The sequence below is a fragment of the Acetatifactor muris genome (genome assembly GCF_024623325.1).
Classification (GTDB): domain Bacteria; phylum Bacillota; class Clostridia; order Lachnospirales; family Lachnospiraceae; genus Acetatifactor; species Acetatifactor muris.
This window is the reverse complement of sequence record NZ_JANJZD010000020.1, coordinates 1-115343: the sequence shown is the minus strand read 5'-3', so window position 1 is coordinate 115343 and position 115343 is coordinate 1. Positions and strand designations below refer to the sequence as shown.

Below are 115343 nucleotides of genomic sequence, written 5' to 3'. Positions count from 1 at the left end.
CCTCTTTCCCATCCACATATAATAGTTCTGTATTCTCCTGAATACAGAAAAAGCAGAGAAGCAAGCCTGAATCTCCTCGCATTTCTCTGCTTTATAACCACAATATAAAATTTTCCTCATTATCGTTTTACACTGTCTGAAATCCTGCAAGCTGCTCTACTTCTGCAACACTAAGCTCTGTATCTTCTGCAATCTCCTCAACTGTAAGTTTTCCTCTCTTCAATAGCTTCAGCGCCGTCAGCTTTTTGGTTTCGCTAATCCCCTGACTCTTTCCTTCCTTTATTCCCTGCATTAAAATAGTTCTTGCTTCTGTTTCAATCAACGCTCCGCTCATCATATCACCTACGCCTTTCCGCACATTCTCATACTTCTGTGCAATTTCTTTAATCACATCATTGGAAAGTTCTATAATCGTCCGCTTGTCAAATGCTCCGATAACTTCCTGCTGTTCCAGTCTATTAAGTCTTTCTATGATGACCTGATACTCTGCTTTTAATTCTTCCAGCTTCTGCTCATTACTATTATACTCTGGAAAACTTTTCTCATGTGCAAAAATATAAAACGGAATCAGCATCAGCAGGCGTTTTTCAAAAATATCGTCAATCGAATACGTCTGTACTTTCATAATCGGTACATCGTATCGCACGGTTCCACCCGGTGTAACTATCACATATTTCTATTGGTGTCGCTCAATATAAATCAAACCCCATATGGCGCATTAATTTCCCGTCTTTTAGAAATACACCAAAATCTTCTCTTAAATAACTTCCCTCCCACATTTTGTAGCGTCGCTGGTAATTATTATAGGTTATAGTATACAGCAAAAGCTGACGGTCAGTTTGGCTTAATTCTATCACTTCCATATTATATTTCTTCCTCATGGTTTCCACGCAGAAGCAGGACATTTGGCGGACACTGTTCCAGCCACTTTAACATCTCATAGCTTTGCTTTCCCCTGTCGATATAATCCCCCGCCAGAATCAAGTTGTCCGATTCTGAAAAGCGGATTTTTTCGAGCATGGAGAGGAACTCATTGCAGCATCCGTGGATGTCGCTGATAACATATGTACTCATTTTGCTTCTCCTCCATTATAGTCACAGGGCGCCAGCTGTAGTTCCCCTTCATTTGGATTTCGTGTGACAATTAAAAATGTATACACAAATTCCGATTGTGATTTGATGATTTTAAGGAAAATATTAGCTGTTATATTTTGATATTAAATTTTCCGCTAACCCTTGAAAACACTAAGTTTATCGCAGGTGAGCTTTCCCTTATAGTTTCCCTTGTATTATATCTTCTCACAGGGTATTACGAACCCTAATGAGGAAAACAAAATCACATAAAACATTATAACACGAAATATATGGAAATTGGTAAACTGATTGAAATGCTTTCAAAAACTCAATGAAAAGAGGACAGATAAAATGAATATGATTTACGCAACATACAATATCCACCATAACAGCATTGACATATATACTTATGCAGGCTACTTTTTACGGATAGACTGCAATAAAGCAGAAGAAGGATTGAAAACTACTCCCTGCTCTGAATGTGCCTTAAATGCTCTGACAATAGATGAACCACTTGAATATGCAAGATTGTATCTTGAAGGAAATATGCAGATGTGGGTGGATGCGGAAGACAGCCTTGAACTGTGGTAATTTTAATTCCCCCGAATTCGGGGGAATTAAATCACTTCAAAATCTTTGTAGTCTGTTCTTCCAAAATAGACATCTGATGTATGGCAATCTTGTTAAGCTTTATTAAGCGTTCTTTCTGGTTCAGCCCATCTTCAATCAACACCGCATTAATGTTTTCCATATTTGACAGGCATATCAATTCATTTATGCTCGCATAATCCCTGATATTGCCCTTTTTATCAGGATTTTTATCCCGCCATTGCTTTGCTGTCATACCAAATAAAGCCATATTCAGCACGTCAGCCTCCGAAGCGTAGATGATAGAAGTCTGCTGCGGCGTAAGTTCCGGTGGAATAAGATTGACCTTAATCGCATCAGTATGTATCCGATAATTAATTTTTGCCAATTCCCTTTTGGCACTCCATCCAAGCAGAGCCTGTTCTTCTTTCTTTAGCCGTTCAAATTCCTTGATAAGATATAATTTGAATTGTGGAGATACCCAGCTTGCAAACTCAAATGCAATATCTTTATATGCGTATGTCCCTCCATACCGTCCTGCCTTTGCCACAATACCCTTTGAATTTGTGCGGGAAACCCACTGCTTAACCGACATAATAAAGCGGTTTAATCCCGCTTCCAGCATGATTTCTTCATAGGCAGCAACATTAAAATCTACATTATACATTTCTTCCCATATGCCAAGAAATTCTATTGTATTCTTGTTGCGCAGCCATTTTTCTATCAGGGCAGGTCCGTTGTCAATTTTCCTTACCATATCCGTTAAAGAAATATAATCGTCTTCTTCAATCTGTAAGACTTGTATCTCTGTTCCGTCAGCATTTAGTTTTCCCATAAGAAGATCCTTTCATTTAATAATCACATTCCATTTACCGTTTTCAATTACATATTGAAATTCCGTTAAATTATCATCTTCCATGACTTGAAGAAGTGGCGGTAAGTCATTTACAGTATTCATCTTTGACAGGTCTGACTTTTTTACCCAAACCATTTCTCCCTCCTCTGATGATGTTACTTCTCCGAGAAATTCGTCTGTATGAAATAAAAATACAATGTACCGCCCATTCTCAATGGGAAATTGCTTAATTCCACATAATTTTGGATTCTGAATATCAAGTCCGGTTTCCTCTTTCATTTCCCGAATGACAGCATCTATGATAGATTCATTTTTTTCAATATGTCCTCCGGGCAAAGTCCAACCTTTCCAATCATCTTTTAATCTGTTTTGTAGAAGGTAATTATCATTTCGATGAATCAGGCATAAAACCGTTAATTCGGCATTTTCTGTTCTCTGCACACGCTATCCCTCCATGTACCGCTCTATTTCATTCCAAGTCTTTACCGTCAAGATATTTATATCTTCTGTGTAAGGCAGATCAATCGCCCCTATGTACCATATTGGCAGAAGACCGGCATTTAAAGCGCCTTTTACATCGCATTCATACTGGTCTCCGATATACCAGACTTCATCCGGCTCTAATCCAGCTTTTTCCAAAGCCAAATCGAATATTCTTTTGTTCGGCTTACGGAAGATATAATTGCTTGAGGTAATTATAAATTCAAAAGCATTTTCCGGAAGCAGTCTGTTGATACGTTCTGCAACCACAGAAGGGGCATAAGAAATATTGCTGATTACGCCTGTGCGGATCCCTTTATTTTTCAAATATCCCAAAAAATCTTGGATACCCTCTGTCGGCACTCCCGGAGCAGCGGCATTCCAGAATACGGTATCAATTTCAGAGTTGCTTAATGCAATCTCTATTCCCTGCGATTCATAAAGGTAAGGCGTAAACATTGTATTGGGTATCTCTATCTGAAATAAGTGTCTTTTTTCAGGATCAAATCTCCCTATGGAATGCATTTCTTCCATATATTCCCGCTTGATTTCATTTGCTTTAGCTTGCACCTGCTCTGCCGACAAATGATACTTATTTCTCGTAGCATACTGTAAGACAGCCTCTGTTCCCTTTACGCCATCAAATTTCTGTTCTGCAATCAGTGTCTGACCATAATCAAACAATATCATTTTTGGTATTTTCATGTAATTTACCTCCACATTGAATCCACTCTGTAAAAACAACTTGGCTTATTCGTTATTCATAAAAAAATCATATATACTATTTAATCCCATAAGTGTGTTTTTGTCATTTATTGCAGGTCTTGTATTAGTGTTATGGCTATATACAACTTCATGAATGTCGCTGCAGTTCATATGATGTAAAAGCGTACATGCTGTACTGTATGCTTTGTCTATATGACCGTCACCACCTCCAACTAATATAACTGCTCCTTTCTTAGATTTTGCAATAGGCTTTTCATTCCTAAAAAATCTAGCGCAAAAATATGTTTGAAGTCTGCTTCCAACATCTAATAATTTTCCGGTCAACTCCGAAAAATAGAGCGGTGAAGCAATTAAAATGTTATCGCATTCCTGTATGTATTTATATATATCCTGCATTTCATCATTTATTGAGCAGCCGCTATTTTTCCAACAGTTCCGACAATCAATGCAAGCCGAAATATTACATCTATATGCATCAACAATTTTATATTTATCTATCTTTTTTTCGGTAAATTTCTTAATCAGACTGCTCGTATCACCATTTATTCTTGGAGAACCATTTAATATCAAAGTTTTCATAACAGCTTCATTTCCTATTTTGTAAATAATCAGTTGCAAATCTATCATATCATATTGGGGAATATTCATCATCAAAAAGTTATTATATTTAAAAAAGGCCAAAGGACTATCTCAGCTTCACCATTGTTTCCACATATGCGTGTCCGCTGGTATGTAGAATTTCCGTACCATACGTCCAAACCTGTCATTTCTTCCGACAATGCCATGTTCACGGAAATCCCCGGTAAATCGGAGAACTGTGATGTATGTGCGAATATATTATAACGGAGGATTTTTTAGTGGACAAGTACATTTATGACGAAACCAGTCGAAAAAGCGACAAAGCCTATCGGTGTATGGGGAAAGCGACTCAAACGCTATCTGAAAAACATAATATTTCAACTCCGCAATACACAAGCAGAATTTTATTGTAAAAGCGAGTGTTCTTCTGTATAATTGAAGTGCTGGTAATGAGCAGATAAAACATTTTTTAGATGAGGTAATTATCCTATGAGCGCAGCCCCATACAAACTCTCTAACAAAAATATATACGGTTTCAACACAAATATGTACCAGATGCTTCTGTGGCTTCCTGCCCTGATAGCGCTGTCACTGTCTGTGGAGTTCCTTCTGGGACCCCTTTTTTACAAAATCTATCAGAAGAATGTTACTCTGGAAGAAGGCGCAGCCGGTACCGAAGCCGGAGCGGAAGTTTCCCTTGCACAGTCCATAGCTGATATGGAGAATCTGGATACCTTTACGCTGATCGTAAAAGGTGTCGTAATCAATCATGACACCATACGCAGCGGCGACCGGCTCTACCACTACATACAGCTGCCCAGCGGTGAAAAAGTGATCGCCCATATCAATAAAAAGGCAATCCAGGAGACAGATACGCCCGGCGAATACCGCATGCCCACAGGCGTATGGAAAGAATGGACGCCGCCGGATGAAGTTATGGTATTTGAAGATAATATGACACTGACAGACCATTACATAGACATGTACGGGGATTATGTGCCGGTACTGGAAGAGTCAGATTACGGTAGATTGCTGGGCCGCAGTGCTTCCGCATGGATTTACGTGGTCTTTGTGCTGCTTTACCGTGTGATCGGTGTGCGCAGCCGGCGTTTTGCACCGGCGCTTTTCTGGAAAAGGGATCCCCTCCTTCCCCGCAATGACCTGGAGTGCTGGTGTGCTTCCACCTTCGCCATCTGGGCGCATTCTTTCTCCATGCTGGAGGGCTGGCCTCTGATTACAGGTGTACACGGGAAACGGAAAGCTGTTTCCAACTTCCGAAAAGTAGCCCTGGGAGAACAGTGGGATATTCGAAACAGACAGGATGGGCTTCAGACAGTGCATGAGCTGACGGAACGGCATGCCGGGCAACTGACTACCATGTACGCGGGCTGGGATCTGTGCCGTGCCACCCAGCTGCTGGGTATGATGTATCTGGTGAAAATGATCGACAGGGAGGAACTGGACCAGGAATTCAGCCGGGTCGGCAGGGTCATCCAACAGCAGTTTCACTCCTGGGATGAGATGGCGGAAAGTTACCTGGACGGTTACGAAGCCTGGCGCAGGCAGAGCGGAGATCCGGACGCTGCTCTGCGGACAGAACAGCGCAGAGCCATTTTTATGCAGTTAAAGGCAAATCCCGACGGCCCTTACTCGGTGCCCTGGAGAACGGATCTCACATGGACACAGGGAAAAGGTACGGAGAACCGGGCTGTGGTGAAGAAAGTATTAACACATTATCGAGCGTCACAGGCATGATACTTCTCGATTTTCTGCTTTCAGCGCACCCACAACAGATTTCGGTAAGGTGGGCCATATCGCTTCTCCATGATATGGCCCGTCTTACCATATCTATCTGCATGCTTCAGGAAAAAGAACCTGCATCGTATCTCTCCAATATCTCCAGAATCCCTGTCTCATAGATATTCCCGCCCAGCACATCCCCGTTGGGATCCACACAGATTGCCCGAATATCTCTGGGGTCTTCCTCATAAGGGCTGATATATTCTCTGCTCATATCATAATATTCGCTTAAATACCTGCGCGCATTTCCGGTGGGAATAATCACATTCCCCTCAGACTGCGAAATTCCCATGACTTCGAATTCCTCCAGAATTTCCTTTGTGCAGTGATTGTAAGGATTCTCATGCTCCTTGCTCACAAGCCACGCCGGCTGGATCTGCACCCGGATCCCCGCCCTTTTTACTTCCATTGTAAATTCTTTCACTGGTTCCAGGGGAATGGTCTCCTGATGGAACGCGTCCGCAGAGACAAGGATATCGTTCACCCCACAGCGCGCCAGTTCTCCGGCAACCCTTTTTATTTTCTCGCTGTCTCTGCTGAAGAATCCGTTGGTGATAATCTGCCGGTTGGGTATCTTCATCTCCATTGCCGCCTGGTGTACCGCATACACAGCCTCCGGACAAAGCAGGGGTTCTCCGCCAAAAGTCATGACTGAATTTACAGCATATTTCCCGGCGATATCCCGTACCACCCGGCCTGCCGCCTCAGCCTCTATAAACTGTCCGGCACTGTTGTGATCTCCCTCCGAGCAATGTTTACAGCGGCCGGTGCACCCATAAGTTATCACAAATTCTATCCGATTCAGGTTTTTTACATATTGATTCATCAAAATTTCCTCTCTTATTGGACGTCAGCAGCAATCTTCCATATGCGGGCCTGCGCAGAATAAGACAGCAACTACCCTTATAAGAACAGCTGCTGTCTCTCCGTATAGTAAGTAGTCTTGGCGGCAATCTTCTGGATGAGGATTCTGTCGCCTTCGTCAGTATACGTTTTTCTGGAATTATGTACCCTTAAAAAGCTTCTCTCCTCGCCGCTGATAATGTCCGGCGATATCCTTTCAATATTTGCGATGGCATCTTTCAGCACATCGGATATGGCTGTGTACAGCGCTGTCAATCTGTCCTCCGGAATCTTCCCTGCCGTTGACTTCGGAGAAATATTCGCCTTCCAGAGAATTTCGTCCGCATATGCATTGCCAATTCCCTTTACGATGCTCTGATCAATTAAGAAAGCCTTTATATTCTTGCGTTGATTTCTCCTGACCGCATTCTGCAGATAGGCCAGTGTAAATGCCTCTCCCAGTGCATCCGGCGTATTCGTCGGGACAGGGTTGAAGGTGACCTTACACATTCCCTGGAAATCCGAGATAACCAGCGCCTCATCCTCTTCAAAGCCAACGGACAATAATTTATAGGGAATCCCGGATACTTCTTCCGGCGCACAGATGTGAAACCTTCCGCTCAGCATAAGGTGCACACTGAAAACTTCGTTGTTTTCCAGCTGAAAATGCAGTTCCTTGCCTTTCCGCACAATGTCTGTAATTCTTGTCTCCAGAAGCTTTGTTCTCACAGTTTCCCCATCGACGTTTAAGCGACTTACATTAAAAACATCTGCGGAGACAATTTTCCTGTGAGCAGTTCTTTTCATCAGATTCTTTGAGAAAACCTGTAAATCCGGTAATTCTGGCATCTTTTCGCACCCCCTTATGCCTTAAGCTTACCGCTGTTGTAGTTTTTTGTCAAATTATTTATTGAAAAGAATCATTATTAAAAATTTTCCTGGTGCTGACGGCAATTGCAACCGACACGACACCGGAAAACAGAACAACTGCCGCTTCAACCCCCTCACAAATTTCAAACAGAACACCATATAATGCGTTGCCCAGCGGCTGTGCACACATGGAAACGGTAAAAATGACAGCAATCACCTTTCCGATGAGATTCTGCGGCGTCTCCTTTTGAACAAAAGACATCATCTGTACACTGAACACAGTAGAAAACACCATAATGCAAAAACAACATACAGTAATTACAATATAGTTTATCATTCCGGATGAAAAAAGGAGCAGGGAGGCGCCCACAGGAAACACACTGGCAGCACAGGCAATTACCAGATTCCCCGAATTCCGAATAGATAATCTGCCCGCAAAAATGCCTGCACAGATTCCTCCAGTCAATCCTCCCGCTGCCAATGCACCTTCCGCATAACCGCACAGTCTGTTTGCCTGCTCTGCTTCAAAGCCCAGTATCTCAGTGATCAGATACGGCAGCGCCACCATGAGCATTGCAGAAAGGAACAGATTTATCCCGCAGATAACCAAAAGTACTTTTCCGATAACCGGTTTCTTCCTGCGAATAAACAGAATGCTGTCCGCAAAATCAGCTCCTGCCGTTTTCCAGATGCTGTCACCGGAAGCCTGCCTCTGGAACGGAATTCTGATGAAAATTTCCATGACCGCCGACAGCACAAAGCAAGTCATGCAAACCCATAATACAGGCCTGAGCCCATATGCGCTGTACAGAATTCCTCCAAGTACAGGCCCTGTCAGAGAAGAGAAAGAGCTGATGGTGTTGATGACAGAATTTGCCGCCATAACGTGTTCCTGCTTTACCAGCGCCGGTATGCTTGCCTGCACGGACGGCTGATACGCACCTGCAATCCCATAGAGAATCATCAGCGTAACTGTCAGCAGGACAATGAGATTTCCTGTATTCATAAGCAGGGAGAATACCAGTATCACTGCCGCTGTAAAGAAATCCAGAATCACCATGATATTTCTCTTATTTACCCGGTCCGCCACAATGCCGCCCACAGGTGACAGCAGTATGGACGGAATAAATGCACAGGCCGTGACAGTCCCATAGAGGGCTGACGAACCCGTCAGATTCAGCAGGTACAGCGGCAGCGCAAATCTCAGCGCAGCATTGCCAAATAACGAGATAATCTGGCCAATGACAACTAATGTGAAATCTTTTGAAAATAATCCGGAACTCATTTGTGAAACCTCCTATGCTTTGTTTTCGTCTGCTTCCTGAAATATACCAGTAACTGGTCAGTAAAATATATACTCCTCCTTATACATACCTTCCGACGGTATGTATCGCTTTATAATATAAGGCTGTCACATTCAGAATACTTTCTGCCAAATATGGAATCTGTATGAATCAGACTTTTCCACATTCTACAGAAAGATTTCACGGCATGGCAGCCCCTGTATCTCCCGGCATCAGCCTCTCCCGACACCGGATTTCGTTTACTTGTTCTTCTGATAAATTGCGGTCAGTTCCTGCAGCCTTCCCAGTATTTCCTCATCCACAATATCCAGCCCCAGCCCCCCCAGCATTCGGGCAAACACCATGAATTTACCGTAAGATTCTTCCACAGAATCACCGAATACCATAGGATTCATCCAGATATTCGCCACAAACAGAACCAACTCCGCCAGCTGCTGCGGATACTCCGTCTCAATAGAGCCGTCGGCAATCCCCTGCTCTATAATCGGCAGTATATAATTGGGCACAGCATTCTCAATGGTATCATGTAACAGGCTGAATAAAAGCTTCGGATTATTGTGAAAATCCGGCGCTACCGTAAAGATATCATTCTGTACGGGCCGATTGACAGACTCCCTGAAAATAGCCTTCATTTTTTCCCTGCCGCTGAGGTCTGTCCGATCCCGGACAACCGCAAGCATGTGATTGGATTCCGCAGTCATCCTCTCGATAACAGCCGTCAGAATATCTTCTTTGGATTTAAAGTGATGATAAATTGCACCTTTGGTGAGCCCTCCCAAATGTTCAATGATATCCTGAATGGAGGTGTGTTCGTACCCTTTCTCCATAAACAGCTGAAAAGCCACATCCAGGATTAAATTAACGGTTTCTTCGGGATGTTTATTTCTGGACACTGCTTCTGCACCTCCCTTCCATACCATCGGTATGTATAAACTTTATCATACTGTCGGTATGTTTGTCAAGCATTACATAACAGCAGACGCATGGCCTGTTCTACCGCATCACCCATGTTCTTCCGGGCCCTTTCCTTTTCCATTGCCTCCTCCAGTGTGACCACTTCCCTGAGAATAGGGAAATAGGCGTCAATTCCCGCCTCGTTGCATGCCCTGGCCTCTTCTGTCACGCTGCCGGAAAATGCCAGCACCTTTTTGCCGTACTTTTTTGCCAGCCTGGCCACGCCCACAGGGGCCTTCCCCATCACTGACTGTCCGTCCAGCCTTCCCTCCCCGGTAATCACCACATCCGCCCGGGCTATATCATTTTCCAGTCCAATCTCCTCCAGGACAATCTGGATTCCAGGCTCCAGCACCCCATTGGTATAAGCCAGAAAAGCAAATCCCAGCCCTCCGGCCGCCCCTGTCCCGGGCACAGCCGCATCCGCACCCGGATACAGCTGCCGTGTCACTTCCGCGAAATGTGCCAGTCCCAGGTCCAGCCGCCGGACCATCTCAGGTGTAGCCCCCTTCTGGGGGCCGAAAACGGCACTGGCTCCCACAGGTCCGCACAGCGGATTTGTGACATCACAGGCCACCCGGAACGTACAATCCTCCAGTTCCGGAAATACCTTCTCTCTCCTGACTTCCACGATCCTGTCCAGGTCCGACGCCTCCTGTGCCAGACTGCCATCCCCACAGACAAATTCATATCCAAACGCCCGAAGCATTCCCAGTCCTCCGTCGTTAGTGGCGCTTCCTCCTATTCCCATCAGAAAACGTCTGCAGCCTGCTTTCACAGCCTCCAGAATCACCTGGCCCACGCCGTACGTGGACGCTGCCATGGGATTGCGCTCCTCTGACCTTATCAGCGTGATCCCGGCGGCTCCGGCCATCTCGATGATTCCCAGCTTTTCCCGCTCCACAATCCCATATCTGCAGTCCACACTTCCGCCCAGTGGCCCCCGGACCTTTGCCGTATGAATCACGCCTCCCAGTCCCGGCGTAAGAGCCTCCACCGTCCCCTCTCCGCCATCAGCCATGGGCCGGACAAGGATCTCCGCATCCGGAAATACGCGCCTCGCTCCTTCCTCTGCCGCGCGCCCGGCTTCCAGAGAAGTCATGCATCCCTTAAACGAATCGATTGCTATTACTATTTTCATTCCTGTCCTCTCCCCGCATAAGCTTTCTGTTCTGATATAGATCTTGGAATTTCCCATCAGTTCCGTACTGATTCTACAAAAAATCCGCCCCGGGCAGCAGCCCAGAGGCGGATTTTTGCAGTAAACTACATTTTATTCACAGATAAGCGTCTCTCCCGGCTTCACACTGTAATCATTCATATTCATCCTGAAATACAATGTAGTGAAGGTAGGATTATAAACTTTTTTCTGATCCATACTGAAAATCAGCTGTTTGCAGGCAGCAATATAATCATAAATCTCAATGTTGGTGGCATACCAGATATCTTCGCGATTTCCCATGAAATCGGCAAATTCTTCTATTACCTGCCAGTTATCATTCGCCTCGAATTCATAGCTGTGACCCCACAGATAGAAGAGCCCCGGAGCGAACGGGAACGGATTGTCCACAAATTTATGAGCCAGCTCCATCAATCTGGGACTATTGTGATGGCAGGTAGCCGGCATTCTCAGCCAGTCTGTGGGAATGTCAAATTTCTCCGTAGCTTCAACGGTCCTGGAATACACAATGCCGCACCTTTTCAGAGTATCCACCACGGAATCATTATAAGTACCGAAAGGATACGCCATCCCCCTGACCATAGTGCCATACTCTGCTTCCAGATTCATGCGGTCCTGCAGGACTTCAAAGGTACACAGATTCTCCGGCAGCTGCTCCAGCCACGGATGCGTCAGACCGTGAACCGCCACCTCCATGCCGCTGTTCCCATACAGCTCCTGACAAGTCTTTTTAGACATCCGTCTGTGGATGGTACCCTCCGGCCATGTCTTTCCCTCCGGCGCGTACAGTCCGCTGCTGATGTTGAAGGTTCCCTTCAGACCGTGCTTTTTCATAATGTCAATCAATCGCGCATCCTGTTCCACACCGTCGTCGTAACTCAATGTCAGCGCTCTCTTTTTCCCTCCCGGAAACCGCATCCCAATAATTCCCATAAGAATATCCCTCGCTTTCTTTTTCAGATCGCATGTCATTCAAGCCATGCGGACTGTTTTTCTTCTATTCTACATCACCTGTTCCGCAATTTCCAGTAATTTCTAAATAGAAAGCTTTTTTCAGAACAGAACCGGAATCTTTCATTTTATATGGTATTGTTTCCGGAAATGCACCTAAATAGCAATATTACCATATTACATTTGTCTCTCCTTTGTAGTACACTGAAACTGGTATATTTCAAACAGCTGAGAATGGCAATGTATTTTTCTGTCGAAAAAGGCAATAAATAAAGGAGTGCGAAAATGGCAATTGTTACAGTGAACGGAACTGCATATACAGTCCCCCGGGGGACACGGCTCGGAAAGCTGCTTGCGGACAAGGCAGTGATGAGTATGCCCTGCGGGGGACATGGACGCTGTGGGAAATGTAAGGTGACAGCCCGGGGTGCTTTCAGCGAACTGTCAGATACGGAGAAACTGCTTCTGACGGAAGCGGAGATCCGACAGGGAATTCGTCTGGCCTGCTGTGCTGTGGTGGAGGGAGACTGCTCTGTCTCTCTGACCAAAGCAGGAGACGGACAGATCCGCGTGTGGGGTGACATACCGGAGTTTCAGCTGAAGCCCGGGGTTCAAACCTGTGGTTTTGTTCTGGATATCGGGACCACCACTCTGGCCGCCCGCCTGTATGATGTCCATGGAGCGGTCCTTGCGGAAGGAAGCTGCCTGAACCCTCAGAGCAGCTGGGGCGCTGATGTGATTTCCCGAATCGAAGCTGCCATGGACGGCGCTGACAAAGCCATTGCCGAAGCAATCTGCAGGGCCACAGATAGTCTGTTGGCCGGGCTTTCGGAAGCTGCCGGAATCCCGGCGGCTGAGATAGACGGAATGGTGGTTACAGGAAATACTGTGATGCTGCATCTGTTTACCGGCACCTCCACCGAACCGCTTTCCCATGCTCCGTTCGCAGCCGAAAGGCTTTTTGGTGAGACGGTGGCCGCTGGAACTCTGGGTATCACAGAACTGTCCCCGGAGACGAAGGTATATCTTGCCCCATGCGCTTCCGCTTTTGTAGGGGCGGATCTGATTACGGCCCTGCTGGCTTCAGGCATCTGTGAGACCGACTCGACTCAGCTGCTTGCAGATATCGGCACCAATGGCGAAATGGCGCTCTGGCACAGGGGAGAACTCACATGCTGTTCCACTGCGGCCGGCCCCGCCTTTGAAGGAGCGGGAATCTCCATGGGAATGGGGGGCAGCGCAGGCGCCATTGACAGGGTATCCGTACAGAATGGCAGGCTCACAGCCCATGTCATCGGCGGCGGTCTGCCCCGGGGCATCTGCGGCAGCGGAATTGTGGACGCGGTGGCCTGTCTGCTGGAAACCGGCCGGATAGAGGAGACAGGATATATGGAAGAGGATGCCGTCATGATTCTGCCTCCGGTCAGTCTCAGCAGAAAGGATATCCGTATGGTGCAGTTGGCCAAGGGGGCGATTCACGCTGGAATCCGAGCCCTCCTGTCCTCCGCCGGCCTGGATTGCGGGGAAGTCTCCCGCCTGGTGATTGCCGGCGGCTTCGGCAGTTATCTGGATGCTGAGAATGCCGGAAAGACGGGGCTGCTGCCGGCGGAAATGATTTCCCGGGTTCATGTAGTGGGGAACGCCGCACTGAGCGGCGCTGCCATGCTTCTGCTGAATCAGGACTACAGGGCTTCCTGTGAACAGTATGCAAAACTGGCGAAAGTATTGGAATTATCCTCAGATCCGGTTTTTTCTGAAGAATATATGGAAAGAATGATGTTTTAAGGACAATGACACTTACAGGCGGCAGAATACTTCCACCTTCTATGTGTAGAATACAAGTCCTGCCATACCGCTTGCCAGCATAACTGCTACTGGATTGAGCTTCCATTTCCGCAGTGCAAACAGCACAGTCAGGAATATCATCAGTGCAGTCAGGTTAAGTGTCAGATAATCCGCTTCGGGCCTGCTCTCACCATACAGAGCCAGCAGTATAACTGTACATGCTGCTGAAATAATCATGCCCAGTGAAGCGGATTTCAGTCCGTTCAGCACTTCCGACACATATACAGAGTTTTGATGTGTCTGGAAAAAACGGTATAAAATCAGTGACAGGATAACACCGCACAATATGCAGCCCATTGTCGCAGCCAGCGCTCCGGTAATTCCGCCGATTTGAAGCCCGACAAATGTTGATGTATTCACGGCCAGCGGTCCCGGTGTCATCTGCGAAACAGTGATAATATCCGTAAACATTTTCCTGCTGATCCAGCCGTTATTCTCCACCACCTGTTCCTGTATTAAAGGGATGATCGCATATCCCCCGCCAATGCTCAGAAAGCCGATTTTCAAAAAGATCAGAAACAATTTCCACACAGCATTCATTTTTCTCTCCTCTTTTTACAGAATACTTCCAGGATGCACAGACAGCAGCAGGCAAAGAGTATCGCCGCCACATTAATATCAAATACGAAATTTGCCATAAACGCCAGCGGTATCATAGCGGAAAAAAAGAAGGACCTTTTCTTTACAATCAGAAAGCACATATCAGCAATCAGGTCAACCATCAGAGCCGCAGCGCCTGCTTCCATTCCTTTTAAAATTGCCGCAATAATTGTATTGGAGACAAATAATTTATAAAATGCGGACACAAAGGTGAGAACCACAAGGGGCGGAGTGACAGCGGCAAAACAGCTTATCAGAGCTCCGGCCATTCCGGCCGCCTTATATCCGGCCAGAGCAGAGAGATTAATGGCAATGGCTCCTGGCGTAGACTGTGCCACCGCAGCCATATCTATCAAATCCTCCTCCGTAAAATACTGCTTTCTCTCAACGAAAAAACGCCGAACCATAGGCACAACAGTATAACCGCCGCCAAATGTAAAAGCGCTTATAAACAGATTAACTTCCAGAAGCCATATATATGTCATTATACGCCGTTTCACAATACTCTCCCTCCCGTCCGACCCATTATATCTCTTGTCATGCAATCTGTAAAATGATATAATTTTATGGAATCCATTACTTTTATTCATGCCGCAAAGTAAGATAACATGAGAATATCGTTTCAATTTTGTGAGAAAGGCCTGCCCGAACGGGCAGGAAAATGGGTAAAATGATTATACGATATCTGGAGATTTTAGAAGCGATTGCAGAAACCGGGACCTTCACAGGCGCCGCCAGGAAACTGTATATTACGCAGTCTGCCGTGTCTCACGCCGTTGCAGAACTGGAGAAGCAGACAGGCACTGCCCTTTTTGAACGTCATCCAAAAGGCGTTGTCCTGACCCGCTGCGGTGTCTCTCTTTTAGAGGAATCCCGCGGCATCCTCACAGCCTGCCGCAATTTAGACAGGAGAATAAGCCATCTGGAAGAAAATACACCTGTCCATATCGTGTCGAGTATTACAATTGCATCCTTTCTGCTCCCTGAAATACTGCGCGAATTGAAATCTTCCTTCCCGGATATTCAGATTTCTGTCCAGGTTGCAAGTGCAAATGCCGCCATTGATATTCTCCGGCGCGGAAATGCCGATATTGCCTTTTGGGAGGGCACCGCCCCAAAAGGCAGCTTTCAGGCAATCCGTCTGGGTTCCTATCAATTATGTGCCGCCTGCGCACCGGATTTTCCTCTGTCTGAGCAACCGGTTACAGCAAATCAATTGTGCGACTATCCCTTATTGCTCCGGGAAAAGGGAAGCGCTATCCGCGATACTCTGGACAGCACGCTTGCCCTTGCCAACCTGACTGCCGAACCTGCCTGGGAAAGCGTTAATTCCCTTGCCCTTGTCAAAGCCGCCGAAGCGGGGCTGGGCATTACCGTTTTGCCGGAGAAATTATTGTGGGACTCTTTTCTTTTAAAAAAGCTGCGTTTCATTCCTTTAGCCAACATGAAAATGGAGAACCAGATGTTGGCACTGTTCCACAGGGATAAGTACATTACAAAGCCATTTCAGCTGCTGATAGACAGATTTATTGCTGAAAATGAATTCTGTTCTTTATAGCCGGAAAAGGTCTGCCCTCAAATCATGTCAAACAGACTCATCTGAACTGCCTGCAGGGTCTCCTCTTCCGCTTTACCGGCCCGTTCCCATTTCCCGTATTCCGCGGGAATCTCCTGCAGGAATGGTGAGAGCTCCTCTCCGCAGACCAGTATCAGTTCTTCCTTTGCCCTGGTCATGCCCACATAACACAGACGGCGTTCTTCTTCCATATCAGTCTCCCCGGCGCCCAATTCCAGCGGGAAACGCCCCTTGTCCATGCCATAGAGAAAAACCACAGGAAACTCCAGGCCTTTGGAGCCATGAAGCGTCATCAGCGTCACTGCGTCCGCCGTAAACTTCCTGCCGCCGTTCCTCCGCACATCCCCATCCTCGCCAAAGGAAAGCGTGTCAAGAAAGCTTTCCATGTGGTGATAGAGAACCGACATATTTGTCAGTTTCTTCATGGCCTCTTCGTTCTCAAAGGTAATCTCTCCGCACCAGTCTTCCAGAAGCTTTACCGGCCGGGTCTTCCTGATTCTTTTCCTGTATTTTTCAGTCAGATAATGCAGGCGTGTCTCTCTGGCCTCTTCCAGAGCAGAATGCAGCACCGAATCCGGAACCGTTCCCTGTACACCTTCTCCCGGAACCGAATCTGAAGCAGGTCCCGTCAGCCCCGCTCCCAGTATGGGACTCAGCAGCCGCCTGCACAACACTGCTGTGGCCTCCTCCCCGGGATACAGAATATGCCGGAAGAAATACAGTGTGGCCCGCACTTCCCTCTCCCGCAGGAAGTCTTCCCGGCCTGCCACCAGGTAGGGAATTCCCTCCTGCCTGAGGCACTTTTCCAGAAGCGCAGCCTGTCTGTGAGTCCGGTAGAGTACCGCGATATCCGAAAATCCCCGCACCGGACGGCCCTCGCCCACACGATTTCTGTCTGTATCCAGCATGTCGATGCCCCCGATCTGTCGGGTTATCTCCTTTGCCACGAAGATTGCCTCTCTGCGTTCATCTTCCACAGATACCATACGCAGAGGAACTCCTCCGGCCTCTGCCGCCATAGTCTTCATCCTGCGCACATCCCCTTCATTATGGGATATCACGTCGAGAGCGGCATTCAGGATTGTCGGCTGGGAACGATAATTTTCCTCCAGATGTATAACGGCAAGCTCCGGATACGCCTCTTTCAAATGGGAAAAAACCTTCGGGTCACAGCCCCGGAATCCATAGACAGACTGATCCGGGTCTCCGATGACAAACAATTCTCTGCCGCCCCGCCCCCATTCCTCTACCAGCCGGTACTGAAGCGGGTTGATGTCCTGGAATTCATCAATCAGCAGATAGGAAAAGTGTCTCCGCCCGGCTGCGTCCGCCTGCGTCTCTTCCAGCAATTTCAAAGTCTCCAACAGCAGATCGTCATAGTCAAAGGCCCCTGCCTGACGCAGCAGCTTCTGATAATACTCATATACACGCCTGTTTTCCCCGACGGCGTTCTCATGTATGTCACTGCCTTCGGAATCAGCGGATTCTTCAGCATCCTCTGCATCTGCCGCTGCAAAACCCACACCTTCCGTCAGACCGTTCTTCATCCGGGACAGCTCCTGCAGAAATTTTCCGGGCGTCCCTTTGCTCCTGAATTCCAGAAGTGCTTTTTCCGCCAGCTCCATTCGGAGTCCCTCATCCGCTATCACAAAGGAAATCCCCGCTTCCTGCAGGAAGCGGCTGCAAATGGCATGAAAGGTTCCCATCCATACACCTTCCGCGCTCCCGGCCGTCATCCTGGCCCGCATTTCCTCTGCCGCTTTATGGGTGAATGTCACTGCCGTAATCTCTTCCGGCGGAATCTGCCTTTCCTCCAGAAGGTATTGAAGTCTGGCAACCAGCGTTCTGGTCTTGCCCGCACCGGGTCCGGCAATGACTGCCACGCCCCGGCTGATTCGCTCCACAGCCTCCCTCTGACGTTCGTTGAGCCTCTCCGGAGCTGCGGGGGCAGAAGAATTCTGTTCCGCCGCCCATGGTTCACCGGGAAAAAGTTCCCGGCTTATTATCGTCTGCCCCACGCTGCTGTCCCGGGCCCTGGTCTCTTCCGGCCTCTCCTCCGCCTGCTTTCCATTTTCTGTCCCGCGCAGCTCCTCCGCCGTAAAAAAGCTCAGCTGTCCTTCCAGACTGCTGATATCCTCCGGTGTCAGCAGACCGATTTTCCCGTACTCCCCATCGAATCCCGGCGTCCGTTCCACCTCTCCCCTGCGAAGCCGCCGAATCCCCTCCGCCACCAGACTTCCTGCGGCTTTTCGGATATCTTCCACCGGAATCTCACGCAGAATGGTAAATTCCGGTCCCAGAGCTCCTATCATCTGCTCATATTTTTCAGACGCCTTTTTCCCCATGGCAGAGATTCCCATGGAGGCGCCGATGACCTCCGGAAGCGGTACAAGACTTTCGAAGGGCCGGCCTGTGGGCAGCCGGAACCCCTCCCCCCGGTCCGCAAGCTGTTCCACCCGGTTGAGCACACCGATGGTTATCTTCTTCCCGCATACCGGGCATCTGTTCCCATACCGGGAAGTCTCCTGGGGGCTGATACACAATCCGCACTTCCTGTGCCCGTCAAAGTGATATTTTCCCTCCTCCGGGAAAAATTCAATGGTGCCTGCCAACCCTCTCCCCTGCTGAACGGCCCCCGCCAGCCCCTGATAGGACAGCTCAATGTCAAATAAATTGGCTTCCCTTCCCAGCTTTGCCGGAGAATGAGCGTCCGAATTGGAAATCAGACAGAAGCGGTCCAGCGCACCCACGCGCCAGTTCATGGGCGGATCGGAGGACAGCCCTGTCTCCAGCGCATGAATATGGGGTGTCAGATCTTCAAAGCATTCCTCAATGGTGTCAAATCCTGAAAAAGCGCCGAACAGAGAAAAATGCGGCGTCCAGATATGAGCGGGGACATAGATGCTCTCCGGACTGGTCTCCAGCATAATCTCCAGCAAATCCCTGCAGGGAATCCCCAGAATCGGCCTTCCGTCAGAATGAATATTCCCAATCAGCTCCAGCCGCCTCGCCAGCGCCTCTGCCTGCTCCAGTCCCGGCAGAATCAGGAGACTGTGGACTTTCCGCACCCGGTCTCCTTTCTTGTAGATGGAGCTGATCTCCCCTGTAACCACAAACCGTGGCTGCCTGCCGCTTTCCCCTGTCCCGCCGAGACGATATTCTTTTTTCAGCACATACAGACCATCCTCCGCCGGTTCCAGCTTTTCCGCCAGCTCCTCCCGCCAGGCCGGATGGGTGAAATCCCCCGTGCCCACAATGTCAATGCCTTTTTTCCTCGCCCACAAATCCAGGTATTCCGGCGTACAGTCCCTGCTGGTAGCCCTGGAATACCTGGAGTGAATATGCAGATCTCCTATGTACATTTCTCCTCACATTCTGCCGACTTGAAATCGGCTTTGTCCAGTGTAACTGACTCTCTGTCTTCCCATAGTCCGAATCTGCCTTCTATTTTAACATGTCCTGCGGGTTTGCTCAATTCTATTATCACGTCTGATTTCCGCTTTTCTCCTCCTGTTCCGGGCCTTCTCTATATATCTGTCCTGACCGGCCTTCTTATACTCATCGTTTCCTGCGATACAGCTTTGCCAGAATAAGTCCCGTCACTGCAATCATCAGGCAAATCCCATACACTGCAAGATTCCGGAAAATGCCTTCGCCATTCCTTCTTCCGAAGTCTGCAGTCACATTTCCCATGCCGGCAGGTACAAAATCCGGCTGCAAATCCCCAAAATCCCCAGAACTGCCCGAACCGCGGTTGAAATTGCTGTTCTCTTCTCTGCCAGGTCCACGATTTCCGCCCATGTCAAATATTCCCATGATTTCAACCGAAATGCCGGATGCATCAACCAAGCCGGAAGAGTCGGCTCTCTGCCCCATATCGGTGGACGGTATGCTCCCGTCCAACTGTCCCTGAATACTCTCCGCCCGCAGCATGACAGTCTGATAAAGCATCTCCGCTGCCGCATCATATTCCTCCCAGGAATAAAATGCTGTGGGATCCATGTCTACCAGCGTGTCAATCTGTTCCCGGATTCGATTATAAGTCTCTTCAAATTTTCCTCCACAGACATATGCTTCTGTCAGCTGCCGCAGATATGCGTGATACCGGGACAGATATTTTTCGTCTTCCAACAGGGCATTGAAAAAATCAGTACCCTGAAAAGGTGTGTCAACTGCGTCATTAATCATCTCGGAGGCGCTGCCGCCCATGACCATACCACCGAAGGCAAGGTTGTAATCCCAGGGGATAACATTCAGTTTTCCGTTATGCTCATACAGATAATAGTTATGTGCCATGTTGCCGGAAAGGCTGTCCAGATTCACCGAAAAGGTATGCACCGCCATGTATTTCAGTACATTATCCACATCCAGGTACGTCTCCAGATTCTCTCCCTGACTGATATTTTCCAGAGCTGTCACCACAAGGCGGTGATCTTCTTTGCCGGTATCAGTCACCTCCCCTTCCCATATGGCCGAATAACTCTCCAGTGTATTGTCCGTATAATTCAGATCCGCGCCTCCGTTCCCGGAGAAATCCCCCCGGTCTCCGGGCATCCTTCCCGGCCCGGCACTGCTTTCACCCACATCGAACACTTCTCCCATACCGCCGGCACCCGGGAACGGTTCCCCGTCTCCAAATGCAGAGGGCTCCCCGCCTTCAAATTCGATTCCGGGCGGTTTTCCGCCTTCAAATCCTCCGGCAGGTGCACCTCCTCCGGGGCCGCCCTCAACACTTTCCGGCTTGTACAGTGCGCCGCTCTCCGCACCGTAATTCCTCAGCAGAAAGCTGTCCTCCACAGCCTCCAGCGCCAGATAGACACCCCAGTATTCACCGTTTACCGATACTCTGGCATAATTATACAGAGAGGCATCCGCCCCCAGGTATTGATACATATCGTAGACAATGGCTTCCTTCATATTCGTGGCATCCGCATAATTATTGTTCAGAATCAGCTTATCAAGGCCCAGACAGGACTGCCCCTCCACATAATGATCAAATTCCAGCTTCAGGCTGAACCGGTCCGTCTCAGGATCCATTGCAATGGCGGACAGACTGGTATTTCCTTTGGGCCGGATGCCTACATGAGACAGTTTCCGACCGTTTATCACCACATCACAGGAATAATATTCCTTCTCGGAAGCATGTGCCAGCATATCTTCCCATTCCGCTTCCTCCATCTGGATATCCACTGTGATAATCTCGTCAACAGCAAACAAATCCGACTGATACTGCAGCGTCACCCCGACGCCGCCCGCAGCCTCCACCAGCTCCCGGGAGAATACCATTGCCAGAAAGCAGATCAGGACTGTGACTGTCATGGACACACCTGCAATTTTAGTTATGTATTTGTGTCCGATCATGACATATACTCTCCATTGTAGCTTACAAGAGTGGCATTGCTTACACCTTCGATGGCGCTCAGACTGTTGACAAAAGAAGTCCCCGTATCCTTCATGCGGATTTCCGCTGTCAGCTCAATTCCGGCTGCGTTTACCGTTTTGGATTTCACCAGAAAATGCGCTGTCTCTTTTTTCGCCAGTCTCATTGCCATTTCCTCCGCACTCTCATCACCGCAGTTCAAAATCAGAATATAAGGATTCTCATGTAACTTCCGGTTGGCAAAAAGAAGGAGAATCACACCGATTATTGCAGAGCCTGTGACTGCAAGAGGAATCATGCCCGCTCCGATGACAATGCCTGCCGCAATCGACCAGAACAGAAACACAATCTCCACAGGTTCCTTGATGGCAGCTCGAAAACGCACAATAGAAAGCGCACCCACCATACCCAGAGACAATACCACATTGGAAGTCACCGCCATGATGACCAGCGTGGTCACAAGGGCAAGCCCTACAAGAGCCATGGCAAATCCTGTAGAATACATGACTCCGTTAAATGTTTTCTTATAAATCATAAAAATAAACAGTCCGATGATCAGCCCAAAAAGCATCCCGAGCAATGTATCAATTGTCGAAAATTCTGTCACACTTTCCAAAAAACCTGATTTAAAAATATCATTAAATGTCATACTATACCTTCCTGTTCTTCTTAAATTCTTTGCGCGGTTTTCCGCGGATAAGTTTCATGCTGTTCCTGCAGATCCACAGTCTGCACTCCACATTTCACCCGAATTTACGGCAGGCCTCATATTTGGAAAATGCCTGCTGCCGGATTCCGTCAGCCTGAAGCAGGCTTCTGATGATTTCCGGGAGAAATCCGTCATATTTTACTTCCAGGATCCTGTTCTGCGGTATCTCGGCAGCGCTTATATCCACTGTCTGCTCCTCGAGAAAAGTTCTGTGGTACAGCGTTGTCCGTATCCGGGAGTCAAAAGTAATGCGTACGTTTCCCGCCCCATAGACATAAGGCTCCCGCACATAGGAGACCAGCACCCGGGGGCGGAGCAGCTGATACCGCATTTTGGCATACAGTTCCTGCACCAGTGCGGAAGGATGTCCCCTCATCCAGTTCAGTCTGCCCTCCAGGAGCTGGCGACACTCCGGCTCCGAAATCTCTGCATCCAGTTTTCTGCACAGAGAATTGTCCTTCACCTTTTTCTCCAGCAGAATCAAAGAGAGATCATCGTTATAATACCTGATTCTGAATTTCTCCCGTATGGACACCCCGTCTCTTTTTTCCCGCAGTGCCTTATCCTGGTAGTTGTCAAAATAAATGCTCCTTATCAGATAACTGCCACCTTCCCCCGCATGGGGATCCGACTTCATAACTGTTCTCAGCCGACTCCTGAGTTCCAGGTATCGGGCGTATTCAATCTCATACTTCAGCTCATGCCGGAAACATTCTCTCTGCTTCATCACTCATTCCACTTCCGCAGGTTCCTGTCTTCCCCGGAACCTGCTGTCCTTTTGATTTGGAAAGTTCGAAGGCCCCCTCACATTTCCTGATTACAGAATAACATCCCTTCCTGAAGTGTACTTAAAATAATCTGTGTCCGTTCTCTGAACAATTTCATGAAAAAAGCACCGGTTTTTGTACCGATGCTTTTTACAATATCACTTTGAAACGGATTGCATTTCCGCCGGAGCGCTTTGCTTCTATTCTGCCGCCATGGGCTTCCGCGATAGCCTGCGCCATGGACAGCCCGATTCCTGTGCCGCCGGTATTGTATGACCGGGATTCATCCACACGATAAAACCGGTCAAACAGCCTGTCCGGGTCAACGGTTTCCGGCAGCGTACAGGTGTTGTATACTTCAATACAATTCCTTCCCATTCTGCGGTAAATGTCCAGGCGGATTTCCCCTTTTTCATCAGAATACCTTACTGCATTGTCCAGCAGAATGGAAAGCATCTGCTGCACCGCGCTTCGGTCTCCGTGGAAGGAAAGCCCTTCCTCTATGTTCTGCCGATATCGCTTCTCTTTCGCTTTCGCAAGTGCTGCAAAAGGTTCCGCCGTCTCCCATGCGGCATCGCTGAGGGAAAATGCCGCCTTTTCCGGAAAAGGTACTTCTTCGTCCAGCCTGGACAGGGCCACCAGATCTCCCACCAGTCGGGTGAGTCGTACCGTCTGCTTCTGAATATGGGCGATCCACTCATCTCCCTCGTGCTCCATCGCCGCAATATCCGCGCTGGTGGCAATGGAGGCAAGGGGCGTTTTCAGCTCATGTCCGGCATCTGTAATAAAACGCTTCTGCCGCTCAATATTCCTTGTATAAGGACGGATAGCGTATCCTGACAAAATCAGAATCAGCGCAAAAACCGCCGCCAGGCTGATGAAGCCTGTACACAGTGAAATGAACAGCAGAGAACGCATAAAGTGCAGATCATTTGACACATTCAAAAATAAAATGGTAATCCCGGTGTCCTCCATGCTGACCAGATAGCGATACTCTCCATGATATCCCTTTTCCCTGCCCATTGCCAGAATTTCTTCCGCATAGACCCTGGCTGTCCCGTCATCCACCGATGAAATGTGGTCTCTGGATATTTTCTGCACTTTCCCGGAAAAGTCACAATGTACGACGAAGAAACGGGTGGTGAATTCCGCCTCCGGTCCCCTCCCGGGCATCTCTTCCGCAGGCGGAAACTTTCTCTCAGGCCGCCCATGGTCCATTCGCTCGTATCTCAGAAGATTCTCAATCTGCCTGTCCTGCATGGCCGCAGTCTGGAAATAGCTGGTCACATTGATACCTGCCGCCACAGCCAGCATAACCGCACCAAAGGCGGCCATAGCTGCCAGAATAAATCTCCTGCGCATCTTTTTCAGCATTTAACTTCCTCCAGAGAATAGCCTGCGCCGCGGACCGTTCTGAGCTCAACACAACATTCCAGCTGCTTCATCTTTTTCCGCACAAACCCTATATATGTCCAGACCACACTGATATCCGCCTCCGAATCCTGCCCCCATATCTTATCCATCAAATGCTCCGTGGAAAAGACATAATTCGGATGTCTCATAAACAATTCCGTCACCTGGAATTCTTTGTTGTTCAGCCGAACCGCTTTCCCTGCGCAGGACAGTTCATAGCGGTTGCAGTCCAGCTGCAGATCTCCAAAGGACAGAAGCAGATCCGCATATCCCGCATTTCTTCGGGAGAGCGCCTTCACTCTGGCGATAAATTCTCTTGTGGCAAACGGCTTCGGAAGATAATCATCCGCGCCGGCTTCCAGCCCTGCCACCCGATCCTCAATCTCCGCTCTGGCCGTCAGCATCAATATGGGGACAGCTGATCGCTCTTTCCTGATCTGCTTCAGCACTTCCAGTCCGCTGACTTCCGGCATCATAATATCCAGGACAAGCACATCATATTCCGTGCTGTGAAAGCATTCCAGCGCCGATAAGCCGTCATGAACCACATCAACGGTAAATTTGTTCTTCTCCAGCAGATACTTCAATCCTCTGGCCAGTTCCTCCTGATCCTCCGCAATCAAAATGCGCATACCGTTCACGCTTCCACAAAATCTTCACGCATGGGGGAAAAAATGTCCAGCAGAATCCCTTTCTCCAGGCAGACACAGCCATGAGGTACCGAGTCCTTTTTCAACATGCTGTCCCCAGGCCCCACAATCTTTTTAACACCCCCGATTTCAAACTCAAATCTGCCGGAAACCACATAGGTAATCTGGGTATGCGGATGCTGATGCAGGGCTCCCACAGCCCCCTTTTCAAAAGAATTCTCCACGCACATCAGTTCGTCCGTATATGCCATAATCCGGCGTTTTACCCCCGGCGCACACTCTTCCAGGTCGATTTCACCGTTATAATTCCATATCTGATTCTTTATACTTTTCATCCTGACCTCCTGCTTTCTCTCTGATTTAAGCGAATGGGTTCCTGCAACTGTTCAGAAGGACCACCGAACGGTTACGAATTCTTCACATCAGCACAGTATACCTTTACCTTTGCTGTATTCCTGGAAGAGAAATACACTCTGTCTCCCTTATGATTATAAATGGCATGGGGATGCGCATCCTGCCCAAGCCAGTCGGACTCATGTCTGCAGAGCGGAATCCAGGTGATCTCCTTTTTCTCCCAGTCCACTTTCTGCACGGATATGTACTCCCCATCCTTTTTATGCGGATCCGGTCCGTTATCTGTGGAATTTTCCCGGACTTTTTTGATTTCATCCGGAAATTTGAAATATCCGTCACATACCAGGTTGCCCTCATGGTCCATCGTAAAATGTCCATATGCATTGTATTCCGAAGGAAGAGGGATTTCACTGTACTCCATACTGCGGATATCAAGTCTTCCCACAAAGGCAGGCCCGCCGGCCAGCGCGCCGTGATAAATGACATAATTGCCGTCATCGCTCCACATTTCATGACAGACCCAGTCATCTGCACGTCTCTCCCCTGAGGGCGTGCGCAGACGTATGTGATTTTTGCCGTCATAAAGCCACATTCGTCTGATTCCGCAGTCAAAGCTCGCCCATTCGTGGTTATACATAATCTTATCCGGATCCTTTGGATGAAACTGTACATGCGTAATCCAGCAGTCAGGAACCGTCACCCGTTTCAGTTCCTCCCCGGTGTGCGTGTCATAAACATGGAGATAAGAATTCAAATGCTCCTCCTGTACTCTGCCGTCAATATCATAGATTGGACGCTGATCCAGGCCATATCCTTCCGTCTCCGGATCATAATCCAGGCATCTGCCGTCTGTGGTGGGAATACAGAGCAGATTTCCATCCCGACTTACATGGGAGAATGCGGTCATCTGACCGGAGGGGATCTGATTCAGAATCTGAATCTGCCCATCCATTCCAACCTTACAGATGTCATTCCCCTGAATATAATACACAATGTCCCTTTCCGCATCCAGACATACGCTGGCTTTCCCAAGTCCTTTTTCCGGATTCCCGTTAAAGTATACATAGGACTTCAGACAGCCCTCCGTGTTCTGTGATAATTGTCGGATTTCCCCGGTCTCAAGATCCTTTACGATTACGTTAGGGCTTCCCTGACTGTCACAAATCATATATATTCTTTTGTCGTCTGCTGACAGAGAAGAACTGGTAAAATACAGCAGCTGGGTATTATACTCTTCACTTCCCCAAACAAGCTGCTTTTCCTGAAGGCATTTCTGATTCATAATCCGCTCCTTTCATTTCGGGATTTACAAAATTGTAATTGGAAGTTACTCGTCCTTTGGTCTTGGACCATTTGGCAGAGGTTTTCCATTTTTATCTCGGTTAATAGGAATGGCTTTCAGATGAAATTGTATACAGCCATCAGCACATGGTATATTCATTTCATATTTTTCCTTTTCACCTCTATATGTAAAATCACCACCACATCGGATAACTTCACACCATGTGTATACTTTTATCATTGTTTTAGGACACATTCCAGCAGGACATTCATATGAAAAGACAAATTTATCTCCTTTTTCCAATCCAAGCCGACAGTGTCCTGCTTTTCCCTCTATCGCTGTTAATTCAAATTGCCAATCTTCAGTACACCATTTTTGCATACCAATAATCTCCTTGTGAACTTTATTATATACAAAACGCCCCAAAACAGCAATGCAAATATGTGTGTTAATTTACCGCAGTATCTCTGCCAATGCGATTACTGGGCTTCGGAAAAAAGAAAAAGAATCCGCCTCAGCTTACTGAGAACCCGGATTCTTTCAATATGCTGGTGGCCGGACTTGAACCGGCACGGGGTTGCCCCCGAGGGATTTTAAGTCCCTTGCGTCTGCCTATTCCGCCACACCAGCGCGACGCTGTTACATTACGCATAACCCTGCACATGCTCACCGTCATGTGCAAATGGATGGAGGTGGATTCGAACCACCGAAGCAATTTGCAGCAGATTTACAGTCTGTCCCCTTTGGCCACTCGGGAATCCATCCATGCAGTCAGATATCTTCTGACCATGAAAAATTGTAGCATAGATTCCTGTGTATTGCAAGGATTTTTATCGGCTGAACCCAAAAATATATTTGTGCGTCAGCGGAATCTTCTTTTTTGGAGACTGCAGCTGCCCGCCCTTGACATAATAGATATTCATGTTATAATTTCAACAACCATTTCCAAAGCAGCCTTCCCTATATCATGCCGCTCCACAGCGCATGACAGTTGAAAGGCAGCTACCCTCATTTATCTGGAGCAGGACAACCTTGAAAAATATATTAATCATCGACGACGATATTTATATAGGTAACGCGCTGGAAGAAGCGCTGACCAGAGAAGGTTACGGAGTCATCCGGGCCTACTCCGGGACAGAGGCGCTGCTTCTCCTGTCTCATACCAGGCCGGACCTTATTCTCCTTGACCTGATGCTGCCCGGACTGAGCGGGGAAGAACTGCTTCCCTGTCTCAAAAGGGAAGAAAATTCTCAGGAAATTCCCGTCATTGTGGTCAGCGCCAAAAACGATGTTCCCGATAAGGTGAAGCTGCTTCTGGACGGCGCTGCCGATTATGTCACAAAGCCTTTTGACATGAAGGAGCTCCTGGCCCGGATTGTGGTACAGCTGCGCAGTCAGCCTGTCTCTGCCTGCATTTCCTGTCTCTCTTTCCATGAGCTTACATTGCATACGGACACCCATCTTGTCACGGCGGGCGGCGAGGAGGTCAGGCTGACCAGAACCGAATATGCCATTTTGAAGCTGCTCCTCCGGAATCCATCCCAGGTTATCACCAAATCGGTACTGCTGGAACGCATCAGTGAAGATACGCCGGACTGTACAGACAATTCCCTGAAAATGCATGTCAGCAATCTGCGCCGAAAGCTCAGAGAACTCACCGGGAAGGATTACATCGAAGCGGTCTGGGGAATCGGCTTCAAGCTCAGAACTTCCTGAGAACGTAAAATATCTTTACCTTATCTTTACCGGTTTCTTTATCGGTTTCTTTACCATATCCGTTTATTATAAGCTTCATAGTCAGCCCCCCGGCAGGCCTGCCGGGAACCGCATATGAAAGTTCCCCGTCACGAATTCCCCGGGTGGCTGCAGAACGTTTATCAGGAGGTATCATCTATGGAATATTGTTTACAGACATCCGCCCTGCAGAGACAGTACGGACATTTCAAGGCCTTAAATGGCCTGTCCATGAATGTACCAAAGGGTGCAATCTATGGATTTGTAGGCAAAAACGGCGCCGGCAAAACGACCCTGATCCGCTTAATCTGCGGTCTTCAGGCCCCCTCTTCCGGCAGTTACACGCTCTATGGGAGGAAAAATACCGATAAAGAAATCTTGAAATCCCGCCGGAGAATGGGAGCGATTGTGGAAACCCCGTCTATATATCTGGATATGACTGCAGAAGAAAATATGAAGCAGCAATATCGCATTCTGGGTCTTCCGTCCTACGACGGCATCGACGATACACTGACGTTAGTAGGACTCGGGAAAACCGGAAAGAAAAAAGCCGGGCACTTCTCCCTGGGAATGCGCCAACGGCTGGGAATCGCTGTTGCGTTGGCCGGTGCCCCGGATTTCCTGGTGCTGGACGAACCGGTGAACGGACTTGATCCCCAGGGTATCATTGAGATCCGGGAGCTGATTCTGAAGCTGAACCGGGAACGACAGATAACGGTTTTGATTTCCAGCCATCTGCTGGATGAACTGTCAAAGCTTGCCACTCATTACGGCTTTATCGACAGTGGAAGAATCGTGAGGGAAATGAGCGCGGAGGAGCTGGAAGCCGCATGTAGAAAATGTGTCCGGATGGAGGTCAGCGACACGAAAGCGCTGGCCCTTGTGCTTGACCGGCAGAAGCTGGATTATGAAATCCTCTCCGACAGAGATGCCAATGTGTATGCGAAAATAAATGTATCTCAGCTTACCCTCGCTCTGCAGGAGGTAAACTGCGAAGTGTTTTCTCTGAAGGAAAACGATGAAAGTCTGGAAAGCTTCTACGTAAGTCTGGTTGGCGGCCCGCATACTGCTTTCACAGCAAAATAAAGCCTGCTTGTCTGCGAGGTGCATAAATCATATATTCAGAAAGGTGGTTACTCATAAATGAACAAATTATTATCTTCCGGATTCTCCCGGCTGAAACGTGATAAAATATTCTGGGTTTCTATCGTCGCTCTGCTGGCCTATTCCATCATATATATGCTGAACGGCTGCAGGCAGTCCCTGTCCCGTGAAATGGCCGAATTCAACTACTCTCTGGATGTCTATTATTTTCATTACGGGCTGTCCATCGGGTTGTTCTGTTCCGTGTTTACCAGTATCTTCCTGGGCGTCGAATACCAGAATGGCGCAATCCGGAACAAACTGATCGTCGGACATACACGTACGGCAATTTATCTGTCGAATCTGCTGGTCAGCTTTACCGCATCCATTTTCATGCTGCTTGCCTGGCTCATCGGCGCCCTGGTGGGAATTCCCTTTCTGGGCACATGGAAAATGGGGCCGTTGCTTCTGCTCTATCTGCTGATCAGTGTTTTATTTATGGCGGCTTTCAGTGCCATTTTTACGTTTATCGGCATGCTGACCTCTTATAAAACCATAGCTCAGATATTTTCCCTCCTGTTCTTTTTCGCCTTGCTGTTGGGTGGAAGTATGCTCTATGAAGCCCTGCAGCAGCCCGAGATGACCAGCCCCATCCTGATGACAATGGATGGAATGCAGATAGCCGATCCTGTGCCCAATCCTTCCTATGTCACCGGGCCATTGCGATCCGTGTATGAATTCCTGGTGGATCTCCTCCCCACAGGCCAGGGAATTCAGTTGTTCGATCTGAATATCCGGCACCCTCTGCGCATGATTCTGTCCTCTCTGGGGATTACCGCAGGTGTGACTGCAGTTGGCATCCGGATTTTCCAGAAAAAAGATTTGAATTGAGAAAAAGCTGTTCAAACAATTGCTGAAAAGTTATGGAAGGATATAGTGATATCATGAATCTGCATTGGCTCTGGGGTGTCGTCGGAATATTTTCTGTTGTCATTTTGGTTCTGCTGATAAAGCTTTTCCTGCTGCGAAAAGCGGCGAAAGAAATTCAGGAGGGCTTCAGGGACAGGCTTACTGCCGATACCAATACTTTGATCGACGTCTCCACCGGCGATAAAGTCATGCGGAGCCTGGCGGCTGCCGTCAATCGGGAGCTGGCCCGGCTGCGCACCCAGCGCCGCCTGTATCAGCATGCAGATACAGAGCTGAAAAGCGCCATCACCAATATTTCTCACGATCTGCGCACACCGCTCACCGCCATTTACGCCTACCTTGCGCTTCTGGAACAGGAGGAAAAATCTGAAGCCGCCGGCCGCTACCTGGAAATCATCCGCGGGCGTGCCGATCTGCTGAAGACATTGACGGAAGAGCTATTCCAGTATTCCGTGCTCCTTTCTCCCAAAGAGGAGCTCCATATAGAGCCCCTGAGCCTGGGCGAAGTGCTGACCGAAAGCATCGCCTCCTTTTATGCCCCCCTGAAGGAGCATTCCATAACGCCGGACATACATATCACCGGCGAAACAGTCCTCCGCAGTCTTGACCGGGCCGCGCTCTCCCGGATTTTCTCCAACCTCCTGGGCAACGCAGTCAAATACAGCCGGGGAGATTTGGAGATCACGCTGAGCGAATCCGGTGAAATTACCTTTTCCAATTCCGCTCCCGACCTGGATGAAATCGAAATCGGCAGGCTCTTCGACCGGTTTTACACAGTGGACTCCGCCAGAAAGTCCACCGGTCTGGGGCTGTCTATTGCCCGTACGCTGGTAGAACAAATGAATGGAAAAATATGGGCCGAATCCAAAAGCGGCCGTCTGGCTGTCCATATCCGCTTCTGAGCAGACTGCAGTCAACACATAATACTGTCAAAACTGTATCGGGTCCACTTCCGGTGTAAGTGCTTTCATCTCATATTCCGGGAAACTGTCAATAATCTCTTCCAGGCACTGCGCGGTATCATAGTGAATGTCATGGGCAAGCATCACCACCTTTTTGCGTCCCAGTGCACTGTTCACCGCATTCTGTACCAGCCCTTCCGGAGTGGAATTTTTCACCGCGTCCTCCAGACTGGCATTCCAGTCATAGTAGATGTATCCCTTCTCGGTCATTTTTTCAATAATTTCCTTATAGACAGTCTTGTTATAGGCATTTACGCTGCCGCCGGGAAAGCGGAACAGCTTCACCTCCACGCCCGTCACCTCATACACCGCATCACAGGCCTCCTGAAAATCTTCCAGATAGCTGTCCACACTTTTATAAAGCTTCTTATAATCATGATTATTGCAATGAACCCCGATCGTATGACCTTCTTCCACAATTCTCCGGGCTACGTCGGGGTGCTTTCTCACATTTTCACCCACCACGAAAAAGGTGGCCCGGATATTCCGCTCCTTTAATATGTCAAGAATCGCCGTAGTATTGTCCTCGGAAGGCCCGTCATCGAAGGTCAGATACATCGTCTTCGGATGGAAATACAAATCAATTCCCTGTGCCATTCCCTCCGCCAGTTTCTCCTGATATGCATCCGAGCTGAGCGCCTGTCTCTCCGCACTGTTGGACAGAAATCCCGTCTCTATCAGGCAGGCGGGCACAGAAGTCTCTCTGACCACATACAACTCATCTGTGGCTTTCGCCTCTCTGTCGAAAGCGCCTGTCTTCTCCACTGCCCCGTTATGTATCAGCTGTGCCAGGCGACGGCTTTCCTCCCTGTCCTCATAATACCATGTCTCAATGCCGCTGACAGTCTCCTCCGACTCTTCACAGGCATTCTGATGAATACTGACATATATGTCAGCTCCAGAATTCCCCGCTTTCTCCACCCTCTCCTCCAGAGACATCTGCGTCCCATGGTCTTCCCGAATCAGCAGTGTCTCAAAGCCCAGTCCCTGCAGCTTTCCGGAAAGCCTCTGCGCCAGCGCCAGATTCACTTCACTTTCCATGACGCCATCCCTGCTGCAGCCCTCATCCTCTCCGCCATGTCCCGCGTCAATGGCAATAAGAGGGACAGCAGGTTCCGCCTCCTCTGCAAGCCTGACAAGGTCACCGGGATTGACGGCAGCAGGTTCCCCCAGAATCTCCTCAGGCAGTTTTTCCTCCGCAAGCTCTGACATGCTTTCCGACGCCAGCAGATCAAAAAAGATAAAGTCAATCACGCAGTAAAATATACCCAAACAGGCAGCAGAAAGTGACAGAAATGTCAGAAGCAGAACAGTGGCCCTCTTTATACCACGTTTTCTGCGGGCCACAGCCCTTCTGTCGTGAGGTGCCACTCTCACCAGCCTCACTTCTCCTGATGCATGTCTTCTGTTAGCCTGTCTGCACATATGATGCCCTCTCTTCCTCCGAATCCTTAAGCCCGATCCGCTTTCCACTACCGCCACGTAAAAAGCCCCCTCATTGCTGTTATATACAGCATACGAGGGAGCCTCATCATATTGACATCCTTTTTGTATATAAATTTCATCTTTTTTCCATCAAAGTTGCATCTTACGCTTATCCCCCTGGACAACAGAAATGTATTGTGACAGTATTGTCATATATCTTTTATCCCCTTCTCCTCACCTGGAAATCTTCAGATACAGTTCATTAATCCCTTCATAGAACCCGATGGTCACAACAGTATTATCTTCCTCCATCCCGACAAAACTGTATTTCTTAAAATAAGGAGTGTTTTCCGACAATGGGTTGGTATTCTCATATTCCTGCGGTTCTCCCAGTCCCATATACTCCGCCCAGGCTGAGACAATGCTGTCCGCATCCACCATAGACCAGGAAGTGATATCCGTTCTGACATAAAATTCATACAGTTTCCCTGTATCTGCATCCACATAGGCATCCAGCAGCCGGTTCGCCTTATCGGCATTCTGCAGAGCGGTACCGAGATCAATTTTCCACACCAGCACATTATTCCAGGGCTCCGGCACATCAAATGCGGAATACAGCACTGCATTGTAGGAGGACTCCGACAGCTCCCTCACCCCCTCCGGCAGAATGCCCAGCTCTTTCAATTCCTGAACTGCCTGATTACAGAGCGTGATCCCCCTGCTCTCCGACGGTTCCTGTCCGGAAGAATCCTTTCGGTTTGCCACAAAGGCATAGTTCCCCGTGAACTCCTGGTAATCCGGTTCTGTCCTGGTAAGTGCATTTTGCTCGCTCTCCGGCAGTACCTGACTGTTCAGGCATTTAGATAATATATACACCTTATCGTTATTGCTCAGGGAATAGCGATACCCTTCCGCCCCCATTGCCGTCTCCTGGGTCTGAATCTGGTTCAATATTCCCCTGTCGCGGTAGCGGGCCAGCTCCTCGGGCCCCCACACTGCAAGGCCTACAATAATTCCCGCCAGAGGAAGCAGAAACAGACTAAGTCTGCCCCATTTCTTTAAATTCATCCGGCTCTGCCCCTTTGCCTCCCTGTTCTGTTCTGCCATTGTCCTTCTCAGCTTCATCTATTCCGCCTTTGCGTTCCCCTTCCTGTGCTGTCCTGCCGTTTTCCGTTTTCCGATCACACTCTTCTTTCCCCGCAACTTCCATTTCCCGTCTGCACTCTTCCTTTCGACTGCCTTCCTCTTCCCGGGCACTCTCAGCTTTCCGACCGCTCTCTGTGTTCTGCCTGTTTTCCTCCGCCCGGCCGGGCTCTTCTTCCTGCCTGTCCGGTATCTCAAAGCTGATGATGGTTCCCTCTCCCACCTTGCTTTCTATGAGCAGCTCACTTTCATGCAGACGCAGAATCTCCACACAGAGCGCCAGACCCAGACCGGCACCATTCTTACTGCGGGATCTGGACTTGTCTACCATATAGAAAGCCTCCGTGACTTTCTTCAGCTCCTCCTCGGGAATCCCCACGCCATAATCTTTCACACAAAAGGCATAGGCATTCTCCCGTCTCTTGCCGTACACTTCCACCAGTCCTCCTTCACTGGAGGCCTTGCAGGCATTATCCACCAGATTCAACAATACGGATTTCAGCAGATTCCCCTCTGCATACACCGTCCCTTTTCCAAAGGATATCCTGAGCTTCTGTTCCGTATTTCCGGAAAACATGCTTTTCAGATAGTCAAAAAGGGATTTTGCCGCTATCGGCTGACGCTCTATGGTATCCCTTTTCGTCACAATGATATCCAGCAGGCGAAAGGACATATTTTCCAGCCTCTTGCCCTCGGTGTAAATATAATTGGCAGACAGAAAATGCTTCTCCTCATCCAGTTTCCTGGATCTGAGCAAATCCGCATATCCTATGATAGCGGTGAGAGGTGTCTTCAGCTCATGGGCAAAAGCGGCGATAAAATCCTCTCTGGCTCTCACTTCTTCCCTCAGCTCACCGATGGTGGCCTCCAGTTCGTTGGCCATGCTGTTGAAATCCATGGTCAGCTGGCCCAGCTCGTCACTGCTGATCTGCCTGGCCCGGTAACTGTAATCTCCCCCGGCCATTTTCCTGGTAGCATGCGTCAGAAACCGAATGGGTTTGGTCAGCCAGGTACAGATCAGAAACATAATCACGGAACTGCAGAGCAGCATAGCCAGAGTCACCTGCCTGTAAACGGAGAATCCCAGCGTCCGCTCTTCGAATACCTCCGTCACATCCTCCAGTGTCTCCAGATACATATTCCGGTCCAGCGCATTTACCATGATGCCCGTATGTATGTAATAATGCTCCCCCAGAGGAATCACCTGCCAGATTCTGGTATCCTCCGTTATCTGCTGCAGAAGCGCGGTGTCCTCCGGAAAGCCGTTGCTTACGAAGAGAACCTTCTTCTCCTCATTGGACAGACGCAGGAAACGCCCTGACCCCTGCCCGCTGCTTTCCAGCCTGGAGCCAATCTGTTCCACAGCAGTGTCCTGAAGCACATTGTACTTTGTAGGAATATTCAGCGCCGCTGTCTCAAAGGCAAACCGCAGAATGCTGCTGTCATCCATCGCCTGAGAAACCTCCCTCTCCAGAGAAGTCTCGAAGACGGAATTGACGAACAGATAGCCGCTGAGCCCGAAAGCAGCCGCCATAATGATAATCGTCCACAGAAGTATCTTGTATACAAACTTCATAATCAGATCTCCAGACGGTAGCCGATCTTATATACCGCCACCAGATTCTCTTCCCAGCCCATCTTCCGGCGCAGTCTCTGCACATGCAAATCCAATGTCCGGCTGTCTGCCAGATACTCATCTCCCCAGACCTTTTCATACAGATTCTCCCGGAAAAGCGCAATATTTTTATTGCTGATAAACAATACCAGAAGGCCGTATTCCTTATTGGTGAGCACAATCTGCTTCCCCGCCTTCGTCACCTTCCGGGCATCCATGTCCACCACCACATCTCCTGCCGTGAGAACACTTTCTGTCTTGTTATAACGCCGCAGCACCACTTCCACCCTGGCCACCAGCTCCACCACGTCAAAGGGCTTCACCAGATAGTCTTCCGCTCCCAGCTTCAGCCCCTTCACCCGGTCCTTGACCTCGTGCTTCGCGGTAATAAAAATCACAGGGATTTTCAGCGGACGAATATACTCCATAATGTCATAGCCGTCCGCTCCGGGCAGCATGATATCCAGCAAAATCAGATCAAAATTCTCCGTCTCAATCATATCAATTGCCTTCAGTCCGTCCTGCACCGTTTTACAGTAATACCCCGCCGCGGACAGATTAATGTCAATCAGGTCACAAATCGGCTTTTCATCGTCTACAATCAGTATCTTAATCATTCTTCTTTCGGCCACCCCCAATAATCTCTGATGATTTCCACCAGCTCTCCTACCGTATCCTCTTCCGTACACTGATAGGTCTCTGCAAAGTCCGTATCTTCCGCGAAACCGTCCGTACGCTGGTAATAAATAGAGCATCTTGTGTCAATGAGGAATTCCCCATCCGGTCCGGAATAACTGTATCTGGCAAGCACCACAATGTCCTTCATTCCATCTCCGTCCATATCCCTGCAGGTCATACCCTTCAGCGCATACAGATTGTCATAGTCAGCCATGGGCTGAAAGCTCCACACAATGTATCCCTGCTCATTGACCAGATAAATCATGAATATGTCATATTCCGCCATTCTGAGGACCCCCGGCACTACCCGCAGCTTCCCCTGCTTCTCAAAATTGCGGGTATAATTCTGCTCCTCAATAATCTTAAAACCGTTGTTCAGCAATTCCTTCAGTGTGGCAGCCGTATACAATATCTCTGTGGAATTCCCGTCCCGTACATAGGCCGCAATGAAATCCGCACTCTTATTCATGCTGAATCGGTTTATCTTATCGGAGATCCGCCAGTCACGGTAAAATCCGCCGTCCCTCTGGAAGAGCACATCTCCCACCTTATAGGGTTCCCCCGCATATTCTCCCGCAGCATTTTCACAGTTGGTAATCAGCACAATATCCGTGAGCCCGTCATGATTCAAATCCTGAAAGGACACCGCCGCAAGGGCCTTTGTAGGCTGTTCCAGCTTTTCCAGATACTTATAATTCGTCTCAAGCTGATCTGTCTTATAAAGCACCTTTCCGCTGCTGTCAGTAATCAGCACCGCCAGCCTGTGATACTCCTTATGCATAATGGGCAGAAAGGTTACTTCCTCCTCCCCAAAGGATTCCAGCAATACCGGAAAACTCTGGCCTTCAATACGCTCATACCCATTGGCCTCTATATCCTCCGCAGTCTCTATGGCAGCGAACTGCTCCTGGTAAATCTCATACTTCTGAACCAGTGCCGAGACTGTTTCACTCTGCGCAGAAACCTGCACAAATGGCAGCAGCCATCCGCATATACAGACCAAATATAAAATGCACATCCACTTCCTGCTCACCGGTTTCTCCTTTCTCCTCACGACGCAGCTTCCGTCACCCGGAGGGCCTGCCTCCGAAATTGCAGCTGTTCCGTCATCAGCCGGACTATTGCCGAAAGCCTCCATAGTCCCCAAAAGTTCCCGCCTGTAATCTGTTTTGCATACATACAGTGTCAGTATAAGCTATCATTGCATCATTTTTGCTACAAATTATCCCGCAAAACATTTCGTAAAAATATCTTCCGCATTTTTATACAATATTTTTCCCGTATCCTCCTCCGACAAGTTTTCTCCCAGCACTGCCTGCACATACATCCGCGGGTTGCAGATGGGATAGTCTGTTCCGAAAATCAGTTTATCGGCCCCTGCCATTTCAACGCCTGCCCGAAGCATCCCGTACCGAAACAGCCCTGTCCCCGACAGATCCAGAAAGGCATTCCCATATTGCGCCAGCCGTTCCAGATGCTGCAGGTACACATCCCGCCCTCCCGGATGTGCTGCCACGAAAATCACATCGGGATGTGCTTTTATCATCCTGGTCATCTGCTCCTGCTGCTCCGTCATTGTATGATAGCTCACCGCCATATGATACCTGCCCGCGGCCTCCAGAAGTCTGTGAAATCCGTCACAGTCATAATCGCATCCATACTGCGCCCAGCCGTGACTGTACGGAACAAGTTCCCCAATCAGCCGGATGCCGGCTTCATACATAAAAGCCATCTCCTCCAGCGACTCCTCCGGAAATGCAGGGTGAATGTGAAAGCCGGGAATGTAAAAATCTCCATAAATATCACGAATTTCCAGTGCCTTTCGATTCAGCTCTCTCAGCTGGGCAAATCCCCTGTCCGTTTCATAAGGCCTCGCGGAAATCACAGAACCGCAGATACCCGTAATTCCTGCCTGTTCCAGATCCGCCTTCGCCTCCTGCATGGACATTGGGGCAAAATCTTTATACATACAAAGGTTTTGCTCCTCCGTAAGATAAGGGTGGGTGTGAAAATCTATTATCTTCATAATTTCTCCTTTGTCCGTTTCAACGGACAGCCTTCTACGCAGCTTTTCAGCTTTTAAAAAGAATCATATTTCATTATATCCCATTCGCCACTCCTGTTACAATCTTATTTAATATTTAACAGCTGTTCCGTTTTCTTTTATCCTGTTATCATTGAATTACCGGTCTCACAATGTTATACTGGAATACGAAAAAAAATGGAGAGTATTATCTGAAATGAAGAAAGATCTGACTCAGGGAAATGTAACCAAAAACATGCTTCTGTTCGCAGGTCCCATGATACTGGGAAACCTGCTGCAGCAATTTTATAATATAGCAGACACCTTAATCGTGGGCCGCTTTCTGGGTCCGGACGCATTGGCGGCAGTGGGCTCTGCCTATACCTTAATGACCTTCCTGACCTCCATCCTCATCGGTATGTGTATGGGCAGCGGCGCCCTTTTTTCCTACTATTTCGGGAAAAAAGAGAACAAAAAAATGAAGGACTGCATGCAGCTTTCGTTTCTGCTCATCGGCGGTGTGACGCTTCTCCTGAATTTTCTGGTCATGTTGTTTTGTCGTCCCATTCTGCGGCTTTTGCAGGTTCCGGATCAGTTGATGGAGATGATGCATACTTATGTATGGATTATTTTTATGGGAATCTTCTTCGTATTCCTATATAATTATTTCGCCTATCTTCTCCGGGCCGTGGGTAATTCCGTGGTGCCGCTGTACTTCCTGGGCAGCACAGCTGTGCTGAATGTAGCGCTGGATCTGATTTTCGTGGTTGTGTGCAGATGGGGGATTGCCGGAGCGGCGGCCGCCACCATAATTGCGCAGGCAGTGTCCGGGCTGGGGCTTGCGGCTTATACCTGGATCCGGGAACCGAACCTGCGCTTTCCCCTGCGGCTCTCCTCTCCTGAAAAGGGCGCCGCCGGAGAAATCCTGCGCTTCTCTTTCTCATCTTCCGTCCAGCAGTCCGTGATGAACTTCGGCATCCTGATGATTCAGGGCCTTGTGAACAGCTTCGGTCCGGAGGTAATGGCTGCCTTCGCGGCGGCCGTGAAGATTGATTCTTTTGCCTACATGCCCGCCCAGGAATTCGGCAACGCCTTTTCTCTCTTTATCTCCCAGAATCACGGAGCGGGCGAAAAAGGCAGAGTACGGCAGGGAATGCGCAGTGCTGTCCGAATCTCTCTGCTTTTCTGCGCGGTCATATCTCTGCTGGTATTTGTATTCGCCCCGTATCTGATGCTGCTCTTCGTCAGTCCGGAAGATGTGAATATTATCGCCACAGGAGCCGGATACCTGCGTGTGGAGGGAGCATTCTACTGTGGAATCGGTATTCTGTTCCTGTTATATGGGTATTACCGGGGAGTCAACCGGCCTGAAATGTCACTGGTTCTTACCATTATCTCTCTGGGCACCAGAGTCCTGCTGGCCTACATACTGGCTCCCATCCCCCAGATCGGTGTGGTGGGCATCTGGAGCGCCATTCCCATCGGGTGGATTCTTGCGGATGTGACAGGAATTCTGTATCTGCGACGACTGGAAAAGGGCCACACTTTTACAGGCCCCACAACAGAATAGTATCATTTATGGACCGGACCTTCCCACAACGTAAAAAGGACAGCCATGGGGTGACTGCCCTTTTTAGAGAAGGTATTTCTTATGGGGTATAGCAAAAAACTATATAATGTATTGGGGGTTACGAGTATTATAATACCATTGAATCCCCATTCTGCCAATTCTCAAAAGTAACAAAATTAACAAAAAACGAAGTGTTGTTTTGTGCATCTTGTATATGGGCATTTCTTTGACTGCCAGATACCTGCCCACAGAATTGCGCTGTGGCCCTGCTTTGCCCATTACTCCAGGGCTGTAAAAAGTGCCTCGAACTCCTCCCGGCCAATCCGTTCCTTCTGCAGAAGCAGCTCCGCACAGGTATGAAGCACTTTTTCCTGTGCCAGAATTATTTCCCTTGCCTTGGCATAGCAATCGTCAATAATGGCCTTCACCTCTCTGTCAATCTCACCTGAGACAGCCTCGCTGTGAGCTTTCGCATGTGCAAGGTCCCGGCCGATGAATACTTCCTCGTCATCATCGTCATAACAGATTACGCCGATATTCTCCGACATACCGAATCGTGTCACCATTCTGCGCGCAACCTTTGTGGCCTTCTTGATATCACTGGAAGCCCCTGTGGTAATATCTCCGAAAATGATTTCCTCCGCAATCCGTCCCCCCAGAGACACCATAATCTGCTGAAGCATCTGCCCCTTTGTCATGAACATTTCATCCTTCTCCGGAAGGGGCATGGTATACCCTGCGGCACCTACTCCCGTGGGAATGATGGAAACCGTATACACCGGTCCCACATCCGGCAGCACATGAAACAGAATGGCATGACCGGCCTCATGGTAAGCCGTAATCCGCTTTTCCTTGTCGGAGATAACCCGGCTCTTTTTCTCGGTGCCGATGCCCACCTTCACAAAAGCCTTTTTGATATCGTCCTGGGCCAGGAAACCCTTCCCCCCTTTTGCCGCGTTGATGGCCGCTTCATTCAGCAGATTCTCCAGATCCGCACCTGTAAAGCCCGCCGTGGTCTGCGCCACCTGCTTTAAATCCACATCCTCCGCCAACGGCTTGTTCCGGGAATGTACCTTCAGAATGTCTTCCCTGCCTCTGACATCCGGCGTCCCCACCGTTACTTTTCGGTCAAACCGCCCGGGGCGCAGAATAGCCGGATCCAGAATGTCCACTCTGTTAGTCGCCGCCATGACGATGATACCCTCATTGACGCCGAAGCCATCCATCTCCACCAGCAGCTGGTTTAAAGTCTGTTCTCTCTCATCGTGGCCGCCGCCCATACCGGTACCCCGCCGTCTGGCCACTGCGTCTATCTCATCTATAAATACAATACAGGGAGAATTCTTCTTGGCTTCCTCAAATAAATCTCTCACACGGGAAGCGCCCACACCCACAAACATTTCCACAAAATCCGAACCGGAGATGCTGAAAAAGGGAACTCCCGCTTCCCCTGCCACGGCTTTGGCAAGCAATGTCTTACCGGTTCCGGGTGGTCCTTCCAGCAGCACGCCCTTGGGAATTCTGGCACCCACCTTCGTGTATTTGCCCGGCTCCCTGAGGAAATCCACAATCTCTTCCAGTTCTTCCTTCTCTTCCGTCAGTCCTGCCACCTGGACAAATGTGATACTCTTGTCACCCATGGACAGTCTGGCCCGGCTCTTGCCGAAGTTCATCATCCTGCCGCTTCCGTTGTTGGCATTCTGGGCATTCACCATCATAAAGAGGAAGACCCCCACCGCCAGCACAATCAGCATGGGAACCAGCGTGGTCAGCACCCATCCCTCTCTGGGCACATCCTTCACCTGCGGGTCGAAACCATAGGATCTCACCAGCTTCTCCGCCTCCACGATATCCGTCACATAAAGCTTCATATCGGATCCGTTTGTCAGTTCTACCCGCAGATACCCTGTGGGCACCTCGCTGTTCGGATTGATTACCACCTCGGTAACCTTTTCCGCTTCCATATCGTTGATGAATCGCTCTCTGGTATATTCATCATCCGCGCTGTTTAAGGTGGTCAGAATGGCCACTCCCATCAGGAGAAGCAGAATAAAAAGAAAATATGAATTGAATCCTCTACTGTTTTGCCTCAACTTGCAAGCCTCCTATTTACATCACTTCTGCCGTGGGTATCCTTCCCACCCGGATAAATCCGTTTTGTCTATTCCTCTTCGGAATCAAATTCCACCACACCGATATAGGGCAGGTTGCGATATCTCTGGTCATAATCCAGCCCATAGCCCACCACAAATTTATCCGGAATCTGAAAACCGGTATAATCCACATCCACATCCACCACACGCCTCTCCGGCTTGTCAAGCAGAGTGCACAGCCGCAGTGTCTCCGGTCCCCGGGCCCACAGCATTTCCAGCAGATAGCTCAATGTTCTGCCGCTGTCCACGATATCCTCCACCACCAGCACGTCCTTGCCCCTGATCGGCTCATCCAGATCCTTCACAATCTTGACCACACCTCCGGACTTCGTGCCGCTGCCATAGCTGGACACAGCCATGAAATCCAGTGACACCGGCACAGTGATTCTCTTGGCCAGCTCACACATGAAAAAACTTCCGCCCTTCAGCACACAGATCAAATGTACCTGCCTGCCCGCATAGTCCCTGCTGATCTGCTCCCCGATCAGCTGAATCTTCGCATCTACTTCTTCCTCTGTCAAAAGTACCTTAATGTGTTCCGACATTTTCATCCTCCGTTCCGCGTTCTTCACAGCCTCTGCATAATTTTACCTGTAAAATACGTTTTGTATTCCCGTCTACCTTAAAATATTCGCTGATTCGCCGGCCCACCAGCCACAGGATATGGTTTCCTGCCGCCAGAACCGGGATTCTGTCTCTCAGCTGCTGCGGAATTTTCTCCGTGACCATATATTTTTTCAGAGATTTATGAATCATATTGCCTTTTCCGTCGGCAATCGTCAGAAAATCTCCCTGCATACGGGAACGAATAACAAGAGATTCTTTTATTTTATCATAATCAAACCATTTCGTATACCGGTTTCCGGGAACTTCCTGTTCTTTTTTTGCAGATATCCCCTGAAATTCCATTTTCCCCCATTCTCCCAAATTATAAACGGCAGGCCGGACAAAAATTTCTTCTGTCAGCGACACCTTTTTCACCGGCGTCATGTCCTTTTCCAAAGCACCTTTTTCCGGAATTCCCCTGTCCGCCTCTTCTCCCCTCTCCAGCGTCACCTCCCCATACTGTCTCCGGACCGTGATTCCAAAAGGCAATCTGATTCTCCGGTGCTCACTTCTGAGGAATAAGTCCCGTGTGTCACTGATATGTCTGAAAGAAATGTCTTTTCCCCGGGGAGACAGACGACAGAGCAATTCATACAGCATTCGTTTCTGCAGCGCTGGATGAAACTGCAGAAATGACTCCACATCCACTGTGTACCCGCAATATTTCCTGCTCCCGTCTCTCCCTTCAGGCGCCTTTCCGTTTCCTGCCTCCTCAGACGATTTTCTGTCTTCTCTCTCCTCCTCTGACAGCTTTGCTTTTTCCGCCTGCCTTTCAGGGATTCCTTCCTCCGGCTCCACGCACGCACACAGTGCCTCCCGGGTCTGCAGCTCCAGAAAGCCTTCCGTCTCCCGCAGCAACTCTGCCGTCTGTGCCATATGCGCTACTGTGCCTTCCGCAATTTCATGCTCCGCATAAGGCAGAATATGATGGCGGATCCGATTCCTTCTGTATTCATCCCCGCTGTTGGTACAGTCTGTGCGCCACGCAATTCCCCTCTCCTCCAGGTATGCCTCTATCTCTTCCCGCTTAAGGCACAATATGGGCCGTATAATCTCCCTTCCTTCCCCGTCCGTTCTCACCGGTGCAATTCCGCTCAGCCCCTTTATTCCGGTGCCACGAAACAAATGGAAAAGCATGGTCTCCGCATTGTCGTGACTGTTATGGGCCACTGCAATCTTAGCGCCGCCCAGCTTTTCCGCCGCCTGCCGAAATGCCTCATATCGAATTCGCCTCCCGGCGTCCTCCTCCGAACACTTCTCCTCCAGAGCCCGCCTGTGCACATCCGCAACCGTCAGCAAAAAGGGAATCTCATTCTCTCTGCACAGCGCTTCCACATACCGCGCATCTTCTCCCGCTTCTCTGCGGAGCCCGTGATTCACATGTACCACGGTCAGCGAAAGCGGCATTTTTTCCCTGTAGGAAAGTAACAGAAATAAGAGGCAGACTGAGTCCGCCCCTCCGGAAACACCTGCCACAATTTTCTCCCCGGGTACAATCATATGGTGCTCTTCCAGATATGCAAACACCTTTTTTTCCGTCTTTTCCCTGATCTTCATATGACAAATCTTAACCTATAAATCAGGAAAAGTCAAATATCAGGTCTCCCAGATACCGATTACGCCGACGGTCATGTCATCACGGATTCTGCCTCCGCCGGCACGAATCGCAATGCGGAGCAATCGGTCCGCTATTTCTCCGGGATTGCTGTCCTGTACCCCGGCAACGGCATCCAGCATCAATTCCGCATCATTTTCTCCCCCGAAGGCATCCACCACACCGTCGGAGACCATAATCAGATAATCTCCATCCTGAAGCATCTTACATACCGGCTGAATTTCCACCTGCTGGAAAACCCCCAGTGGCAGATTTCCGGTAATCAGCCGTTCCACTTCCTCCGGTCTCTTCAAAAAGGTAACCGCGCCGCCCACCTTTCTCAGCTCACAGTTTCCCGTATACAGGTCGATATCACAGATATCCAGTGTCGGATGATTGTCATCCTCTCCCGCCGCAAATAATGCCGTATTCACCATATTGATGGCAGTATCGGTGCCGTAGCCGGCCTCCAGCATTTTTTCCATCAGGTCAAGTACTTTCCCGCTCTCTCTGTCTGCCTTCTCCCCGGAACCTGTGCCGTCGGACAGCATCACTGTCACCCTGCCCTTTTCCGCCTCCAGAACAGTATAATTGTCCCCGGAAACCGTTTCCGTCTCCTTCACCGCCCTGGAGAATCCTGTGAGTACCAGAAAGCCTGCCTCTTCCTCCAGGATAAAGCTCTGAGGAACCGTTTCCACCATATAAGGGCTGGACGCAGATGGCGCAAAACGCCTGTCCATCAACACGGAGATCATATCCGCGGCATCTTCTGCGGATACCTTTGCATTTCTCTGTGTGCTCATGGTGAGCACAAGGGCTTTCCGTCCGTCTTCCCGGGGCAGATAACATGGCCCCTCCACATGAATCCCTTCCTCCGCCAGCGCCTGAACCAGCATGCGTTTCTTCCTCCCTTCCATAGGAGAGAACTCCAGCACTTCACAGGCCGCCTCGGTCATAATCTTCGCCATTTCCGTTAAGTGTCCGCTGATAATCTGTCCGTTTTCCCACAGACGCCTCTCCATCAGAAGTGTTTCGCGGGAACCCTGTTCCGGTTCGAATTCCCTGTCATAGCTTCTGGCCAGCTCCTGAAAGCTGTCCGCATAATTTAAAAGTTTACGTCTGCACAGATCGGATATCTGTGCCGTCTGCAGTTCCCTGACCTCCCCTTTGTGCCAAATCACTCCAACTCACACCTTTCCGCCGCCGGTTTTCGTCAGACTCCGTTCCTTCCGCCGGAATCGAAATCTGCCTCGTCTGTCACAGCAGTACCTATTATAGGAATGCACAAACTGATTTTTTGTCAAAAGTACGTACCTTTCCCCTTAAAGTTTTACGACAAAAAAAGCGGAAGCTTCACGCTCCCGCCTAATTTTCCTGTTTAAAGAGAATCTCATCTTCATAGACAAGTCCCAGCTTCTCTCTGGCAACATTTTCAATATAACCCTTCGTCTGAACTTCCTTTGCAAATTCCTGGATTTCAAGGGCTCTGCGCTTCTCAGCCTCTATCTGACTGTCCAGCAGCGCTGCCTCCCCGGCTTTGGCATTGATCTTACTCTGCAGTTCCATGCTTCCCACCTGCACCAGTATCAGAATCATCACCACCACCAATGAGACCAGAAACATACTGAAACGGTTCTGACTTTTTCTGCGATATGCAATTCTTCTTCGTCTTGCCATGTTTCTGCCCTCCTGTCCGTATGTCCGGTATCCGTTTTCCTGCGGCTTATACCTGACTGCCCCGGTTACGCTTTCAAATTTATTTTAAGCACTTTCAGAGAAATCGTCAACTTATTTTTTATCCGTCTTTTCATACGTCCCGCCAGTCTGCGCATACGTCCGCCGGTTCTGTGCAGTCCCCGTCCGGCTTTCCCGCAGACAAAGCCAAATGGTTTGAACAGCCATCTCAGTATCTTCCAGAAGCATTCCAGCAGCCTGTTCAGCAGTGCGGACACATATTTTACAAAAAGCGGGCTTATCAGTTTCCTGTAGAGAAACATTCCCGTCAGCGCTCCGATCACGGCAAACCACCGCAGTGTGCCGTCGCTTTCGTAATACATCAGCAGGAACACCTTCGTTCCGCTGTATATCCAGAATGCCAGATCTTCCACCGATATCAGGAAAGTTCCATGGGGCGCTACCCTGCGGAATATCCGCAGAAGATCATATACATATGTGATAAAGACGCCCATGATAAAGGAATGCAGGAGAAATTGGTTTTCGTTTGCCATATTGTCACCGGAATAATCTGCTCAGCAGCGATTCGTTTTTATGTCCGGAACTCCCTGCATCGGAATAGGTAAAGCTGTCAATCCGGCCGTCTATATCCACTTCTCCCTTTTCCAGCGTAAGCCTGCTGACATGAAGTTCATCTCCCTTTATCATCAGCATGCCCTGCTCGGTCTCCAGAAGAATCTCATGTATATCAAAGGAAAGCACATCGTTCACACCATTGATCATGCAGCTCCTTCGATTTGTCATTGCCACCTTATGTATCCGTGCGCTTCCGCTTAAATCCTCCATAAGCCCCTCCTTCCATCCTGAATAAGTATATGAAGGATGGAAGGAAAAAAGAACCGTCTACAGATAACGGAACATTTCTTTGGCCTCTTCCTTTCTCACAGTTTCCTGTACACTCAGAACTTCCACCTTCACCTCCCTGTTGCCGAAGGAAATCGTAATGGAATCTCCGGGCTTTATATCCGCAGACGCTTTCGCGGGTCTGCCGTTTATCATTACACGTCCGGCATCGCAGGCCTCATTTGCCACGGTCCGGCGCTTTATCAGTCTGGACACTTTCAGATATTTGTCCAATCTCATTGCAATACCTCTCTCTTTCCTGAACCTTTTTCCGCCATATACAAAACCCGGCCTCTCCTTCATAACAGGTATGATGAGAACAGCCGGGCCTCACGCTTTCTTCTGAACAATGTCAGCTGCAGCTTATTATGCGTTTACCATATCCTTTAAAGCTTTGCCAGCCTTGAACTTGGGAGCCTTGGAAGCAGGAATCTGAATGGTCTCCTTCGTCTGAGGGTTTCTTCCGTCTCTGGCCTTCCTCTCGGATACTTCGAAGGTGCCGAAACCTACCAGCTGAACCTTTCCACCATTCTTCAATTCATCGGCAACCACGTCTGTGAAAGCCTTCAGTGCCTTCTCGGCATCTTTTCTGGAAATTCCAGCCTGCTCAGCTATAGCTACCGTCAATTCTGTTTTGTTCATATCGAACTCCTCCTATACGAGTTTTCATTTTTGTACATTTCGTTATTTTCCCTGTGAAACGTCTAAATATATATATATATGGTTTTCCCGGGTTTGTCAAGGTTTTTAGGGACAAAATTCTTTCATTTTCCGCTGTTTGAGCTGCCTGTGGTATTAGAGCTGCCCGTGGTGTTGGAGCTGCCTGAACTGTTGGAACTTCCTGAGACAAACCTTTCCAGATCCGCAAAGGAATAAGACACATCCTTCTCCTCCTTATCAACCTGTATTGTGTAACTCCTTGTCTCATAGCCCGACTTCCTCAGAGTGATAATGTGGGAACCACTGTATTTTCTGAAACTGCAGGGGGAAATCCCCACATAATTCCCGTCCAGATATACCTCCACGCCCTCAGGCGCGTCCACATGCACTCTGTAATAATCTGTAACGGTATCATCCGGTCCCGGTGTGGGAGTCACCGCCGGTTCTTCTTCCTCCTCCGTGTCGCCCACCGCCTCCAGCACCACATCACAGGCCGCGGACTCCTGGGCCACACGAATATACTTCGTCACAGACTGATACCCCTCCGCTCTGGCAATCAGCTGATGCAGACCATACTCCAGTGTCACCGGCACAGATGCATCTATCTCGCTTCCGTCAATATACACTTCTGTGGAAGCAGGACTGACTGAGAAAAGCACCATGCCTGTCTGGGGCTCCGGCACCTCCAGGTCACCGATATCAAGAGTGGTCTCCTGATTACGCATCACTACGACATTTTTGACACCTCCGCCCCCCTTGTTGGAAATTGTCACTTCATAGCTTCCCTCCGGCACCAGAAGCAGCATGTCCTCCGTGATACGCTGTATCAGCGACTGCCCGATTTCAATCCAGCCGCCTACAAAATGTTCATCATTGGCCAGCCTCAGATAGCCGTGCCCCTTTTCCACGCGGACTGAAAGGATCTGATTCCCGATTCCCTGAAAGCTGAGCACATCCGCAGGATTCAGGTCCATGATCTCCACATTTCTCCCTTCGGACAGATATTGTGTGTTGGAGGTAAGCTTATAGGTTTCAGGGCCGATACTCACTTCTCCGCGCACAGCGTCCAGTTCATACCATTCCACATCGGTAAAGGTCCAGCTGTTTACAGACAGCTGCATGGTAGTCAGATGCTTTTTGGACTTCAGGAAAGTGATATCCACAATATCTCCTTTCTCTATCTGTTCCAGAGAAACAGCATCCCCGTACTTGTCATACAGCCTGGTGGTGCCATCCATGGAGAGTGTATACCGTTTTCCCAAATCCAGATTCAGGAAAGTCACCGTGTTCTCCTTTTCATCCCTGTCCACGAACACAGCGGTGTCCGCCGAGTCAAAGCTGGCCGGCCCGGTCACAATAAATCCTGTGTCGGCTCTGTTCGATTCAGCGGATGTGCCGTCTCCTTCTCCCCTGTTATTTTCCATAAAAGGAATGGTACAGGAGGAAAATGACACCATCGTCATAACAATTGCCGCTGCAATATACATCCTGCGTTTTTTCTTATTTTCTGTTCTTCTCATATATTCCTCTTTTGACGGCCTTTCCTGTTCTTATCGAAGCCTGCCCACTTCTCGAAATACCTGATCCAGAAAATGTTGTTTTTCCTTCTCCTGGGCAATGACTTTTTCCAGCTTCTCCTGGTTCTTCCTGGGAATCCACGCTTTTCCGGAATTATAGTAGAAATTTGCAATCTTCCAGAATTTCTCCGGATATGCCAGCCGATAATACAAATCAATCCGGCTTCCGGCGGACAACGGCCGCTCCTTCTCATAGGTTTCCAGAAGCTCTTCCCCCAGAGATATGGACCAGTTGTTTTTCTCCAGAAGCTTTCGCATCAGCAGACACAAATCGCGAACCGGATTGTCACACATACACTTTTCAAAATTCACCAGGAACCATCCTCTGCCGTCCTGAATAATATTGTGATATTGATAATCTCCATGACAGAAAGCAATTTTCGCGGTATCCCCGCTCTTTCCCCCCTGCGTCGCTTCCCGCTGGTATTGTCCCCATTCTTCCGTCACAGAAAGCGCCTGTTCCAGAAACGGATCGAAGGCTCCTCTCAGACTGATTTCAAACCAGGTCTTCTGCCCTTTCTGCTGCAGATACTTCCGCACCCGTTTCAGCTCTCTGTTGTGCTTATCATACTCCTTTTCCGGAGAAAAAGCCACCGGAAGATTCAGACAGTCCGCCGGCAGCTCCATGCAGCCGTGCAGCCTGGCCAAAAGCCTGACAGCTTCCATACATTCCTCTTTATCCTGAATACTGCACTCTCTGCCTTCCCGCCAGGTCTTCAGCACATATTTGGTTCCCTCATTGTCTCTCACAAACAATGTGCCTTCCCTGCTGGGAATTATGACTTCCACCTTTACCGTTCCGGCATCCATTATCTGCTTTAACAGCCTGTTCTGCAGTTCTATCCTCTCCTGGCTTCCCGAATATTCCCTGAAAATCAGACACCCCCGATTGGTGTCACACACAATGGCCCCCCGTCCTTTCCTGGTACGAAGCACCTCGATTTCATATTGTTCCAGTAACTCAACTGCCCTGTCATTCACTTCCGGCCCCTCCTGATTGGTTTCTCACGTCACCGCACCGCGTCCAGTCCGGTTCATAACCTATCATATGAGAAAATACCTGAAAGTATGAAATCATTCTCTGCTTTCCAGCCTCAAAAGTCGTTGAGCCTCCTCCAGCAGACACGCTCTGGTATTGCATGCCGGTTCCTCCAGAACCATTTCCAGCAGCTTCTGCAGAACCGCCCCCAGCTGCTTTCCGGGCTTCCAGCCAACAGCAATCAGATCGGCCCCCTTCACAGCAAGGGTTTTCAGGGACACACACTGCTGCTTTTCCAGAATTTCTTCATAGAGCTTCCGCCACTGCTCCACTCTCTCCAGCTTTTCCTCCCTCTGGTATTCACTCTGAGCCAGGAAATCCGCCTGCTTTACCTCGAATAAATCCGGAAATGCCTCCTCGCCGATTTTGTGTATTGCTCTCCGCACCATCCGCATATCGGGAGATGCCCCGCTGCCGTAATCATGGTATAATACCAGTCTGCACACCCGGCTAATGGTATCATTGTCGAATTTAAGTCTCTTCAGAACCTTTTCCGCCAGCTCTGCGCTGACCGGGGCATGATTATGGAAATGAGTGACCCCCTCGCCGTCCACCGTCAGAACCTCCGGTTTTCCGATGTCGTGAAACAGCATGGCCAGGCGAAGCACCTTATCCGCCCTCACATGACACAGCGAGTGCAGAATATGCTCTCCCACATTATAGCAATGGTGAACATGCCTTTGTTCCGTCTCCATGGCCCTGTCAAACTCAGGGAAAAACACTTTTGTGACGCCAATGTCATAAGCAGTCCGCAGATACTCCGGATGGGGAGAAACCATCAGCTTCACCAGCTCTGTCTGGATTCTCTCGGCGCTGATGCGATTTAAGGTATATGCCAGCTCAGCCGCTGCCGCCAGCGTCTCTTCCTCTATGGAAAATCCCAGCTGCGCCGAAAAGCGAACTGCCCGCAGAATCCGCAGGGCATCCTCCCGAAAACGTTCCTCCGCTCTGCCCACACATCGGACGATCCCGGCTTCCAGGTCCTCCATGCCGCCGAATTTGTCCACCAGTCCTTCTTCCTCGTTATAGGCCATGGCATTGATAGTCAGGTCTCTGCGCCTTAAGTCCTCTTCCAGGTCCGGGGTAAAAATCACTTCGCTGGGATGCCGGCTGTCCTCATACTCTCCGTCAATCCGATATGTGGTCACCTCAAACCCTTCCCCGTTCATCATCACCGTCACCGTACCATGCTGCAGCCCGGTGTCAACAGTGCGCGGGAAGAGCGCCTTCACCTGTTCCGGTCTGGCAGAAGTGGTAATATCCCAGTCCTCCGGCTTCCTGCCCAGAAGGGAATCCCGCACGCATCCGCCCACTATATACGCTTCAAAGCCCGCGTTTCTGATTGTGTTTATGATAGCCTGCCCTTTTTCCGGTATTGTTATCCTGATATCACACATCATCTGCTTCCCGTCACTCTTTCAATATAAATTTCCTGATTACCTCTGCCACACCGTCTTCGTCATTCCCTGCGGTCACATAGTCTGCTGCTTCCTTCAGGACAGGCTGGGCATTTCCCATGGCAACTCCCAGACCGGCATACCGTATCATGGACAAATCGTTAAATCCATCTCCGCAGCAGATGACATTTTCCCGCTTTATCCCCAGCATTTCCATCAGTTTTCCCAGGGAATCTCCCTTATCCACACTGGCAGGCACAATCTCAATAAAAAACGGCTCGGATCGACCTGCCGCCGCCCGTGTCCCGCACCGCTCCTGCAGCTTCTTCTCCAGCATTGCAGCCCTTTCTGCCTCCGCAGTCATAAAGCATTTATAGACAGGAAAATTCACATACCCTACGAAATCTTCCGGCTGCATTATGGGCATATCGTTGATATGTGCTTCCAGCGTTACATACCGGTCCGGTGCAAAGGCTGAAATCACCGTATCTTCCGAATGGGTGGCCAGGCCGCAGTCGTGCTTCTGTGCAAATTCATACAGCACCGGCAGCAAATCCCCGGGCACTGCCTTCTGATAAACCACTTCCCCGGTGCCGCAGGCTACAATGCGTGCTCCGTTATGAGACAGCAGATAGCCCCCATACTTTTTCAGCTCCAGTTCCCCGGCATAACGGCGCATTCCGTACGCCGGCCGTCCGGAAGCCAGCACCACCAGATGTCCGCTCTCCAGAACCTTCCGGATGCCGGCTCCTGTGGCAGGACTGATTTCTTTATTTGAATTTGTCAGGGTGCCGTCAATATCCAGCACCAGCGCTTTTCTCTCCATGTCCGTCAGACCTTTCTGTCCTGTCCGTCTCAGCATCAGAATTCATGCCCCGTGAAGATTCTGTTGTATAGTGATTTGAAAAGGCGGTGTGAAAACACCGCCTCTTACTCCCTCCGCTCTGATGCCTGTCAGAATACCGACCGCACTCTCACGATTCCCCGGAGCTCTCCGTTCCGGCTTCCGAGCCTTCTCCGGATTCTTCAGAACCATCCTCACTGCTCTCTGCCGATGACGCACCGGATTCTCCTTCCTCCGACCCGTCATTTTGTGCTTCGCTTTCCGCAGCAGCTTCCGCTTCAGCCCGCACCTTCAGATAACGCAGATTTTCCTTCGGGTCCTCCACATTGATTTCACCCACTGTGGTCTCCATATATTCCGATAATTTCTGGCTTAACAGGGTATTCCGGATACTCAGAACCCACTCCGGATCATTGTTCCCTGCATAATATACCACATAAGTATTGTCTTCCGTCGCAGGGGATATGACAGCAGTGTCACCTGCGGTACGTCCGCCTTCACTGATCCAGTCTCCCAGCTCTTCCGGTACACCGGAAGGCATCACACCTTCCAGCAGACCACCTTCTGCACTGAATACGGAAGGGTCATTATACTTTTCACAGAGTGCTGTAAAGCTCTCTTCCGTGGCATCGCCGTTCTTCCATTCATCCAGAATCGCCTGCGCATTGTCTCCGGCGGTCACCACCACACGGATATCCGAAGAAGGTGTCTCATCCAGATAGCGTTTTTCGAACTGCACCACATAATACCGGCGGAGTGTGCTGTCTTCCACCACTGTGGTATCTCCGGCTTTCCTTTCCTCATCGAACAGCCAGTCTTTCAGGACACTGGTAACAGCAGAACGTTTTCTGTTGGTGTTCAGCTCTCCGTCGGCCTGAATTGTCTTCTCCAGTTTGTCGGCTTCCGCCTTTGCCAGCTTCATGGCAGCTTCAATTTCCGCTTCAGAAGGCTGATAAGCCTCTTCTGTGCCCTCTTCCCCTTCACTTTCGCCCTCTGTTCCTTCCGTCTCTTCCACCGGATCGGCCAGCTCTGTAGGCTCTGTGGGCAGCTCCGCATCTACCGACGCCAGATAGTAATCCACTGAATCATAGTCTGCCTTATTGTTATCATAGTGCTCCTGGATTTCCTCCATGGCAGGCGTCATGCGCTCTCCAAGCAGTTCTGTATATGCATTGAGATACATGCCCGTCTGAATGTAAGATTTCACTCTGCCTTCCGTGGCATAGGGGCCGTAAAGCTGCTTCACATATTCCTTCACTGTGGTGTCCGCCTCGGAAGCTGCTTCCTTCAGCTGCTCTCTGTACTCGTCGTACTCTGCGGTAACATCATGGGCGAATCCTTCTTCTTTCGCCGCATTCAGCAATGCCTTCTCACGAGCGATGTTGTCCACAGCCAGCTCATCAAAAAAGTCCCCCCATGTAAGGGTGTCAGAATACATCTGTGTCCTGACATCGCGGCTTAAGTCCAGTCCAAAATAAGACAGATACGCTCCGTACTGGTTGATATAATCGCTGCTGGCCACCTGATAATGATAGTCAAATTCAACCTTTGATACGTTCTCTCCGCTTACCTTGATATAGCTGCCGTTTATGGTGAGATAATTTCGAATGGGAAAGGACGCCACAAAGCATACCAGCACTGCCAGCAGCGCAATACCAATGATTCTGCCGACTCTCTCATCCCTGCGCGCCTTTTCCTTTTCTTCTTTTCTCCGCTGCACTTTCAGGTCATATTTTGTAACTATCTTTTCCGGCTTGTCCCCGGTATTCTGTGTTTCCTTTTTGGACATGATAAATGTCTCCTCCCATCAGACCATAATTTTCTCCGATTCCCGGAGGACAGTTTCACCCCGGGACCATGTCCTCTATTCTACCGTATTTCCTGTAAAATGTGAAGCTATTTCACATATTTTTCAAGTTTTTCCACAATATTTTTCACACAGCCCGGTTCAAAAGGACTTGTCAGGCCTGCCTCTCTGACCATATTGGTGTAAAAATCACTTGCGGAAAGCCTGCACAGTTTCAGATAACTTTCCCAGGCCCCGTCAAAGTCCGCGTCCATCTTCACCTTATACTGCAGCGCGCAGATCTGTGCCAGGCTATAGTCGATATAATAGAAAGGTGAATTGTAAATATGCTGCTGCTTCTGCCAGAATGCGCCCTTTGCAAAGAAAATATCATCGCCGTAATCCTGGTGAGGTCTGTATACCTTTTCCAGCTCAAGCCATGCTCTGTGCCTCTCCTCCGGCGTCATCTCCGGATTCTCATATACGATATGCTGGAATTCATCCACCATACATCCATATGGAATAAAGGCTGCCGAATCCTCCAGATGCATTTCAATATAATCCTTCGCCCGTTCTCCGAAGAATAGCTCCATCCAGTCCTGGGTGAAGAATTCCATGGACATGGAGTGGATTTCCGCCGTCTCCATGGTGATGTCCGAATGCTCACGGATAGGGTCCCTGCCGGAAAGGTATCCCTGGAAAGCATGTCCGCATTCATGGGTGATGACATCCACATCCCCGCTGGTGCCGTTAAAATTGGCAAATACGAAAGGTGAATTATATACAGGCATATAGGTCATGTAACCGCCGGCCCGTTTTGTCTTGCGCCCCAATACATCAAAGAGTTCGTTCTCCATCATAAAATCATAAAATTCACCTGTCTCGGGAGACAGTTCATGATACATTTTCTGCCCTGCTGCCAGGATTTCTTCCGGTGTGCCGAAGGGCGCAGGATTTCCCTCCCTGAAATATACCGCGGCATCAATATAGCTCAGTTTGTCCAGACCCAGCCGCTTCCGCCTGCGGTCATGAAGCTTTTCCGCAAAGGGCACAAAGGATTCCTTAATCTGGCTGCGGAAGGCTTCCACTTCCTCCCGTCCATAACAATTGCGTCTCATCCGGTAATAACCCAGCTCCAGATAATTCTCATAGCCCATTTCGCGGGCCTGAGCGGTGCGGTTTTTCACCAGCCTGTCAAAAATTTCATCCAGTTTTTCCGCATTTTCCGCAAAAAACTCACTCTGCTTCCTGTATGCCGCCGCTCTGACATTTCTGTCCGAATGTACCAGGTAAGGACGAAGCAGAGACAGATTCAGCTCCTTGCCTTCAAACGCAATCTTAGCCCCTGCAATCAGTTTATTATACTCTGTCTTCAGGACATTTTCCTCCTGCATCAGAGGAATCAGCTTCTCATCCATGGATTTCCGGGCCAGCTCCATATTCTTAAAGGCCACGGCCCCGATCTTCTCCTCAAGATAAGCACGGTAGGGGGATTCGTACAGCTTATTCTCATACGCCAGCATCAGATTATGCAGAATCGGCCTTTTTTCATTGTAGTAATCCTGTTCCTTACTGTAAAACTCATCGGTGGTATCCACATCAAAACGAATATGCGCTATGGTCATCTGGGTCCCCACCTGATCCGTCAGCTCATAATACTTCTGATGCACCGCAAACTGCTCCTCACCGCTCTGCGCTCTGTCAAACGCTTCCATCAGCCCCTGCATTTCTTTTTCAACCTGTTCGAAATCCACTCTTTGGTACGGCATGTCCTTAAACTTCATACTCTTTTCCTCTTTTCTCTATATTATGCCTGTATATCCCTGCATACGGGCTTTCCTTTCAGCGATTCTGTGCCCCGCCGAATCGTTTCCTTTATTTTACATGATTCCGTCTTTTGTGTAAATAATCAGATAATGAAATCTTGCATTTTACATAGCAGAATGATAAAATGAAAAAGGTGAGAATTTCACAAAATTTCATATGAGTTGGAGGAGAAACCATGTTTGCGGAATTTAAATCAAAAATTCTGAAAGGCTCTATCTTTATTTCCATTCTATGCATCCTCATCGGCCTGGGACTGGCAGGCTGGAATGCCATGGATGCCTTTTATTCGGTGGCTGGCTACAAGGATTTTACACAGCTGAAACCGGAAGAGATCAAGAATCAGCTGGTAAAAGTCGACCTCACCGAGAATTTCGGCAGCTATCTGGAGGAGCAGAGCAAGAACACCAAAACCGGCTCCGTCAAGACCACACATCTCTATTACATAATCTGGACAGGAGATGACAATGCGGAAGACTGGCGTTATATGACCATTAAGGTTCCCGCCCGCTATGCAAAGCAGATGGACGCCATGACAGATAATACTTATAATGAGATCCGCTCCGAGGCAATTCCTTTTACCGGTAAAATCAAAAAGCTGGATAAGGAAGAATATTCTTACTTTAAGAGTACTATGAAGGAACTGGGACTGACAGATGCGGATATCGAGGCAATGACACTTCCCTATTACATTGATTACGGCAGTCAGACAGCCATGACCGTTCTGTATCTTCTGCTCTTCGGCGGCGGTATGGTACTGCTGATTTACGGTATCTTCAGACTTGCGAAGGCAGCCGGAGGCAGCTCTCTGAAAAAGCTGCGCCAGGATATTGCGGCAGCCGGTTATACCGAAGCCGCTGTGGAAGCCGATTACCGGGACGCACAGTCCTACGATAAGAAAGGCATTCTCAAGGTTGGCCGTCTGATGACTTACCATATTGTGGGTTCCAACGCAAGAGCAATTCCCAACACGAAGATGATGTGGGCTTATCAGACTACTGTCACCCACCGTACCAACGGTGTCAAGACCGGCACTACCTACAATATCATGATTTTTGACGAGCTTACACCGAAGGGACACACTTTCCCGGTGGCCAACGAATCCATTGCAAAAGACATGCTCACGCATATCAATGCAACTCTTCCCTGGGTAGTGGTAGGTTACACCGATGAACTGAAAAAACTATACAATAAGGACCGTACTCAGTTCCTGCAGCTGCGTTACAATACCTGCGAACATGTTGCAACGGATCCTGTTGCAGAGCAGCCTGTTCCTGATAATCAGGGCTGAGGCCTGCTGATAAAACCGGGAGGTGCCCGTCAGGGGACTCCCGGTTTTTATTATTTCTTAATTTTCCGGAAAAAGCAATGACTCCTGTTCCTTTTTGTGCTAAAATGGAAGGCAGAACTTATACGACAGGAGAATTATGTACTATGAGCAGGATAAAGCTTTTCTTTCTGTTTGCGGCTGTCTTCTTCCTTCTGACTGCCTGCGGACAGGAAAATGATACAGATAATCCCATTCTCACGGATGAACCTCCGACTTCTTCCGTCCCTGCAGTACCTTCACAGCCGGCTACACCGGAGAGCATTCCTTCCAACATTGTGGTGGAAGACGATTCTCAGCCGCCCAGAGAAGGTATGGTGCGCAGTCGTCTGACCAATGAGTGGGTAGATGCCGGTGTGGCCGCAACCCGTCCCATCGCTGTGATGGTTCCCAATGAAACAGGTGCAGTTCCCCACTATAACCTTTCAAAGGCATCCATCCTGTATGAAGCAAACGTGGAAGGTTACATGAGTCGAATGATGGCAGTCTATGAGGATTGGAGGAACCTGGACAAAATCGGTAATATTCGCAGTCTGCGTGCTTATTATGCTTACTGGGCTTTTGAATGGGATGCCTTTATCGTGCATATGGGCGGTCCTTTCTTCATTAACGAGCTGATAGCCGAAGATACCACTCAGAATATCGACGGTACTCTGGGTTCGGATGCTGCCGCTTTTTTCCGTTCCGGAGACCGTTCAGCCCCGCACAATACTTATGCGTCCGGCGAGGGATTGGCCCAGGTTATCAGTGAAAAAGGATACTCCCTGAATTACCGGGGGCTGACCGATGACTCCCATTTTTCCTTTGCCACAAAGGCCTCTCCCAATACCCTGCTGCAGTACAACAGCGAAGCCAAAAATGCCTCTTATATTGATATGTCCGGCTGTTATCCCCTGACCCGCTGCTATTTTGAGTACAATGAAGAGGACGGGCTTTATTATCGTTCCCAGCATCTCTCCGGCGGTTCAGACAGTCCCCATGCGGATGCCCTCACCGGAGAACAGCTGACCTTTAAGAACATTCTGGTTCAGCATGTCAAATACGATGATCTGGGTTCCGGGTATCTGGCTTTTCAGTGTCATGACACTACCAGAGACGGCTGGTTCTTCACCAACGGCAAGGGAATTCATGTCAAATGGGAGAAAAGCGGCGATTACGGTGCCACCAGGTTTTACGATGACTATGGCAATGAAGTCCTGTTGAATACCGGAAAAACCATGATTTGCATTGTAAAGGAAGATGATAATTATACATTCCGCTGAATGGTGAATTTATTCACGGCCTGGCAGGCACTGAATTGGTATGGATCTATTCTGCAAAGTTAAAAACGGAATGCCCGCGGCATTCCGTTTTTTTATTCCCCCAAACCATTTTCTACTGCTGTGACCAGAGCATTCAGTGCTTCCTGTTCGTCCTCTCCCTCACAGACAAATTCAATCTCATCTCCACATTTCACACATGCCCCCAGTACACTCAGGACGCTTTTGGCATTTGCGGTGCCTCCTTTGAACGTAAAAGTGATCAGCGCCTTAAACTGCATGGCTTCCTTGCAGAGTATCCCTGCCGGCCGCAGATGCAGACCGGTGAGATTCTTAATCACTACTTTCTGGCTTACCATATTCCTTTTCCTCCAATCTCATTCCTTCCCCATAAGTATGCTCCCCCCTGTTGTCAACGCTTTTAAAGCACTTACAGATAATCCTTTGCCTAGAACATGACATCCTGGATCAGACATGCCAGCTTTTCAGCCTCCTGATGAATCACCTGCTGGTCCTTCCCCTCAATCATCACGCGGACAAGGGGTTCCGTTCCTGAAGGTCTGATCAGTACTCTGCCTTCTCCCGCGAATTTCTCCTCCAGCTTTCTGATGGCTTCCGCAATCACAGGGTATTCCATATATTTTTCCTTCTTATGATTGGCCACTTTTGCATTGATCAGCGCCTGAGGCAATACTTCCATGATACCGGCCAGCTCGGAGAGCTTCTTACCTGTCTCCGTCATCACCTGCAGCAGGTGAAGTGCGCTGAGAAGTCCGTCTCCTGTGGTATTCTCATCCAGGAAAATAATGTGCCCTGACTGTTCTCCTCCAAGACTTGCACCGATTTCCTTCATCCGCTCCAGCACATAGCGGTCACCCACCTTCGTCTGTTCTATGGTCAGTCCGTTTTCCTTCCCCATCAGAAAGAATCCCAGATTACTCATCACAGTTGCTACAATGGTATCCTTCTTCAGCTTTCCGCCTGTCTTCATATGATTGCCTACAATGGCCATAATCTGATCGCCGTTTACAATCTCACCATTTTCATCCACCGCCAGCAGTCTGTCAGCATCTCCGTCAAAGGCAAGCCCTACGCTGGCTTTTTCATACACCACTCTGGCCTGAAGTTCTGCCATGTGAGTGGATCCACAGTTGGAATTAATGTTAATTCCATCCGGATTATTGTGAATTGCCACCACGGAAGCTCCCAGTTCTTTCAGCGCTTCCACAGAAGTATAGAAAGCGGCGCCTTCAGCACAGTCCACCACAATCTTCATGCCGTCCAGGTTCACAGGAACTGACTGAATCGCATGATTAATGTATTCTTCTCTGGCATCAGTGCGGTATTTTATCTTTCCCACTGCAGAACCGGTGGGGAATTTGATACCCGGCATGTTACTTCTGATAAGCCTCTCGATTTCGTCCTCCATCTCGTCAGGCAGCTTATAACCATTCCCATCGAAGAATTTGATTCCGTTGAATTCCACCGGATTGTGAGAAGCGGAAATCACCACCCCTGCATCCACTTTATACTTCTGAGTCAGATACGCCACCGCAGGAGTAGGCAAAATCCCTACATATACACAGTTTGCACCTACGGAACATGCGCCTGCCATCAGGGCATTTGCCAGCATATCCCCGGAAATCCTGGTATCGCATCCCACCATAATCGTCGGTTTATGCTCCTTTTCTTTTGTCAGCACATATGCGCCCGCCTGCCCAAGCTGCATGGCAAGCAGGGGCGTAAGCTCCTCATTTGCAATTCCTCTCACACCGTCGGTTCCAAACAGTCTGCCCATTTCTATTCATCCTCCACTTCAACAATATATATCCGAACCGTCGTCACATTATCTATGCTGACCTGGTCGGAAAGCTGAAAACTTACCGGAACTTCATGTGTTCCCGCCGTAAGCTCCCTTATGCTGTTTCTCTCCATCCATTCCCCTATATTCACCGTTCCCCGCACGGTATTGGGATCAACCTCCGAAACATCTGCATCCAGACCGGATATCCGCATTCTGCAGGTCTCGTTGTCCGCAAATTCATACTCATATCCCTCCGGCGTATTCAGCACTGTTATATTCGCTGCCGGAACCAGAAGTGTCTTCTCCACTCTGGGTTCAACATAGGCTGTAGCCGTCACACGGCCATTAAAGCTGCCGTCTGCCAGCACAACATAATCCGGCAGATATTTTTTGATATTAATTTCATTTACCACGTCACTCTCCGCATCCGTGATGTCCAGTTCTGTCTCCGGAATTACGATTTTGCTCACATTTGACAGTGTGGATACCGTCCCTGCCAGCAATACTTTTTCAGGATCCAGCTTCACCTCTCCGGTTGCCAGATACCCTTCGGCCGGTATCCCGCTGGCCTTCAGCTCAAAAGGAACTTCCTTGGTAGCCAGAACCTGCACTTCCACCCGCATGTTTTCAGCATTTTTCTCAATATGAGAAGGATCCACCAGATTCTTCTCCGCATCATACAACTGGATATCTACATTAGCGGACAGATTCGATGTGGCCCCGGTCACGTCAATGTCCAGTCCCGCATAGCTGATACGCTCCACCACAGACTTCGGCCCCACCACCTCTATCCGCGTCTGGTCACTTGAGGTATTGGCAACCATATAGCCTTCGGCAACCTCTCCTACAATATTGCACTGCACGTTAATCCATTTCCTGGCCCTTTCCTCCACATTCAGCTGCACCACGTCATGATTGCCGGTAATGTCCAGTATCTCCACATCCTCGTTCAACACTTCATAATTGATGGCAATGGTGTTCACCTCCGTGAGCTTACTCACATCTGCCGTTGCCACAATATCGGAAGCCCGCAGCTGATTGATTACATTCCGGGGCGCCTGCACCGTAACCCGGACCACATCACTGTTGTCCAGGATTTCATAGACCTTATTTCCTTTTTCCAGCAAATCCGTGTTAATCAGATTGACCTGAATATTGGAGAAGGAAACAGAATCCTTGGGATTATATACCATAGCCACAATAAACCAGAGTATGATGGCAATTATGACAGAGGTCAGTTTCAGGCCCAGATTATTCAGCAGCCTGTTCCTCACCTTTTGCTTTGCCTTTTCCTTTGCGCCTGTGTCTGCCCTTTGCATCCTCTTCTCCATCCATTTTCATAATCTGCCTGATTTTACTCTTTAATTCCTCGGCATTCAGGTGTCTCTCCAGTTTTCCCTCATGGGCTACACTGATGCCGCCTGTCTCCTCGGATACAATCAGTGTCAGAGAATCCGTGGCCTCAGAGATTCCCACTCCCGCCCGGTGCCTGGTTCCCAGGTCCTTGCTCAGGCCCAGATTGTCGGACAGCGGAAGATAGCAGGTTGCATAAGTAATCCGATTGCCACGCACAATAACAGCCCCGTCATGCAGGGGTGTATTATGTTCAAAAATATTAATCAGAAGCTGACTGCTGACAATAGCGTCCACTTCTATCCCCGTGCGCTCATAATCCTTCAGGGATTCCACTCTCTCAATTACAATAAGCGCACCGGTCTTCACCTTGCCCATCTCTGCGCAGGCCTTCGTTATCTCATTGACTGTTCTCTCGGAGAAGGCGTCTTCCTTCTTGGCAGAAGAATCTGAGAAGCCGATAGAAGGAAGAAAATTTTTCTGTCCCAGCTGCTCCAGCGCCTGACGCAGCTCCGGCTGCAGCACCACAATCAATGCCGTGACAGCAAAACCCAGCACATTCTGGGCCAGCCGTATGATGGTTGTCATCTCCATTATATATACGATGGCCAGAAACAGGAAAATGACTATCAGTCCTTTCAGCATTCTCCACGATCTGGTCGTCTTCATCCATGCCAGAATATAGTAGACCAGAAAAGCAATAATCAACATCTCGGCAACATCGAGAAGGTCTACCGTATTTGCATATGTTTTAATACTGTTCAGATAATCGTCAGCCTGTTTGAGCCACTGCCACTGCATTTTGACCGTCCCTACTTTTCCTGTTCTATTCTACAACCATTCTTCATCTTCGTTCTGTACATTTTCCGCCTGACTTCCGACACGATTCCCCGCTCCGTTTTCATAAGTGCTTCCTATTGTCACACTCCGACCGTTTCTTCGTTCTCCCCGATAATTCTGCGGCCGTTGTGCCTGCCGGGCAGGATTTCCCCGCTTTCCTCCGGTCGTTTTCTCCATGGTCACCCGCCTGCCGACCGTTTCTCCCTCAGATCGGGATGTGCTGCTCCTGCCGCTGCCCGCTCTCTGCACATTTTGTGTGTTGATTTTCTTAACGGTTTTCGAAGGTACGGTTACCGTCATTTTCGGAATTGCCTTCACATAATAATAATATTCGTCATCCTCGAACTGTACTTTCTCCGTCCGACTGTAATCCACACAAAAGCGGAAAAATTCGATTACCTTTGCAACTGCCAGTGCGAGCAGTGATCCCAGCAGAACGCCGCCCAGGGAGATATTCACATCATAAAGCAAATCTCCGATAAGCAGGACCACCACTTCCGTCATGGCTCCTGCAATCATGGCAATGGTCCAGGCATAATTGACAGACATTCTGCGGATCAGATACACCACCAGCACAGTAATCGCGAAAGCGGCAATGACAACCAGCATGGCCTTATTCGCCAGAATACTTTCCACCATCATCCGAACCTTTGCCAGCGCGTCTTCATCCCCCATGGTTCTGATATTCTGTGCACTGTCTGTCACAATCTGAAACAAATAAAAAACAGCCACGCCGCAGCCCACAGACACTACGGAGGATGGCCCACACAGCAGGCCCACCGCCAGCGGTATGACATAAGGTATCTTGAAAGCGCACAGCAGAGGCGTCAATACCACCACAAGAGAGTCCTTGGGACTGAATCGAAAATACAGCAGATACATCACCAGATACATACACAGTCCCACCAGCGCCACCTCCATGGAAAGCGCATACATATGCATCAGGCTGAATACAGTCGCAAATAATACCAGCATACCCACCGGGAGAAACGAACAGGCCAATGCCGCAATCAGCACAATTCTCAGGTCGTCAATCCTTGTCATATATCCCATTCTGCCGTTCAGGGTCGTAAAAGTCACGAACGCCAGGAATAATTTGGCAAGCGGCAGTATAAAAACCTCATATTTGCTGTAAATCAGCTTTAATCGTTCTCTAAATTCCAGTAAAACTGTCATTCTGACCTCCAGGCTGAAATGTTCCTTATTGCATTTCATTATAAAGAGAATTCAGCTTTTTTAAATTATGATAATAGCATTTCAGGCTTTTCTTGACCTTTGCATACCGCCAGGTACATATCACATAGGTAAGCACCGCATATCCCGCTACCGTACTGCAGAGATAGATCAGTACATTTTTGGCAAATGCAAACAAATCCATAGTATACAGCTCCCGAAGAAACGTTTCGTAATTACAAAGCATATATATGCCGAAAACGATGGCAAATGCCAGTACTGCACAAATTATGGATTTTAAAACCTGAACGGCAATATAATCGCTTCGAAAATAATTGCCGATTTTAACATTCTTTTTTCCCTCACCCTCTTCATAAGCTGCCATTCGAGTCATTAAGATAATACGTTCTTCATTCAGCATGATAATCTCCTATTTCAGGAATCTCATCTTAGGCCCCTCACCTTCATTCTTCTCAGGCTTGGGCGCCGGCTTGTTCGCCTTTAACACATCCTGCAGATTCCTTGTCATATTCGCAGTACATTTCTCACAGTACTTGCCGCTGCGGATAGGTGCGCCGCAGGATTCACAATTCAGATACATCGCAGAATCTGTCGCCAGCTCCAGACGCTCCTCCCGCAGCCACTGCCGGATCTGATTGACTTCCACAGAGCAGGCCTCTGCCACTTCCTGTATTCCCGCCCCTTTATTATCCCGAATATAGCTCTTCACTTCCTGAAACTTTTCCTCCAGCCTGTCGCGGCATGCGGGACAAATCGGAGGACCGGAGAGATAATTGAACAGCGCACCACATTTTCTACAATTTCTTACGTTCATTATAACCTCCTGAACCATTTTTATATACCGGTTCCGCAGGCCAGCGCAATATACCACACCGATTCCGCGCCGGCGCTTTTCAGTACCCTGGACACTTCATCCATCGTACTGCCGGTAGTATAAATGTCATCTATAACAATAATCCTTTTTAATTTTACATCATTTTTTTCTATATTAAAAGCCTTTTTCAAATTATTTTGCCTTTCTTCAGGATTTTCGTACTTCAGCGGCGCAGTATTTTTCTCTCTGACCAGAAATCCTGTACACACAGGGATATCCAGACAGCTTCCAATGGCTCTGGCAAGCAGTTCTGCCTGGTTAAATCCTCTAACCGCTTTTCGCTTTTTGTGCAGCGGCACAGGCACCAGCGCATCCGGATGTACACTTCTGATAAAATCGCCCAGATATTCTGCCGCCTGCTCCCCGAAAAACGCAGCATATTCCCGCCTTCCACCATATTTAAAGCGATAAATGGAAAGGGCGACGCTTCCATATTCATAGAGTGCCCTGCCGCGGACAAATTCATGCTTTTTCCGTTTGCAGTCAGCACAGTATTCCCCTTCTTCTGCAAGTTTTTTCCCGCACTTCATGCACCAGGGCGGCGTCAGCAGCTTCAGTCTGCCCAGGCATTCCAGGCAGATCTTCTCTCCGGGCTGACGCACAATTTTGTCACAGACAGGACAGCGCAGCGGAAAAAGCAACTGCAGTACTCCCGCATATATCTTCTCTCCCCATCCGGCGTTTTTCCTCCATCGGATTTCTCTTCCTGCTGTGACTGTGATCCGGTTCTTTGTTCTGATTTTCATGGGTTCTCATTCCTCCGATTTGAACCCTCTCCGACCTTATCATTTATGTGCCTTCAGAATCTGCAGAGCAGTCTGTCATTGTATCTGTGCTGCCCGCCACAGATTTTCTCTCTGCTGATTCCAGCGCCTGCCGTTTTATAAAGCCGCTTTTCCATGCTCCCGGATTCTCGCTGCCAGAGCAGTATATCTGCGGTTCTCACTGACATTTTCTATCATACTGCGCACAGTATTGCTGCTGCCCAGAATCGTCACACAGCTCCGTGCTCTTGTTATGGCAGTGTACAGCAGGTTGCGGTTAAACAACATTTTGGGACCGCTCAACAGCGGAAGAATGACTGCGGGATATTCGCTCCCCTGCGCCTTGTGAATGGTGACAGCATAGGACAGCTCCAGTTCCTCCAGCAGAGAAAAAGGATACGTAACCCGCCGCTGTTCATCGTATTCCACCACCAGGCTGGACGACACCTCGCTGATCTCCAGAATTCTTCCCATATCTCCATTAAAAATTCCGGTTCCCCTGTCAATCGCAATTCCGTATTTACTGACAATTTCCCACTCCAGCTGATAATTATTCTTAATCTGCATCACTTTATCGCCTTCCCGATAAATGGTGCTGCCGCTTATATGCTCCTTTTTGCTTTCATCTGCAGGATTCAGATATCTCTGCAGGATACCGTTCAGTGTCTCGCAGCCCAGACTTCCTTTCCGCATAGGCGTCAGCACCTGTATCTCATAAGGTGACACCTGTACATAACGGGGCAGCTTCTCACTGATCAGTTGTATCATATGCTTATATATGACATTGACGTCATTTCTCTCCAGAAGGAAGAAATCTCTGGATTTATTGTCCAGGGCAATCTGCTCCCCGCTGTTGATTCTGTGCGCATTGACGACAATATCACTTTTCTCCGCCTGGCGAAATATCTTCTTCAGTTCCGTCATGGGAAACCGGCCGCTGCCCAGCAAATCCCGCAATACCTGTCCCGGTCCCACACTGGGCAGCTGATTTACATCCCCCACCAGCACCAGCCTGGTTCCCGGGGCCACTGCCTTCAGAAGCGCCTGGAACAGCTGAATATCCACCATGGACATCTCATCTATAATCACCACATCCGCTTCCAGCGGATTTTCTTCATTTCTCTCAAAGCTGACCCTGCGGGTATCTTCGTCAGAAAGCGCGCTGTTCAGCTCCAGCATGCGGTGTATGGTTCGGGCTTCAAACCCTGTGGCTTCTGTCATCCGCTTCGCCGCCCGCCCTGTGGGCGCGGCCAGAAAAATGTCCAGTCCTTCAGCCTCAAAATAGTGAATCATCATATTGATGGTGGTGGTTTTCCCTGTGCCGGGCCCCCCTGACAGAAGGAACAGGCCATTTCGGATGCTTCCCATAACTGCTTTCATCTGAAGCTCATCCAATTCGATTTTCAGCTCCCCGGCCAGTTTTTCCAGCTTCTGTTCCGCCTCCTTTTCCTCCACAGGCATGGAGACATTCAGATCATAAAGCATTCCTGCACAATTCAGTTCAGCATAATAATAAGAAGATGAAAATACATTCTCTCCCTTGATTACCACCTTTTTATCCATCATCAGATTATCCAGCTGCGGACGAATATCATTTCTGTCAATACCCAGCAGTTTCTCCCCACGCGCAAGCAATATGTCCAAAGGCAGATAGCAGTTTCCTTCTCCCACAGCCTGAAGCAGAACATATATGATTCCGCTTTTGATACGATACTCGGAATCCGCATGAATCCCGATTTTCCCGGCAAGCTCGTCCGCCATTTTAAATCCGACGCCACGGATTTCCTCTGCAAGCCGATACGGGTTTTCCTTCATAACCCCATACAGATTTGCTCCGTAGGCATTATAGATTTTTATAGCCAGTGTATTGGAAATTCCGTATTGCTGCAGATAAACCAGAGCATTTCTCAAATCTCTCTTTTCTTCCATCTGAATGGCGATTTCCCTCGCCTTTCTCTCGCTGATTCCCCGCACCTCGGTCAGGCGCTCCGGTTCTTCCTCGATGAGTCGAAAAGTATCTTCTCCGAATCTCTTCACGATTCTGGCGGCCAGTGCAGGACCTACCCCTTTTATAGCCCCGGACCCGAGATAACGCTCCATTCCAATGCTGTCCTGCGGCACTACCACCTGAAATCCGCTTATTTTAAACTGGCTTCCATAGACAGGATGATCGATGTACTCTCCCCGGGCAGAAATGCTTTCTCCCTGAGACAGCCCCCTGCACATTCCCACACAGACGATTTCTTCCCCTTCCGCCGCAAGGTTCAATACCGTATAACCATTCTCACTGTTCTGATAGATAATGTGTTCCACGTAGCCGCTGAGCGTTTCCATCCCGTCCTCCCGATACGTCCCAAATTACATATACCAGAACAAGGCTGCCTTGTGTCTAAGCAGCCTTGTCCCGGACATATCAATTTCCTGATATTTATTACAATCGTTTAAATCTTTCCTTCCGGCACAGCTTCCGACTCACTTCCCCCGGCTGCCGTACCCTCTGATACTGCGTCAAAACCATAATTCCGCTTCATCTGCTCAAAAAGCATCTGGGCCAGTCCCAGGCCGCCATTCTGATTGGTGGTCTCTTCCGCCATACTCTGAACCATTCGATCCTTATACAAATCCATCACAGTAGAAGTATAATGTGATGTTCCCTCTTCATTTTCGGGAATTGTCTTCATCATCCCTTTATACATCTGCTCTACAAAGTATGCTTCAAACTGTTTGCAGGCATCCATCAGCTCAGCTTCAGATGCTTTCGAGTAATCGGCACCTGTCAGTTTGTCCTGCAATTGATTCGCCGTCTGATTCGCGGCAGTTGTGTATTTGTCACTGTACATGGACGCGATATTACTGAAATCCATATTATATTCCTTTCTTAACCGGAGCTCTGCAGTTCCTGCCCTGCATCTTTATGCAGGTGTCACACTGTTATCCTGCTTTACCGCTTCAGATTGTTCGCCTGCTGAAGCATTTCGTCCGAAGTGGTAATGGCCTTTGAGTTCAGCTCGTAAGCTCTCTGAGCCACAATCATGTTCACCATTTCATCAACCACCTGCACATTGGAGCCCTCCAGATAATTCTGCAGTATCTTACTCTTCTCCACATCGTTGTTGGTGGCCTCGTTAATGGGCTGTCCGCTGGCAGCTGTCTGATTATACAGGCTGCTCGCCAGTCTCTCCAGACCATTGGGATTATTGAACTGGAAGACACCGATTCTGATTCCCATAGGCTGAGGATTATTCTTCTCATCCGGATAACAGAGCAGGCCGTCTCCTGTCACAGTTACCTCACTGACCACATAGCGCTGATCCAGTATAATGGGACGCCCGTTGGTGTCCAGTACAGGCAGACCGTCGGCATTTGCCAGCATATTTCCGTTGCTGGCCAGGGAAAACACAAAGTTACCATCCCGGGTATAGTATGTATTCCCGTCCGCACCGCGCACTGCAAAAAACCCTTTTCCGTCTATCGCAAATGCAGTATCACTCTCGGAGGCAAGCATATTGCCTGTCTTAAATATAGTGGTAATTGCCGAGTTGCGTGTACCCAGACCAACCTGTGCGCTGGTGGGTTTCTGCTCTCCGTTGGCTGTGGTGGTCTTCGTCTGTAACGTCTGGTACAGCAGAGTCTTAAACTCATTCACCTGGGTTTTAAATCCCTGCGTATTTACGTTGGCCAGATTATTTGCAATTGTGTCCAGATTTGTCTGCTGTGCAATCATACCGGTTGCCGCTGTCCATAAGCTGCGTACCATAATCCTGATTCCTTTCTCCGCCTTATTTATACTGTCTGTTCTATGTATTCCCTCTTATGCCGTACTGTTTCCGCTTCTCCTCGTCCCTGGGTTTCCCGCCGGCTGTCGTTTCCGAATCTTACCCATGCACATCTGTACCACCCCTCTGGTCAGTTATGCGTTAGCATTCCCTGTTATACCCTGCCCAGCTGGTTCACAGCAATCTCCAGGGAACTGTCATATGTCTGAATAATCTTCTGATTGCTCTCGTATGCCCTGGTAATTGAGATCATATTCACCATCTCGGATACAATCTGTACATTGGCCATTTCCAGATATCCCGAATTGATCTGCGCGTCAGCCGGAGTCATTCTGGCTCCCTCTATGGGCCTGTAGTAGGTCTCTCCGTACTTTTCCAGATAATTATAATCTTCAAAGTCTGCCACCTGGATTTTAGCCAGAGTCCTGCCGTTCTGACTGATTGTGCCATCGGTGTCAATCTTCGATTCCAGCAATGTATTCACCTGGATTCTCCTGTTCTGCGTGTCCAGTACATAGTCGCCATCCTCGGTGACCAGATATCCCTCTCTGTTCAGAGTAAACTGGCCGCCTCTGGTGTACATGGTAGATGTCTCTCCTGCCTTATTGGTAAATTCAATGGCAAAGAAACCGTCCCCGTCCAGAGCCAGATCATAGGTATTCCCTGTGACACGATAAGAACCCTGTGTAAAATCCGTGTAATTCTCGCCGATCTTCACCCCGGGATTGTTATTCCCCATGCGCTGCGGGAGATGTTCTCCCCAGGAAGCATCTCTGATTTTCACTGTAAGCACATCATTAAAGGCCTGGCTGGTGGCCCCTTCCTTCTTAAAGCCCACCGTGGATGCGTTGGCCAGATTATTCGTCATCGTATCCATTCTGTGCTGCTCATTAATCATTCCTGTATATGCAGTATATAAACCCTTTAACATCCAAAGCCTCCTGATACAATTGATTATCTGCCATTGTAACCTGACAGGAATTCCACATATTTACCGGTTCCCACAGCTACCGCCGTCATGGGATCCTCTGCGGTTATCGTATTGATTCCCGTTTTGGAAGAAATCAGCTCCTCCAGTCCTCTCAGCAGACTTCCTCCGCCGGTCAGAACGATTCCTCTGTCCGCTATATCTGCGGCCAGCTCAGGCGGTGTCTTCTCCAGCACACTGTGGATTGTCTCCACTACCTGGGAAGTGGTCTCCCGAAGTGCCTCTTCCGTCTCCTCCGAGGATACCTTCACAGTCTTCGGAAGTCCGGTCACAAGATTCCGGCCTCTCACATCCATATAGTCGACCTCAGGCCGCCTGTAAGCAGAACCGATCTTTATTTTCAAATCTTCCGCGGTCCTCTCACCGATCAGCAGATTATGTTTCTTGCGCATATAGCGCACAATGGCCTCGTCAAAGTCATCTCCGGCCACTTTAATAGATGCGCTCACCACGGTTCCTCCCAGGGAAATAACCGCAATGTCAGATGTGCCGCCACCGATATCCACAATCATGTTCCCACAGGGCTTTGCGATATCAATCCCTGCTCCGATAGCCGCTGCAATGGGCTCCTCTATGATGTCAACATCTCTTGCCCCTGCCTGATAGGTGGCATCTTCCACCGCTTTCTTCTCCACTTCCGTGACACCGCTGGGCACACAGACAGCAATGCGCGGCTTCCGGAAGGTCCTCCTGCCCAGAGCTTTCTGAATAAAATATTTCATCATTTTCTCGGTCACGGAATAATCTGATATAACCCCCTGCCGCAAAGGTCTCACCGCCACAATATTCCCCGGTGTCCTTCCCAGCATGAGGCGCGCATCCTCACCGATGGCCTTAATTTTATTCGTATCTCTGTCAAATGCTACAACGGACGGCTCCTTCAGTACGACGCCCTTTCCTCTGATGTATACTAAAATGCTGGCTGTACCCAAATCTATCCCGATATCTGTGCACTGCATATATTAGCCCCTTTCTGAAAAACGGATTCTCAAATTCTGCAACAAAGTCATACGTTTTTTATTATAACCGAAAAAATTCGTTTTTCATAGGGGTTTATGAAAATTTTAATAAAAAATGACATCAGCCAGTCTGTCTGCCTGCACATTCCCAGAAGTGCAGCGGCAAACCTGTAATTATCATTTCGGCATGACGCCCTGTCTTCTTTACCCTTTCCGCAATTTTTCTTCCGTCCAGTTATTTCCTTTTCTTATCCTTTTCCAACATTTTCTTTATATAGATACCGGTATATGATTTCTCACTCTCTGCGATTTCTTCCGGCGTACCGAGGGCGATTACCGTTCCGCCCCGATCCCCGCCCTCGGGGCCCATGTCGATAATACAATCCGCTGTTTTAATAACGTCCAGATTATGCTCGATAACCACCACGGTGTTCCCCCCGTCTGCCAGTCGGTGCAGAATGTCCACCAGCTTATGCACATCCGCAAAATGGAGTCCCGTGGTAGGCTCGTCCAGGATATAAATGGTCTTTCCTGTACTCCTTCTGCTCAGTTCCGTCGCAAGCTTAATTCGCTGGGCCTCGCCGCCGGACAGGGTAGTGGAAGGCTGCCCCAGCTTTACATAAGTCAGTCCCACATCATAGAGTGTCTGAATCTTGCGGCGAATGGAAGGAAGATTTTCAAAAAAACTGTAAGCCTCTTCTACCGTCATATCCAGCACATCAAAAATATTCTTACCCTTGTATTTTACATCCAGAGTCTCCCGGTTATATCTCTTCCCCCCACAGACTTCGCAGGGAACATAGACATCCGGAAGGAAATGCATCTCAATCTTGATGATTCCGTCTCCTCCGCAGGCCTCGCAGCGTCCTCCCTTTACATTAAAGCTGAAGCGACCCTTTCCGTATCCTTTTGTCTTGGCGTCTGCAGTAGAAGCGAACAAATCTCGTATCTGGTCAAACACGCCGGTATAAGTGGCCGGATTTGACCGGGGTGTACGTCCGATAGGAGACTGGTCGATGGCAATTACTTTATCCAGCTGCTCCAGTCCCAGAATATTTTTATGCTTTCCCGGTATGCACCTGGCACGGTTCAAATCTCTTGCCAGGCGTTTATATAAGATTTCGTTGATCAGAGAGCTCTTCCCTGAGCCGGATACTCCGGTAATGCAGGTCATCACGCCCAGAGGAATTTCCACATCAATATTCTTCAGATTATTCTCCCGTGCCCCCAGAATCTTCAGCTGACCGACAGGTTTCCTTCTGGCCTCCGGCACAGGAATCCGCAGCTCGCCGCTGAGATACTTTCCGGTAATGGATTCCGGTATCTGCATCAGCTCTTCCGCCGTACCGCAGGCCACCACTTCGCCGCCGTGAGAGCCTGCTCCCGGGCCGATGTCCACCACATAGTCCGCCGCCAGCATGGTATCCTCATCATGTTCCACCACAATCAGCGTGTTACCCAGATCCCGAAGATTCTTCAAAGTATTCAGCAGCTTGTCATTGTCCCGCTGATGAAGCCCGATGCTGGGTTCATCCAGAATATAGCATACTCCAACCAGTCCGGAGCCAATCTGTGTGGCCAGACGGATGCGCTGGGCCTCGCCACCGGACAGGGTGGCAGTAGCCCTGGCCAGAGACAGATATTCCAGACCCACATCCACCAGAAATCCCACTCTGGCCCGAATCTCCTTGATTATCTGCTTTCCAATCAGCAGCTGCTGACTGTTGAGCCGCATATCTTTCAGAAAAGCCTGTAATTCCAAGATAGACGCAGATGTGATTTCATAAATGTTCTTATCACAAACGGTTACGGCCAGAGCTTCTTTCTTCAGGCGCATTCCCTTACATTCCCTGCAGGGCGTGATTCTCATAAATGTCTCATACTCCTGTTTCATGGTCTCGGAAAAGGTTTCTCTGTATTTCCGTTCCACATTGCGCACAAGTCCCTCGAAAGCCACAGGATATACACCTTGTCCCCGCTGTCCCTGATAATGAACCTCAACCTCCTTCCCATTGGTCCCGTTCACAAAAACATCCTTCACTGTTTCCGGATATTCCTCAAAGGGGGTGTCAAGGTCAAAGTGGTAAGCCTTACACAGGGCCTGCAGCAGTGCGTTGGTAAAGCTGGACTTATCAGAGCAGGACTGCCATCCCATCACAGCAATCGCTCCCTGATTGATACTGAGACGCTTATCCGGAATCATCAGATCCAGATCAAATTCCATTTTATAGCCCAGTCCGGAGCATACAGGACAGGCTCCGAAAGGATTGTTAAAGGAAAAGCTCCTGGGTTCAATCTCGCTGATGCCAATCCCGCAGTCCGGGCAGGAAAAGCTCTGGCTGAAAGTCATGGGTTCTCCGCCGATGACATCCACCAGCAGCAGCCCTTCCGCCAGATTCAGCACATTCTCAATGGAGTCCGCCAGACGACGCTCCATTCCCGCCTTTACCGCCAGGCGATCCACCACAATCTCAATATTATGCTTTATATTTTTCTCCAGCGGGATTTCCTCTGTCAGTTCATAGAGATTCCCGTCTACCCGCACACGCACATAACCGCTCTTCCGGGCCCGATCCAGCACTTTTTCATGCTGACCCTTGCGTCCCCGGACCACAGGCGCCAGCAGCTGAAGTCTCGTGCCTTCAGGCAGCTCCATAATCTGATCCACCATCTGATCCACCGTCTGCCTGGCAATCTCCCTGCCGCAGCTGGGGCAGTGCGGAATCCCGATTCTGGCATAGAGCAGGCGAAAATAATCATAGATTTCCGTCACTGTACCTACAGTAGAACGCGGATTTCTGTTGGTAGATTTCTGGTCAATGGAAATAGCCGGCGACAGTCCTTCAATCTTCTCCACATTGGGCTTTTCCATCTGCCCCAGAAACTGCCTTGCATAGGAAGACAGCGACTCCATATACCGCCTCTGCCCTTCCGCATAAATAGTATCAAAGGCCAGAGAAGACTTCCCAGAACCTGACATTCCTGTCAGAACTACCAGCTCGTTTCTCGGAATATCAACGTCAATGTTCTTCAGATTATGCTCGGCGGCGCCGCGTATTCTGATATACTCGCGGGGTCGCATCTTTTTGATTTCTTCCATTTGGTTTCATCTTTCCTTCCTGAATATATAATACAGGGCAGAATTGATACCTGCCCATTTTATCACTTGAACTGCTTTGATGCTTTTGCACCTCTTCATTGTTACAATTGTATGAAGAAACAATATTCGTCAGGAATCTTCCTCACTAAAATCCCGCAGCTTCTCCTTCAGCTCTATCATCTTGTCCCGCAGCTCGGCAGCTGCCTCGAAGTTTAAATCCGCCGCTGCCTTCTGCATCTTCTTCTGCACATCCGCAATCAGCTTCTCCAGCTCCTTACGACTCATGGATTCAGGATCCTTCTCAAAGCGCATCTCTTCTTTGGCAATAACTTTGGAAATAGCAATCAGATCCCTTACAGCCTTTTTGATGGTCTGCGGTGTGATTCCATTCTCTTCGTTATACTTCATCTGGATCTCACGACGGCGGCTGGTCTCGTCCAAAGCCATGCGCATGGAGTCTGTAACAGTGTCCGCATACATAACCACATGCCCCTCTGCATTACGGGCCGCCCGCCCGATGGTCTGTATCAGAGACGTACCGCTTCTCAGAAATCCTTCCTTATCCGCATCCAGAATTGCCACCAGCGAGATCTCCGGAATATCCAGGCCTTCCCGCAGCAGATTGATTCCCACCAGCACGTCAAACACGTCCAGCCTCATATCCCGGATGATTTCCGCCCGTTCCAGAGTATCTATATCCGAATGCAGATATTTTACCCGGATCCCCACTTCCCTCATATAATCAGTAAGATCTTCCGCCATTCGCTTTGTCAGGGTAGTTACCAGTACTTTATTATGCCTTTCTATCTCTTTGTTAATCTCCCCGATCAGATCGTCGATCTGCCCCTCCACCGGACGCACATCCACCTGAGGGTCCAGCAGGCCGGTGGGCCGGATAATCTGCTCCGTGCGCAGCAGCTCGTGCTCTTCCTCGTAGACAGAAGGCGTCGCTGACACAAAAAGCATCTGATCAATATGAGCTTCAAATTCCTCAAAGTTCAGCGGCCTGTTGTCCAGCGCCGAAGGCAGGCGGAATCCGTACTCCACCAGCGTCGTCTTCCGGGAGCGGTCGCCTGCATACATTCCGCGAATCTGTGGAATCGTCATATGAGACTCATCAATGATAATCAGAAAATCATCCCTGAAGAAATCCATCAATGTCAGCGGCGGCGCCCCCTCCGGCATGCCGTTCAGATGTCTGGAATAATTCTCTATACCGGAACAGAAACCTGTCTCCCGCATCATCTCTATGTCAAAATTGGTGCGCTCTGCAATCCGCTGCGCCTCGATAAGCTTGTCCTCCCCTTTGAAACGGCGTACCTGAGTCTCCAGTTCTTTCTCGATATTGTCGCAGGCGACCTTGATCTTGTCCATGGATACCACATAATGGGAAGCGGGAAAGATTGCAATATGATTCAGCACCGCATGAACTCTGCCGGACAGAGGCTCCACCTCTACGATTCTGTCAATCTCGTCCCCGAAGAACTCTATACGGATAAAATAGTCGCCGCCCTGGGCAGGATACACCTCTATCACATCACCGTGCACCCGAAAGCATCCCCTGTGCATGTCCATCTCATTGCGGGTGTACTGAATGTCCACCAGCTCCCGAAGCACCTGATCCCTGTCCTTCACCATACCCGGACGCAGAGATACTATCATATCCTTGTATTCATCAGGACTTCCCAATCCATAGATACAGGATACGCTGGCTACCACCACCACGTCTCTGCGCTCCGTCAGGGATGCTGTAGCTGATAAACGCAGCTTGTCTATTTCGTCATTGATGGAGGAGTCCTTCGCAATATAAGTGTCCGAAGAGGGTACATAAGCCTCCGGCTGGTAGTAATCGTAATAGGACACAAAATATTCCACTGCATTCTCAGGGAAGAACTCCTTGAACTCGCCGTACAATTGTCCGGCCAGGGTCTTATTGTGCGCTATTACCAAAGTAGGCTTGTTTAAAGCCTGAATAATGTTGGCCATGGTGAAGGTCTTGCCGGAGCCGGTCACGCCTAGTAAAGTCTGGAACTGGTTACCTTTTTGGAAGCCCTCCACCAGTTCTGCGATTGCCTGGGGCTGGTCGCCGGTGGGTTTGTATTCGGAATGAAGCTTGAAAGGTTTTTGTTCAACTTGCACAAATATCACCTCCATAATGCTGCTGAAAACATATCAGAAAAGTTCGCCTATTAGCCAGAAATTCGTCGAGCCGCATCTTCCGTATTCAGAAAAATGGCCTTTCGACGAATTTTGTTCACCAATCCCATTTTTCTGCATTCCATAATAGTAGTAAAACCATAATGGACTCAGTAGCACGAAAGCAACTCTGATTATACCATAGGACATTTTATTTGTATAGATAAAAACTGTAATTTCTAGAACATTTGTTCCGAACATCTATTCTTATAATTATCGTCACATCCATCCATTCCCAAGAGGTACTCCTCAACCTTTATTCCTGCATCCAGCACCTCACCTCCCTTCTTATCTCCGTCTTTTTTCTTCGGCATAACATCATCCATATATGACAGTAGCTCTGGAATTTCTTCTGGGATGATATTCTGATTATCCCCATATACATCCACGGTAATCAGTTCTTTTGCATGGCCCATCAGTTTTGACACCGCTTTGGGACTAAAATCACTCTTCAGCAAAAGAGTACAATAAGTACTTCTCAAGTCATGCCATCTAATGTCGGGCAGTTCCGCATCTCTCAAAAGCTTCTTGTAGTATTTCCAATGAAAATCTTTACTACGTGGCTTTCCGTAATTAGAACAGCAAATATAGTCCGCATCCAGAAATTGTGATTTTCTGCGGCTCCTGTTCCTCTCATATCTCTTTCTCTCTTCCAGAATTGCTTCAAATACATAATCCGGAATAGGCAACACTCTTTTACTGGAGGATGATTTCAACGGAAGTTCCTTCTTCGTCAGTGGCTTATTTTCACCTTCATCCGAATTTCTGTTCAGTTCTTTCCCCAATTGGCGTTCCACTGACAATGTACGGTTTATGTAATCAACATCCGAATACTTTAACCCGTTTATCTCTTGTCTCCGCAATCCCATGAGAACATTGAACAATACCTGCATATGAATAGATGTCCCCTTGCTGGCTTCCAGTAATGTATGTATCTGCTCCATTGTAAGCGTTTTCTGAATATCCACTTTTCTGATATGATAAGGTCTGGCTTCTATGTTCTTTGGCAAATTAATGCCTTCTGCGGGATTCAATGAAATCAATTTATGCTCCACGGCAAAACGAAGGGAGACATTCAACACTGTTTTTACCTGTCGTACAATATGAATGGAATATCCAGCACGGTCTTTGTACAGTTTTTGAACATCTCCCCTGTTCAACTCAGTCAGTCTTTTTCTTCCTAAATATGGGATAATATGATTTTTGACAATCTGCATATAAGAAGAATATGTATTGGCACTCCCTGCACTTTGCCTAACCTCGTTTTCCAGCCAGTATTCAAGAAATTCCTTCAATTTTACATTGTTATTCATCACATATGTGCCGTTGCTTAATTCTCCCATAGCACGTTTTCTGGCATCTTCTGCTTCTTTTTTAGTACGGAATCCCGATTTCTGCTGTATCTGTTGTGTGCCGTCCTGAAATTTCAGGACGACACGGTAAGCATAATTATTTCTGTCAAGTAACTTAAATACAGGCCTTACTTCCCAATCCACATAATTTTGCCGTTTTAGTTCCAGCATTCTCTTAATCCTCCTACGGTATAAACTGATTATTCAGGAAGCTACGTATTTTTTCTGTCTCATCCATGACCTCACAATAATACTCAAATGTAGTATTCAGGCTGGAATGTCCCAAAAGGGCAGATACTTTTATCAAAGGGACTCCTTGCTCTGTCAAAATACTGGCATACATATGCCGCAGGCTATGTACAGTCAGATGGGGCAGACCTGCTCTTCTACACAGTTTTGTCAATGCAGTATTGAAAGATGCCGTGGCATGGGGCAAGCCATTTTCACTACAGGACACATAATCCTGATCTATGTAAGCCTCTCCCATTTGCTCTTTTCTAAAATCATTCCGTGTTTTTCTTACAATCACTTCCTTCATAATCGCATCAGGAACCTTTAGCGTCCGATAGCTGTTCGGAGTTTTAGGCGGCTTCTCTATAACCTGATATTCTGCTACTTTTCCTTGTCCTTTCGGAACAATAGGGTTGGAAGTAATCTGTCTGGAAATCGTGACTGTCTTTTGGGATAAATTAAAATCTGCATATTTCAATCCTGCAATCTCTCCTTTCCGCAGTCCCATAAACAGTCCCAGCAAGATTTCCAAATACCAGTTATTTTCCGATGCCCTCTCCAGAAAAATCCGTAGTTCTTCCTTATTAAGGACAATAACATTCGCTTTCTTCCTTTTATAGGGCTTTGTAGATGGCACAGGGTTATGTGAGATATAACCCTGTACCACAGCATCCTTCAACGCAATATTTAACAGCTCCCGACTTTTGTTTCCCGCAGATTCACATACTTTGGACACCTTTTCCAGCAATGCGTCCAGATATTCCACGCTCAGATACCTTAATTTGACTCCCTGATTCATATAAGGAAGAATCAAATCATATAATGTGTACGCAGTCAACATTCTTGTAGTGTTCTCAATGCGCGGTGTGTAGATTTCTTCCAACCAGTAAATCAGGTATTCTCGCAATTCAAAGTCTGTAGAATTATTGGCGTGGTAATTTCGGTATGCCTGAGCAAACTCCTCTTCGCAATGCCGATAACTCTTCTCTGCTTCTTCTGCGGATGCAAAGCCACCTTTTTTGGAATACCCGGTGGTGCCATCTTCTTTAAGCACCTTCAGCCTGTGATACCAACTTCCTGCCTCGTAAAAGGCAACACTTTTATGATTGGATGACACCTAAATCACCTCCTCTTTATTTTTCAGCGTTGAGCCAATCATCAAAAGATTTTTGTGGAACCCTGAGTAATTTCCCAACTCTGATTACCCGAAAAGGCTCTTGTTTCTGGTAAACTTCTTCCAAAAACTGATACGTCTTACTTCTTCCCAAAGACAAAGCTTTTTGGATGTCAGACGCTAGATAAACTCGTGAATTTTCCATTATTATTTACCTCCTCTATCCTATAATATACAATCGTCAAATCTAAAAATACGGCTCCCTATAGTACTTTTAGAATACGTCATCTTCGTACATCTTTTTCAATCTTATCCCCTTGAACCCCCGGCGCTGGTTCCCAATTTTAGTCCTGGTAACCGTCTCTGGCAGTACTGTTAACAGTTCACGTGAAAATCGGTCTCCCATCACAGGCGTATATCCTTTTTCACGGCAAAATTTCCCATATTCCGCTTGCAAATCAGCCGTTGAAGTGATAGAACTATTTTGAAATATGCAACAGGCATCTACAAAGTGCTTGAGACTTTGCTCTTTATTTATAGTAATACCAGACCCAACAATAGCTATTGAAGGCTTGAACTTATCCGCACCTGCCCAGACATATCCGTTCGCAACGAGCCTTTTGTATGCATCAAATGCATGATTAAATAACATTGGTAATTCCCTCTGCATCTTCTCCAGTATGTTCTTATCCTGTTTATGCTTGGGGATAGCATGCATGAAAGGAATATAGACCACCCGGTTCATAAAAGCTTCATCATATTCTTTCAGTCGTAACGGATGGTTTGATGCGAACAATAACTTGCAGGTTGGCCTGAAGCTGAAAGGCTGGACATACTTTGCTTCTGCTTCAAGACGATTAGAATCAGAAAGCATTTTAATCCTTGAAACCGTTGTCGGTGAAAGCGGACTATCTGGCAAATCCTCCGAAATATTCAGTTTTGCGTTTACCAGATTTCCTAAAGCAAATTTACCACCTAAATCCTGGAGTGCTATCCTGGCCACCTTGTTTGCACCAGTTAACGGAAAGAAAGAGGCTATCAAATCACAAAACCTGCTCTTTCCTGCATCGCCCACGCCTTCCAAATAGAAAAAGGATTTAGCTTTAATATCGTTGCTCAGGATATAGCCAATCATTTGTAGCATACGTTCCAATAAGCTGTCGTCTCCATTTGCTATCGTCTCCAAAAAATATTTTATGTGTGGCATCTTACAATGCCCAGAAATATAATGTATCCCCAAGGCAGAGCATGCCAGATCCTTTGGTGAGTTTTTACGAAAGTTCCCCGTATCCACTTCAAGAGTCCCATTTTCAAAGACGATGAGGTTTGAATTCACCGGAAACTCTTCGTATACCTTTTTGACGCAATATCGCAATAGAGTGGCCGCATTTCTAAGGATTGATACAGTATTTTTTTGTCCCACCTCTTTCCTATAGTTTGCGAATATCATCCTTTGCACAGTCTCATCGTCCAACAGGACATAAAATTTCCCGTTGAAGATATAAAGGGCTCCACCGATAATCCTTATGTTTTCCTTTTTGGTCAAATCCTCCGCAATTTGCAAAGCAAGACATTCTGCATCGTCTTCGCTAGCATTGTTTTCCGTGTCCTCCTTGCGGATTACTCGTGATTCTGCATGTATTACTGGTCGGATATCCCCTGTATGTTCCTCCGCTCCAAAATCATCATCATTGCCAAAAACGGATTCCCTTTTGGGAGACGCTCGATGCTTTTGCTTGTTGGCTCCACTAGCCTCCACATACTCATTTTCAAATTCAACATCACCAAGTGCTGATAGTTCTCCCTGATATGCTTTATCCCACTTACTCAGTTCCACAGAACATTCAAAATCACAGTCATCATCTTCGAATAACGATGTTTTGTCTCTATTCCTTTTGGGAGACGCTCGATGCTTTTGCTTGTTGGCTCCACTAGCCTCCACATGCTCATTTTCAAATTCAACATCACCAAGTGCTGATAGTTCTCCCTGATATGCTTTATCCCACTTACTCAGCTCCACTGAACATTCAAAATCACAGTCATCATCTTCGAATAACGATGTTTTGTCTCTATTCCTTTTAGGAGGGGCTCGATGCTTACAGCCCCAAATATCAGACTTAATAGAAAGAATCTTCTTTTGTCCTGACTTTCTATCACCCATTCGCATCACCCCCAATCTTTGCACCAGCGGAATGCTCTCTGGCTTCCTTCGCTCGCTGCCATTCCAAGTGGAGCCACTCTGACAAAAGCAAGCTCCTGATTGGTTCAAAATTGTACCCTAAATAAATACCTAAATAAATCCTTGCCGTCAGCCACACATAGCTAGTCACCAGACCAACCTCTTTCTTTGGCTCGGGATTTTTTTGAAGAGAAAACATATGAAACTCTGATAATCTGGTAAAATGCTCATCACCTTTTTCAGTTCGGGTAGCCAAAACAGCTGAAACACTTTCCCCTCCGATAAACAGCCGGGCATCGAGTGTACCACCAGCCTCGATAAAAATACAAGTTGGCGATATATCACCATCAAATGTGCGAGTCTTGATTATCACATCGCCCAGTTCATACTTTTTTCCCAAGAACAGCAGTGTTCCATTGTCAAGCCGGATTTCTATGTTATCTTTTTTTTCCTGCTTTACATTATCCCTGACTTGATGACAGTGTTCCTCCATTTCATCTTGTGTCATAAATCTCTGAGTTGATGTTTCTGCCGATGCCTTTTCCATCACCTTTTCAAGTACATCACCATCCGATGAAAGCAAAATATTCTCCAGCTCCCCGTCCGGATAGAGTTCTTTCTTCGCAATAGATATTCCCTTCTGCTGTTCATCCCATAAGCGTAACTCCATTTTACTTTCCATCTTTTCTTTCTTATCCTTTTTTCCCAAAATCATGCACCTCCTTTGTATTGATGAAATTATCATAGTATGAATGACAGGGTAAAAAATACACGCTTTGACGCAAAGCAACAGTTTTCACAAGTTCTCAAGTAAATTGGATTCCTTTATGCATTAAAGCTATACGGCACACTAATGATAAAAATCCTAATGCACTACGAACAAAAAATTAGGCTCGGATAATCCGAGCCCTAAAAGCTAAATCATTCTATTCCTCATCCTTTGTCCTAATAATTTTTCGATCAGGCGAATCCCAGAAAAGAGATTTGATGGTTGTTTGTATATCATTTATATTTTTTTTGAATTCTTTTTTTCTATCAGAATCTATATTCTTCCATTTTTCATTCCTTACAGCTTTCCATATATCATTCGATTCATGGTACATCTTCATATTATAAGATTGGGAAATGAAACTCTTGATTTCCCTATAATCTGAAGAAATATATTGGGCATGATATTCAAATAATTCATATGCTTTAGCACGAATAATTTGACAGTTTATCAGTTTATTGCCATACTTACTAAAATCAGAATCTTTATCCTCATGCATCTGCTCTTGAATTGATTGTTCTATCATAAAAAGTGGTCTGTAGTAATTATACTTTATGTCAAAACACACCTTATCATTTTGCACAAAAGGTACTAAAACTTGCGGGTGGAATCGTTTTACTAAAAAATATTGTTTATCAATTTTTTGCATCTCATCTTTCGGCATCAGACTTACTAATTTAAGAATAAAATCTATTCTTTTGTATGATTCAAGGTAGAAATAATCCATCGACATATAGTAATATTTCTGGCATGATTCATTTTCTGCTGGTAGCAACTTATTCACAAAGCAATCATATTCCTTCAAGTCCTCCCAGGTATCTTTATATGGATAATTCCGATTTTCTCTTGTGAATTGTCGCCGGAATATTCTGGATGTAATCGAGATGTCTCCATAATTATAATAGTAACAATCCCAACTATATTTAGGCTTCTTCTTACTTATATTTTCTCTCATATGGGGTGTGTTGTATTTATCATACATTTCAGGGTCACAGCCAAGCATCCTTATTTGTTCCCGCATCGATGGATTTTTCATCATTTCGTAACAATTCTTCATGCCTCGGCTAATGGCTTCATTAATAGCTCTGTAACCTTCGACATTGCCTGGAAATAATTTTTCAGCCATGCGCTTCGAGTAACTAGCTCGCGTCATCCATTCTGATTCACTACAATACTTGTCAAATAGTATATCGAATACCAGCTGATTTATCAGCATTTCTTTCTCAGACTCATTTATATCGAAATTAAAACAGTTACCTGTTTGAAGTGTTTGTATAACTGCAAATATAATCTCCTTAAAATAATCACGTAGCGAATTAATAGAGTTTATTACTATCCGCTCTTTTTCTCCGCGGATTTTCAACCATTCATCACAGGGAATCAGTTCCTTATCTAAATGACTATAATCTGTAATAAACCGCCAATTACCTCTATCCCAAATATCAAATATCCTATCACCATATAATTTAACAACCCAGTCTTCCATCCCTTTCATTACCTCCTAGTATTTTGCTGAGACAGTAGACACTAGAAAAACTACCTTTAAAATTCGCCCTCGAATCAACGTTTACAAAGTTTTTCTACCATCTACTGTCTAGTGTCTGTGCAAGTCTTCAAGTGTCATATCAGGTACAGTTCTCAATATTTCGATAACCGTAATTATTTCCTACTCTAGCCAATCTCCCTGTCCGGCAATCCTTTGCTGCACCATCTATTTTCTCGTCTCATTAGCGATTAAGTACTTAACGCTTTTTGTTGCCAAGGTTTTAATCTACTCATCGAATGTTGGTAATACTCCAACATATATTCAATGTAAAAGCATAGGCGATACATCAAAAACACTTTTGCCTCCAAATCAATGTCTTATTCTGTTAGCCGTATGGTTTAATCAGAATATTTTATTGCTCTTATTTTCTGGACATAGTTCCATTCGCAAAAGACTGAAATTCCAAATAATTATTGTTGTATTGTATCGTCATATACCGCCGCCTCTCCCATTAGTCTGATTGGCACTATTCTTCACTACCTACAAACTTTGATTCAATTACTACCATATATAATTTCATATTCATCATCCATAACTAAATCAACAACAATCAGATTTACAAATCGTCCCTTCGCAATGCTATACAATCTATTCCTATTTCACTTTCCTTTCTATTCACTATAACTTCATATTCAAAAATTATATATCAATAAAATTACCATTTCAAGCAACTATGTAAATGTTACCGGGAATAAAAATCATGTCTTTCTAACGAAGAATTGTCTATGCATAAGAGTTCTTAAATAAAAATATTGCAAAAAACTACTCTAATATAAATCCCTACAATTTATCATACAGGAGGCGCTATTATGATTTCTATCCATACTCTGGAACTTACACTGGAAACAAGTTCAAAGGAATTTAATGAGTTTTTATCACATGCCTACAAAATGGCAAAAAAGGAAAAACACAGAGTCGGTTATTCAACAAAACATACCTCGACCGATGTCCGTGTAGATGATTCTCTTATATCTCATGGCATCACAGTTGAATACCATAATTGTGATTTCAAAAAAATGATAAAATTCCGGGTAAATCCCAGCGAAGTCCTTGGCGGGAATGACCTGAAATTATGGAAACCAAATGATTATAATATCAATAGGTTAATCGCTTTATTATCTGCACATATTGAAAACTATTTCGATTCAGATTATGAGCTAAACGACCTTATGCTCACTCGTGTAGAATTTACAACAAATCTAGATGTCGGAAAAGACAATGTATCATCTTACATAAAGCTTATGCATAAAATCGGGAAAGTGAAAAAGTTCTCTAAAAAATACAGTAACCTGGACTACGCAACTGATAGAATCGAAAAGGAGCACAGCTTCGATCTGGAAGGAAAGACTAATGGTATCGGATTTACAGTTTATGATAAAGAAGCCGACTTAAAAAAGAAAGGTAAGGAGGGTAAAGCCAAAAAAGCCATAGGAATATTACGGGTTGAAGTACGTCTCAAGAAGCGAAAGGCCTTAGAGAAAGTTTTAGAATCTTTTGACTATAAAGCCAATATGTCCACAGAACAAGAGCTTAAACTCATAGCCAAGAAAAGCAAGGACATTTTTATTGGCACATTTGTTTCCATAGTCCCATATGGCGACTTCTATAGATTAAAGGATGCAGAAGAACGTGTCAACACATCTAGCCTAAAAAGACATCAAAAAGATAAGATGCTACGATTGCTTAGGCTTATTCCCGAAAAGAAGTCCCTTTACCTCGCCATGAAAGAGTTAGCTGTAAGGGATACCAATACAGTTCTGGTTTGGTTTGCCAGCCTGAATACATCACCTGTAACCATAAGCAAAAGAGCAAATATAGGTTTTCTACCAAATTTGTACAACTATTTATAAAATCGAATAGGGGGATGTTTACTCCCCCTTCCACATCACTTGTACTTTGGCTACAGTCATAGCTCCGCAAATAAAGCTGACAATGGTATCTGTCACATGTCATAACAGACACTGTGGTAAACCCACATCCTTCCCTACCTGCAGACTATCCCGTATCGGTAGATACATACCATACCCATCCTGGCATCCAAAATCATTTGGGCATTGGGCTGACTCCATATGCTGTTCTTAAGTCATTCCCATTTCTGATATGGACCACGCCCTCTCCCTTCCGTTATCTCCGTCATGCAGGATGAAGCTATGCCATACTTTCCCGCAGCTCCCTCTTGTACTTATAAAAACTCTTCCGCGAGATTCCAGCCTGCTTCATGGTCTCCGCATCCGTCAGGGATCCGCCAAAAGTCTTATTGTGCCTGCGGATGATTTCCTTTGCCGCTTTCCCCTTTCTGGTCTCATAAGTCGCCCCTTTCGGCTGCCCGATCTGTTTTCCATTGAGCCTCGCCGTCTCGATTCCCTCCCTAGTCCTCTGGTGCAGGTCAGATACCTCTTTCTCTGCCTGTTCAAAAGCAATGCGTATCTGCTCTCTGGCAAGTTCCATCAGATAGCTATTCACACCTGCCAGGATCAGGTCCACCTTGTCACCTGTAAGCGCCACCTGGTTCATCATCGCCCTCTTATATGTCTCCGTATTGATGTGCGGCTCCTTCAGGAACACAAGCGATACATCCTTATGGAACAATTCTTCATAGAGCCGGAACCCCTCCTCCGAATCCCTGCTCATACGGCTCACGGAATCAAAGATGATGGTATCCCCCGGCTGCACCTTCTCCAAAAGCTTTTCCAGTTCCTTTCTTCCCTGGAACTTTGTGCCAGTATAAGTCTCCCTAACAATGACGGCCTGCGGATATGCCGCCTGTATGTTCCGTACCTGCCGCTCGATATTCTGTTTGCCCGTACTGATTCTGCAGTACCCATACTGTCTCATTCTAGCTTCTCCATCCTTTCCGCATCCTTTTCCTCTTTCAAGTCAAGCCGGAAGCCGCTTTCATCTCCGGAATATCCTCCATGCTGCATCCGGTTTCCCCCAATAGAATTCCCAATGCCGCAGAAACACCATCATTGTATCCCCTGGAATACTCGTCCCCGGAATCACATCCCATGTTCTTTTCATGGATTTTTCCTGCTGCTCTTTTAACAGCACCAGATACACCACAGCCATCCCTGCAGCCTCCTCCGGCCATATCCGAACAATGGCCTGTATAACATGCCCCTGCCTCATCATCCGCAAAGCGGAAAACAGGATTCCTCTTCCGTCCCTCACATCCCACAAGCCACTCCCGGACTGCCCTTGTACAGTGTTTCTGCCCTGCTGTAAACGTACCGTCAGAAAATATGATGCCTGAGCCATCATCCTCGATCTGCTTTATCCAGTACACACAGCCACCACATTCCGGCCGGACTGAAATCTCATATATCCTGTCTTTCACGTCACATTTTGGAAAAGAAAGAAGGTTCCTGCCATGTTCAGAACTGTAGTCCACGCGCATCTGCCCGAATATCCAGTCCTCCAGTTCCTTCAGGCTCCTGAACTGCTCCCTCAGTTCCTTTTTATGGTAATCGTTCCAATACTGTATCATCCTCACTATAATCATATTGCACAGCCTCCGTTTTCAATTTTTGTATTCAATCCAACCTCTCCATCACTTCACTGCAGCAAAACGGATATGATAATGCATCATGCCTCCGTCATGAAGCATGATGGGAAGTGGCAATCCTGACGTTCGCCAGAACTGCCACCTCTTGTTTTTCCCCTGTCTGCCCCATTTCAGGTCACTTCTGCCACCTTTTTCCTATAGGTCACTTCTGCTACTGCCATGCATCCCTTCCGATTTCAGTCGAGATGTCCTGCCAGCATGTCTGCCGCCTCGTTCAGGACCTGCAAGATCCCCTCCAGCATCTCCCGGGGCCTGCCGTCCTCCGCCTCTTTCCGCTCATGTAACATCGCATCATCCCAGTTTCCCTCCCAGTTGTTGATGAAGTCCCACACATCTTCCACGCTGCCGAACTCCGCCTCTATCCCGTACCCGCTCCTCGCTGTGAATACCTGGTACCCTGATGCCAGCTTTCCGTGATGGATGGAGACCCCAAAATAGAGCTCGTCCCTTCTGCCTTCGTCCAGAGGCTCGAACCTCACGTCATCGTACAGGGGCTCTTCTACCGGACAGTTGTTCTTGAACCACACCCTGTAATTATCCAGCACATAGTCATTGCGGATGCCCCGCAGGATCTCCCATATCTTTTCAAGCCTTGCCTCCAGTTCCCCATCCTCACAGAACCAGTCATACCATCCTGCCTCAATCTGTACCGCCCTTTCCGTCCCTTTGAAATCGCCTTTCCTGTATCTCCCACAGAATTCCCTCAGTGCCATTTTCCTTTCCATGCCGTTTCCTCCTTCCATTGCCTGAAAAGGGCAGGACATTCCCGTCCCGCCCCATTATCCTCTCTGCACATCTACCGTCTCCATCCTGCAGACGGACACCTCATATGCGACCCGCATCTCCTCTTCCGCCTCTGACAGCTTCTTCGTATACTCCCGGCTCTGGATCCGCCCCGTCACCTCCACTGCGGAACCGACATCCAGCCTGGATGCCAGCACCGCGTCCCTTCCCCAGCAGATGCAGGGTATATAGTCAGACTTGCCATATGGCCTGTTCACCGCCAGCAGGATATCCGCGATCTCTCTTCCCAACGGTGTCCTCCGGTAGGTCGGGGCCTTGCAGAGAAACCCTTTCAGGCAGACGAGGTTGTTGTTTCCGCAACCGACATACCCATCATCCAGGTACCGGATGCCTTGCACGAACACGAAAAGCTCCAGACGGCTCTTCCCCTCCTCTTTCCTGTTATAAGAACGGAACTGCCCTATGACTTCTATGATGCTGTCCGGACAGCCCCTTTCCAAATCGGCAACCTTTTCGAATACCATCAGGGGGATTATGTCCGTAATGCCGCTGGCACGGCAGGCCAGGATATCCGCCCTGTAGAACCTCTCCCCGTATGCCTCATGGCTGTAGCGGGCTCCCGGCATGATCCTTCCTACCACACATGCTCCATTGTTCTCCAAACCATCATCCTTCATCATTCTTTCCCTCTCTCCTGTAATCATATTGGCTATCCATCCTCTTTCTGCTCCCCCTTTCCATTCTCCTCTGCCGCCATCTCCGGAATGGCGAGCCGATGCTCCGAGATATGGAACCTCGCATATCTCCATCCTCCATCCACGGCCTCATAGTACCTGTCCCCATGTTCCTCCTGGATATGTCCTTGCAGCTCTGCATAGCTCGCTGCCCTGCTGCCAGCTATCCCTGCCAGCCTTTCCATCAGCGTTCCCACGTCCACTGATATCCCAAGCACCCAGCCCCTTCCCCATCATCTGAATGCCATGTCCCATAAAGCACATATACCGATACTTCCATCTCCAAATCCCCACTGGCCACCATGGGCTCAGACCTGCATGACGCTGTGCGTATCGCGGCTATAATAATAAAGGCTATACGACAGCACTTCCTGTGGATCCACCTGTGTGGTGTTCACCTCCTCGATCATCGTCTTCAGTGCTGAGGCAGGCTCGTTACCGGTATACGGCAGGATGATCACCTCATGGATGGAACTGGGCAGGATATACAGGTCCCGCCCCTCTTTCCTTGCAATGTCCTCCAGGACATCCGGGTAGACCATGCAGACAGCTCCATGTACACGCTGCCTGTTGCTCAGCACCTTCATCGGGACCTCCTGCTGGAAAAGGCCTTCATCCAGGCCATCCTCAGTGCCATCAGTCCCCATCACTTCATTGATGACCTCCTCCATAGAGCAGCACACCCAGGGGAAGAGCTTCTGGGTGTTACGCTTCGCCAGTTCGAGCAGCTCTTCGGTACAGGTCCCCCACATCTCCATATGGGAGTTGTATATCAGGATCGTCCCGTCCCCCAGCTCCTCCCCGTGATAGGCATAGTAGAAGCAAATGGCCAGGTCCAGGAACTCAACATATGGTATCTCTTCCAGCAGCCCTTCATTCCCTCTCCTTCCGATCAGGCGGTAGCATATTCTGTCCCGCACGTTCCCGAAAGATTTGAAGAAGTCCATGTCGGCGCATCCCTTGGGGTTTGACCTTTCATAGACCGACAGCACCCTGCGCACGACCTCTTCGAATGTCATGCCGGATTCATGGGCCTCCAGGAAACGTTCCAGATAGATCGTAGGGACTACCGCCTGTCCCTCCGATGAGATCAGCAGTCCATGCAAGAGGATGCCGTTGTTCTTCCTCACCTCCCTGATCTCTGCCTGGAACTCCCTGCCCAGCTCCTTCTCCACCGCAGCACATATCTTACCTGCGAAAACTTCCATATCCATTCCGTATCTCTCCTTCCTTTATGTACATCAAAACAGGGGGGAATTTATGGTGGTGATGCCCTCCATTGTCCCCCCTGTACCTGTATTATTCCAACGGCATTGCCGTTCATGTCATGCCGCTGTTCCTGATGTCCTGCCCTTCGGCTTCGTCTGCTTCAAGGCAGCTATGGCCTTGTTGTAAATCCCAGGCGTCATCCGGCTGATGTCCTCAATCCCGTAACGTTCCAGTACCTCCTCCAGTGTCACGCCTGTCCTGTTCAGTTCCGCCATCAGTACGATCTCCTGTGGCCCACTGATGCCGTATTTCCTGTTCCCTCCATTCTGGGAATCAGGAGGGTAGCTTCCCTTTTGTCCGTCCCTGGGTCCCATCTCCTGTCTCCCTGCCTGTGCCTTTTCTTGTTCTCGGACGGAAAGCTTGTCCTTATGTTTACCTTGACCTACTCCTTCGTTCCTCTGTTCCGTCTTTTGCCTGCCGCCATCCTGATTGGCACTTCCACTCTGTTGCAGGATATATACTACCTGTCCATGGGAATCCGTAATCTCCAGGGAGACGATTTCCCTGGTATCATTGAAAGAGATTGCGCTCACTGAGAAACGCTCATTAGAGATATATTTATCGCCTTTCTTCTGGATGCTTGTCTTTGCCGCCGGAATCCAGATGAATGGCGCAGAATAGAGCTCCCTTCCAATCCCCCAGTTGAAGCAGGCCCTCTTGAAGCTGTCCGATGCCTGGGACTTCTCCTTCTCCGTATATCCGGTGGTGCCCACATCCTGTTTTGACACCCATTCTCCGGACTCCCTGTCAAGAATCTCCACTGTACAGTACAGGTTCCCGTCTATACATTGATGGCTCCGTTTCCATCCGAAAGGCCCAAATGTCTCATCAAGGATACGTTGGTCCACTCTGGCATCTTTATAGAGCAGCAGGCTCAATCCTTTTTCATTCACCATGGCTATCCGGCATTCAATCTCCTCTGCCCTAAGCAGCCTTATCAGATCTTTTTCCATCTGCCTCCTCCTCTCCGCAATCCAGGTTCCACAGTCCTGAAAGGACTCCCAGTTCATCACACGCAAACTCCCTTAGCTCATCAAAGAAGCTGTCATCCCGGGACAGCCATTCCTGATAAAGGTGTTCCATGATTCCAAGCTTAAGGTTCAGGAGCCTGCGCATGGTATCAATATCCAGGCTGCCGATATGCATCATGAAGATTTCATACAGGTTCACATAAATCTCTATCTCATAGGAAGACTGGAAGATATCCCCTTTCTCTTTCCGGAGCATGGAATCCTTGAAGAGCTGCAGTTCGATGTACAGCCTCTTTGACAGCAAATCCCTCAATTCATTTTCGTCCATACTTCTTCCTCTACGCTGCCTTCACTTCAAACCGCCTGGAATGGGAGACCTTGGCATAATCCGAATAGATCTCCGGTCTCTCTGCCTTTATCCTCTTCGTGTCGAGCCTCGTGGAGTCCACGTTCCCCCATGACACATGGTAACGCCCGCTGCTTGCGGATTCATTGTCCCCCATGAAAAGCTTCACCTCCTGCTCGATCTGTTTCTGCTCCTCCTGCAGTGCTGAGATGAATCCGAGGATCTCCTCCCTCCGGCTCAGCTTTTCATCAAATCCTACAAGCTCAATCCGGCTCTCTTTCCGCGCCGTATGGAAATACTGCTGCAGCACTTCATCACACGCCCTGCTCCCATCCGGGGGCGGGATGGTCCCCTTCGCCACATGGTTGTTCCAGAAATCTTCCTCCATCTGTGTCAGCTTTCCTATCAGCCCGTCATCCCACTCCAGCTTACGGTAGATGAACTCTTTCCCTAAGATTACTGCTGCGATGTACCATGTGCGCCTCCCGGTGACCGCCATGTAATGATAGCACTGCATCACATAATGGAGCGGGATGTTCCCATCTTCCCACTTGTCAGCACTGTATACACTTGCCGTCTTACATTCCAGGCCCGCGTCCTCGCCAACGACCAGACGGTCCACATCTGCGATCATGAACGGATGCTCCTTGCTCCGGTACATGAAGTTGGACTTCCTCACCTTCAGCCCGGTGGCCTCCATGAACCTCTGCGCCACATAATCCTCCAGGTCATGGCCGATACGGACAGCTTCATTGTCCAGTTCCTCTACTACGTCACTGGTCTTGTCACGGAACACTTTCATTGCACTGCTGTAGGGGTTGACTCCGCAGATTGCCCCTGCATCGGAACCTCCGATCCCTGACTTCCTTAGACGGAGCCATTCCTTGTTGCTGACTCCTGATAATGATATCTTCTCAAACATAAAATCTCTCCTCGCTTTCATTGATTTACCGTCTTCCATTTTTTCAGGCATCATGGGAAACAGGAATGGCCGAAGCAGGAACACCCCGGCCATTCCATCCTCTCCATGAACCTCATTCAGTATTTGGGACCTGACATCCCATACTGCAATAGATACAACCACCATACACAGAAGATGCGCCCTGCAGATGATTCACGCCGCTTTCAACATCTGATATGCCTTGTCAATGAGCGGGTTGCCATCAACGGTACGGGCGAACAAGTTCTCACTGTAATTCGCAGTCCTGCGGAGCGGGCTGCTGTGGGTGGCGAAATCAGACACCGCATTGATGAAACGGTACGCATTGTTGCCCACTTTCTGCAGGTCAGGGGCATCGTAATACCTCTTCATCATATCCTCGCGCAGACGGATGATGTTCTTGCTCTGTATCGGGGTAGGTTCCTTCTCCATGGGCAGGAGCAGCTCGATGTATTCCTTCACCTGCGCATCCGTGATCTTCTGCCTCCTGAGCTGTTCAAATTCGACCCCGAGGCAGTCCATGTACTCCTCCGCCATGAAGAGGGTGTCCTTCGCCTCCTGTATCTTGTCTTGGATGTTGCCCGTGTGGATCATGCTGAAGCTCCTCTTTGCCGTGCCCAGTGCCAGGTTCAGGGTATTGTTGCACACGACCCTTACCGGCGTGATGGCTACCTTTACGGAACCGGAGCCGTCATGGGTGTTGCTGAACACCAGATAGGGGCTGATCCTCTCCCCTGCGATGATGTACTCCCTTGGGAGCCTTGCAAGGAGCCATACCTTTCTCCCCTCCTGCAGGGAACCGGCAGTCTCATACCGCACCCCTCTTCCCAGCAGTTCATCCGTAAAGCTGAACGCATCCACGTTCTGGACCACCTTGTAGCGGTCTGACACCACGCCCAATACCTTCCTGTCGGAGCTCCTCACGTTGGCCCTGTAACCCTCCACGATCCTATTGAAATTCGTGTAGATCGGCTCCTGTACCACGGCCCAGTCAAGGCCAGCAAGCCTGATTGCATCCGCTGATGTGGGTGCCTCCTTTACGATGATACCGAGCCCATGCCATGGTTTTTCCCTTACCGAAAACATTGTCTCTACATTTGCTGCCATTTTTCCATCTCCTTTCTCCGGAGCCTTGTCCTCCGGACATCAGGAAAGCCCCTTCCGTCGTAAGGGGCTCTCCGTCTAAACGTCGTCTTCTTCAATCGTGCCATACAGACCGCATATCCCCTCCGCCTCTTCTATGGCCTTGGCTACGATCAGCACTGCGGTCAGCGCCAGAAACACGGCTTCAAAAATCTGTCTTTTTGACATCCGGCATCATGCCTCCTTTCTTTTTATGCTATATAGAGAATATATAATCGGAATAGGGATAGATGCGATATGTCTTGTCGATTAGGTCCAGGGGTTTCATAGCGGTGAACAGCTGGTTCCTCTGGCAGCCGCATACGTGCTGTATGGAGGCCAGCCGCTGTATCTTACATGGATACGATAGAAAAAGGGAGAGCCGCACGGCTCCCCCGGACTTCCTTCTATATCAAGCGCACCATTGCTGCCAGGTTCCTGTCTCCTGGTCATTTACGTCCGTTCCAGCCAAGAGGATGCCTGCCGCTAAAATATCTATAAGTAAAATAATGTCCCTCTTTGCTGTAGAACTGATACTCTTTGGATTCACGGAATAGTTGGATGCCCTTGTATACAGGATATGCCATGACTATCTTCCTGTCCTTGTAATCAAACAGGAACCGTATCATAAGGCCTCCGCCTCTTCCTTGATAGAGGCATTCATAGTTTCCTAAAGGATGGCGGTCGATCTCGAATATCCTTCCCAGATTCTCAAAATCAATTTAGTTCATCTCTTTCGGAGATATCCTCCTGCTCCTTTTGCTGGCATTTAAATATGCTTCACGGACTGCATCAGCGATCCCGTCTCCTGTCATGTCCAACGGAAAATACCATGGCTTATAATAGCAGAACGCGACATACGAATCATATGGTTCGATAAAATCTCCTAATTCTTCCTCCAGTTCAGTATAGGCAGCCGCCTTGTCTTCGTTTTTCAGCTTGTAAAGGAATGACCTCATGACTCTGCCGCATTTTGGACCGCTCAGATGGAACCTTTCCTGGATATGTCCATAATGGCCGTCCATAGATTCTATCTCCAAAGCAACCCTGTATCTCCTAGAGTGCATAGCAACGATATCCCTGCGGACACTCTCTGGAAGGAATGAATCATCCCATTCAGGAAGGCTGCTCCTGATATCATCAGCCGGCAGGTCAAACATCTCAGGCCCATCTATCGGAGCGACCATGTCACGGTACCAGTCAAGCTTCATGCTGTTATATATGTCAATATCGTTTATTGCATAATCCCATACGTATTTTGGTATAGTGACGCCATACCTGCCTACAATATGTTCCGTGATCTGGATATGGATATCCCAGTCATTACACATCCAATCTCCCCTTAAAGAGGCCTTGTGATAATTTTCTATCTGTGATTCTATCTCCGCGTCTTTCTTTTCAGCATATTCCACCTCGCCCGGAACCACCCATTCATCATACTCCAGCACCTTCAAGCAGCCTCCTTTCCAGTAGGGCGCACATGGCTAGGTGCCATCCATGTGGTCGTTTTGGTGTCTCTTTGCATCGCCGTTCTTTCCGGCAGGGCCTGATGGAATCATCCGATACCCTTTTCCTCCCTTATGAGCCGGCTTGCCGACTGCAGCAGTTCCCATTCATGCCCGTCTTCCCATTGGTCGATCCTTTCCAGGGACAGGAGGGCAGGATGGCCATGGTGCATTTCACCGTCATCGTAAAGGAACTCCACCGTGAGACGGGTATTGTCATAGGCAGGAGGGATGGTCCGCGGCCCATTGGTGTCCCGTTCCAGGCTTTGCCGCCATTCCTCCTGGCTCACCTGTACGACTGCCGGACGCGTATCCCCCACCATGCGGACGATGTCGCCAGCCTCAAAAGGGCTCTGCAGAGGGATATATACATCTTCAAAACGGGACGGATCCCCATGGCTGAAGCGGACGGCAATCTCTTCTGACATATATGGATAGCACTCACAGCCAAGGAGCATGCCGTCCTCAGTATACCATGCGAGGCCGCCCATCATGTCCGCCCCGTCGTCAGGACTGCAGCCATCGATCATGTCCCAAAAGAATTCCTTCTCGACTTTGAAGGTCCCCTGGGCTTCATCCCTGCCATACGCTACCGCGGCCTCCAGCGTGGTGAAGTAGCGGCAATGCCATCCGGTTTCCCTGCCGCTGTCATCTGGGGCGCAGATGAAGAAGCATCTGCCGTCGCTTTCTTCGAAGAGCTGTAGCCTCTCCCGCTCTGTGTCGAGCCGTTCATGGATCTGCGCCCTCAGCGCCTCATCTGCAGTCGTGTCGGCAATCTCCCTGAGCGCCTCCAGTATCTCTGCCTTTGGCAAAGGGACGGGCGAGTTCCACAGGATGGTCGCGCGTTCAGAATCTGTGAATGTAATCCCCTCTTTCTTATAGTAATCCTGCATGAAATCAGAAATCGGTAGTTCAGTCATGGCCATATTCCTCCCTTATCAAAACGCAATGGAACATTTTCCTGCATCAGCCTATCCCCTTCCTGCCGGACTGCCGGTACCTCTCGAGCATGTCAAAGAACGTGGACGGGCAGCCCCTGCCGCGGTATATGTCCCTTGCGCACAACAGGAGCGTATCCGCGGAACCGTTTGCCCAGTCCACTTCCCTGGGCTGGTACCGCTCCAGGTCAAGCGGGATGGTACTGTCCGAGAAGGCAAAAGTGCCATCCTCGCACAGAAATGCCACGCTGATGAGAAGGTCCTGGAAATCCACACCGCTATCTCCGTCCTTTACACGGTCCAAATGCCACTTTAGGCGTTCCAGCCATTCCTCACGTCTCCCTTCCACGATGCCGAACAGTTCCTGGCCGTCCATTCCTTTGCATTTGACGATGTCGCCCCGTTCAAACGGATTCGGGATCTCGATAATAGCCTCCTCGAAACGTTTATTGTCAAAACCGGCCATCTCTCCACTGTTCCAGAAGCAGACTGCTTCCCCATCCCTGTCGAACCGGATTTCTGCAACCGATTCATGGCTGCATGTGCCATCTTCAAGCTCATGTATGCCATCCACCAGATATTTTTCAATCTCAAATGGCTCCTTTTCCTTCTTCCCATATCCAAGAGCCATCTCCCAATCGAAGAAATATCCACGGACAAGATAATCCCTATTCCAGAAACCGCCGTCTTCCCTTACTTTCAGCACATAGATACAGTTCCTGCCACTGTTTTCCCTAAAGTCCTGGAATCCCTTCTCCATTCCTTCCAGGTACTCCGCGGTCTGCCCCTTCAGGACATGGTCAGCCGTCCGGTCTCCCAATGCCTTCAGGTGTGCATGCTCGTCCTTCAGCAGCAGCCCTCTGTGATGCAGCAAAGCCGCTTTCTGGAAGTCTGTGAATGTCCACCCCGTTTCCCTGACATATGCCCTTATCGTTTCGGATGGAATCAGCAGCTCCAGTTCTTCCCTGTCGCTCTCTCCGTTTTTCAATCCAGCTCCCATCTGCCATCCTCCTCTCATAGCTAACTTCATAGCCAAAAGCATTTCCGCAATATTTGTCATAGTAGTAACCGTAATCATTATAGTGTCCGTGTTCACGGAGATATTCATCTATCCGTTCTTCTGTTTCTGTGAACCCAACGCCATTGTCAGCAGTTTTAAGTTTCTTTAAAAAAGCCTCCGCAACCCTCTTGAATCTGGTTTCGCTGAGGTCCAGCTCCTCCAACATATAACGGTTGGCTCCATCATCGACAACCTTTTCTATCTTAGGAATAGCATTATACAGTCAAGCCTCAATCAATATTCCTTCGCTTTCAGCACGCAGAACGATGAATTTCCTGATCCACTCTGGATTATCAGTAATATCATCAACCAATTGCTTTATCGTCCGTTTCCCAATCCTCCTGTCGAGCACGGCCAGCAATTTTAAAATATAATTTCCGCTGTCCAGACATTCTTTGACATTATAGACATTCAGGTACCGGTGGATATACAGCATCATATTATCTACCTCCATAAGACCGTATTCAGACGCATAGCTATCAGCATCCGGCAAAGTCCTGGCATGAGTCTCCCAATATTCATGGTATGGGAGGCCTGTATCCACATTTTTATTAAGATATTCCGTTTGCTTCCAATAGTATTGGGGATTCGTTGCAAACCAAAGTTCATCATCTACATGGATGTAGAAAACTGGTGCTTCACTCCACCAGCGGCATTTATTTGTTGTATAGACTTCAAAATTGTACCTGACACGCTTTTTAAGGCTGTCCGCCATCCTATCCATTAATGCTTTTTTCGTTTTGCTCCACATATCTCTTTTATACCCCTCTTTTATCCTCCATTCTGCCTCCCATCAATCTACAGTCCACCAGTAAGCGGATATCTTCCTGTAGAATCCTCCGCTATGGACATCCCCTTTATATCTCCTGACCTTCCGGTTCGATACCCTGCGCCAGTACCTGAACCGGTTGTTGTGGCTGCCCCTCCAATATCTCCTGTAAAAAGGCTTCTTTCTCGCTCCGCCTGTTTCCCTGTCAACAAGGACTGCCCCGCCGTACATGGCGCTCTTTCCCTGCATCCTCTCACTGATTGATGCCAGCTTCCGGAGATGCCTCTGGTACTTCCTGTTCCGCTCCCTCGCGGTCATCCTTTGCCTTCCAGGATGTCGGCTGCCCTCCGACTCCTCCTGATAAGCATCGCCGCACCCTCCGTCCAGACAGGGCATGCCGCCGATCTTTTCACAGAAATGGATTTCCGGCATCCAATCTCCTGTCCTGTGATGGCTTCCTGTAAGCCCCTGGCCATTGAATGCCGTTCCGCCAGTCTTTGCGCTGACATAAGGGCAGCCGCTGCAGTTTGGGATGCCGGCATCCTTAAGCCCCTGCATCATCAGGCCTTTCCGGCAGCCCTCTCCCGAACCGCTGGAACCGCTCGAATGTCCGGTAGCCGTTGTCCCTGCATGCAGGGCAGGGATTGGCCAGCGTATGCACCAGTCCCAGTTTGTACGGGCATTCCGGACATGGCGGCTTTATCCGATAGATTAGCTCCTTTATCTTCCTCATGGTTTCCTCCTCATTCTTTTCAGACGCACAGTCCCTTCACAGCTCCCAGACATCCGTATCGTTTTGTCTATATCCACCTATGTGATATTTTCCCACCCTGCCATCAGGGGTGAACTTGTACCAATCCTCACTAGTATGCGAATCTCCCATGTAACAGCTGAGCACAAACAGCACTGCCTATCCGTCAGGAACCGTATCGTCCTTTTTTACGGTGCAGATATAGTCTATCCTCTCTGACCAGGATGAGCCTCCACTCAAGGCTGCCATACGGATGTTCTGCCATACTGCTGCCAGGTTCCCTGGAGGCAGCCGCGGCTGCAGATTCCACTGGTTCTTTTTTCATAAGCGTCTCCTTTCTATAAGCTTTATCATTATAAGAGAATATATATCTACAGGAGGCCTTTACACGATTCTGGCATGCACTTTCATCGGTTCTGCTTCTTCTATATATAAGATAAAACAAATGCCCGCCATGAGGTTCCCCTCCTAGCAGACATTTCCTGTTTTTGATATATCTGTTGCAGAATTTAAGTCAATCCCATCCGGTTCCGGGCAAGTCAAAGCCAGGGACAGAATCCAGGTCAGACAGAATCCAGGTCAACGTAAGGAAGATACTCCGGGGCAGGATCCGGATCAGGGTCGTAGTCTGACAAATCTTTGGTTTTAACAGACGTATCACCACCCAATAAACCGGCTAATACCGCTACCACTCCACAACATATCACCCCAGCCACTATTCCTATTCCCGCAATCCATTTTTTATTTTCTGTATCCTTTTTTTCAATTTTATCAGCAATCTCCTCCATCTTTTCCAAAATGTATTTTTTCTCTTCAAAGGTCAAGCAGTCCTTATCCAGCTCTTTCTGCAGCGAGACCATGATAGAATTATAAGCATCATATACCGCTTTCATGCTCGCATCATTAGACAAAATACCTCTGTCTATAATATCCCTATATTCACATAGTATTTCTTTAGATATTTTCGCAAATTCAGGAAATTGCTCCAATGCCTTTTGGGCTACTTCCGGATCCATCTTATCAAGGATTGATGCAAAGTGCATGCAGTTCTCCCGCTTTAGCTGTCCAAAATCGTTGATGCCTAATTTTTTCAGTACATTCTGTTCTGTCATCAAATTCTTCATAGCCCTTTCTCCTTAACCTTATTACCATAAGAATACCTGCTCCATAATATATGCTGCAAACAACATTAGCCCTCATATCCTTTGGGATATTCAATGTCCAGGAGAGAGCGCTTACCAGGCTTTTGACGCTTTACACACATGATCTCCTTGTGGCACTCTACAAGCTGATCCCTGACCGACTCCAGATATGCCTTGCTCCGGGGAACAATATATTCCTCCAAACCTATGTTTATTTCTATATCCTTTCGGATGCCTTGCCCCATAATGCCTATTCTGAAATTATCTAAAAAATAGATTTCAAAAACTTAATTAACTTCCTGAATTTCACCAGCATGATTACAATCGATAAAGGCAGCAAAATAATACCAATGTCCAGGCAAAAAATAATTATGCCATGTACTTCCATGAATGGACTTATACCTGCATAAAAATTTTCTTTCAAAATCAGCGGTGAAATCAGTTTCAAAATCACACACGCAGCACCTATATAGAAAAATACGCTAATCACACGTTCAATTTTCTTACCAGTAAAATATGTGATCTGATGCAATATAATATATACTATTCCAGTCAATATTACCGCACAGCAGGAAAAATAACTCAATTCTCCCCAGAACTTCCAGTCAACGATATGTAATGCTATTTCAAGGATCAGGAAAACCATGCTGATCTTGCAGAAGAAGCTGAACTTCTTTTGTTCCTGTTGACAGATTATCGCCACAATGTTTTCTCATCTCCATAACATAATCCCTATGCCGATTTGTGACTATGCAGTTTTAATCACTGTCACAAATATTCCTTCGCCACATAAAGTATTGGCTAACAAATTACCCTTCATATCCTTTTGGATATTTAATGTCAATAATCGGTCTGTCGCCTGGCTTTTTCGTTTTTGTTCTCATAATTTCTTTATGGCATTCTACAAGTTGATCCCTGACCGACTTCAGATATTCCTTGCTCTGGGGAACGACATACTTCTTAGAACCTACCTCCAACAATTCTAGATACCAGTTCACCATCTCCAATTTGCTGAGACAGTAGGAGGATATCATCATCTTGTCATTGGATGTTTCAATTGCTTCTGTCTCAATCTGGATATAGGATACTAAATCAACAGGTATTCTTTTCAGTTTTTTTGCCATCGTCCATACATCCTCTTATAAGTTCTTTATTTCACATTTTATCCTCTAATTCTTTCCATACTGCCATCATTCCGTTCTTTGTTCCCCACGCCCGACGCCAATCGTCCGGATCGACAAGTCGGCAATGTCTGGTAAACGTATTTTGCTGTATACGCCATCCATTACATTCCTTAATCGTTTCCCAAACAAACCAATCCGTAACTTTCCATGGAGTGTTCGGAAGCGCAATCTCCTCTTGCAATCCTTCATTGACAGTTTTAACAGCTGTCGCAACCTCCGCTAATAACAACAAAGTCCCAACAAGCGCCATATTTATCCTTTCCTATCTTTCATAATATGAAAAAACTACATACTAAGAAATATTTCTCTTTTTTCTATGCAATGTCGAATGTTTCTTAGTCATTATATCTCCCTGAAATAAAGGATAACCCGTCTGGAATCTGCCTAAATAGGTTATCCTTTACGCTCAATCAACCCTGTTGCCACTTTGGCCCATGTTCCGCATTAGGGTTTCCACTTGGATGTGACTTACACTTTCCAGGGACACTAGGATTACCGCTAGGAAGCCTACCTTCCGGCGCATACGCAGTACCCCCCTGCCTTCCGCACCACTGGCAAACTGATCTCCATCTAATTTGAGTTGCCATCTTTTTTCTCCTTTCTACATCATTCCTTAGACATCATAACTGAAATTTCCTGAGTCATAGCATCTTATTACAATCTTATCACATATACCTCTATTAGTCAATATTAATACCTCTATTAGTACATTCTTTATTTTATCATCTCCCAGTAAAATAAAGAACAAAAAGAGGTAATGACATGGACTATAAAAAATTAGGAAAAAGAATCCGTGAAGAACGCAAGCGTTTAAACCTTACACAAGCTCAGCTTGCAGAAGCCATTGATATATCAGACACCTACATGGGCGCCATCGAACGAGGGGAACGGAGCCTCACGCTTGATACTTTGGTGAGGCTCGTAGGCTGTCTCGGCGTGACTGTTGACTATATGCTGTCTGACTCCGTGCCTGACAGCGATGCCAACATCATGGAACAGTTCAAGCAGATAATCTACAATCAGCCCCTGGAGCGCAAGCAGATGGCAATCAATGTATTACGTACCATCTTCTCCTATCCTGACCAAAGCAGTTGACTACGGGTCATTCGCCATCTATCTTGCCCATCCGCAGGTTCCGCACAAAGTCGATATCACTGAGCAGCCTCTTCACTGCTATATTGACAAGCAGCTCCACAGATACAGAATACTCATTTGACAGAGTATGCAGCCTGTCATAGAGCATGGCTTCTGTAATACGGATAGAAAAATCCTCCTTAAATCTGCCATTATCATCCTTTGTCTCTCTGTCTTCCATTACCAATTTTAAAACCTCCTCCATTGATTCAATATCCTAAAACGGGAGCCTCTCTACCCATCTCCAAACACAGGCGCACAAGCCTGTCTCCCAGCATGCACATTTCCAACTAAGCTCAATGCCGGTCTCTGCTTCTATCATACAGAAACGGCTCCCCATATAGTTCACCTTTCAGCAGACATATGCATTTTTATTTCTTGCCATCCAATCTAAAAACCTCTATAATCATCATATACAGCATTCCAACTAAATGGGGGTACAATATGGCCAATCATAAATCTACTACAAGCACTTCCACCAGTATATCTGCCATGGATTTTCGGGGAACGGCAATCAGCGCCGCTTTGAATGATGACCTAAAAAATACCAAAAGTATCAGTTCCTATCTGGAAAGGAATGAAGCGAACATGATTCCCCGCAGCCTTCCCGAGCATCTGCGGCTGCTGTTGAACCAAAAGGGGATGCGCCGGGCCGATGTCGCCCGCGGTTCCCTCCTTGACCGCAAATATATCTATCAGATTTTCGACGGAACCAAGATTCCCTCCCGGGATAAACTGATTGCCATGGCCTTTGGCCTGCGGCTTTCTGCCGAAGAGGCACAGACGATGCTGAAGCTGTCGGAGAACAGGGAACTCTATGTCAGGGACAGGCGCGATGCCATCATCCTGTTCGCCCTTCAGAGGAACATGTCGATTTTTGAAACCAACGACCTGCTGTATGAATATGGATATGCAGTCCTGGGAGTCCCTGAGGAATAGCAACCCTCAAACGCAACATCCTGATGAACATCCCCCTGATTCACCTAATGTCTTCCATTTCATGGCTGCACATCTGCTATATCCTGCTGCAGATATGCAATCATTTTTCTAAAACAGTCCTCCGTAATGCCCTTTTTGCAGCACATTGCCTACACTTTACACCACAAATGCAACAGGCACCCCACCCGGGAGTGTCTGCCGCATCTCGACTGTCATTAGATTGAGCCGTAATCCATGGATGTCCCTATCCGATATACGCAAGGATTCCTTGCAGGTTCTCCGGAAGTCCGTCACATACCTCAGGCAGTTCTGCCATATTTGACACTGTTACCGGCTGTATGGATGGCGTACCCGTCGCACCGATTCCCGCCAGTAACGCTCCCACCAGTTTCATTCCCTGCGACTGCATCTCCTCCCGGATGGCTGCAAGCATCTGGCTATGGAACTCCTGTCTGTCAGCTATCTTGATGTCCAAGCTGAAATACTCCTCCAGCACCCTCTTCACATAAGCCGTCAGGGAGGCTGCGCTTCCCGATTTCTCCGCCAGTTTCAGGTACAGCTCCCTGTCAGCCCTGTCGTCCATGTTGAAACGGATAGATACTGCTTTCTGGTTCTCTGCCATCATACCACCTGCTTTCCCTCTATCTGCCTGGCAAGGAACTCATACCCCTTTGCGTTTGCACACAGGTCACAGTCGTAAGCCGTATGTGCCCGGTATTTGCCAGCATAGTCACGGGCCAGCAATGCGCCTCCGCCTACATAGATGATGTTTATATAGTCCATACTGTATCCCCTCTCTGCAAGTTCCAGTTCCAGGGACTGCATCTTCTCCCTCAGCATCCCGCGGATAAGCTCCGCATAGGCGCCTGGCAGGTTGCTGCCCTCTTTCAGAGCAATCTTCATGACCTCATGTTCTGGTATGTCCTTTCCTGTCTGCACTTTCATCTCACGCTGGATTTCCTTGATCCATTTCACCACGGCCTTTTCGATGGTAATCGACCTGCTCTCTATGGGCAGGCCATCCTGCACATACACCACATCTGTGGTCTTGCTGCCGATATCCACCACCAGGTAGTCTCCCTTCATATTCCCCAGCCTTGTGGCGATGGCTGAATAGCACTGGGGGCAGACAATCACCTTCCCTATCTCTAGGAAATAGTCTTCCCCTTCATATGAAAATCCCAGCCTGTTCTGCTGTTTGTAATAGTCAATCAGTTTCGGCTTGTCCCGTCCATAATTTGAAAAGGGCAGGCCCACCGCAAGCACGACCTCCGCCTTATGGATCCCTGCACCCCCAAGTTCCATGGCTGCCGCCGCCATGGTGCGCAGCCTTGCATCGTCATCTGATACCTTATCCTCCGTAATGGCTGCCCGGCCTTCTCCAACCTTGAAGTACTCCCCGTCATAGAACAGGGAGTGTTCTTTCAATGTCGTCTCCGTAGCCCCCAGCCTATGTATGCCGTTATTGAATACAAAGTTCGCTGTCTTACCGAGCTGATAGCCGTCATCAAACCCTATGATATATTTCCCTTCCTCTAACCTGACCATTCCATTTCCTCTCTTTGATCTGTCGGGATTTATGCCCTCATGATATACAGCCCTGTCCTCCTGCATTCCGGTGTCCCGCCTATTCCAATATGACGCAGTTGAACGCATCATTTCCATATGCCATGTCCAGCACCCTCGGGATGCAGTCAGCCGTACATCGGAACAAATCCCTGAACATGCCCTCCAGGAGCACCTGCCCACCGTCCACTACCGGCATCCCGGTGCTGAGCCCATGCTGCTCATAGATGATATAATCCACATATCCTGCTTCCTCGTCCTCCTTGAACAGGTTGTCCCCAGTGCCCTCGCTGATGCGGATGACTTGCCCCATCTCAGGGACGAATAGGAACAGCTCCCCATACCCTTCCGGTTCCTTCCCTGAGCATGTCCCCGCCTGTGGCATCCTTTCCGGCCGCACTGCCACGGCGGCGCTTTCCTTCGGCACCTCCCTGCTTCCCCTCTGTACCGCCTCTTCCCCCTCTCCTCTGCCGTTCTGCCAGGACACCGTCACTTTCTGTGGCATTGTCCCTTACAGAGACTTCCAGGTACTTCTCCAGCAGCTCGTCCTTCCTCTTCAGCGCCTCTTCCATGCTCCTGCAGGGACAGCACCACTCAAGAGGTTTCCCGTTGCCATCGGATGCACGGACGTCCACGCCTGTCCATGTGAAGTCGTCGATATTGGTGCTGATGTAGGCGTATACCTCGATGATGAAGTCAGCAAGCAGCACTGCCATCGTGCGCATGGCTTCCCTGCTATCGTCCAACGTCTTGAACGTGCCGAGCCCGCTTCTGTGCCGTTCCCCATCCTCAGGATATTCCATCCAAAAGTCCAGATAGATCCCTTCGCTGCCCCCAAAGTCCAGGTTGTTCTTCAGGTCGAAGTCATAGTCCCTGATCGGGACAGGCCTGTCTGTAGCGATCCCATAGTCCAGGATGTCCGGGAGCAAGCCTTTTTCTTTCATGATGTCCTGGAGCTTGTCGAACAGCTCTTGCGTCGTCATTGGTCTTTCCATAGTGTCCTCCTCCTTAAAAAAGCAGAATCCCCATGCCACAGCTGGCATAGAGGTTATTATTGTGTCGTAATAAGAATATATATCTGTCCATATGATCTATTCGATGACTGCCCCCTGCCTCTTTGACTCAGGACTGTAAATCTGGTAATATATGATGCATGGAAGAATACTATGGACAGAGAGATTAGGGAATTGGAATTCGAGGATATCGTTCCTTTTAAACACCATTCCGGGCGGACATATGATGGGGCACGCCTGCAGCAGCTGATGGACAGCATCGAACACGTAGGGCTGATCGACCCAATCATCGTCCGGTCTGCTGATAGCGGGAAGTATGAGATCATATGCGGCCACAATCGCGCCAAAGCAGTAAAGGCTTTAGGGCATGGCACCATCAGGGCAGAGATAAGATATGGGATATCTGATAAAGAGGCACTGGAAATGTTTTATGACAGCAACCTGAACCGGCACTCATTCTCGGACTGGAACTATGCACAGAAGTTTGAGGCGGTAAAATATATCGAAGATCTGATCAAGAAGACTTCATGCCAAGGAAAGAGGAATGATTTGGAAAAGGAGAAATGTATTGGCACCGAGGATGGAACTTGCGTCCAAACTAGACACAAGTCTCCAGAGAATTCCAGAAGAAGCACCGTCAGGGACAAGATGTCCAAGCGTCTCGGCATTAGTACAGCGACTCTAAGCAAGTACCGGCGCATCATAAAGCTGCCGAACAATCTGCTACAGTCCATTGCGCAGCTGCTTGATGAAAAAAGAATCACATTTGAGGCCGCCTACACAATCTCTAATATGCGGAATCAGGATATCATATGGCTACTAGAGGAGCTAACGCGACATCCTGACAGGATACCCGACCTGAAGAAGCTGAGCGGGCTACCTCATAGGAATGACAAAAAGCCAAGTGAAATATACTCAGTATCTAAGAAGAAGGTTCTGGCAGCATTGGTGTCCCCGCCATCCTCTGGTATCATAACTCCTGTCAGAAGAAGGCGCAGCTAAAGTATATGTATTATTGTCCAATCAAATAGGAAAATTTTCTCATAATAAGAAACCCTAAATCTCTGATTTAAAACTTCTACACAAAAAGGGAAGCATCTCTATTTTGCAGAAATACTTCTCTTTTTAGTGTCCTTTATTATTTTTCATCTAAATATAATGCCATCGGTTTTCTCAATGCATTATTTATTACCAGATTATATCCGGCTCTCTGCTGTTTCTTCCGCACTACACAAGCTGTCTTCCATATTCTGCCAAATAAGTCTCTGCCTTATTTAAAGGCAATCCTATAATTTTTTGCTGTAATCTTCTGATAATTGCCTCATCGTCAAGACCATCTTCCTGCCCCAGTTCAATAATCAACTTTATCTTAATCTTGTCAGATTCCGTCTCTATAACAGTTCCACCCATAATATTCACCAGCCCTTCTCCGCCTTTTATTTCGACTGGCACAAAGATATCCAACGACCTGAAATCATATTTCACATCATTCAGAACATAACTTTCCTACTTACCCATTACTGTACGAAGCGGAATGATTTGCTCCAACGTACAACTCAATTCTTTTATTATAGTATCGTCATCCTTATCAGCAACTAAAGCCGCAACTATTTGAGTCATTAAATTTCTTTCTTCTTTTACCTTCATAGCAACTTTCTTTTCGGCATATTTTTCAACAGCCTCACACATAGCTTTTCGACCTCCTTCTTCCTCTTTAAAATGCTTTAGACCTTTTGCCAATTCCGGATAGTAAATATCCTTTGAGTTCTTGCATCCAAAATCATGCATCAACTTACCGACAGCATCATCACCTTTATAACTACCATTTACATATACAATATGAGAACCATCATCAAACACATCATCAATTTCCTCAAAGTGACGGTTTATCGTATAAATCGGCAGTCCATGACAAAATATATCTGTCTGCGTAATGAACACCATATAGGAATCTCTAAGCTCCGAAAATTCCTGTCCTTCTTTCAGCATCCGGGAGTCCATCATACTGCTGTTAAATCTAGCTCTCCGTGTATGCGCGCCCTCTGGTTTCTTCTGCACTTCGATATTGTAATGCTTTCCTATGTTATCTTTTGCCAAAATATCTAAACGAACATTCCGCCCATCCGCAATAGGGCTTTGCAATTCTCTTTGCCCAACGACGCTTATTATAGTAATATCGTTCCGTTTCAGAATAATCCTTAGCAATAGTCCAGTCGCTTCTATATTACCATCAAAAACCATAGACATCAAATCATCATCAAATAAATTCATATCATCAACAATCTGCTCTACCGTTTTGTTGTCTTGTAGTATTTCTTCCTTTATCATCTTTAACACCACCTTGACATTTATTTTCCCTTATTTGTGTATCCATTGAAGTCCCTCCCCTGTTATAAGAAGAGAATATATTGGCTCTCCACATTCTTCCCGTTCCTCACATGAGCGTTTTAACATAGCTTCAGCAAATCTTACACCCTCGTCCAGTGTAAAATGGGGAACCTCTGATTCATCAACCATTTTTCCGCCTATATCCAGCCTTTCTTTATAACGAATGATATTTTTAGATATGTCTCTTTGCCCATCCCATACAACACATATTGTAGGAACACCCAATTCCGGATTCATGTTTTTATGGGTAACAACACCATCTACAACCTGATATAAGCATTGGAATCCATTCTCATACCCAGCTATATGACAACGTATTGTCTCACCTTGTACCCTTTCATTACACTCGTCTTTAATAGTTTCAGCAATTTCTTTAATAGTTGCCGTCTTGTTAAGTCTATTAAACAGCCCATTTAGATAGTCTGGTACATCTTCATCTCCTACTTGTGCATTCCCGCACCATAATATACCTATATCTCTATACCCAAACTGAAAAATTTTCTTAATCCCATCTTTATGCAATACCTCTTGTCTGCCATCTGGGTATGTTTTGGTTAAAGTAGTTCGACTGTCGGCAGCCATAACTATACCATCATACAAGCAAAATGTAACAATAACTGACATTCTATCTCTCCTTCTATTTTTCATTATAGCAGAAATCGGAATAATTTTCACCACCGTTTTCTACTGCAAAATATATTTCCCTGAACACCACGTTACTTTTACCACTGTTTTCTCGACGAATCCTGTTCACTGTTATGTCCAATCTATGCCGTCCATTTCGTTCTTTTAAATCCATCTACATACAATATATTGATATCTTGTTTATCTTTGCACCAATATATAGTGTTGCTCATTCACTCAATATAGTAGGACACAAAATATTCCACCGCGTTACTCGGAAAATACTCTTTGAACTCACCATAGAGCTGTGCCGCTAATGTCTTATTGTGTGCTATTACCAAAGTCGGCTTGTTAAGCTGTGCGATCACGTTGGCCATGGTAAAGGTCTTGCCGGAGCCCGTAACACCCAGTAAAGTCTGGAATTGATTGCCTTCCCGGAACCCATTGACCAAGGCTTCTATGGCCTGGGGCTGGTCGCCTGTGGGCTTGTATTCGCTGTGAAGTTCGAAGATTTTTTGTTCATTTTGCACAAATGCTCACCTCTGATTTCATAGTAAAAAAAGACGCCTATTAGGCAAAAATTCGTCGTGGAACATTTTATTTTCGTCGTGGCATTTACTCAAATTGGAGAAAAACAGGCCCACGACGAATCCCGTTCACAATTTGCTGTTTTTGCAACTTGGCGCACCTCTGTAATTCCATACGGACGTGGTAGCACCAAAGAGCCTTTTTATCTTACCACAAATCGTTAAATTTGTATAGATGCAAAATCGAACTTTTGTTCTTTTTATCCTTTCTGTCACCCTGCATCCGGAAGAAATTCTTTTACATCTACAACAATCTCCAACAGTTCCTTTTTAAAACTTTCTATCTCTCTCAGGTTCGGTAAAACCTCCTTCATATATTCCTCAATTTCCGGCACCCCATCCGCTATGATACCTTTATTATCGGCGTAAACGTCCATAGTTATGAGTTCTTTGGCATGTCCCATAAGCTTCGATACCGCTTTGGGGTTGAATGCCTCTTTTAGAAGGAGCGTGCAGTATGTACTGCGCAAATCATGCCAGCGGATGTCCGGCAGGCCATTTTCAGCAAGAAGCTGTTTATAATACCTGCAATGAAACCCTTTGCTCCTTGCTCTGCCATAGTTGGAACAACAGATATAATCCATATCCTGAAACTCTCCCTTTCTGCGGTTTTACGTTTCTCTCATAAACCTGTCGTTCCTTTAAGATTGCCCGGGAAACATAATCAGGAATCGGAATCTCTCTGTAACTGGATTTTGTCTTTAATCCCACCTCCTGTTTCGTAAAAGTTTTCGGGGCAAAGTCTTCTTTTACTGCATTATGTATTCTCCCCAACTGACGTTCCACTTTTAAGGTGCGGTTGATATAATCTACGTCCGAATATTTTACACCATTGATCTCGGACCTGCGGAGCCCCATAAGTACATTAAACAGCACCTGCATATGGATCGGGGTATCTTTGCTTTTTTCCAGCAAAACCAAAATCTGCTCCATAGTCAGTGTTTTCTGTTCATCTATATTTCGGGTCCTGAAGCCTGATTTGGGCTGCGGTTTTTCTGCTTTGGGAAGCCCTATTCCATCCACCGGACTGGTCGGGATCACTTTGGCCGTTACCGCATAACGAAAAGAGACATTCATGATTGTTTTTACCTGCTCTGCTATCGGTCTCGAATAGTCTGCCTTGATATTAAACAATTTTTGAACGTCTCCGCGAGTAACATCCGTCATTTTTTTCTTACCCAGGATGGGAATGATATGATTCTTTACTATTCCGCAATAATTATAGTACGTTTCGTGACTGTCTGTGCGCTTTTTAAGATCCGTTTCAAGCCAGAACATCATATAATCAGCCACGTTAACTTTTGCGTATACAACAAACGTACCATTATATAATTCTGCGATGGTCTTCTCTCTTGCCTTATTTGCTTCCTTCTCTGTTTTGAATCCGGACTTCTGCTGTGGTTTTTCGCTCCCATCCGGATATTTCAGGAATACTCTGTAGCCGAAGCCGGAGCGCACAGGTATTACCTGTGACACTCTCCAATCGACATAATTTTTTAAGCTCAAATCTAACATGTCGCAACACTCCCTTCCGGAACAAACATATGATTCATAAATGTGATAATCTGCTCATTCTCATCCATGACCTCACAATAATATTCAAAGGTTGTATTGACACTTGCATGTCCCAAAAGGGCAGATATTTTAATCAAAGGAACTTTCTGCTCTACCAATATAGTGGCATACATATGCCTCAGACCATGAACCGTAATGTGGGGCAGGCCATTTTCCTGACACGAAATATAATCGTGGTCAAAATATTGTTCACCGTACTGCAGCTTATTTGCATCAATCACAGTTCTTCTTTTTTCAATTTCCTTCGCAACAGCCTCTGGTATCCGCAGCAGGCGATAGCTATTATCCGTCTTTGGCGGTTTCTCTATGACCTTATATGTCTGAATTTTACTTCCACCCTTTGGGATAACAGGGTTTGATGTAATCTGCCGTTGAATGTAGATTGTTCTGTTTTCAGCATCAAAATCTCCAAATTTCAAGCCTGAAATCTCACCTTTTCTCAATCCACAGAACAGCCCAAGAAGAATTTCCAGATACCATCCACTATCGCAGGCAGCTTTCAGGAGTTTTTTCACATTTGCTTTGTTTAAAATAACGATTGTTGGCTTTCTTCTTGGATACGGCTTCGTTGCAGGAATCGGATTAACCCTGATATATTCCTGTATTACGGCCTCTTTCATTGCCATGTTCAAGAACTCTCTGGACTTGTTTCCAGCAGACTCGCATGCCTTTGACACAACAGCCAGCAAAGAATCAAAATATTCCTCATTTGCATATCGCAATTTTATATTCTGCTGCATATTCGGAAGAATCAGATCGTACAGTACATAGGCACATACCATGCGGGTTGTATTCTCAATCCTCTGGGAAAAAACATCCTCAAACCAATAGAGCAGATAATCTCTTAAATCCACATCTGGATTTGGCTTTACCGACATCTGATAGGTTCTTGTCGCTTTCTTGAATTCTTTCTCATATTTGTAATAACTGGCTTCCGCTTCTGCCTCACTCTGAAAGCCTCCACGCTTGCTATACTTTACAGAACCATCTGGCTGCAACAGTTTAACTCTGTGAACCCACGCGTTTCCTTCATAAAAGGCAACCACTTTTTTCTTTGCTGACTGTTTCACTAAATCACCTCGCTCATAGACTACCATTCAGCCATTCATCAAATCCTTTCTTTGGCACTCTAAAAAGCTTACCAATTTTAAGAACTCTGAACGGCGGGTTTTTCTGCTTATACACATCTTCAAGGAAGGTATAGGCTTTACTCTTTCCTATTCCAAGCATGCGCTGAATATCGCCTGCCAGGTATACCTGCTGATCAACTGCCGCTTCATTATCTATATCTGCTGCCATTCTCTATATCCTCTCTTTCCCTGTTTTTAGTATCTTTCGCTATCATAAAACGATTTTTGCAGCCGAAGTGGCATCAGTCTGGCATTTGATATAAAGTATCTTCATATATCTTATACGAATTGAACATCCTGTTTTTCAACTGCAATTAGCATATCTTTTTCTACTTATAATTTAAGAGGTGTAATTTATGCACACTCAATCAGGTCATTTCCTGCGCCAATTCTTTTGCCGCGTATTTCAGGTATTGCTATGCAATCTTTAATCAGAGGGCGTGCTCACGCATGGTCATCGCACACTATCCGTCTATACCTGTATAACTCCTGAATGGTGCTGTAAGATTGTCAAGGTGCAAAGGGCCTTCCACATTTTGGATGTAACCCATATGCTATATAAATAAAGGACACTATCCCGTTTTTCTGCAAATATTCAAAAATAATTTTTTCATTTTTACACCATAAAATCCTGGCACGAAATTGGCACAATTCCGCACAAAATTGGCACGGTTCTGCTCTTTCCCCGTAAATAGGGATATGCTACACTAAATATGCTTAAAACTGTATCCAGAAGCAATCCGGGCTGGCATGGCACCTTTCCAAAGAGGTGCTTTTTTTGCGCCTCTGACCGTATGATCCGTTTTTTCCCTGCCTGCCAGACCAAAAGAAAGAAGACCGTGCCCGTCTCTGCGGCATGGTCTTTTCTTTCCACAACCAAATCTTATTTAAAGGAGGTCCACAAATTGAGACTGAAAAACAAACTGCAGACACCTGCCCCGGCAGGCAAAAAGCCCAAAGCCAGGTTCTCCCCTGCGAAGGCCGCCTACTATGTATTCCTGAGTTTTATGATGTTCCTGATGGCCACGCAGCCGGTCTATGCCTCGGATGTATGGACGAAGGCCACGGAGATCATGAAGGACGTCTACAACCAGATCGTGCTCATCTCCACCGTGGCCGCCATCGTCACCGCTTCGGTGGCCCTTTTGATGATGAACTTCTCCCGCTCCGGCCGCACGGTGGACGAGAGCCGCGCATGGCTGAAGCGCATCTGCATCACCTGGGCGATCTTAAACGGCCTGGGGTTCATCATGGCCTACATCACCCCGTTCTTTGCGGATGGCAAGTGGAATGGCTGACCGCCGGAAAGGAGTGATCGTTTATGGGTATTTTAGACGGCATTGTGGAATGGATCGCCGAACAGGTGATGAACGGCCTTGACCTTGTGACCACCTCGGTCCTGGGGGCGCTTGGCTGTGACATGACCGTATTCCTCCGCTACTTCCCCGCCGCCGAGACCATGTATAAGGTCTTTGTGGCGCTGGCTATCGGCATCATCCTCTTAAACTGGGTATGGCAGCTGTTCAAGAACTTCGGTTTAGGCATCGGCATTGAGGCAGAGGACCCGGTAGACTTAAGCATCCGCTCCGTCCTCTTCATCCTGCTGGCCTATTTCTCGGACGGGATCGTGGATACTATCTTAAAGATTGGCGGAACCCCGTACCACTGGATCATGGATTCCGACCTGCCTGCTTTAAGTTTCGCGGACTTTAATTCGGTGATGTTAGCCATCATCGGCGTCTGCGCCAACGGTGCGGTGGCACTGATCACGCTGATCATCGTTCTGATCCTGGCATGGAACTACCTGAAACTCCTTTTTGAAGCGGCAGAGCGGTATGTCCTCTTAGGGGTTCTGGTCTACACGGCTCCCGTGGCCTTTTCCATGGGGGCATCCCAGTCCACCTCTAACATTTTTAAGTCCTGGTGCCGGATGTTCGGCGGGCAGGTGTTCCTCCTGCTCATGAACGCCTGGTGCCTGCGGCTGTTCACAAGCATGGTCGGGGCGTTCATCGCAAACCCGCTCTCACTATGAAAAATCAAGAAAGGAATGGCGATAACCATGAAAAAATATAAAAAGGTACTTACTGCGGCCTTTCTGATGGCGTTCCCGGACTGGTGCCTTCTGGACTATGACAACCTGCAGCAGAAACAGATCCTGGATGCCATCGCCCTGTATGTGATGGCCGATGACAGCGGGCTTTTATGTGACGCCTACAATACTACGGAGCTTGGAGATAAGGATTGTACCCATATCTATATCATGGAAAAAGACCGCTTTGCCGGATGGCTCTCCGCACGGGAAAAAGAACTGAAATCCATATCGGATTTTTGAACGATTTGAGCCTGTTTTTTCCCGATACCCACTGGGAACCGTCAATCCCATGATCCTGATACCTTATAACAGATTTTTCTTTCCCGCCTTAACCGAGGTCTTTAGCCGCCTCGGTAAAAAGCCGGGGCCAGACCGGGGCTGTCCTGGTCAGAGGAGGTGACATTTTGGATGATAAAAGAAGATTCCCAAAACAGGACACATTAGGCTTACACCTGCTGGAAATGGCTGCTGTCTGTGGCGAACTGCCAACAGACCTGCTTACCCGGCTTTCCGGCAGTTCTTCCTATACCGAGACCGTCATAACTTCCCTGAAAAAAGACGGCCTCCTGAAAACCTATTATAAGGATAAGCTGCGCGGCTACCGCCTGGGGCAGAGGGCAAAACGAATCCTGTTGGAAAGGCAGCCGGAACGCTTTTCCTTCTATCTTACCGGAAACGTGGAGACTAACCGGATTAAAAGCGAAGTCCCACGCCGGATACGGCTCCACCGGGTTGCGGAAACCTATGTTGCCATGCAGAATGCCGGCATTGCCGTGTTCCGTGACGGAAAACCCCTGGTATTTTCCCCCGGAGGTTCTCCGGTAGCCCGGCTTGACTCCCCTGCCTTTTACAGTTCCCGTGAAGTCAAAGAAATGGGAATCGAGACTGTGAAGATCCGTGGCTCGCGGATGACAGGGGTGCTCCTTGCTCCATCCGGTGTTTTTATTTCCTATAACGGCGGCAGTCATATGCTGAAATGGGATTACCGGGCTGAGCAGAGGGCACAGGCGCTCCTGCAGATGGTGGTCTGCCATCAGCGCCTTTCCGCACAGCATGCAAGTACCTGTGTTTCCGGCCTGCTGTTTGGCAATGACCTGGAACCCTTCTACCGGATCTTTGCGGATTCGGATACAGAGTCACGCTGTTTCTTTCTTCTGGACGGCAATTATGAACATTTTTATTATCTTACCAATGACCATTACGGGGATACGCTGCTGAAGCTCCTGTGCAGCCCGGAGGGTACAGCGGAACTCGACCACATGCTGATGCAGGGATTTTATCCAAAGGATACGGGGCTTCCCATAGAACATGACGCCCTGGATCAGAACGGGAACCCGGTGCTGTTCGGCTATTTCCTGGACATCCCCCGCATCAACCGTTTCCATACGGCGCTCCAGCTGCAGGAACGGACGGGAACCCTGATCTGCTTTGACTTCCAGAAGGAAGTTCTCCACCGCTTCTGCGGAGGACAGGTAGGGTTTTCCACCATCAGCTTTGAAAAAATAACTTCTCGGAATCTCAATGAATGTGATTCTAACTGAAAATTGACAACTGAATATGGTGCAGGAAAAGAAATTTGAGAAAAATGGACATAAACATTGGACATAGCGGGTACTATGCCTTGAAAAA

At 47.9% G+C, this 115343-nt stretch carries 122 protein-coding genes, 2 tRNA genes and 1 pseudogene (1 of these 125 running past the window's edge); 19 read left to right on the top strand and 106 right to left on the bottom strand.

The genetic code is table 11. The features are described 5' to 3' along the window. The 4 genes from NSB25_RS18435 to NSB25_RS18420 all read right to left on the bottom strand — a co-directional run. On the bottom strand, nt 1-101 hold the 5' end (the start) of the coding sequence (locus NSB25_RS18435; RefSeq protein ID WP_242982647.1) for a hypothetical protein. The gene continues 232 nt to the left of window position 1, outside the view; only the first 101 of its 333 coding nucleotides appear in the window; it begins with the start codon at nt 99-101; its stop codon lies beyond the left edge, outside the window. Between the two features lie 26 nt (nt 102-127). Then, nucleotides 128-625: a hypothetical protein gene (locus NSB25_RS18430; protein WP_257479292.1), complete on the bottom strand. Its 498-nt coding sequence runs from the start codon at nt 623-625 to the stop codon at nt 128-130. 64 nt (nt 626-689) lie between these two features. Further along, nucleotides 690-863: a hypothetical protein gene (locus NSB25_RS18425; RefSeq protein WP_172455186.1), complete on the bottom strand. Its 174-nt coding sequence runs from the start codon at nt 861-863 to the stop codon at nt 690-692. Nucleotide 864: 1 nt separating this feature from the next. After that, nucleotides 865-1074 (bottom strand): metallophosphoesterase, encoded by a 210-nt coding sequence (locus NSB25_RS18420; protein WP_103240861.1) that lies wholly within the window; start codon nt 1072-1074, stop codon nt 865-867. Between the two features lie 351 nt (nt 1075-1425). Here NSB25_RS18420 and NSB25_RS18415 point away from each other — a divergent pair, with 351 nt between their 5' ends. Further along, nucleotides 1426-1665: a DUF6061 family protein gene (locus tag NSB25_RS18415; RefSeq protein WP_103240862.1), complete on the top strand. Its 240-nt coding sequence runs from the start codon at nt 1426-1428 to the stop codon at nt 1663-1665. A gap of 31 nt (nt 1666-1696) precedes the next feature. Here NSB25_RS18415 and NSB25_RS18410 read toward each other — a convergent pair whose 3' ends face one another. From NSB25_RS18410 to NSB25_RS18395, 4 genes are read right to left on the bottom strand one after another with little or no spacing between them, the layout of a single operon-like run. Next, complete coding sequence (locus NSB25_RS18410; protein ID WP_103240863.1) at nt 1697-2497, bottom strand: KilA-N domain-containing protein; 801 nt, start codon at nt 2495-2497, stop codon at nt 1697-1699. 12 nt (nt 2498-2509) lie between these two features. After that, complete coding sequence (locus NSB25_RS18405; RefSeq protein ID WP_103240864.1) at nt 2510-2959, bottom strand: 8-oxo-dGTP diphosphatase; 450 nt, start codon at nt 2957-2959, stop codon at nt 2510-2512. Nucleotides 2960-2962: 3 nt separating this feature from the next. Beyond that, nucleotides 2963-3703, bottom strand: coding sequence for an HAD family hydrolase (locus NSB25_RS18400; protein WP_103240865.1), 741 nt, complete (start codon nt 3701-3703; stop codon nt 2963-2965). Between the two features lie 45 nt (nt 3704-3748). Then, nucleotides 3749-4405, bottom strand: coding sequence for a flavodoxin family protein (locus NSB25_RS18395; protein ID WP_242982514.1), 657 nt, complete (start codon nt 4403-4405; stop codon nt 3749-3751). A gap of 387 nt (nt 4406-4792) precedes the next feature. On the opposite strand from NSB25_RS18395, the gene NSB25_RS18390 reads away from it, so the two are divergent. Beyond that, a complete protein-coding gene (locus NSB25_RS18390) occupies nt 4793-6058 on the top strand; it encodes a DUF1266 domain-containing protein (protein ID WP_103240866.1) in 1266 nt (421 codons plus the stop codon). Between the two features lie 106 nt (nt 6059-6164). On the opposite strand, the gene NSB25_RS18385 is transcribed toward NSB25_RS18390, so the two are convergent. The 6 genes from NSB25_RS18385 to NSB25_RS18360 form a co-directional block, all read right to left on the bottom strand. After that, a complete protein-coding gene (locus NSB25_RS18385; RefSeq protein WP_103240867.1) occupies nt 6165-6929 on the bottom strand; it encodes a radical SAM family protein in 765 nt (254 codons plus the stop codon). Nucleotides 6930-7006: 77 nt separating this feature from the next. After that, nucleotides 7007-7795 (bottom strand): DNA-formamidopyrimidine glycosylase family protein, encoded by a 789-nt coding sequence (locus NSB25_RS18380; protein ID WP_103240868.1) that lies wholly within the window; start codon nt 7793-7795, stop codon nt 7007-7009. 58 nt (nt 7796-7853) lie between these two features. Further along, nucleotides 7854-9101, bottom strand: coding sequence for an MFS transporter (locus NSB25_RS18375; RefSeq protein WP_103240869.1), 1248 nt, complete (start codon nt 9099-9101; stop codon nt 7854-7856). A gap of 258 nt (nt 9102-9359) precedes the next feature. Further along, complete coding sequence (locus NSB25_RS18370; RefSeq protein WP_103240870.1) at nt 9360-10013, bottom strand: TetR/AcrR family transcriptional regulator; 654 nt, start codon at nt 10011-10013, stop codon at nt 9360-9362. A 65-nt stretch (nt 10014-10078) separates the two neighbouring features. Continuing rightward, nucleotides 10079-11215 (bottom strand): glycerate kinase family protein, encoded by a 1137-nt coding sequence (locus NSB25_RS18365; RefSeq protein ID WP_103240963.1) that lies wholly within the window; start codon nt 11213-11215, stop codon nt 10079-10081. Between the two features lie 132 nt (nt 11216-11347). Continuing rightward, on the bottom strand, nt 11348-12187 hold the full coding sequence (locus NSB25_RS18360) for a polysaccharide deacetylase family protein (protein WP_103240964.1): 840 nt from the start codon (nt 12185-12187) through the stop codon (nt 11348-11350). 303 nt (nt 12188-12490) lie between these two features. On the opposite strand from NSB25_RS18360, the gene NSB25_RS18355 reads away from it, so the two are divergent. Next, a complete protein-coding gene (locus tag NSB25_RS18355) occupies nt 12491-13990 on the top strand; it encodes an ASKHA domain-containing protein (protein WP_103240871.1) in 1500 nt (499 codons plus the stop codon). A 39-nt stretch (nt 13991-14029) separates the two neighbouring features. Here NSB25_RS18355 and NSB25_RS18350 read toward each other — a convergent pair whose 3' ends face one another. Further along, entirely contained in the window at nt 14030-14590 is a 561-nt protein-coding gene (locus NSB25_RS18350) for a chromate transporter (RefSeq protein ID WP_103240872.1), read from the bottom strand. Further along, the gene (locus NSB25_RS18345; RefSeq protein ID WP_330406166.1) at nt 14587-15150 is read right to left on the bottom strand and encodes a chromate transporter; all 564 of its coding nucleotides are present in this window, start codon (nt 15148-15150) and stop codon (nt 14587-14589) included. The genes NSB25_RS18350 and NSB25_RS18345 overlap by 4 nt, the downstream gene beginning before the upstream one ends. A gap of 170 nt (nt 15151-15320) precedes the next feature. Here NSB25_RS18345 and NSB25_RS18340 point away from each other — a divergent pair, with 170 nt between their 5' ends. Next, entirely contained in the window at nt 15321-16208 is an 888-nt protein-coding gene (locus NSB25_RS18340) for a LysR family transcriptional regulator (protein ID WP_103240874.1), read from the top strand. A gap of 17 nt (nt 16209-16225) precedes the next feature. Here NSB25_RS18340 and NSB25_RS18335 read toward each other — a convergent pair whose 3' ends face one another. The 11 genes from NSB25_RS18335 to NSB25_RS18285 form a co-directional block, all read right to left on the bottom strand. Next, nucleotides 16226-19588 carry a UvrD-helicase domain-containing protein gene (locus tag NSB25_RS18335; protein WP_103240875.1) on the bottom strand — a complete coding sequence of 1121 codons (3363 nt, stop codon included), beginning with the start codon at nt 19586-19588 and terminating at the stop codon, nt 16226-16228. A 196-nt stretch (nt 19589-19784) separates the two neighbouring features. After that, nucleotides 19785-21587, bottom strand: coding sequence for a CotH kinase family protein (locus tag NSB25_RS18330; RefSeq protein ID WP_103240876.1), 1803 nt, complete (start codon nt 21585-21587; stop codon nt 19785-19787). Then, entirely contained in the window at nt 21584-22255 is a 672-nt protein-coding gene (locus NSB25_RS18325) for a DUF4956 domain-containing protein (RefSeq protein WP_103240877.1), read from the bottom strand. Before NSB25_RS18325 ends, NSB25_RS18330 begins: the two co-directional genes overlap by 4 nt. A gap of 94 nt (nt 22256-22349) precedes the next feature. After that, nucleotides 22350-23042 carry a polyphosphate polymerase domain-containing protein gene (locus NSB25_RS18320; RefSeq protein ID WP_103240878.1) on the bottom strand — a complete coding sequence of 231 codons (693 nt, stop codon included), beginning with the start codon at nt 23040-23042 and terminating at the stop codon, nt 22350-22352. 190 nt (nt 23043-23232) lie between these two features. Continuing rightward, complete coding sequence (locus NSB25_RS18315) at nt 23233-24456, bottom strand: sensor histidine kinase (RefSeq protein ID WP_103240879.1); 1224 nt, start codon at nt 24454-24456, stop codon at nt 23233-23235. Beyond that, nucleotides 24450-25127, bottom strand: coding sequence for a response regulator transcription factor (locus tag NSB25_RS18310; protein ID WP_103240965.1), 678 nt, complete (start codon nt 25125-25127; stop codon nt 24450-24452). The genes NSB25_RS18315 and NSB25_RS18310 overlap by 7 nt, the downstream gene beginning before the upstream one ends. Nucleotides 25128-25132: 5 nt before the next feature. Beyond that, the gene (locus NSB25_RS18305; protein WP_103240880.1) at nt 25133-25480 is read right to left on the bottom strand and encodes a cupin domain-containing protein; all 348 of its coding nucleotides are present in this window, start codon (nt 25478-25480) and stop codon (nt 25133-25135) included. Nucleotides 25481-25551: 71 nt separating this feature from the next. Further along, nucleotides 25552-26781, bottom strand: a complete 1230-nt coding sequence (locus tag NSB25_RS18300; protein WP_103240881.1) for a hypothetical protein — start codon at nt 26779-26781, stop codon at nt 25552-25554. 45 nt (nt 26782-26826) lie between these two features. Then, the gene (locus NSB25_RS18295) at nt 26827-27162 is read right to left on the bottom strand and encodes a hypothetical protein (RefSeq protein ID WP_103240882.1); all 336 of its coding nucleotides are present in this window, start codon (nt 27160-27162) and stop codon (nt 26827-26829) included. A gap of 165 nt (nt 27163-27327) precedes the next feature. Continuing rightward, nucleotides 27328-27411: transfer RNA gene (locus tag NSB25_RS18290), tRNA-Leu, on the bottom strand. A gap of 53 nt (nt 27412-27464) precedes the next feature. Further along, nucleotides 27465-27546 (bottom strand) — tRNA-Tyr (locus tag NSB25_RS18285). 267 nt (nt 27547-27813) lie between these two features. Between NSB25_RS18285 and NSB25_RS18280 the strand changes: the two genes are divergently transcribed. From NSB25_RS18280 to NSB25_RS18265, 4 genes are all read left to right on the top strand, one after another. Continuing rightward, nucleotides 27814-28497, top strand: coding sequence for a response regulator transcription factor (locus tag NSB25_RS18280; RefSeq protein ID WP_207656172.1), 684 nt, complete (start codon nt 27814-27816; stop codon nt 28495-28497). Nucleotides 28498-28674: 177 nt separating this feature from the next. Beyond that, nucleotides 28675-29601 (top strand): ATP-binding cassette domain-containing protein, encoded by a 927-nt coding sequence (locus tag NSB25_RS18275; protein WP_103240885.1) that lies wholly within the window; start codon nt 28675-28677, stop codon nt 29599-29601. A gap of 57 nt (nt 29602-29658) precedes the next feature. Continuing rightward, nucleotides 29659-30489: an ABC transporter permease gene (locus NSB25_RS18270; protein WP_103240886.1), complete on the top strand. Its 831-nt coding sequence runs from the start codon at nt 29659-29661 to the stop codon at nt 30487-30489. Nucleotides 30490-30521: 32 nt separating this feature from the next. Further along, nucleotides 30522-31430: a sensor histidine kinase gene (locus NSB25_RS18265; protein ID WP_242982515.1), complete on the top strand. Its 909-nt coding sequence runs from the start codon at nt 30522-30524 to the stop codon at nt 31428-31430. Nucleotides 31431-31457: 27 nt separating this feature from the next. Here NSB25_RS18265 and NSB25_RS18260 read toward each other — a convergent pair whose 3' ends face one another. The 6 genes from NSB25_RS18260 to NSB25_RS18235 form a co-directional block, all read right to left on the bottom strand. Then, nucleotides 31458-32972, bottom strand: a complete 1515-nt coding sequence (locus NSB25_RS18260) for an N-acetylmuramoyl-L-alanine amidase (RefSeq protein ID WP_242982516.1) — start codon at nt 32970-32972, stop codon at nt 31458-31460. 177 nt (nt 32973-33149) lie between these two features. Further along, entirely contained in the window at nt 33150-34040 is an 891-nt protein-coding gene (locus NSB25_RS18255) for a hypothetical protein (protein WP_306817649.1), read from the bottom strand. Then, nucleotides 33955-35634, bottom strand: a complete 1680-nt coding sequence (locus NSB25_RS18250; protein ID WP_103240889.1) for a sensor histidine kinase — start codon at nt 35632-35634, stop codon at nt 33955-33957. The genes NSB25_RS18255 and NSB25_RS18250 overlap by 86 nt, the downstream gene beginning before the upstream one ends. A gap of 2 nt (nt 35635-35636) precedes the next feature. Continuing rightward, nucleotides 35637-36290, bottom strand: a complete 654-nt coding sequence (locus NSB25_RS18245; protein WP_103240890.1) for a response regulator transcription factor — start codon at nt 36288-36290, stop codon at nt 35637-35639. Then, complete coding sequence (locus NSB25_RS18240; RefSeq protein WP_416385574.1) at nt 36287-37489, bottom strand: VCBS repeat-containing protein; 1203 nt, start codon at nt 37487-37489, stop codon at nt 36287-36289. Before NSB25_RS18240 ends, NSB25_RS18245 begins: the two co-directional genes overlap by 4 nt. A gap of 84 nt (nt 37490-37573) precedes the next feature. Beyond that, entirely contained in the window at nt 37574-38377 is an 804-nt protein-coding gene (locus tag NSB25_RS18235) for an amidohydrolase family protein (protein ID WP_103240891.1), read from the bottom strand. Between the two features lie 214 nt (nt 38378-38591). Here NSB25_RS18235 and NSB25_RS18230 point away from each other — a divergent pair, with 214 nt between their 5' ends. Continuing rightward, a complete protein-coding gene (locus NSB25_RS18230; protein ID WP_103240892.1) occupies nt 38592-39944 on the top strand; it encodes an MATE family efflux transporter in 1353 nt (450 codons plus the stop codon). A gap of 278 nt (nt 39945-40222) precedes the next feature. On the opposite strand, the gene ftsH is transcribed toward NSB25_RS18230, so the two are convergent. From ftsH to NSB25_RS18155, 15 genes are all read right to left on the bottom strand, one after another. Further along, nucleotides 40223-42037 carry an ATP-dependent zinc metalloprotease FtsH gene (gene ftsH, locus NSB25_RS18225; protein ID WP_207656173.1) on the bottom strand — a complete coding sequence of 605 codons (1815 nt, stop codon included), beginning with the start codon at nt 42035-42037 and terminating at the stop codon, nt 40223-40225. A 68-nt stretch (nt 42038-42105) separates the two neighbouring features. Further along, nucleotides 42106-42642, bottom strand: a complete 537-nt coding sequence (hpt, locus tag NSB25_RS18220) for a hypoxanthine phosphoribosyltransferase (RefSeq protein ID WP_103240894.1) — start codon at nt 42640-42642, stop codon at nt 42106-42108. Beyond that, nucleotides 42626-44260 (bottom strand): tRNA lysidine(34) synthetase TilS, encoded by a 1635-nt coding sequence (tilS, locus tag NSB25_RS18215; RefSeq protein WP_103240895.1) that lies wholly within the window; start codon nt 44258-44260, stop codon nt 42626-42628. The genes hpt and tilS overlap by 17 nt, the downstream gene beginning before the upstream one ends. Nucleotides 44261-44299: 39 nt before the next feature. Continuing rightward, nucleotides 44300-45478, bottom strand: a complete 1179-nt coding sequence (locus NSB25_RS29460; RefSeq protein WP_103240896.1) for a SpoIIE family protein phosphatase — start codon at nt 45476-45478, stop codon at nt 44300-44302. A 184-nt stretch (nt 45479-45662) separates the two neighbouring features. Further along, nucleotides 45663-45974, bottom strand: a complete 312-nt coding sequence (locus tag NSB25_RS18205) for a septum formation initiator family protein (RefSeq protein ID WP_103240897.1) — start codon at nt 45972-45974, stop codon at nt 45663-45665. 65 nt (nt 45975-46039) lie between these two features. After that, entirely contained in the window at nt 46040-46525 is a 486-nt protein-coding gene (yabQ, locus tag NSB25_RS18200; protein ID WP_103240898.1) for a spore cortex biosynthesis protein YabQ, read from the bottom strand. A 4-nt stretch (nt 46526-46529) separates the two neighbouring features. Further along, nucleotides 46530-46817 (bottom strand): sporulation protein YabP, encoded by a 288-nt coding sequence (gene yabP / locus NSB25_RS18195; RefSeq protein WP_103240899.1) that lies wholly within the window; start codon nt 46815-46817, stop codon nt 46530-46532. 57 nt (nt 46818-46874) lie between these two features. After that, complete coding sequence (locus NSB25_RS18190) at nt 46875-47114, bottom strand: RNA-binding S4 domain-containing protein (protein WP_103240969.1); 240 nt, start codon at nt 47112-47114, stop codon at nt 46875-46877. Nucleotides 47115-47240: 126 nt separating this feature from the next. After that, a complete protein-coding gene (locus tag NSB25_RS18185) occupies nt 47241-47516 on the bottom strand; it encodes an HU family DNA-binding protein (RefSeq protein WP_103240900.1) in 276 nt (91 codons plus the stop codon). 122 nt (nt 47517-47638) lie between these two features. Beyond that, nucleotides 47639-49054 (bottom strand): PEGA domain-containing protein, encoded by a 1416-nt coding sequence (locus tag NSB25_RS18180; RefSeq protein ID WP_103240901.1) that lies wholly within the window; start codon nt 49052-49054, stop codon nt 47639-47641. A 30-nt stretch (nt 49055-49084) separates the two neighbouring features. Next, on the bottom strand, nt 49085-50092 hold the full coding sequence (locus NSB25_RS18175) for a phosphotransferase (protein WP_103240902.1): 1008 nt from the start codon (nt 50090-50092) through the stop codon (nt 49085-49087). A 93-nt stretch (nt 50093-50185) separates the two neighbouring features. Beyond that, nucleotides 50186-51547, bottom strand: a complete 1362-nt coding sequence (locus NSB25_RS18170) for a CCA tRNA nucleotidyltransferase (protein WP_416385575.1) — start codon at nt 51545-51547, stop codon at nt 50186-50188. A gap of 13 nt (nt 51548-51560) precedes the next feature. Further along, nucleotides 51561-52409 carry a Cof-type HAD-IIB family hydrolase gene (locus tag NSB25_RS18165; RefSeq protein ID WP_103240903.1) on the bottom strand — a complete coding sequence of 283 codons (849 nt, stop codon included), beginning with the start codon at nt 52407-52409 and terminating at the stop codon, nt 51561-51563. Nucleotides 52410-52521: 112 nt separating this feature from the next. Further along, nucleotides 52522-54180: a SurA N-terminal domain-containing protein gene (locus NSB25_RS18160; RefSeq protein ID WP_103240904.1), complete on the bottom strand. Its 1659-nt coding sequence runs from the start codon at nt 54178-54180 to the stop codon at nt 52522-52524. A gap of 107 nt (nt 54181-54287) precedes the next feature. After that, nucleotides 54288-55961, bottom strand: coding sequence for a M3 family oligoendopeptidase (locus NSB25_RS18155; RefSeq protein WP_103240905.1), 1674 nt, complete (start codon nt 55959-55961; stop codon nt 54288-54290). A gap of 218 nt (nt 55962-56179) precedes the next feature. Here NSB25_RS18155 and NSB25_RS18150 point away from each other — a divergent pair, with 218 nt between their 5' ends. Both NSB25_RS18150 and NSB25_RS18145 read left to right on the top strand, forming a co-directional pair. Beyond that, nucleotides 56180-57292: a DUF6709 family protein gene (locus NSB25_RS18150; protein WP_103240906.1), complete on the top strand. Its 1113-nt coding sequence runs from the start codon at nt 56180-56182 to the stop codon at nt 57290-57292. 143 nt (nt 57293-57435) lie between these two features. Then, on the top strand, nt 57436-58590 hold the full coding sequence (locus NSB25_RS18145; RefSeq protein ID WP_103240907.1) for a DUF3048 domain-containing protein: 1155 nt from the start codon (nt 57436-57438) through the stop codon (nt 58588-58590). Between the two features lie 92 nt (nt 58591-58682). Here the strand turns inward: NSB25_RS18145 and NSB25_RS18140 are convergent, their stop codons facing one another. The 21 genes from NSB25_RS18140 to NSB25_RS18040 form a co-directional block, all read right to left on the bottom strand. Continuing rightward, nucleotides 58683-58946 carry an HPr family phosphocarrier protein gene (locus NSB25_RS18140; RefSeq protein WP_103240908.1) on the bottom strand — a complete coding sequence of 88 codons (264 nt, stop codon included), beginning with the start codon at nt 58944-58946 and terminating at the stop codon, nt 58683-58685. A gap of 89 nt (nt 58947-59035) precedes the next feature. After that, nucleotides 59036-60385, bottom strand: a complete 1350-nt coding sequence (gene glmM, locus NSB25_RS18135; RefSeq protein WP_103240909.1) for a phosphoglucosamine mutase — start codon at nt 60383-60385, stop codon at nt 59036-59038. A gap of 2 nt (nt 60386-60387) precedes the next feature. Continuing rightward, on the bottom strand, nt 60388-61710 hold the full coding sequence (locus tag NSB25_RS18130) for a CdaR family protein (protein ID WP_172455187.1): 1323 nt from the start codon (nt 61708-61710) through the stop codon (nt 60388-60390). Then, the gene (gene cdaA / locus NSB25_RS18125) at nt 61643-62545 is read right to left on the bottom strand and encodes a diadenylate cyclase CdaA (RefSeq protein ID WP_103240911.1); all 903 of its coding nucleotides are present in this window, start codon (nt 62543-62545) and stop codon (nt 61643-61645) included. The genes NSB25_RS18130 and cdaA overlap by 68 nt, the downstream gene beginning before the upstream one ends. A gap of 30 nt (nt 62546-62575) precedes the next feature. Beyond that, nucleotides 62576-63760, bottom strand: a complete 1185-nt coding sequence (locus tag NSB25_RS18120) for a hypothetical protein (RefSeq protein ID WP_207656174.1) — start codon at nt 63758-63760, stop codon at nt 62576-62578. Nucleotides 63761-63785: 25 nt separating this feature from the next. Next, a complete protein-coding gene (locus tag NSB25_RS18115) occupies nt 63786-64178 on the bottom strand; it encodes a hypothetical protein (RefSeq protein WP_103240912.1) in 393 nt (130 codons plus the stop codon). A 9-nt stretch (nt 64179-64187) separates the two neighbouring features. Continuing rightward, complete coding sequence (locus tag NSB25_RS18110) at nt 64188-64592, bottom strand: flagellar protein (RefSeq protein WP_103240913.1); 405 nt, start codon at nt 64590-64592, stop codon at nt 64188-64190. 20 nt (nt 64593-64612) lie between these two features. After that, a complete protein-coding gene (locus tag NSB25_RS18105; RefSeq protein WP_103240914.1) occupies nt 64613-65398 on the bottom strand; it encodes a ComF family protein in 786 nt (261 codons plus the stop codon). A gap of 135 nt (nt 65399-65533) precedes the next feature. Beyond that, on the bottom strand, nt 65534-67750 hold the full coding sequence (gene recD2 / locus NSB25_RS18100; protein ID WP_103240915.1) for an SF1B family DNA helicase RecD2: 2217 nt from the start codon (nt 67748-67750) through the stop codon (nt 65534-65536). A gap of 107 nt (nt 67751-67857) precedes the next feature. Continuing rightward, nucleotides 67858-68280, bottom strand: a complete 423-nt coding sequence (locus NSB25_RS18095; protein ID WP_103240916.1) for a rod-binding protein — start codon at nt 68278-68280, stop codon at nt 67858-67860. A gap of 77 nt (nt 68281-68357) precedes the next feature. Then, a complete protein-coding gene (locus NSB25_RS18090; protein ID WP_103240917.1) occupies nt 68358-69173 on the bottom strand; it encodes a flagellar hook-basal body protein in 816 nt (271 codons plus the stop codon). A gap of 173 nt (nt 69174-69346) precedes the next feature. Further along, nucleotides 69347-70123 (bottom strand): flagellar hook-basal body protein, encoded by a 777-nt coding sequence (locus NSB25_RS18085; protein WP_103240918.1) that lies wholly within the window; start codon nt 70121-70123, stop codon nt 69347-69349. A 23-nt stretch (nt 70124-70146) separates the two neighbouring features. Further along, nucleotides 70147-71139 (bottom strand): rod shape-determining protein, encoded by a 993-nt coding sequence (mreB, locus tag NSB25_RS18080; RefSeq protein ID WP_103240919.1) that lies wholly within the window; start codon nt 71137-71139, stop codon nt 70147-70149. Between the two features lie 235 nt (nt 71140-71374). Continuing rightward, nucleotides 71375-74239 (bottom strand): excinuclease ABC subunit UvrA, encoded by a 2865-nt coding sequence (gene uvrA / locus NSB25_RS18075; protein ID WP_103240920.1) that lies wholly within the window; start codon nt 74237-74239, stop codon nt 71375-71377. A 129-nt stretch (nt 74240-74368) separates the two neighbouring features. Next, nucleotides 74369-76393 carry an excinuclease ABC subunit UvrB gene (uvrB, locus tag NSB25_RS18070; RefSeq protein WP_103240921.1) on the bottom strand — a complete coding sequence of 675 codons (2025 nt, stop codon included), beginning with the start codon at nt 76391-76393 and terminating at the stop codon, nt 74369-74371. Between the two features lie 221 nt (nt 76394-76614). Next, a complete protein-coding gene (locus NSB25_RS18065) occupies nt 76615-77958 on the bottom strand; it encodes a tyrosine-type recombinase/integrase (protein WP_103240922.1) in 1344 nt (447 codons plus the stop codon). Nucleotides 77959-77971: 13 nt separating this feature from the next. Then, nucleotides 77972-79135, bottom strand: a complete 1164-nt coding sequence (locus NSB25_RS18060) for a site-specific integrase (protein ID WP_103240923.1) — start codon at nt 79133-79135, stop codon at nt 77972-77974. A 16-nt stretch (nt 79136-79151) separates the two neighbouring features. Further along, nucleotides 79152-79337 carry a DNA-binding protein gene (locus tag NSB25_RS18055; RefSeq protein ID WP_103240924.1) on the bottom strand — a complete coding sequence of 62 codons (186 nt, stop codon included), beginning with the start codon at nt 79335-79337 and terminating at the stop codon, nt 79152-79154. 69 nt (nt 79338-79406) lie between these two features. Then, nucleotides 79407-81293 (bottom strand): DNA primase family protein, encoded by a 1887-nt coding sequence (locus NSB25_RS18050; RefSeq protein WP_172455188.1) that lies wholly within the window; start codon nt 81291-81293, stop codon nt 79407-79409. Next, nucleotides 81286-82020 (bottom strand): hypothetical protein, encoded by a 735-nt coding sequence (locus NSB25_RS18045; protein ID WP_146040108.1) that lies wholly within the window; start codon nt 82018-82020, stop codon nt 81286-81288. The genes NSB25_RS18050 and NSB25_RS18045 overlap by 8 nt, the downstream gene beginning before the upstream one ends. A 217-nt stretch (nt 82021-82237) precedes the next feature. Next, on the bottom strand, nt 82238-83575 hold the full coding sequence (locus tag NSB25_RS18040) for a hypothetical protein (RefSeq protein ID WP_103240927.1): 1338 nt from the start codon (nt 83573-83575) through the stop codon (nt 82238-82240). 860 nt (nt 83576-84435) lie between these two features. Here NSB25_RS18040 and NSB25_RS18035 point away from each other — a divergent pair. Further along, nucleotides 84436-85476 carry a hypothetical protein gene (locus NSB25_RS18035; RefSeq protein ID WP_103240928.1) on the top strand — a complete coding sequence of 347 codons (1041 nt, stop codon included), beginning with the start codon at nt 84436-84438 and terminating at the stop codon, nt 85474-85476. A 298-nt stretch (nt 85477-85774) separates the two neighbouring features. Here NSB25_RS18035 and NSB25_RS18030 read toward each other — a convergent pair whose 3' ends face one another. The 24 genes from NSB25_RS18030 to NSB25_RS17915 all read right to left on the bottom strand — a co-directional run bounded on the left by NSB25_RS18030 (nt 85775) and on the right by NSB25_RS17915 (nt 100916). After that, nucleotides 85775-86461 carry a recombinase family protein gene (locus tag NSB25_RS18030; protein ID WP_103240929.1) on the bottom strand — a complete coding sequence of 229 codons (687 nt, stop codon included), beginning with the start codon at nt 86459-86461 and terminating at the stop codon, nt 85775-85777. Nucleotides 86462-86498: 37 nt separating this feature from the next. Next, nucleotides 86499-87128, bottom strand: a complete 630-nt coding sequence (locus NSB25_RS18025; RefSeq protein ID WP_103240930.1) for a hypothetical protein — start codon at nt 87126-87128, stop codon at nt 86499-86501. Between the two features lie 239 nt (nt 87129-87367). Next, complete coding sequence (locus tag NSB25_RS18020; protein WP_146040109.1) at nt 87368-87916, bottom strand: hypothetical protein; 549 nt, start codon at nt 87914-87916, stop codon at nt 87368-87370. 54 nt (nt 87917-87970) lie between these two features. After that, nucleotides 87971-88612, bottom strand: coding sequence for a single-stranded DNA-binding protein (locus NSB25_RS18015; RefSeq protein ID WP_103240971.1), 642 nt, complete (start codon nt 88610-88612; stop codon nt 87971-87973). A gap of 32 nt (nt 88613-88644) precedes the next feature. After that, nucleotides 88645-88887, bottom strand: a complete 243-nt coding sequence (locus NSB25_RS18010) for a hypothetical protein (RefSeq protein WP_103240932.1) — start codon at nt 88885-88887, stop codon at nt 88645-88647. A gap of 90 nt (nt 88888-88977) precedes the next feature. Next, complete coding sequence (locus NSB25_RS18005) at nt 88978-89883, bottom strand: DUF5688 family protein (RefSeq protein WP_103240933.1); 906 nt, start codon at nt 89881-89883, stop codon at nt 88978-88980. 111 nt (nt 89884-89994) lie between these two features. After that, nucleotides 89995-90891, bottom strand: coding sequence for a hypothetical protein (locus NSB25_RS18000; protein WP_242982518.1), 897 nt, complete (start codon nt 90889-90891; stop codon nt 89995-89997). Beyond that, nucleotides 90863-91237: a DUF3848 domain-containing protein gene (locus tag NSB25_RS17995; protein WP_103240934.1), complete on the bottom strand. Its 375-nt coding sequence runs from the start codon at nt 91235-91237 to the stop codon at nt 90863-90865. The genes NSB25_RS18000 and NSB25_RS17995 overlap by 29 nt, the downstream gene beginning before the upstream one ends. A gap of 10 nt (nt 91238-91247) precedes the next feature. Further along, entirely contained in the window at nt 91248-92270 is a 1023-nt protein-coding gene (locus NSB25_RS17990; RefSeq protein ID WP_330406169.1) for a YqaJ viral recombinase family nuclease, read from the bottom strand. A gap of 99 nt (nt 92271-92369) precedes the next feature. Next, nucleotides 92370-93302: a DUF932 domain-containing protein gene (locus NSB25_RS17985; RefSeq protein WP_103240935.1), complete on the bottom strand. Its 933-nt coding sequence runs from the start codon at nt 93300-93302 to the stop codon at nt 92370-92372. A 75-nt stretch (nt 93303-93377) separates the two neighbouring features. Next, entirely contained in the window at nt 93378-93506 is a 129-nt protein-coding gene (locus tag NSB25_RS17980) for a hypothetical protein (RefSeq protein WP_257479291.1), read from the bottom strand. 260 nt (nt 93507-93766) lie between these two features. Beyond that, on the bottom strand, nt 93767-93946 hold the full coding sequence (locus NSB25_RS17975; RefSeq protein WP_103240936.1) for a hypothetical protein: 180 nt from the start codon (nt 93944-93946) through the stop codon (nt 93767-93769). A gap of 93 nt (nt 93947-94039) precedes the next feature. Further along, nucleotides 94040-94765: a hypothetical protein gene (locus NSB25_RS17970; RefSeq protein WP_146040111.1), complete on the bottom strand. Its 726-nt coding sequence runs from the start codon at nt 94763-94765 to the stop codon at nt 94040-94042. Nucleotides 94766-94872: 107 nt separating this feature from the next. After that, nucleotides 94873-95742: a hypothetical protein gene (locus tag NSB25_RS17965; protein ID WP_103240938.1), complete on the bottom strand. Its 870-nt coding sequence runs from the start codon at nt 95740-95742 to the stop codon at nt 94873-94875. Nucleotides 95743-95788: 46 nt separating this feature from the next. Continuing rightward, nucleotides 95789-96760 (bottom strand): hypothetical protein, encoded by a 972-nt coding sequence (locus NSB25_RS17960; RefSeq protein ID WP_146040112.1) that lies wholly within the window; start codon nt 96758-96760, stop codon nt 95789-95791. A gap of 283 nt (nt 96761-97043) precedes the next feature. Continuing rightward, nucleotides 97044-97571 carry an SF0329 family protein gene (locus NSB25_RS17955; protein WP_103240940.1) on the bottom strand — a complete coding sequence of 176 codons (528 nt, stop codon included), beginning with the start codon at nt 97569-97571 and terminating at the stop codon, nt 97044-97046. 42 nt (nt 97572-97613) lie between these two features. Beyond that, complete coding sequence (locus tag NSB25_RS17950; protein ID WP_103240941.1) at nt 97614-98150, bottom strand: hypothetical protein; 537 nt, start codon at nt 98148-98150, stop codon at nt 97614-97616. Continuing rightward, entirely contained in the window at nt 98134-98322 is a 189-nt protein-coding gene (locus NSB25_RS17945; protein WP_103240942.1) for a molecular chaperone DnaJ, read from the bottom strand. The genes NSB25_RS17950 and NSB25_RS17945 overlap by 17 nt, the downstream gene beginning before the upstream one ends. Before the next feature lie 184 nt (nt 98323-98506). Then, nucleotides 98507-98665, bottom strand: a complete 159-nt coding sequence (locus NSB25_RS17940) for a hypothetical protein (protein ID WP_172455189.1) — start codon at nt 98663-98665, stop codon at nt 98507-98509. Between the two features lie 238 nt (nt 98666-98903). Then, nucleotides 98904-99464 (bottom strand): hypothetical protein, encoded by a 561-nt coding sequence (locus tag NSB25_RS17935; RefSeq protein WP_103240943.1) that lies wholly within the window; start codon nt 99462-99464, stop codon nt 98904-98906. Nucleotides 99465-99529: 65 nt separating this feature from the next. Further along, entirely contained in the window at nt 99530-99727 is a 198-nt protein-coding gene (locus NSB25_RS17930) for a hypothetical protein (protein ID WP_103240944.1), read from the bottom strand. Nucleotides 99728-99747: 20 nt separating this feature from the next. Continuing rightward, on the bottom strand, nt 99748-100185 hold the full coding sequence (locus tag NSB25_RS17925; RefSeq protein WP_146040113.1) for a hypothetical protein: 438 nt from the start codon (nt 100183-100185) through the stop codon (nt 99748-99750). Between the two features lie 106 nt (nt 100186-100291). Beyond that, nucleotides 100292-100606: a hypothetical protein gene (locus tag NSB25_RS17920; protein ID WP_103240946.1), complete on the bottom strand. Its 315-nt coding sequence runs from the start codon at nt 100604-100606 to the stop codon at nt 100292-100294. 31 nt (nt 100607-100637) lie between these two features. Beyond that, nucleotides 100638-100916, bottom strand: coding sequence for a hypothetical protein (locus tag NSB25_RS17915; protein ID WP_242982519.1), 279 nt, complete (start codon nt 100914-100916; stop codon nt 100638-100640). A gap of 512 nt (nt 100917-101428) precedes the next feature. On the opposite strand from NSB25_RS17915, the gene NSB25_RS17910 reads away from it, so the two are divergent. Beyond that, nucleotides 101429-101761, top strand: a complete 333-nt coding sequence (locus NSB25_RS17910) for a helix-turn-helix domain-containing protein (RefSeq protein WP_103240947.1) — start codon at nt 101429-101431, stop codon at nt 101759-101761. A gap of 7 nt (nt 101762-101768) precedes the next feature. Here the strand turns inward: NSB25_RS17910 and NSB25_RS17905 are convergent, their stop codons facing one another. Then, on the bottom strand, nt 101769-101987 hold the full coding sequence (locus NSB25_RS17905) for a hypothetical protein (protein ID WP_146040114.1): 219 nt from the start codon (nt 101985-101987) through the stop codon (nt 101769-101771). A 257-nt stretch (nt 101988-102244) separates the two neighbouring features. Between NSB25_RS17905 and NSB25_RS17900 the strand changes: the two genes are divergently transcribed. Then, nucleotides 102245-102739, top strand: coding sequence for a helix-turn-helix domain-containing protein (locus NSB25_RS17900; protein ID WP_103240949.1), 495 nt, complete (start codon nt 102245-102247; stop codon nt 102737-102739). A 244-nt stretch (nt 102740-102983) separates the two neighbouring features. Here NSB25_RS17900 and NSB25_RS17895 read toward each other — a convergent pair whose 3' ends face one another. The 4 genes from NSB25_RS17895 to NSB25_RS17880 all read right to left on the bottom strand — a co-directional run bounded on the left by NSB25_RS17895 (nt 102984) and on the right by NSB25_RS17880 (nt 105300). Beyond that, entirely contained in the window at nt 102984-103364 is a 381-nt protein-coding gene (locus tag NSB25_RS17895; RefSeq protein ID WP_103240950.1) for a hypothetical protein, read from the bottom strand. Continuing rightward, nucleotides 103361-104287, bottom strand: coding sequence for a ParM/StbA family protein (locus NSB25_RS17890; RefSeq protein ID WP_257479290.1), 927 nt, complete (start codon nt 104285-104287; stop codon nt 103361-103363). Before NSB25_RS17890 ends, NSB25_RS17895 begins: the two co-directional genes overlap by 4 nt. 79 nt (nt 104288-104366) lie before the next feature. Next, complete coding sequence (locus NSB25_RS17885) at nt 104367-104546, bottom strand: hypothetical protein (protein WP_257479289.1); 180 nt, start codon at nt 104544-104546, stop codon at nt 104367-104369. 73 nt (nt 104547-104619) lie between these two features. Continuing rightward, nucleotides 104620-105300, bottom strand: a complete 681-nt coding sequence (locus NSB25_RS17880) for a hypothetical protein (RefSeq protein WP_103240953.1) — start codon at nt 105298-105300, stop codon at nt 104620-104622. A 171-nt stretch (nt 105301-105471) separates the two neighbouring features. Here NSB25_RS17880 and NSB25_RS17875 point away from each other — a divergent pair, with 171 nt between their 5' ends. After that, a complete protein-coding gene (locus NSB25_RS17875) occupies nt 105472-106320 on the top strand; it encodes a ParB/RepB/Spo0J family partition protein (protein ID WP_103240954.1) in 849 nt (282 codons plus the stop codon). A gap of 225 nt (nt 106321-106545) precedes the next feature. Here NSB25_RS17875 and NSB25_RS17870 read toward each other — a convergent pair whose 3' ends face one another. The 8 genes and pseudogenes from NSB25_RS17870 to NSB25_RS17835 form a co-directional block, all read right to left on the bottom strand. Then, complete coding sequence (locus NSB25_RS17870; protein WP_242982520.1) at nt 106546-106770, bottom strand: hypothetical protein; 225 nt, start codon at nt 106768-106770, stop codon at nt 106546-106548. Between the two features lie 54 nt (nt 106771-106824). Next, entirely contained in the window at nt 106825-107646 is an 822-nt protein-coding gene (locus NSB25_RS17865) for a PD-(D/E)XK nuclease family transposase (protein WP_103240955.1), read from the bottom strand. A gap of 30 nt (nt 107647-107676) precedes the next feature. After that, nucleotides 107677-108330, bottom strand: a complete 654-nt coding sequence (locus NSB25_RS17860) for an Ntn hydrolase family protein (protein ID WP_103240956.1) — start codon at nt 108328-108330, stop codon at nt 107677-107679. 242 nt (nt 108331-108572) lie between these two features. Continuing rightward, nucleotides 108573-108860, bottom strand: a pseudogene (locus tag NSB25_RS17855) (DEAD/DEAH box helicase family protein); the annotation flags it as partial. Nucleotides 108861-109129: 269 nt separating this feature from the next. Further along, the gene (locus tag NSB25_RS17850; RefSeq protein WP_242982521.1) at nt 109130-109501 is read right to left on the bottom strand and encodes a tyrosine-type recombinase/integrase; all 372 of its coding nucleotides are present in this window, start codon (nt 109499-109501) and stop codon (nt 109130-109132) included. Next, the gene (locus NSB25_RS17845; protein ID WP_242982522.1) at nt 109434-110432 is read right to left on the bottom strand and encodes a site-specific integrase; all 999 of its coding nucleotides are present in this window, start codon (nt 110430-110432) and stop codon (nt 109434-109436) included. Before NSB25_RS17845 ends, NSB25_RS17850 begins: the two co-directional genes overlap by 68 nt. Beyond that, entirely contained in the window at nt 110426-111118 is a 693-nt protein-coding gene (locus NSB25_RS29265; protein ID WP_306817647.1) for a site-specific integrase, read from the bottom strand. Before NSB25_RS29265 ends, NSB25_RS17845 begins: the two co-directional genes overlap by 7 nt. 457 nt (nt 111119-111575) lie before the next feature. Continuing rightward, nucleotides 111576-111791, bottom strand: coding sequence for a helix-turn-helix domain-containing protein (locus NSB25_RS17835; RefSeq protein WP_103240959.1), 216 nt, complete (start codon nt 111789-111791; stop codon nt 111576-111578). Between the two features lie 736 nt (nt 111792-112527). Between NSB25_RS17835 and NSB25_RS17830 the strand changes: the two genes are divergently transcribed. From NSB25_RS17830 to NSB25_RS17815, 4 genes are all read left to right on the top strand, one after another. After that, on the top strand, nt 112528-112920 hold the full coding sequence (locus NSB25_RS17830) for a fimbrial protein (protein WP_103240975.1): 393 nt from the start codon (nt 112528-112530) through the stop codon (nt 112918-112920). Nucleotides 112921-112943: 23 nt separating this feature from the next. Next, on the top strand, nt 112944-113654 hold the full coding sequence (locus NSB25_RS17825) for a hypothetical protein (protein ID WP_103240960.1): 711 nt from the start codon (nt 112944-112946) through the stop codon (nt 113652-113654). 27 nt (nt 113655-113681) lie between these two features. Further along, nucleotides 113682-113954, top strand: coding sequence for a DUF6100 family protein (locus NSB25_RS17820; protein ID WP_103240961.1), 273 nt, complete (start codon nt 113682-113684; stop codon nt 113952-113954). A gap of 164 nt (nt 113955-114118) precedes the next feature. Continuing rightward, entirely contained in the window at nt 114119-115255 is a 1137-nt protein-coding gene (locus NSB25_RS17815; protein WP_242982524.1) for a hypothetical protein, read from the top strand. The last annotated feature ends 88 nt before the right edge of the window (nt 115256-115343 follow it).

What these genes read in the sequence shown, in the direction of transcription:
- NSB25_RS18430 (WP_257479292.1), bottom strand. Translation starts at nt 625, where the DNA reads ATGAAAGTACAGACGTATTCGATTGACGATATTTTTGAAAAACGCCTG.
- NSB25_RS18425 (WP_172455186.1), bottom strand. Translation starts at nt 863, where the DNA reads ATGGAAGTGATAGAATTAAGCCAAACTGACCGTCAGCTTTTGCTGTAT.
- NSB25_RS18420 (WP_103240861.1), bottom strand. Translation starts at nt 1,074, where the DNA reads ATGAGTACATATGTTATCAGCGACATCCACGGATGCTGCAATGAGTTC.
- NSB25_RS18415 (WP_103240862.1), top strand. Translation starts at nt 1,426, where the DNA reads ATGAATATGATTTACGCAACATACAATATCCACCATAACAGCATTGAC.
- NSB25_RS18410 (WP_103240863.1), bottom strand. Translation starts at nt 2,497, where the DNA reads ATGGGAAAACTAAATGCTGACGGAACAGAGATACAAGTCTTACAGATT.
- NSB25_RS18400 (WP_103240865.1), bottom strand. Translation starts at nt 3,703, where the DNA reads ATGAAAATACCAAAAATGATATTGTTTGATTATGGTCAGACACTGATT.
- NSB25_RS18390 (WP_103240866.1), top strand. Translation starts at nt 4,793, where the DNA reads ATGAGCGCAGCCCCATACAAACTCTCTAACAAAAATATATACGGTTTC.
- NSB25_RS18385 (WP_103240867.1), bottom strand. Translation starts at nt 6,929, where the DNA reads ATGAATCAATATGTAAAAAACCTGAATCGGATAGAATTTGTGATAACT.
- NSB25_RS18380 (WP_103240868.1), bottom strand. Translation starts at nt 7,795, where the DNA reads ATGCCAGAATTACCGGATTTACAGGTTTTCTCAAAGAATCTGATGAAA.
- NSB25_RS18375 (WP_103240869.1), bottom strand. Translation starts at nt 9,101, where the DNA reads ATGAGTTCCGGATTATTTTCAAAAGATTTCACATTAGTTGTCATTGGC.
- NSB25_RS18365 (WP_103240963.1), bottom strand. Translation starts at nt 11,215, where the DNA reads ATGAAAATAGTAATAGCAATCGATTCGTTTAAGGGATGCATGACTTCT.
- NSB25_RS18360 (WP_103240964.1), bottom strand. Translation starts at nt 12,187, where the DNA reads ATGGGAATTATTGGGATGCGGTTTCCGGGAGGGAAAAAGAGAGCGCTG.
- NSB25_RS18355 (WP_103240871.1), top strand. Translation starts at nt 12,491, where the DNA reads ATGGCAATTGTTACAGTGAACGGAACTGCATATACAGTCCCCCGGGGG.
- NSB25_RS18350 (WP_103240872.1), bottom strand. Translation starts at nt 14,590, where the DNA reads ATGAATGCTGTGTGGAAATTGTTTCTGATCTTTTTGAAAATCGGCTTT.
- NSB25_RS18340 (WP_103240874.1), top strand. Translation starts at nt 15,321, where the DNA reads ATGATTATACGATATCTGGAGATTTTAGAAGCGATTGCAGAAACCGGG.
- NSB25_RS18335 (WP_103240875.1), bottom strand. Translation starts at nt 19,588, where the DNA reads ATGTACATAGGAGATCTGCATATTCACTCCAGGTATTCCAGGGCTACC.
- NSB25_RS18330 (WP_103240876.1), bottom strand. Translation starts at nt 21,587, where the DNA reads ATGATCGGACACAAATACATAACTAAAATTGCAGGTGTGTCCATGACA.
- NSB25_RS18325 (WP_103240877.1), bottom strand. Translation starts at nt 22,255, where the DNA reads ATGACATTTAATGATATTTTTAAATCAGGTTTTTTGGAAAGTGTGACA.
- NSB25_RS18320 (WP_103240878.1), bottom strand. Translation starts at nt 23,042, where the DNA reads ATGAAGCAGAGAGAATGTTTCCGGCATGAGCTGAAGTATGAGATTGAA.
- NSB25_RS18315 (WP_103240879.1), bottom strand. Translation starts at nt 24,456, where the DNA reads ATGCTGAAAAAGATGCGCAGGAGATTTATTCTGGCAGCTATGGCCGCC.
- NSB25_RS18310 (WP_103240965.1), bottom strand. Translation starts at nt 25,127, where the DNA reads ATGCGCATTTTGATTGCGGAGGATCAGGAGGAACTGGCCAGAGGATTG.
- NSB25_RS18305 (WP_103240880.1), bottom strand. Translation starts at nt 25,480, where the DNA reads ATGAAAAGTATAAAGAATCAGATATGGAATTATAACGGTGAAATCGAC.
- NSB25_RS18300 (WP_103240881.1), bottom strand. Translation starts at nt 26,781, where the DNA reads ATGAATCAGAAATGCCTTCAGGAAAAGCAGCTTGTTTGGGGAAGTGAA.
- NSB25_RS18295 (WP_103240882.1), bottom strand. Translation starts at nt 27,162, where the DNA reads ATGCAAAAATGGTGTACTGAAGATTGGCAATTTGAATTAACAGCGATA.
- NSB25_RS18275 (WP_103240885.1), top strand. Translation starts at nt 28,675, where the DNA reads ATGGAATATTGTTTACAGACATCCGCCCTGCAGAGACAGTACGGACAT.
- NSB25_RS18270 (WP_103240886.1), top strand. Translation starts at nt 29,659, where the DNA reads ATGAACAAATTATTATCTTCCGGATTCTCCCGGCTGAAACGTGATAAA.
- NSB25_RS18265 (WP_242982515.1), top strand. Translation starts at nt 30,522, where the DNA reads ATGGAAGGATATAGTGATATCATGAATCTGCATTGGCTCTGGGGTGTC.
- NSB25_RS18255 (WP_306817649.1), bottom strand. Translation starts at nt 34,040, where the DNA reads ATGAAGCTGAGAAGGACAATGGCAGAACAGAACAGGGAGGCAAAGGGG.
- NSB25_RS18250 (WP_103240889.1), bottom strand. Translation starts at nt 35,634, where the DNA reads ATGAAGTTTGTATACAAGATACTTCTGTGGACGATTATCATTATGGCG.
- NSB25_RS18245 (WP_103240890.1), bottom strand. Translation starts at nt 36,290, where the DNA reads ATGATTAAGATACTGATTGTAGACGATGAAAAGCCGATTTGTGACCTG.
- NSB25_RS18240 (WP_416385574.1), bottom strand. Translation starts at nt 37,489, where the DNA reads ATGGAGGCTTTCGGCAATAGTCCGGCTGATGACGGAACAGCTGCAATT.
- NSB25_RS18235 (WP_103240891.1), bottom strand. Translation starts at nt 38,377, where the DNA reads ATGAAGATAATAGATTTTCACACCCACCCTTATCTTACGGAGGAGCAA.
- NSB25_RS18230 (WP_103240892.1), top strand. Translation starts at nt 38,592, where the DNA reads ATGAAGAAAGATCTGACTCAGGGAAATGTAACCAAAAACATGCTTCTG.
- hpt (WP_103240894.1), bottom strand. Translation starts at nt 42,642, where the DNA reads ATGTCGGAACACATTAAGGTACTTTTGACAGAGGAAGAAGTAGATGCG.
- tilS (WP_103240895.1), bottom strand. Translation starts at nt 44,260, where the DNA reads ATGAAGATCAGGGAAAAGACGGAAAAAAAGGTGTTTGCATATCTGGAA.
- NSB25_RS18205 (WP_103240897.1), bottom strand. Translation starts at nt 45,974, where the DNA reads ATGGCAAGACGAAGAAGAATTGCATATCGCAGAAAAAGTCAGAACCGT.
- yabQ (WP_103240898.1), bottom strand. Translation starts at nt 46,525, where the DNA reads ATGGCAAACGAAAACCAATTTCTCCTGCATTCCTTTATCATGGGCGTC.
- yabP (WP_103240899.1), bottom strand. Translation starts at nt 46,817, where the DNA reads ATGGAGGATTTAAGCGGAAGCGCACGGATACATAAGGTGGCAATGACA.
- NSB25_RS18190 (WP_103240969.1), bottom strand. Translation starts at nt 47,114, where the DNA reads ATGAGATTGGACAAATATCTGAAAGTGTCCAGACTGATAAAGCGCCGG.
- NSB25_RS18185 (WP_103240900.1), bottom strand. Translation starts at nt 47,516, where the DNA reads ATGAACAAAACAGAATTGACGGTAGCTATAGCTGAGCAGGCTGGAATT.
- NSB25_RS18180 (WP_103240901.1), bottom strand. Translation starts at nt 49,054, where the DNA reads ATGAGAAGAACAGAAAATAAGAAAAAACGCAGGATGTATATTGCAGCG.
- NSB25_RS18170 (WP_416385575.1), bottom strand. Translation starts at nt 51,547, where the DNA reads ATGTGTGATATCAGGATAACAATACCGGAAAAAGGGCAGGCTATCATA.
- NSB25_RS18165 (WP_103240903.1), bottom strand. Translation starts at nt 52,409, where the DNA reads ATGCTGAGACGGACAGGACAGAAAGGTCTGACGGACATGGAGAGAAAA.
- NSB25_RS18160 (WP_103240904.1), bottom strand. Translation starts at nt 54,180, where the DNA reads ATGTCCAAAAAGGAAACACAGAATACCGGGGACAAGCCGGAAAAGATA.
- NSB25_RS18155 (WP_103240905.1), bottom strand. Translation starts at nt 55,961, where the DNA reads ATGAAGTTTAAGGACATGCCGTACCAAAGAGTGGATTTCGAACAGGTT.
- NSB25_RS18150 (WP_103240906.1), top strand. Translation starts at nt 56,180, where the DNA reads ATGTTTGCGGAATTTAAATCAAAAATTCTGAAAGGCTCTATCTTTATT.
- NSB25_RS18145 (WP_103240907.1), top strand. Translation starts at nt 57,436, where the DNA reads ATGAGCAGGATAAAGCTTTTCTTTCTGTTTGCGGCTGTCTTCTTCCTT.
- NSB25_RS18140 (WP_103240908.1), bottom strand. Translation starts at nt 58,946, where the DNA reads ATGGTAAGCCAGAAAGTAGTGATTAAGAATCTCACCGGTCTGCATCTG.
- glmM (WP_103240909.1), bottom strand. Translation starts at nt 60,385, where the DNA reads ATGGGCAGACTGTTTGGAACCGACGGTGTGAGAGGAATTGCAAATGAG.
- NSB25_RS18130 (WP_172455187.1), bottom strand. Translation starts at nt 61,710, where the DNA reads ATGCAAAGGGCAGACACAGGCGCAAAGGAAAAGGCAAAGCAAAAGGTG.
- cdaA (WP_103240911.1), bottom strand. Translation starts at nt 62,545, where the DNA reads ATGCAGTGGCAGTGGCTCAAACAGGCTGACGATTATCTGAACAGTATT.
- NSB25_RS18120 (WP_207656174.1), bottom strand. Translation starts at nt 63,760, where the DNA reads ATGACAGTTTTACTGGAATTTAGAGAACGATTAAAGCTGATTTACAGC.
- NSB25_RS18115 (WP_103240912.1), bottom strand. Translation starts at nt 64,178, where the DNA reads ATGCTGAATGAAGAACGTATTATCTTAATGACTCGAATGGCAGCTTAT.
- NSB25_RS18110 (WP_103240913.1), bottom strand. Translation starts at nt 64,592, where the DNA reads ATGAACGTAAGAAATTGTAGAAAATGTGGTGCGCTGTTCAATTATCTC.
- NSB25_RS18105 (WP_103240914.1), bottom strand. Translation starts at nt 65,398, where the DNA reads ATGAAAATCAGAACAAAGAACCGGATCACAGTCACAGCAGGAAGAGAA.
- recD2 (WP_103240915.1), bottom strand. Translation starts at nt 67,750, where the DNA reads ATGGAAACGCTCAGCGGCTACGTGGAACACATTATCTATCAGAACAGT.
- NSB25_RS18095 (WP_103240916.1), bottom strand. Translation starts at nt 68,280, where the DNA reads ATGGATTTCAGTAATATCGCGTCCATGTACAGTGACAAATACACAACT.
- NSB25_RS18090 (WP_103240917.1), bottom strand. Translation starts at nt 69,173, where the DNA reads ATGGTACGCAGCTTATGGACAGCGGCAACCGGTATGATTGCACAGCAG.
- NSB25_RS18085 (WP_103240918.1), bottom strand. Translation starts at nt 70,123, where the DNA reads ATGTTAAAGGGTTTATATACTGCATATACAGGAATGATTAATGAGCAG.
- mreB (WP_103240919.1), bottom strand. Translation starts at nt 71,139, where the DNA reads ATGCAGTGCACAGATATCGGGATAGATTTGGGTACAGCCAGCATTTTA.
- uvrA (WP_103240920.1), bottom strand. Translation starts at nt 74,239, where the DNA reads ATGGAAGAAATCAAAAAGATGCGACCCCGCGAGTATATCAGAATACGC.
- uvrB (WP_103240921.1), bottom strand. Translation starts at nt 76,393, where the DNA reads ATGGAGGTGATATTTGTGCAAGTTGAACAAAAACCTTTCAAGCTTCAT.
- NSB25_RS18065 (WP_103240922.1), bottom strand. Translation starts at nt 77,958, where the DNA reads ATGCTGGAACTAAAACGGCAAAATTATGTGGATTGGGAAGTAAGGCCT.
- NSB25_RS18055 (WP_103240924.1), bottom strand. Translation starts at nt 79,337, where the DNA reads ATGGAAAATTCACGAGTTTATCTAGCGTCTGACATCCAAAAAGCTTTG.
- NSB25_RS18050 (WP_172455188.1), bottom strand. Translation starts at nt 81,293, where the DNA reads ATGGGTGATAGAAAGTCAGGACAAAAGAAGATTCTTTCTATTAAGTCT.
- NSB25_RS18040 (WP_103240927.1), bottom strand. Translation starts at nt 83,575, where the DNA reads ATGAAAGGGATGGAAGACTGGGTTGTTAAATTATATGGTGATAGGATA.
- NSB25_RS18035 (WP_103240928.1), top strand. Translation starts at nt 84,436, where the DNA reads ATGATTTCTATCCATACTCTGGAACTTACACTGGAAACAAGTTCAAAG.
- NSB25_RS18030 (WP_103240929.1), bottom strand. Translation starts at nt 86,461, where the DNA reads ATGAGACAGTATGGGTACTGCAGAATCAGTACGGGCAAACAGAATATC.
- NSB25_RS18025 (WP_103240930.1), bottom strand. Translation starts at nt 87,128, where the DNA reads ATGATTATAGTGAGGATGATACAGTATTGGAACGATTACCATAAAAAG.
- NSB25_RS18020 (WP_146040109.1), bottom strand. Translation starts at nt 87,916, where the DNA reads ATGGAAAGGAAAATGGCACTGAGGGAATTCTGTGGGAGATACAGGAAA.
- NSB25_RS18015 (WP_103240971.1), bottom strand. Translation starts at nt 88,612, where the DNA reads ATGAAGGATGATGGTTTGGAGAACAATGGAGCATGTGTGGTAGGAAGG.
- NSB25_RS18005 (WP_103240933.1), bottom strand. Translation starts at nt 89,883, where the DNA reads ATGGATATGGAAGTTTTCGCAGGTAAGATATGTGCTGCGGTGGAGAAG.
- NSB25_RS18000 (WP_242982518.1), bottom strand. Translation starts at nt 90,891, where the DNA reads ATGGAAAAAGATCTGATAAGGCTGCTTAGGGCAGAGGAGATTGAATGC.
- NSB25_RS17995 (WP_103240934.1), bottom strand. Translation starts at nt 91,237, where the DNA reads ATGGACGAAAATGAATTGAGGGATTTGCTGTCAAAGAGGCTGTACATC.
- NSB25_RS17990 (WP_330406169.1), bottom strand. Translation starts at nt 92,270, where the DNA reads ATGGCCGGGGTGTTCCTGCTTCGGCCATTCCTGTTTCCCATGATGCCT.
- NSB25_RS17985 (WP_103240935.1), bottom strand. Translation starts at nt 93,302, where the DNA reads ATGGCAGCAAATGTAGAGACAATGTTTTCGGTAAGGGAAAAACCATGG.
- NSB25_RS17980 (WP_257479291.1), bottom strand. Translation starts at nt 93,506, where the DNA reads ATGTCAAAAAGACAGATTTTTGAAGCCGTGTTTCTGGCGCTGACCGCA.
- NSB25_RS17975 (WP_103240936.1), bottom strand. Translation starts at nt 93,946, where the DNA reads ATGATACGGTTCCTGTTTGATTACAAGGACAGGAAGATAGTCATGGCA.
- NSB25_RS17965 (WP_103240938.1), bottom strand. Translation starts at nt 95,742, where the DNA reads ATGACTGAACTACCGATTTCTGATTTCATGCAGGATTACTATAAGAAA.
- NSB25_RS17960 (WP_146040112.1), bottom strand. Translation starts at nt 96,760, where the DNA reads ATGGGAGCTGGATTGAAAAACGGAGAGAGCGACAGGGAAGAACTGGAG.
- NSB25_RS17955 (WP_103240940.1), bottom strand. Translation starts at nt 97,571, where the DNA reads ATGTGGAGCAAAACGAAAAAAGCATTAATGGATAGGATGGCGGACAGC.
- NSB25_RS17950 (WP_103240941.1), bottom strand. Translation starts at nt 98,150, where the DNA reads ATGATGCAGGGGCTTAAGGATGCCGGCATCCCAAACTGCAGCGGCTGC.
- NSB25_RS17945 (WP_103240942.1), bottom strand. Translation starts at nt 98,322, where the DNA reads ATGAGGAAGATAAAGGAGCTAATCTATCGGATAAAGCCGCCATGTCCG.
- NSB25_RS17940 (WP_172455189.1), bottom strand. Translation starts at nt 98,665, where the DNA reads ATGAAAAAAGAACCAGTGGAATCTGCAGCCGCGGCTGCCTCCAGGGAA.
- NSB25_RS17935 (WP_103240943.1), bottom strand. Translation starts at nt 99,464, where the DNA reads ATGAAGAATTTGATGACAGAACAGAATGTACTGAAAAAATTAGGCATC.
- NSB25_RS17930 (WP_103240944.1), bottom strand. Translation starts at nt 99,727, where the DNA reads ATGGGGCAAGGCATCCGAAAGGATATAGAAATAAACATAGGTTTGGAG.
- NSB25_RS17920 (WP_103240946.1), bottom strand. Translation starts at nt 100,606, where the DNA reads ATGGCAAAAAAACTGAAAAGAATACCTGTTGATTTAGTATCCTATATC.
- NSB25_RS17915 (WP_242982519.1), bottom strand. Translation starts at nt 100,916, where the DNA reads ATGGCGCTTGTTGGGACTTTGTTGTTATTAGCGGAGGTTGCGACAGCT.
- NSB25_RS17910 (WP_103240947.1), top strand. Translation starts at nt 101,429, where the DNA reads ATGGACTATAAAAAATTAGGAAAAAGAATCCGTGAAGAACGCAAGCGT.
- NSB25_RS17900 (WP_103240949.1), top strand. Translation starts at nt 102,245, where the DNA reads ATGGCCAATCATAAATCTACTACAAGCACTTCCACCAGTATATCTGCC.
- NSB25_RS17895 (WP_103240950.1), bottom strand. Translation starts at nt 103,364, where the DNA reads ATGATGGCAGAGAACCAGAAAGCAGTATCTATCCGTTTCAACATGGAC.
- NSB25_RS17890 (WP_257479290.1), bottom strand. Translation starts at nt 104,287, where the DNA reads ATGGTCAGGTTAGAGGAAGGGAAATATATCATAGGGTTTGATGACGGC.
- NSB25_RS17880 (WP_103240953.1), bottom strand. Translation starts at nt 105,300, where the DNA reads ATGGAAAGACCAATGACGACGCAAGAGCTGTTCGACAAGCTCCAGGAC.
- NSB25_RS17875 (WP_103240954.1), top strand. Translation starts at nt 105,472, where the DNA reads ATGGACAGAGAGATTAGGGAATTGGAATTCGAGGATATCGTTCCTTTT.
- NSB25_RS17865 (WP_103240955.1), bottom strand. Translation starts at nt 107,646, where the DNA reads ATGATAAAGGAAGAAATACTACAAGACAACAAAACGGTAGAGCAGATT.
- NSB25_RS17860 (WP_103240956.1), bottom strand. Translation starts at nt 108,330, where the DNA reads ATGTCAGTTATTGTTACATTTTGCTTGTATGATGGTATAGTTATGGCT.
- NSB25_RS17850 (WP_242982521.1), bottom strand. Translation starts at nt 109,501, where the DNA reads ATGGATTATATCTGTTGTTCCAACTATGGCAGAGCAAGGAGCAAAGGG.
- NSB25_RS17845 (WP_242982522.1), bottom strand. Translation starts at nt 110,432, where the DNA reads ATGTTAGATTTGAGCTTAAAAAATTATGTCGATTGGAGAGTGTCACAG.
- NSB25_RS29265 (WP_306817647.1), bottom strand. Translation starts at nt 111,118, where the DNA reads ATGGCAATGAAAGAGGCCGTAATACAGGAATATATCAGGGTTAATCCG.
- NSB25_RS17835 (WP_103240959.1), bottom strand. Translation starts at nt 111,791, where the DNA reads ATGGCAGCAGATATAGATAATGAAGCGGCAGTTGATCAGCAGGTATAC.
- NSB25_RS17825 (WP_103240960.1), top strand. Translation starts at nt 112,944, where the DNA reads ATGGGTATTTTAGACGGCATTGTGGAATGGATCGCCGAACAGGTGATG.
- NSB25_RS17820 (WP_103240961.1), top strand. Translation starts at nt 113,682, where the DNA reads ATGAAAAAATATAAAAAGGTACTTACTGCGGCCTTTCTGATGGCGTTC.